This is a genomic window from Parapedobacter lycopersici, assembly GCF_024643285.1.
GTDB lineage: Bacteria > Bacteroidota > Bacteroidia > Sphingobacteriales > Sphingobacteriaceae > Parapedobacter > Parapedobacter lycopersici.
Genome location: NZ_JAMSLW010000003.1, coordinates 115,343 through 229,345 on the forward strand (window position 1 = coordinate 115,343; position 114,003 = coordinate 229,345).

Consider the following 114,003-nt stretch of genomic DNA (forward strand, 5'->3'; position numbering starts at 1 on the left):
CAGTTTCAAGATGGAGGATCTCTTCGCTCAATCGGAATCAGCAGAACCGGCTGCCGATGAACACCTTGATATCACAATGCTGTAATAGCCATGTAACCCCAGCTGATTCCGCTGCGGTCACCGAAACGTGACCTGCCAATTGATGCGTTCGTTGTTGCATAAACATTCCGATTTTTTTTATAAATTTCACAATCGTAAACGCTGGGCGTTTAGGGTCGCTGTTTCTCAATAGGGAAAGCGATCCGGCTGGCTGTATTGCTAATGGCAAATGGTTGATATGGAGCATATACATGAAACAGGTGGTACTGCCCCTAATATCGGTATAGCGGGCTTCCGGAAAGACCAGGCCGCCGGGCGCGAAGAGATCCTGTTTAATGAGCTCCACGGCGAACGGCACATCGAAAAAGCACATAAGCATGATTTTTTTATCATCATACTCTTTGACCGGGCCTCGGGTGTACATACCATAGATTCCGTAGCGTATCCATTGGGTAACCATGAGGTGCATGTGTTGTTTCCGGGGCAGATCCACAAATGGGATATTGAGCCTGGAACAATCGGATATCAGCTAATGGTAGAACGTCCGTTTTTTGAACAGTTTGCTCCGTATTTCCGATTTTCTTTTACCAATTACCAGAACCATCCGGTAATCCGGCTGACCGACAGCGCGTTTGAGCTTTTGCTTTATGAATTCAATGCCATTAGGAATGAATTGAAGGCGGCTAATTCATTGGTGCATTTGATCAACGCGCGTGCGGCCGTCATCGCGGCCATTGTAAGCCGCGAGGCGGAGGATACTTTCGCGGAATTTAAAGTTTATCAGTCGAATCCCAGACTGGCGAAGTTTAATATGTTGATCGATGACTGCTTCAAGGAACAGAAATTTGTCGCCTTTTATGCAGATAAGCTGCATATTTCGGCCAATTACCTGAATATACTTTGTAAAAAACAATTGAAAATATCGGCTACACAGCTCATTCACCAGCGGGTCTGCATAGAAGCTAAACGATTGCTTCAGGGTACGGATTTTTCGATCAAGGAGATTGCTTTTGAATTAGGTTTTGCAGACCATGCCTATTTTTCAAATTTCTTTAAAAGCCAGACGGGGATGACACCGACCGCATTCCGGACAAAGTGATAAATTTTACAAGGAATGGCAGAAATTACCCATCGGTTTAAGGTACGGAACCATGTACCTTTGTCAATATCCCGTCCGCTGTTTTGGTAATTTACCTAACGATGAAGCATAGGTACCATTGCTGATGGAGTTAACCGTGTTTTTTCCGGTTAATACCGGAGCTCCGGCGGTTAATCGTTGTAAGTAAGTATTAACAAAAACAGGAATAAAAATGGAAAAGCCAGCAATATCACGCAAAGATTTTCTCAAAAGCTCAACACTGGCTCTGGCCGGACTGGCTGTTGTACCCGGAACATTAAAGGTAAGCCAGGGAAAGACGGTTGAAAACACAAAGGGGGGAATCGTGCAACCTGCCGGCCGCTATATGTTAAAAAACGTTCGCTTGGAAACCGGTTTTGTATATGACGGTGATGCGGTTATTGCTACGGAAACGGCACTTTTTTCGGTGACGATAGCAGACGGCAAGATTGAAGCGATAAGCCCCAATCAGCCTGATGTTGATGCAGTGGATGCGAAGGGCCTGCTGATGCTTCCGTCGTTCAGCGATATGCACATCCACCTGGACAAGACGTTTTATGGCGACCGCTGGCAGGCCGTGAGAAGCGGAGCTGGGGGCGTCAAGGGGATGATCGCGCTGGAGCAGCGGATATTGCCGGAACTGCTTGGAAATTCGACTTATAAGGCCGAAAAACTCATTGAATTACTGCAATCGAAAGGTACGTCATTTGCCCGCAGCCATGTTAACATTGAACCGACCTCGAAATTGGATTCGCTCAAGAACCTTCATGTAGCCTTAGAAAATAAGCGTAAGGTGTTCGGGGCCGAATTGGTGGCTTTTCCACAGCACGGTGTATTTTATACGGATACGGCACCTTACCTGAAAGAAGCGGCCAAAATGGATATTGATTTTATCGGCGGGGTCGATCCGTATTCAATTGACGGCGCTATTGAGAAAGCCATGGACTTTACCGTACAATTGGCTTTAGATCATAACAAGGGCATTGATATTCACCTGCATGAATCGGGCGAATCGGGATTGAAGACGGTGGAATACCTGATTGATAAGGTAAATGAAAACCCGGTACTGAAAGGAAAAACCTACGTGAGCCATTGCTTCGTATTAGGAAAACTGGATGAGGTAAAGCAGGAGGAAATGGCCGAAAAACTGAGTGCTGCGCAAATTGGCATTGTATCCACCATTCCTTTCGGATGGTTGACGATGCCGATTCCCACGTTATTGAAGCACCATGTGAAGGTAATGACCGGAAATGACAGCATTGTTGACCACTGGAATACGTTTGGAACGGGGAGTGTACTGCAAAAGGCTAATCTTGCTGCACAGCTGTATGGCCATTCAACAGAATTTGGCCTATCCAGGATGTTAAGGCTGGCAACAACCGGTCCGTTGCCGCTGGATGATAACGGGGTACAGCAATGGCCAAAAGCGGGGGATGACGCCAATGTGGTGCTGGTGGATGCGAGCTGTTCCGCAGAAGCCGTTTCACGGATTTCACCCGTCAGGTCACTGATCTATCAAGGTAATCTTGTTTTCACTGATATTGCCTAATGATGAAAGCGCTCTCTTTTTTACTGGCCCTCCTGATAACGGGGGGCTCGTGTCACTCAACAACTGGAAATTTGAACGCAGAAGGAATGCAGAATATGTTAAGCTTAGTGAGGAAAAACGATGTTCCGGGGGTGAAGGCGGCACTGGAGCAAGGTGCTGCCGTCAACACCGTAGATGAAAACAAACGTTCCCTGTTATTGATTGCAACCAATAACCGGCACACTGAAATGGCGGAGCTTTTGGTTAAGTATGGAGCGGATGTGAATCAGCAGGCCGATAATTTGGATAGTCCGTTCCTGTATGCGGGTGCAAGCGGTCAAACGGAGCTTGTTCGCTTGTTCTTGGGCCACGGCGCCCGTTTCGACGTTTTTAATCGGTATTACGGCACTGCGTTAATACCGGCCTGTGAACGCGGTCACGTAGAAACCGTCCGGTTGCTGGTGGAGACGACCGGCTATCCCATTGATCATGTTAACCGGTTGGGCTGGACAGCATTAATGGAAGCTATTGTACTGGGCGATGGAAGTGAAAGTTACCAGCAGATCGTACGGCTTCTGAAAACGGCGGGAGCAGACCTTAATATTCCTGATCACGATGGGGTAACGCCACTGCAGCATGCCCGGTCAAGAGGTTTTAGCGCAATTGTGGATATCCTGAAACCGTAGACTCCGGATACCCCACTTATTGGAAGTGAGTGGGTAATAATTGACAACGAAATCGTAATCGTATGGAAACAACATATGCCGCGCTCGCGGCGAATAAGTATACAATAAAGAATGTCCGCTTGGAAACGGCGTTTATCACGGATGAAAATGGAGTCACGGGTACGCAAACCGATTTGTTCTGCATGGAGATCAATGACGGAAAAATAACCGGGATAGCCCCAAATAATGAACACTCCGCGGATGCGGTTGACGCGAAAGGATTGCTGATGCTGCCGGCATTCAGGGATATGCACGTACACCTTGATAAAACCTTGTACGGTTTGCCCTGGCAGGCACGCTCACCAAAGCGACGTACCGTTCAGGATATGATTGCATATGAACAGGAAATCATCCCGGAGTTGCTTAAAACGTCTACCCGCCGGGCAGAATTGCTGATTGACCTCCTGCAACATTACGGTACCACGTTTGCCCGGACGCACTTCAATGTGGATACCACATCCGGGCTCCGTTCACTTGAACACCTGTTAGAAGCGCTGGATCACAAAAAGGAACGTTTTAAAGCTGAACTGGTTGCTTTTCCGCAACATGGACTTTACTACACAGATTCGGCCCCCTTGTTGAAGGAAGCTGCGCAGCTGGAACACGTAGGTTTCATTGGTGGACTGGATCCTTTCAGCATCGACGCTGCCATTGAAAAGGCAATTGATTTTACGGTTCAGCTGGCAATGGATCACCATAAGGGAATTGATATTCACCTGCACGATGCCGGAAAAGAGGGTATACGGACGATGGAATACCTAGCAGAACAGGTGCTGCAGAACCCGCAGCTACAAGGGAAGACGTTCGTGAGCCATGCGTTTGCACTGGCTTACCTCCAGCCGGATGAAATTGCACGAATTGCAGAAAAATTGGTCGAGGCCAATGTTGGAATCGTTTCTTCCATTCCATTCCACGGTGCGGTGATGCCAATCCCTGCGCTGATGAAATATGGTGTCGAGGTGCTTGTCGGCAATGATAATGTTCAGGATTACTGGAGTACATTTGGCACGGGAAATATGCTGCAGAAAGCTAACCTGATGGCTGAGTTGTATGGCTGGGTGACCGAATTTGACCTTTCCAGAACATTGGGTTTTGCTACGCGAAACGTACTTCCTTTAACCGATGACGGAACGATGCAATGGCCAAAAGTGGGTGATGATGCCGAGCTGGTATTGGTAGATGCAAGCTGTTCCGCAGAGGCGGTTTCCCGGATTTCCCAAACGGTTGCCCTGATGCATGAGGGCCGTCTTTATTGGAAGGATACCGGATACATGCGGCACGTTTGACAATGGAAGCGTTTGTGTCGGGGTAAAAAATAAACCCCGGTGATTCACATCAGCGGGGTTTCACTAACTAAACTAAACAACTATATAAAACAAACTATATATAGATTTTTATTCACGTTCATTATCAGGTAGTTCACCGCTGCCTGATGCCTGCGTCCTGGCAGACTGGTTCAAAGATATAAATTATTTAGACAGATTATAAATAAAATAAAAAAAACTTATCCTCGGCGAAAAATGGGATTTATTCAGTTATGATGCATAAAAAAAGGTGACCGTATGGACACCTTTTTCTTTTGTTAAATAGCCACGGCATAGTCGGCCACAACCTGCCGCCAGTCTTCGCGCTCCGGAATACGCGGTTTACGCTTTCCAAAAAACTGTACAATGATGTTACCGTCTTTGTCGAAGACTTCCAGGCTGGTCACGATGCCGTCTTCCGTCGGTTTTTTGACGAGCCATACGCTGGTAATGGCATCTTCACGAAGGTGCATGTTGAACTCGGGATCAAGTACGTTAAACCAGGGCCCTGTCTGCAGTAATTTTTTGGTTTTCCCGGTATGGATCTGGATACACCCGCGACTGCCAATAAACACCATGATATCCAGATCGCGTTCGGATGCGCCCTCAAGAATCCGTTTTAAGGAAGGTACGGAAATTTCCATGGCATGGCCCTCTGGAGCCAGCCGCATGGCCTGGTGACGTGCAACGCCAAACTTGCGTAACATACCGAAGAATTCGTGGGTGTCTTTCAGGTCGAGCCAGGCTTGTTGAAAACTGGCTACGTCAATTTCGCTATCAGGGGCTTCTTCCACGGTTTTATCAACCGCATTGGTTGCCAAGGGAGCACCTTGTACATCGGCTGTGTATTTTGTTACCAATGCTTCGTACGCCGGAACATCGCTTTGCTCGGTCAGGTAAATCTTGTGTACGGCTTCGCCATCCTGATCGAAAAACTGAAGACTCTGACGCTCCCCTTCGTGTACAGCAAAACCGAAATGCCATGCATTCATAAACAGCCGCAGATCGATATCAGGGTTTACAACGAGACCAACGTGTCCGTTGAATGTTGCTTTGGTATATATTCCCTTGCGCTCGTGCACAGCATGGTCGTTGCGCGTAAGTGCCATCACATAACCCAATGTGCTGATCTCTTTCAGGATATTTTCAAATTCAGGCTTCAGTGCCACGTTCCGTTCGCCGGCGGCAACCAGGTCCGCTTCAGAAACACCCAGCTGCTTGGCTGCATCACGGATGCGCACCTTGGGGTTTTCGGTTTTGAAAGCTTCGTATTGTTCCCGGAGTGATAATGTTGTATGTTCCATAATGATTTGTATGCTAATTAGTGTTTATGATTGTTCGGTCAATACCATGGAGGGAATAACCAGTGGGCACTTAAACTCTTCGTCGTCAAGTAAACGCACGCGTATATTGAATGCGTCATGGATGTTTTCGCAGCTGATCACCTGCTTTGGACTGCCAAAGCCAACACGTCTGCCTTTTTTAAGGATCAATACCTTATCGGCAAAGCGCGAAGCAAAATTGATGTCATGCAGGATGCTGACTACGCAGTAACCCCGGTCGGCCAGGCTGCGTGCCAGACTGAGAATCTGCTGTTGATAGAGCAGATCCAGGCCATTGGTCGGCTCATCCAGAAAAAGTATGCCTTCCGGTTGATCGTAGATCTGGGCGATGACACGTGCCAGCTGTACCCGCTGCTGCTCTCCGCCCGAAAGGGTATTGTAATCGCGGTTGGCAAACTCGGTAATACCGGTCTCCGTCATAACGGCCTTTACGATCTCCTTATCGTTTTCGGTAGGGGTATTGTCGAAATGCGGATACCGTCCCATCATCACCAACTCCTGTACTTTAAACGAAATAGAGATGGTGTTCTGCTGTGCCAATACTGAGCGGAACCGCGCCAGTTGATCCAGTTTGTATGTGCCGATCGGTTGCCGGCGGATGTGGATTTCGCCGCTGCTTGTTTGCAACTCCTTGCAGAGGAGTTTAAGCAGCGTGCTTTTGCCGGCACCATTGGCACCGATAACCGCCAGGAGTTCACCGGGCTGCACATCGAAACTAATGTCATCGACCAGTTTTTTTGTGCCGACCGAGTAGTGGATATGGCTAACTTCGATCATGGTTTTGTAATTCCGTTGTTTTTATTTAAAATCAGTTAAAATTATGCAATATTATTGGGATACCTTCCACACGTTGCCAAAAAAATGAAATTCCTTACTGTGATAATGTCCCATTGGCAGCTGATTAGTTGACCACACGCCGTTTCCGCTCAGCCATAATGATATAAATGAATACCGGGGTGCCAATGAGTGCTGTCAGGATGCCAATGGGCAGTTCTGCCGGCGCAACGATCGTCCGGGCAATCAGATCCGCCAAAACCAATACCGAGGCACCTAACAGGGCCGACCCGGGTATGACCAGACGGTGATCGGCAGAAAACGCCATGCGCAGAATGTGCGGGGTTACTAACCCCACGAAACTAATCATGCCCGACACCGCTACCGAGGCGCCTACACCCAGGGTAGCCAACACAATAACCAGCTTTTTCAACAGGTTCACCTGGATACCCATGTGTCCCGCCTGTGATTCACCCAGTGCCAGTGCATTCAGGGCTTTGCTGAAAAACGGCAGGGTGCATAATGAAATCAACGTGAAAGGCAGGATGCCGGTGACCGTTTTCCAGCTTGCTCCGCCGAGGCTGCCCAAATTCCAGAACGTAATATCACGCAATTCCTGATCGGTAGAAATAAAGGTCAGCATGCCCGTGAAGGAGCCGGCCAGCGCATTAATGGCAATACCGGCCAGCAGCAGGGTCGTAATGTCTGCCTTACCCTTGCCCACGGCGAGACGGTACACGATGAACGTTGTGATACAGGCCCCTACGAAAGCTGCAACAGACAGGGCGTAGTAGCCGAATAAAGCAGTCAGAACATGGTTGAAAATCCGGTTCTCCAATACGATCATCATCACCGCAAACAAGGAGGCACCGGATGAGATCCCGATTAATCCGGGTTCCGCCAGCGGGTTTCTGAACAGCCCTTGCATTACAGCCCCTGCAATGGCGAGGGTACCGCCAACCAATGCGCCCAATAATACACGTGGCAACCGTATGTTGATTAATACGGCTTCCTGTTGCGGACTAAACTGAATGTCACCGCTGAGGCCTGTGCGATACAGCATGATTGACCAAAGTTCCGACGCACTGATCTCTACCGCACCTACGCAAACTGATAAGGCGCTTGCCGCGATTAGAATCAGTGTTAGTACAACTAATATAAATCCGTAGTTTTTCACCTGATCTTCTCCGCCAGTTCCACTACGGCTTTCCCGAGGCGAGGGCCAAAGCCGGTGAGGAATTGGCCGTCCATTTCAACCACTTTTCTATTTTTCCCGGCATTGGTTTGGCTGATACCCTGCACTTCCAGCAGGCCATCAATTCCGCCCAGGCTGGATAGGCCGGAATCAAACAACAGAATGACATCAGGATTAGCCGCTACCAGGGCTTCAGCCGTAAGGGGCTTGAAATCCGTAAACCCCTGGACTGCATTTACCCCGCCGGCCAGATTAATCATCTCATCGAGCTGGGTGCGCTGTCCGGCTACCATCATGGTACCCGTACCGCGTGCATAGATAAACAACACCCGGGGTTTGCTTTGCGATTGGGCAACGATGGAATCGGCCCTGGCCAGATCTGCCGCTAATTCCCGCAGAAGAGAATCTCCTTTTGCAGGCTGACCCAGCGAATCAGCGACAGCCCGGATGAGTTGCTTTGCACCATCGGCTGAATACTCGTGGTTAAACAGGGACAGTTTTACGCCTGAAGCCCGGATTTGATCGGCTACCTCCGGACGGATCACTTCATTGATGCCGAGTACCAGATTTGGCCCCAACGCGAGGACGCCTTCTGCGGATATATCCCGGTTATGACCTATTTTCGGTTTTTCCTGCAAACTAGCAGGATAGGTGCTGGCTACGTCTACGCCGACAATATGGCTTTCCATTCCCAGTGCGACCAGTATTTCCGAAAGGGTTCCATTGGTAGAAACAATCTTTGCTGAATCAAGCCCTTGGCTTTCTCCCGTCGTTGGTGCATTGCAGGAACTGAATGCCATGCTGATGACCAGGGCAAAGCATCCGAATAGTACGTTGGTGTTCATGGATGGTAAGGTATGTGTTGTCAAGTTTGTAGTGAGGAGGCAGGGTAACCCGATTACCGGGCTACCCGACTGCGCTCCTGTGTGTTATCCGTTGCGGAAACGCTATGGTTTAGCCGCGTTTTACCAGGGTATATTCCAGTTCCGGGTAACCCCGTGTACCACCGTCTTCGGTAGTAAAGCTCGTAAAGCGAAGCTTGTACACGTTTCCTGCCGGATCCTTAATCAGGTAAAAGCGATCTTTTTTCGTGCCCACAACAATGTTCGGAGAGGGTGAGGGGGTTACCCGCCAATTCGATGCAATTACATTCCGCGAGTTGCTGAATGTGACACCACTTAAATCAGCCTCGGCGAAATCGGCATAAGTCGGTTTACCCGTACTTTCTCCATTTTCATCTTCGAAAATGACTTCGGCTGCTGACACACCACCTAAATGATTAATGAAGATCAGGTCTGAAAATGCGTAGGGGATGTATACAGATGGTCCCATAGCGGTATAATAGATGTTGTATCCCCAGATGAAATCCCAGTCGGCTTTCTTTGGCTCACCGTCTACCTGGCCCCCAGTAAATGAAACATGTTTAAAATGATAATCGCCGTCTTTTGCAATGCGCAGTGTTTCATAGTCAGTCGCATTCAGTTGTGCGTATTGCAGGGTATAGCCATTATCACCATCGCGCAGCACCCGTATTTTCCATACGTTATTTGCGTCTACTTCGCTCCCAAAAACCGTGTTTACCACATATACATTATTGTCCGCTTCGTTGGCAGCTATTTCTGCAATCACGGTATGCTCAACACGGCCAGCGGTATCATCATAAAGTGCCATCTTGGAAGGCTCATAACCTGATGCCAGTTGTGAAATATCGAAAGTTGTTGCGTTTACTTCAGCAAGATCAGTAGTTCCTGCGTCCATGGCCGATGTACCGGTCGTCCCGTTCAGGATGACCCGAAATCCGGCTCCGGAGTAGAACCCCAGATTCCAGCCAGCACGTTCCACGGAAGTTTGCTGTTCCGCACTGAGATCCACATATACAGAATTGACCGCCGAGCCGCCGCCTTCTCCGCCTTGTAGCGTAAGGGTGGTGCCGTCCGACGGTGGTGTTTCAGGGATCGGATCATTTCCGCGGGAGCACGCCGCTACCGCTATCGCAGCCATTGCACACAGGCCGACTGATTTAAGTGTGTTCATTGTTGTTTTCATGCTTTTGTCTCGTTTTTAATCATGTATGAATGGATAGCTGTTAATTCGTGTTTTTTGACCACTGGAAATTGAGGCCGAGGAAAAACGACCGGCCGTAACCCACGGGCAATGAACTGGTAGCGCCGCTGTGGGCACTGCCGTCACCCAGGGAAGAACTTTCTATCCGGGTAACATTAAAAAGGTTACGCACACCGCCAACCAGCGTCAGATAGTGGGTGATATTTTTGTTAATACTCACATCGGCATTGTGATAAGCAGCAACGGACGTACGATTAACGGTAACTTCGCCGTTGGACTGTGTCAAGGCTTCATAGCCGGGGCGATCGCCATTGTACTTGTAAAACAGGTTGATACCGGTTCCCCATTTGCGGATATAATACATGATGTTGCTATTCACTTCGGGCGACCACACCATCCCCGGAATGTTGGTTTCCGTGTCCGAAAGGCGGTTGTGGCGACCAATATAGGAAAAACCAATGCTGGCTTCCAGATTTTTCCAGTAAACGGAATTCTCAAACGTGGTGCCGACCGTGCGGAACCTGTCAATATTCACATACGTGTTCACCGCCGGATTGTCAGGAGCGACCCCAATATCGATGAGGTTGTTAAACCGATTATAGAAACCGCCCAGTGTGCTGGTGATGCGCCAATTGCCGAGCTCCGTGCCGTACCAGCTAACGTAGGCATTGAAGCTGTTTGAATACTCGGCTTTCAGGTTCTCGTTACCCCGGATGGAATGGTTTGCATCAAAAAACGTGAAATACAATTCTCGTAGTGCAGGGGAACGGAATCCCCGTGCATATGCTGCACGGATATCAACAGATTCGCTGATCCGGAATCGGGTGTTGATGGACGGGATAACCGGTGGTGCGTCATATACAGAGTTCCGGATAAAACGTAGTCCGGGCCGGATATGGAGCCATGGGGTGGGTTTCAGTTCAGAGGAGATAAAAAGGGCGTAGTCCGCGATTATCGGCGTACCAGCGATACGTTGGCCGCTGCCGGCATTACGGTTAATCTCAATGCCCGGCTGGAGGAACACCTTATCGGATATTTTATATTGCAGCGTGCCACGGAATACAAGGGAGGTGAACTGGGCTGTATCCTGTTCGCCTGCCCCCGTGGTCAGTGCCGATTCACCCGTACGGAAATTATACCGCATGGTCTTTGTACGGCGTTCATAGTCCTGATAGGAAACGGCACCTGAAAAACTGAGGCGGTCATTAATACCCCATTCGGTTTGCAGCATGTGGGTAAAGCGGGAGGTGAGGTAATTTTTGTCCACTGCCATCAGGTTCAGGTTATTTAACGCGCCCGGCATATAGATGTCCTCGTCCAGGAAGTTCAGCCGGTACCAGGTATTCACCTTCCGGTTGCGATAGCCAAGGGTACCGGATGCCAGCCACTGGTCTTTCGGATTCCAGTCGAGCAGACGCCCCTCACTGTTTCCCTGCCATCCACCAAAATTGTTCCGGCTGCCCGATACCTGCGCGAGCCATCCGCGATGCTGCCAGTCTACCGACAGGTTGCCATTATGGGTGCCCTCTTTCCGGAAAGCAGCGTATTCGTTGCCCGCACTTTCTTCCTGAATCCGTGCACCGATGACCAGATTGTTGTCTTTTGCCGCTTTTTTGGTTATGATGTTAATTACACCGGCCAGGGCATCCGTGCCATAAGTAACTGACATCGGACCTTCAACCACCTCGATGCGTTCGATATTGTTTACGTCAATCTGGCTAAGGCTCTGCTTTGTTGCGCCCCTGTCAATAAGGGGTATGCCGTCTATCAATACCTTCACATTCTGTCCGGACATGCCCATCAGCTGAATATCTGACTCGCCCAGGGTGAGGTCGTTGGAAAACCGCATACCCAGCTGGGTGTTCAGGATGTTCTCGACCGTAGTGGAAGCACGCAGGCGGATCTGTTCATTCGTGATGGTGCGCACGCGGTATACGGAATTTTTAACAGACTGTGGTTCGTATTGTCCCGTCACCACCACCTCGTCAAGGGGATTATTCTGCAAGGTGTCACCGGCGTATATCGTACGCATCTGCTGCGCGCTGATCGGCACTGCAAACAGGAGGCCAACCGAAAAGGAAAGGAGTATCTGACGGGTCATTTATTTAGACTCTGTTTAAATAACTTGGCAAACATAATCGTTATTAAGATTAATTACAAATTATATTGCAATAATTCTGTAACCATATCGTGATGATTTTCTTATTTTTGAACGTTCCGTACACTGTGTTATATGACACTTTATCAATTGGAAATATGTGCTAATAGCGTAACCTCCGCGCTGGCTGCCCAGGCAGGTGGCGCTACGCGGGTGGAGTTATGCCAGCACCTTGAGGTCGGTGGAATAACACCGTCGCACGGGCAGATCCAATTAGCCAAGCAGTTGCTCCGCATCGGTGTCCATGTGCTAATCCGGCCGCGGGCGGGCGACTTCCTGTATACGGATGTCGAGTTTGAAGAAATGAAAGCCGATATCGGGTATTGCCGGGCCACGGGATGCGCCGGTGTGGTCATCGGACTGCTCCGGTCCGACGGTTCGGTTGATGAAGAGCGCCTGCGGATATTGGTGAACTGCGCTTCACCGATGCAGGTGACATTCCATCGTGCTTTTGATCGTTGCCGTGATCCATTGGAGGCCCTGGAGGCCATTATCCGTTGTGGCTGTAACCGATTGCTCACTTCGGGCATGAAAAACACGGCATTGGAGGGTACGGCGCTAATCGGGGAATTGGTGAAACAAGCGGACGGGAGAGTGGAAATTATGCCGGGGTCGGGGATCGATGAAAATAATGTGCTGACGATTGCCAAGGCCACCGGAGCCCATTCATTCCATACTTCTGCAAGGGAGTCTGTACCTGGTACTGATTATGCGCCTACCGGTATAATAAACATGGGGAGCGGGATCAGCGTGTCATCAAAACAAAAAATCCGCCTAATAGCGGATCTCCTGAATATAAATAATATTGAAAGCCCGAATGCACCGGACCCACGAAATTAATCAGCGCTTATTTTTTTGACGCGGCCAATTTATCCAATACCGCATTGTTTTTCACAATCTGGCTGCCTGCGGGCATTTTTGAGCGGCTGCCCGCTTCGATGTTGCTGCCAAGTTTCAAAAACTGCACTTCGTTTTTTGCCACTACTTTATTTCTGCGGTCTTTTCTTTTTAAGCGTGTAACTCCCATTTTCTTATTTTTAAATTGTAAAAACAAACGAGGTCGGAAGCGGATTCGAACCGCTGTAAAAGGTTTTGCAGACCTCTGCCTAGCCACTCGGCCACCCGACCCTTTTCTAAAGGACTGCAAAGCTAAAATAAATTATTGATAATTAAAAGCCGCAACAACACCAATTCGTGTTTTAGGAGAAGAATATGGAAATCCGCATGGCATATCGGTTTAGGCTGCCGTCCGAAAAACGATAGTGTATGGAAATTTATACACCAATAACACTTCGACATTTGTTTTTTAACGTGTTTATAATCAATGGTTTTTGTATTTAGGGACGCTTATGGCGCATATCTTGCATCGATAACGGAAAAGGAGTATTGAGTAAAAAAAGAAAAGTATGAAAAAGTTAATCTTATCAATAGCAATACTGGCGTTTTCAGTAAGCGTCTTTGCACAGGGCCAGCCAATGGGTTTTGGTATCAAAGCCGGCGTAAATTTTCCGAAGTACAATTTTTCCGGAAATGATAATTCGATTGAAACAGACGCCTCCACCAATTTTCATGTAACGGCATTTCTGGATGCACCGATTTTCACTGATTATCTCTATGTGCAACCAGGTATTTCGTTACAGGGTAAAGGGGCTAAGTTTGCGGAAGGCTCTTTCATGGGAGAGGACTATCGTGTAACGCAAAATACGATGTGGCTGGAAATCCCCGTAAACCTGGTTGCCAAAGCACCTACCGGGCAGATGGGACACCTCTTTGTGGGCGCCGGACCTTACGTAGGATTCGGGCTTTCGGGAAAGAATAAGGTGACAGGAGGTAATGGAGATGCCAGCGAAGTCGGCGATTTTAAATTTGGAAGCGAAAACGATCAGAAAGGGACGGATTTTGGTCTGAATTTCATCGGTGGTTACCAGTTCAACAACGGGCTGATTATTCACGGCGGTTATGGTCTTGGACTTACCGATATTGCCCCGGACGGCGTGGGTGACGTGAAACAGACCAACCGGGTATGGTCAGTTGGACTGGGATTTGCATTGTAACGAAGAGAAGAGTGATAAACAGTGACCCCTGCCCATATGTGGCAGGGGTTTTTGTTTGGATCCGTAAATAGGCCGGATAATCGGAAATAAAAAAGGCAACTCTTTTAGAGCTGCCCTTTTTGGTTTTTTCAAGTATTGAAACCGTAAGATAGATCACACTTTGATTTCCACTTCAACGCCACTGGGCAGTTCAAGTTTCATCAGTGCATCCACAGTTTTTGAATTGGAGCTGTAAATGTCCAATAACCTTTTGTAGGCACAGAGCTGAAATTGTTCACGCGCTTTTTTGTTCACGTGCGGTGAACGCAGAACGGTGTACACTTTTTTCTCGGTAGGCAAGGGGATAGGTCCGCTTACCACAGCGCCCGTAGGTTTTACTGTTTTTACAATTTTCTCGGCAGACTTGTCTACCAGATTGTAATCGTACGATTTCAATTTGATTCTGATGCGTTGGCTCATGTTATTTATTTAAAAAAAGTGAAGGTTGCCTGTTAGAGCTATTTACAACAGGCAACCGGATGATTATACGTTTACGCGTTTACTTTACCTTTTGCTTTTGCGATGACTTCATCCTGTACATTTCGCGGTGCCTCTGCATAGTGGTCAAATTCCATAGTAGAGGTAGCGCGCCCGGATGTAATCGTACGCAGTTGGGTTACATATCCAAACATTTCTGAAAGCGGTACCAGGGCCTTAATCACCTGCGCACCGGCACGGGTATCCATGCCCTGCAGTTGACCGCGGCGACGGTTAAGGTCACCCATTACATCACCCATGTTTTCCTCGGGAGTAAGTACTTCAATTTTCATGATAGGCTCCAACAGGATGGGCTTACACTTTGGTAAAGCTTCACGATAAGCACTGCGTGCAGCAATTTCAAACGACAGTGAGTCGGAGTCGACCGCGTGGAAGGATCCGTCAATAAGACGTACTTTCAATGCGGTAAGCGGGAAGCCAGCCAGCACACCATTTGTCATGGAGCTTTCAAAGCCTTTTTGTACCGAAGGAATGTATTCTTTTGGTATAGCACCACCCACAATCTCATTGACAAACTGCAGTGGTGATTTGCTGACGTCATAGTCCTCGTCCACAGGGGATACAACGAATTGGATATCCGCAAATTTTCCACGTCCACCGGTTTGTTTCTTGTAAATCTCACGGTGTTGGACAGTTCCGGTAATGGCTTCTTTGTACGCCACCTGAGGTGCACCTTGATTCACTTCCACCTTGAACTCACGTTTCAAACGGTCGATCAGAATATCCAGGTGAAGCTCGCCCATTCCGGAAATAACGGTCTGGCCGGTCTCTTCATCCGTTTTTACGCGGAACGTAGGATCTTCCTCGGCCAATTTGCTTAAGCCCACACCCAATTTATCGACATCTGCCTGCGTTTTAGGCTCGATTGCCAATCCAATAACCGGCTCAGGGAAGTTCATGGATTCCAGCACAATCGGATGCTTTTCATCACAAAGTGTATCTCCGGTTTTAATGTCTTTAAAGCCTACAACTGCACCGATATCACCCGCACTGATGTTAGGGATCGGGTTCTGTTTATTGGCGTGCATTTGGAAAATCCGTGAAATACGTTCTTTGCTATCCGAACGGGTATTGTATACATACGATCCGGCGTCCAGGTTACCTGAATATACCCGGATAAAGCACAGACGGCCTACGAACGGATCGGTTGCAATTTTGAATGCCAGGGCAGCGAACGGCTCCTTTACATCCGGCTTACGCAACACTTCGGCGTCTGTACGCGGGTTGGTGCCCCGGATACCTTCCTGATCCAAAGGAGATGGAAGCAATTCCATAACGAAGTCAAGCATGGTCTGTACACCCTTGTTTTTGAAGGAAGACCCGCATACCATTGGAACAATGGAGTTGTCTAACACTGCTTTACGCAGCGCATCCAGCACTTCACGTTCCGTGATGGAGTTGGGATCATCAAAGAATTTCTCCATCAATGATTCGTCATATCCTGCTACTGATTCCAGTAATTTTTCACGCCATTCGGCTACTTCATCGAGCATGTCTTCGGGGATAGGTACCTCGGTAAAGGTCATTCCCTTATCTTCTTCGTTCCACACGATACCACGGTTGTTGATCAAATCAACAACGCCTTTGAAGTTATCTTCAGCGCCAATGGGGAGTTGGAGCGGCACGGCTTCAGACCCCAGCATTTCCTTAACTTGCTTAACCACTTTAAGGAAATCCGCGCCGGAGCGGTCCATTTTATTTACGAAGCCTATCCGGGCAACATTGTAGTTGTTGGCCAGACGCCAGTTTGTTTCGGATTGTGGCTCTACGCCGTCAACTGCCGAGAACAGAAATACCAGTCCATCCAGTACCCGTAACGAACGGTTCACTTCAACGGTGAAGTCAACGTGTCCGGGGGTATCAATGATGTTCATATGGTATTTTTGACCCCGGTAATTCCAGTCTACCGTCACGGCGGCCGATGTAATCGTAATCCCGCGCTCCTGTTCCTGGGCCATCCAGTCGGTTGTTGCCGACCCTTCATGCGTTTCACCGAGCTTATGGTTTACGCCTGAGTAAAACAAGATACGTTCCGTTGTCGTGGTCTTACCGGCATCGATGTGCGCGGCAATCCCGATGTTTCTTGTGTATTTTAAATCTCTTGACATGGTATTAAATGATTACCTGAGTGCATTGCCTGCATCGCAGGCGCTGTTTCAATTACTTGGCAAAAAAATACACCGATTTACCTGGGGTGTTGAGGTTCCATTTAAATCGGTGTAATTCATGCTGCGTTTTTTGTTGTATTAGAATCTGAAATGCGAAAACGCCTTGTTGGCTTCCGCCATCCGGTGTGTATCTTCCTTCTTTTTCACTGCGGCACCCTCACCTTTGGAAGCGGAAATGATCTCCGCAGCCAGTTTCTCATACATGGTTTTTTCGCCACGTTTACGGGCAAAGCTGATTAACCATTTCATGCCCAGTGCGATTTTGCGTTCCGGACGTACTTCCGTCGGCACCTGGAAGTTCGCTCCGCCCACGCGGCGTGATTTTACTTCTACGGCCGGCATTACATTATTCAATGCTTTTTTCCAGGTTTCCAAACCATTCTCATTGGTTTTCTGTTCAACCAAGTCCATGGATTTGTAAAAAATGGTATATGCAATAGATTTTTTGCCATCTACCATCATGTTGTTTACAAAACGGGTTACCTGTGTATCATTAAACTTCGGATCCGGTAAAATGATTCTTTTCTTCGGTTTTGACTTTCTCATCTTCTTATCCTCCGCTTAGTTATTTCGCTTGTCCCGGTTTGGGACGTTTGGTTCCATATTTCGAACGGCGTTGGTTACGTCCCGCAACACCGGAAGTGTCCAGGGCACCACGGATAATGTGGTAACGTACGCCGGGCAGGTCTTTTACACGTCCCCCGCGGATTAACACAATCGAGTGTTCCTGCAGGTTGTGCCCTTCACCCGGAATGTATGCGTTTACCTCTTTACCATTGGTAAGGCGTACACGGGCTACTTTGCGCATGGCTGAGTTTGGTTTTTTAGGGGTAGTGGTGTACACGCGGGTGCACACGCCTCTTCGCTGTGGACAGCTGTCCAACGCTGGAGACTTACTCTTGTCTTCCAGAGCTACTCTACCTTTTCTAACTAATTGTTGAATAGTAGGCATTTACAGTTTTTTAAATTTTGCTTTTATCCTAAACTTATTTTAAGGAGGGCAAAGGTAGTAAGTTTATTTTTGATTATCAAGGTGTTTGATAAAAAAGAATGGCTATTGCTGTTTGGCTGCGTTTTAGGCCTGTAATGATTTTAATTTCCGGACTAACCTGTATAACTTCCCTTCCGTGTTTTTAAGGATAAAAAAAACTCCTATCAGGCGACAGGAGTTATTTTCCCAAGGGACGGGAATTTTTATCTACCGCTGCAAAGGTATTCCGAAAGGGCAGCAATTGAAATACCCACTTTAGGGTATTTTTTTGGTAGGGTGACTTTTTGATTGCTTTGCAGTACGGCCGTTAATCTAACAGCTGCGGATGTGATGGGAAAGAGCCATTGCGTCTGCAAACCGGGAAGAACTGTCTGCTTTTGGATTTTACGGGAGTGGAACTAAAACCACGCAGAATTGCGAAGGCATGGCGGCACACTGGCAGTCCGCCGGGGGCGAAATCGCAGAATTCATGAACAGACCCCCTAAGCTGGTCTGTTTGTGCAGTTTGGATTCCGTATCCTGGAATAACTCCACGCTGATAAACAAAAATGTAGCAGCGGAGCTAAATAAACGGAAAGCCGCCGAAACGGCGATAAGTATATTTTTGGCAGCGCCGATTTATCAGAAACATTGATCAGGGATGGTCTTTTTGATGAATACCGCATCTGCATTGCCCCTGTAATAGCCGGTCAGGGGAGGTGCCTGTTTCCGAAAGGACTGCCGGTTAAGGAATTTATCCCTGATTTCCTCCCAACAACTGATCACCGGTGGCCGGGTCCTGCGTTATCGTTAATTGTCAGTATATGGATTATTTCTTTTTATTTCCATAAACAATTCCGGGTTTTCCGACAGGTGAAACCCAAACTGCTCATAGAGCGAGTGCGCATCCAGCGTAGCCAAAAGCACCCTTCTTAACCCTTTTATCCATTCCAGGTCCATGATGTACTGCATGAGTGCCTTGGACAGCCCTTTTTTCCGGTACTCCTGCCGGATGTAGACATCGGCTAAGTAAGCGAAGGTAACATAGTCTGTGATCAGCCGGGCAAACCCTACCTGCACATCACCGTCGAATACGCCCACGCAAAAAGAATTTTTTAATGAGGTTTCCACCGTTTCCACTGGAATGCCTTTTGCCCAGTAACTCTCCCGACTTAAAAAGTCGTGGATGGCCGCAATATCCATATTTGCTAATCCTGTTTTGAGTTGATACGTGCTCATAAAATTCATTTTAGTACATCGCCCTTTTTTGTCGGTAGCGCTTCACAACGGTAGGTTGCCTCCGTCCGCTTCAGCACATAGCGCAAAGTAACGCAGAAACAAAATAGGGTTACCGATACAGTTTCTATGCTTTTACGGGTATACAGCCGAAAAACAAAGCCCGGCGGTGGCCGGGCTTCGTTGGTGCTGTGGAGTCGGAGGGATTCGAACCCGTCCATTTATTTTTAATATGCCGCATGGTCAGTTTTTCGGCGTTTTTCATGCTTAAACCTAACTAATTTTTATCGAAACAGTCAGCTGGTCGGTCAGTGTTTAAATACATAATGAAATGTAGTGGTGCTTTATTATAAAAGCTAATCCTCCGCCTTTTGGTCTTTTTTCTTTTGAAATATAAAGGCACTGGCCAATGTCGCGGCAGGAACTATAATTGCTGCAAATCCCAATAAATCATTTCCGTTTATCGCTAAATAAATTCCCCCGGTAATAAGCAATACACAGAGAATGAAGCCTAATATTTGTCCTGTTGATGATTGGTTTAATCCCCGCCTAACTATTTCTCGATGGTGGTCGTGACGAAAGGTTTGCTCTTTTTCCGCCATTCTCATGATCCTCTCTGCGCCATCTGGTATGATTTCTGAGTATTCTCGCAGGGTTTCTGCGTCCGGTAATGGTCCAGAGTGGGATTTGTAGCTTACAATAGTGGCTGTTGCTCTGATTATTGCCTGCTTCTTATTAGGGCTAAGGTCGGTAAATATGCTAGGATCTTGCTTCTTCAGAATCTTCTCTGCTTTGGATAATTCTCCTGAAGCGAATTTTGACGGGACATTTTTATTTCCGTCTTCATTAGGCTGAAGTTTTTCAGACATATCTTATAAGGCCTCTTCTTCTATTGCTTTATCTAAAGCATTATTGAAATCACTTCCAATTGAGCTCCAGTCCTTGGCCACTGAATCTTCATCATCTGTGTACAATGTTTCCCTAACAGAGTCATGCAAAACTGGGTTTACTACACCAAATAGTGAGGCTATACCAAATAAAATATTCTCCTTTGATTTTAACTTGATGGTGCAATAGTTGCCATTATCGCGCTTCATGGCTCATTCTCCTTTCTATAATCAATGTAGAAAAAATTATTCCTATATATGAAAATAAATTTATACAAATATATAAAATTTTGTTGTATCAAATTTGATATAGCAAAATTGTTATCAATTATGATAAATATGTAACAAACCCTATGCCGGAAGGTTTAATCCCATAAATATCGGCTGCTATGTCCCTGAGTACCCGGATTGGTTATGCCCTTGTTGCAGGATAATCATGTTCAACGGCCGCAAACTTTTTGTTGTCTTTTGCTGTAAGTCCTGTGTTTCTCGTTGAGACTGTAAAGTTTGGTAAAGGTAATAGGCCGTGGCGGCCGTAACCCCGATCATAACCCAGTCTGATACCGTGCCCCAAACCTGAGCATTGAAATAAAAGTCTTTGGATAGAAAGCACATGGTTTAGGCTAACTTTATTCTATTTATTCTTGTTGAACGGACGATTAGCTGAATTCATTTCCCTTTCAAACGCTTGCTCTTCTGGGAACTTAAATTTATCAATCGGTACACCGGGATAATGTTTACTCATCCACTCAAGGTACTCATCATACATTTTATCGTTGTGAACCCTCATGCGGTGCTGGACAATATAGGGGTTGTCTGTCTTTTGGAGCCTGGCTTTCTTCGCCTCCAGTTTTTTAATTACTGGGTTGAATAAAAAGTTAACAAGCTTAACCCACCCCCATATGAGGACGTATAGGATAGACCCGATTATTGGTATAAGTATTAACCACATGTTGATTGTATTATTCGTTTGCCTTTGTCGGAGGTATGGAGCTATTAATCATTTCAGAATCGACTGATTTTTTCATGAGCCAGTGATATACGCTTTGTTGTCCTGTGCTGACAACATACGCCTGAACGAATTCCCATCCCAGTGATCCCATGAAATTCATTGCATCAACCATTGAATTGAAAACTTTTGGTTTTCCTGTCGATTCGTCTATGAGACGTTTACTGTCGTTAAAATCGAATAGCTTGGACTCTTGACCATAATCAACTTCAACTGTTACTTTGGCACTAAGAAGTTTTTGCATGCCTACCAACTCAGCGTAAATATACTGATTATCTTCTTTTTGTCCAAAACAAATAAGCGGCAATATAAAGGCGAGGATTGATAAAATAGATTTCATTTTAATCAGTTTTAGATTGTAAAATATATCAAAATTTAATAGTTGCATTATTTCTATCGCCTATTGAGTATTGTTTTGTTCCTTTAGGCGTAGTAATCTGCACCCAGCCCTCTGGAGCAAACCCTCCAGCGCCAATACTGGATGATTTTACTGTCATTGAGCTTCCTTCGGGTACTTCAAACGTACCAAGCTCAAAGCCTTTTAATGTCCCGGCATTATTCCCATTAATTTCAATAGCTACTTGGACACTTGCCTCCACCTTAACAATAATAATGTCATCACCCGATTTCTCTTTGCAGGATATAATTGTTGTTATTAGGCCAGTAAATAATAAAAGTAAGATTTTTTTCATAATTTACATTTGTTTAAAAATTTTGTTTCGGATAGCCGAAATTATTCAAAACTTTTGATTTATAGATGGTCAATCCTAGTCTTCCCCTTAATAATAAACATTGAAATTATTGATTCTTTACGGATAATAGTATCACCTCTGAAATTGGGATTCGACGCCCTCAAGACAATACAGCCTTCGTCAGACTCACAGGGATGAACAGTTTTAACGGTCCTTAAGTTGTTCTCTGAGGCATCAGTAACGATAAGGTACGCCTCGCCCCATAAGATGGTATTTCTATTTTGAACCTCCTTTACTGCTACTATTTCTCCGCCCGCGTATTTAGGGTACATGCTGTCTCCATAGATTCTAAAATAAGCCGTACAATCGTTGAACGGCTTAAAATCTATATAAAACGTTGGCGACTCTTGAATGTCGCTAAAACTCTCAACAATACTTCCTGTTACATCCATGTCGAAAAAAGGCACATGATCGCCGCTGAGTTGGATTTCATCGGATTTAAGCTCAAAGATTTCGCCTATTCCTTCTTCGAGCCAATCTATGTTGACCTTATATGCTTTTCTTAATTTTAAAATTATCTCAGGTGTTATATTTCTAGAGCCGCTTTCTACTTGTGAAATCTGACTTTGCTTCAAATCAGCGTTAACAGCAAAATCTTGCTGCTTCATTTTTAGCAATTCTCGAAGTTTTTTTACCCGCCAACTAACATTATCGTCCTGATATACAGACATATATAATTATAATATCACAAATGTTATAATAATTCTTGTAAATATAACCTACGTTATATATCTTTGTTCGTACAAATACAAAGGTAATACAAATCAATCAATTATGTCTGAAATGCAAAATTTAGTCAATGTAAGCGCCTCTGAGATTGGATTCATAAAAGATCATTTCAAAAGGCACCGTGGCCTTGGTTCGCTCCTTCAGGCCACGGTGAACGAGCAATCAGATAAACCCTATAACAGGAGATCAATATGGGATCAGCTTAACTATCGCCCTGAAGGAAATGATGCAGTGGTTATCAACGAAGCCAGAAGATTATTGAAGGTTACGATAGGGGTGGAGTTTGACCAGCTGGAAGAAGCGTAATGAAAATAGCCTACATATCCCCTGAATTGCCCGAACGTGTGCGCATAAATGCATTAAAGGAAGTGGTGAGGGAATATTTTAAGGACAAAAACAAAAAAGCCTCCTGCGGGAACAGGAGACCTTCAAATAAATCTTAGAAACTCTAAAGCACAAAGTTATGAAAAAATTCCAAGTAACAGATCCCCAGGGAAAAAATTGGAAATACGTCGATTACGAACGTGACACATACGGGATGACGGCAATATTTGAGTCGGACGATGAATTCAATTATGTATACGTTCCTTTCATTGATCAGGAAGGAGAGACCATATCCGGATGGGAATACCCAGATCATGAACCTTATTCAATACAGCCAGGCGAAACAGGTTTCGACTATAATGTTGCTGTAACTGAAGCGCTGGAAGAGGCAAAATTAATTTTGTCAGAAGGGAGGGTCGAACATGCTGCCTAACCAAAAAACTATGCTTGACATCGTGAAACTGGCATTCGAAATTAACAATGAATCAGATTACCGTGTGGCGTTTGAGACATTCAGAAATGTAGAGGGAATAGACGTATGGGTTTATCCCGAAGTCCGACCATCCTCTGAAGCTGTCCTGTTGAAATCATCAGATGTTTCGTTACTGGCAATACACTCTTTCCTGACAGGCCTAAAGAGTAAGGAGGTGGCGGCATGAAAAATCAAAACCCAAAACAAACCGTAAAGTATTGGCAGGATATACTACTGCCTAAATATCTCCTGACCCCAGCAAGGAAAAATCCACTTACAAGGTTAGCCGGAAATTCATTTGCAAGCGACATAAACAAAGGAGGCTCCAAATGATCAGCGTGACATCAAGATCTTATGTAACCGAAAACGGAACGGTAATTTTTAAAGGCAGGCAACTACCGGTGGCTAAGAAACAGCAGAATTTAAAGTGTCAACAAATAAACGATGATACCACTCGATTATCCGTTAGGGAATGCCTTTATAGCCTTGTTATTCTTGTGGTTTCGAGCGCAATAATGGCATGGATAATATCAATAGTTAATTAAACAAATCTTAGAACAATGAGTACAGAAGTAGCAAAAATTGAAAAAAGCAATGGTTTCTTGGTGGTTGACATAACCAAGCCATTGCCAAAGTTGTCGGAACTTGAATTACTCCCATTTGACTTAATGGCTGATTACTGGACGCCAGAAGAACCAGGTGAATCAAAGAGGTTGATCTTTATCGGTATTGAAGATAGGACTGTTCTTGATCAGGAATCCGGCAAGACCATTGATTTGGAATGCGCAAACTTTCTTGAAGAAGATGAGAATGGCAATATCAGAACCATCTCAAATGGTTCGAAAAGGCTTGTTGGTCTTCTTGAGAAAATGAAGCCGTATACCGCAATATACGTAAAGTTCCTTGGCAAGAAGAAAAATCGAACCAATTCATTTAAATCCGATAACTGGTCTGTAATCCCTTTCAGAAAAACGGAAGACTATTAACATGGGACTTTTCGACAACATGGAGCTTGGGGATGAAATTAATCCCCTTGCTTACAACCCGGACGATTACCCTACAATTGACCAAGTTGTAGATGGTATACTATGCAACAATAATCCGATCGAAGTCGATTTAAGATCGTTGTCAGTAAACGGGAAGGTGGTCAGGGATAAAATGGATAAGTATCTATCAAAAAAGGATCACATTCCAAGCTCGGCACTTAAAGAAGCATTAAGAAACCCCGCTTCATTTTATTTCTATATGCACGATCAGTCCAACTTTGAAGAGAAATCAAAGGATCATTTCGAGCTTGGAACATTTGCCCACATGGCTTTCCTGGAGCCCGATTTATTTGATAGGACAATCACGGAACCGAAATGTAATTTAACTACCATTATAGGGGCCAACCAGCTGGTCGACTTTTGGGAAAAGACAATTATCGCCAAGTACACGTACGAAGGAGTGCAGGATCGTTATCTGAACACCGCGCTTGATATGACGGAAAAAGCTGGGCTGGATGTAAAGAAGCTGGATGGAATGAAATACTATGCCTCATGCTTGCGGGACTTATCGGGTTACACCGTGATAAAAGAGCAGCACAAAGCCATTATAGATGTAATCAAACGGCATTACTACAACTACGGCGGCGGCATTATTCCGAAATTACTCCATGGCGCCTGTTTTGAAACTTCGTTCTACGGGAAAGACCCTGTAACCGGCCTCGGCACAAGGGTAAGGCCTGATGCCTTCCAGGTTAGCGAAAACATCGGATTTGACGCCGTAATATCTTTTAAAACAACACACGCCGAAGACCTTAATAAATTCATTTACGATTCCGCAAAATACAAGTACGAGGTGTCGGAGGGATATTATCAGGATGTAATGAGTCACATTACGAGTAGACCCTTTAATACCACGATAATGATCGTTCTTCAGACTGTGCCGCCTTTTCTTCCAGCCGTATTGATGTGGTCGCCCGATGACCTTGTTAACGGAAAATACAAAGCCCGGCATGCGCTTGACACAATTAGAGAATGTATGGACAAAGGCCTATTTCCGGGGTTTGAGGCATTGGCGGAAAAAGACCATTACGGCATCATTCAGATGCAACAGCCCGACTGGGCGCAGAAATTACTTCATCCAGTAGATATAGAGATATGAGCACCATTCAAAAAATACGCGAACATTTCTTAAAGGGAGGAAAAATTAGCGCTTGTGAAGCGGCAAGAAGGTTCCTAACTCCTGACCTACGAAAATACGTCAGCGACCTTCGGAATGCGAAAGAACCTAAAGACAGGATGGAAATACGGGACGAATGGAGGAAATCAAAGGACGGTAAACGATACAAAGTATACTTTTTATGATGGAAAACGAACAATACATAACCAACCCGGGGACCGGAAGCCTGTTCCCGACAAAGCAAAAGAAACAGCCGAACTCACCCGACTTCTATGGAGATATAGTTACTCCGGACGGAATGAAGCTCAAAGTTTCCGGATGGGTAAGAAAGGCTAAATCAGGACTTGAATACATAAGCCTTTCGGTTCGTGAAGATGAACCATATGTGGGAAATCCAACCGATATAATGTCAAAGGCACAAAGCGCCACTATTGTGTCAGATGAAGTAGAGGTAGCAGAGGTTGTGGACGAAAAGGATGACGACCTGCCATTTTAATGATTCTACTTAATGACGTTTTCAGTCTGTCCTACAAAGATGGTAAAAAGCCACTGAAGTACGCTTCAAAAGGCCAAAAAGCGAAGCTTATATCCGATCACGGAAACGTACTGATAGTCGAGGCAAACGGTTTAAAATTTCCAATAAACAGAAAAGATGTCAAAGCCAATTGAGAAATATAAAGATAATGCCAGGCGGAGCAAATACCTGTGTGAACTGATGGAGCAGTACATGGACCTTCTTTTCGTATACGAGCGTAATGGGAAGCTTGAGGCGTGCGATGTAGAAGCGAAGATCTGCGCGATTAAAATCGAACTGGATGGAATTTGGGATGAGCAGATGGATCTGCTGGACAAGATCAAACCATTTGAGAATAGAATACTGGCAAAACTGATAGCATGAACGGGTACGATTTACATAGGCAATGGTTTGATTTCGCTTTTGCAAATCAGGGATTAGTCACTCCTACACACACTGCTATGTACGCATGGTTTGTGGAGCTTAACAACCGTATGGGATGGGTTGATCAATTCAATTGTCCGGCTTCTCAGACAATGGCGGCAATAGGGGTTAAACATCACTCAACATACAAAAAAACATTCGATGATCTTGTTGAATTCGGTTTTGTAAAAGTTATTGAGGAGGCAAAAAATCAGTGGACTGCATGCGTGATTGCTTTGTCAAAAAATGACGAAGCACGTAGCGAGGCACTTGACAAAGCAATAGCGAGGCACATGTCAGAGCAACCGCAGGGCACGTATCAAGGCACACCGCAGGGCACGTGCGATATAAATAAACCTTTAAACTTAGAAACCTTAAAACCTTTAAACCTTAAAACAGAAGCGCGTAAAGAAGAAAATTTTGATGTGGTAGAAGATTCAAAAAAAAAAGAAAAAAATGTCGCGCCGAAAAAAGAAAAGCCGGGGGTCGAGGAATTCGTGGAATATGGTCTCGGGGTCGTGCCGGGACTTTCTCAGGGGAACACGGAGGGCTGGATGTTTACACTCAGATCAAAATTCAACGCTTGGTCAGAAAACGGATGGAAGGATGGATTCAACAAACCCATACGAAATTGGAAAACTAAGATTCAAAGCACAATACCCTATTTAAAACCCGCAAGCAATGCAGTCATTAACCAAACACGAGAGCAAAGAATTGCAACAGGTGATCCCATGGACAACCTTGCACAACAGATACTCAACAACGCCGGTAAGGTCTATTCATGATGTTATTAGATCCGGAATGCCTTCGGTGGCCGAGGTCTCGAAAGTATATGGGATTGAGGTTGCTCAATCGGTAGTTACGCTGGCGGTGTCAGATCTGATAAAATCCATAAACGTAGGTAAAACAATGGATGTGTCCCAAAAGGCACAGGCTGTTTCAATGCTTATTGAGTGCCATCCGTACATGACACTCGCTGACGTGAAATTCTTCTCTTTTCGATTCAAAAGAGGTGATTTCGGAAAGCAATATGACCGGCTGGATACGCAGGTAATAATGCAGGCTGCTGAACAGTATTTTTCTGAAAAGAGCGAAGTAGTTGGTGAAATGTCCGCTAACACCCACTATCGTGCCAAGAAGACCGAGTACAATCAACCTTATCACCCCAGCGTCGTAGACGCGATAAAGAGAGCTGTTGGAGAAAAGAAAGTAGGGGAGGTTAAGCCGGTTGAAGAAAAGAAATTGGATATCGGCCAGGTTTGGATACGTCAATTCAATAATCTTCATCGAAAATACGGAATAGAAACCGGAATACGGATGATTCAAATAGGCAGTGAAAAATTTGATATAACAGGATTCTTGAACCGAAAAGCCAGTAATTATGAAAAGATGGACAGATGATGAAAAGCGATACATATCAATGCATCGAAACAAATCAACAAAAAAGCTAGCTGAAATATTTGGAGTATCAGAGAACTCCATTAAGACTTTGAGATCTAGGCTAGGGATAAAAAGAGTTAAGAGATTTCCAATTGATTCAAATATAAAAGAGATACTAAAGGAGGAAAAAGTTTGTGTGCCAGCAAAAGTCCCAGTTTGCGCACCAACAAAAGTAATAATGGTAAATGGCAGGCGAACTGAGATATGGGGTAAGCCGTCATTTATTCAAAAACTGGAGGAAAGGAGATGAGAAGATTAAGCAAAAAACGGGCAAAGCAATACCGGGATTATTCGAAGGTTCGGAAAGAATTTCTACTGGAGAACCCGTATTGCCAAGCCCGTATACCAGGCTGCATGCTTGAGGCAACCGACATCCATCACAAGAAAGGGAAAATCGAAGGGTTGCTTAATGATACTAGATACTTTCTTTCTGTATGCCGGTCATGCCATAATTATATAGAGGGGCATCCAATCGAGGCAAAGGAAAAGGGATTCAGTTTAAGCAGATTGGCTGTATGACTTACTTAACCTTTTGCTTTTTCGCTTCATCCCTAACAAGGATCTCAATGATTGCTGCCTGGCTAACACCTTGTTTTTCAGACAGCTTCTTTAGCAAATCGTTGCATTCATCGGTAAGCCTAAAAGTATTTGATTTTTTTGCCATAAAATATTTGGATTGTATTAACATTGTTAATACATTTGTATTAACAATTGACATACATTGTTAGGCAAATATAATAATAATCTTGATTAGTAATTGAATAAATAAATAAACTCATACGCCATGCCACCATTAGTCACCCTATTCACAGCCTTTGCAATTCTGGTTTGCCTGTTGGCGATCGCTGTCGCAATAAATGGATTCCGACCGATTGTATTCAGCACTAAAAAGAAAACGGTTTTAAAGAACCGGCTGCTTGCCGATCTGGAATCTAATATATCCGCTTTTATTGGATCTAATGTCTGCATCGAAACCGATTCCATGAGGGTATACGATTTAGGCAGACGCAGGTGCATCGGAGAGGTGAACGTACTGCCGGACGGATTTGAATTTGAGATTAAATAAAACCTTAAATAATACAATGAAAAAACTACAAATCGACGAAGCCAAAGCAAAGACGCTTTATGCTTCAGCAAGTCCTGAAATCAAGGTAATCTTTGAGGAAACATTTGGCCGGAAGACCTTCTTCGGTAAGGTAACAGACCGTATTAAATCCTATGAGGATGCTTGTGAGGAACTGGGTGAAACACCTATTTATCTGTCGGCGTTTAATTTCCTTCCGGAGATTGATCGGAAATCACAGTTTGCTTTTCATCAGTTGACTATCATTGCGCGCGCCCTGAACGAGGGATGGGAGCCTGATTGGTCAGACTCAAATCAGTACAAATGGAATGTCTACCAACGTTACAAAACGGGCTCCGGCCTGTCGAACCACGGCTACGATAACTGGAATACTTAAAGATAATATGATGAAAAGAAAAAGAGAATATCACGGAGAATCAAAAACGGACTTGTATAGCCGTTGGTCGTCAATGAGGTGCCGTGTATCTCCTAAATGGAAGTACAGGGATCATTATTACGACAGGGGCATAATAGTATGTGAAGAATGGGACAGCTTCTTGGCTTTCAAAGAATGGGCTTTGGAAAACGGTTACCGTAAGGATTTGGAGCTTGACAGAATAGATAACGACAAAGGGTATTCGCCTGACAACTGTCGTTTTGTGGATAGGTTGACCAACAATTCAAATCGATCAAATACCATCATGGTTCCGTATGAGGGTGAAATGGTTTCACTTACCATCATGTCGGAGAAATTAGGCCTGTCAAGGCGTGAATACAACACCATTCGTAGGCGTATAATGAACGGATGGGATGGAGAAAAAGCACTTAATACGCCTGTCACAAAGGGGAGATATGGTCATTCAGGCACTATAAAAGTTGTCGACATGAATACAAATCGTGTTTACGATAGCTTGAAAGATGCGGCAATGGAGTTTGGTATAAGTCCGTCAAAGTTATCAGAAATGCTTATCGGATCGAGAAACAATAGCACGTCACTTCAATACGCATAAGACAATAGTAAAGGAAAACGGATGGCTTGAGTTTACTTAATTATAACACCAGGCATAATTGATAATCATGAAAAACTTAGTTACAACAGTCATAACCAAAATAGTCAACTGCCTGATGGCCGCGGGTCTTTTGATACTGCTGCTGGGCAATCTGTTCTTTCTGATTGAGATCGCTTCAGAAGCGATAAGGATACCCGATATAGTACAATGGTTTTCGGTGGTGGCAACCATTGCTCTTGTAGGTGTGATTTACAATAAAATCGAGATATGAAAACAATCTTAATACTTATGGCAGCTCTGATAGTCTTTGCTGCCTGTTCGAAGGAGGAGCTTCCAAAACCTCAGATTATCACCTATGAAGCATGGTGCGACAATTGTTTCATCTTCCTGGAAGATGCTGCCGTCAACCGCACCAATGTGGAGGAATTGAAGGACTACAAGAAATTCAACGTATCCGGTTACTTCCGCTACGAGTTTGAGAATACAAAGAACCTTGAAAAGGTCTTTGCGACCATCATTGTATCTGTTTTCTACCCATACGATCAGGATATAACCGTAAGGATCACGGACAGCAGGTCCGGCAATGTACGGGAGGAGTCCCATCGCGTAACCACGTCTGATAGGGATAGGATCTCAATCGAAATGGAGTTATAGCGATGATTGTGAAAATGAAAAGCGGCAGGGAGGCGGTGATATGCCTTACTACACCATCCGGAATATACGGTTACTACGAGGATAGGAATGGGAATAACATTCCCACCAGCTGGCAGCCGGACGGACAGTGGCTCAAATCGAACCCATCGTCAAGGGATCTTGACTTAACACAGGAATCAAACCCCGAACTAATAAAACAACAATGAAACTGATATTAATTTACCTGGTATTTCTGGCTGTTTGCATAACCTTCTTCACAACAGTGAGTGAGGATGATGAGCCGGTAGAAACGGAAACCTGGCAGGTAGCGGACACTGTCTTTGTCAGCAATGGAATAGACACATTAAGGTTGGACGTGAGTAAACTTAGGCAAGATGAAAACTAACGGAAATGAACCGATAAACTTAGCAATGTGGCGACAAACATCTGACACTGAAAGCCGTATCGCCACCGAAAAAGACAAACAATTCGGCATGCATCTGCACGCAAGTTGCGGCTTAACAAAGCGCGAATACTTCGCTTCTATGGCAATGGGTGGAATATTGGCTGACGTGAGATCATTGAGCGACGCTTCTTTAAAGGCAGTCGTTGAATCATCGGTGTCAATCGCTGATTTGTTGATTGAAGAACTGAATAAGGAGGAACAGCAATGAAAACACTGCAACAAATACGCGACGAAGTTGCGAGGGAATATGAATTTGAAACCTGGGTAGATATGAGCAAGTATGCCCCACTGAGGTTCTCAGATGAAGTATCCCGCCGATACGCCACGGAAGTCGCCAAAGCTACTCTGGAAAGGGCGGCTGAGAATGCAAAGATAAATGCCAGTAAAGTGAGCGGTGCTGTCCGGATCAAATCATGGGCACTTGGTCACGGAATCAAACTCACTCCGTCTCGAGAATCCATCCTTGAAACCCCAATAGAACTACTGTAATGGAAAATAAACTAACAATAGTTGAAAACCGAGATTGCATCGAAGCAATGAAGGAGTTTCCAGATGGGTACTTCGAACTGGCAATAGTTGACCCGCCGTATGGTATTGGGCTTGACATGGTCACTAAGGTCAACTCAAATGCAAGAAATAAAAAGAATAACGGCACAGTCGTTAAACACAAGGAAAAAGACTGGAATAACGCCATTCCAGATACTGAATATTTCACTGAGCTGTACAGGGTCTCAAAGCACCAAATTATTTGGGGGTGTAATTACTATGGTTCGCAAATAAAGTCTTGCGGACGAATTGTACACAACAAGTTGATGACCATCAAAGGCACTGCATTTAAATGGTCAGAAGCCGATATAGCAAGTTGCTCGATATTCAATCGAATCGTCATGTTTGATTATCAATGGCAGGGCAACAAACAGGGCGGTACTATCAATTGGACAAACACTGGTCCTGACGCCAGAATACATCCTACACAAAAGCCGATAGCGCTTTATAAATACTGCTTAGGGTTCGCTAAACCAGGAGATAAAATACTTGATACACATCTCGGTAGCGGCAGCAGCCGTATAGCCGCCTACGAAATGGGGTTTGACTTTTGGGGGTACGAGCTTGATACTGAATATTTCGCAGCTCAGGAAGAACGCTTCCAACGGCACATCAAGCAGGGACAGCTATTCATGCCACAACAACAATACGGACAACAAATATCACTACTGGATAATCAGGCGCAATAAGGGGTTCGATTCCCCTTTTATCCACTAACCTTTAACAAAAAAAGAATGAACAAAACAATACAACTACGCACCAACCCAAAAGACTGGGGACGGATTAAAGACCGGATCAAACGGCCGCACGAGGCGCGCCAGCTTACACTGGATCTTCCGGTTTGCCCACTTACCCTACATAACCTTGACGACACTACTCGATTCATGGTACACCGTTATTCGCTTGACCCGGATTTTATGTCGGTTAGGACGAGTGAAGTTATTGCGGTTCACAACCTGGTAATCGTTGGCGGGAAAGTGTTGAAGGTGGTCAGGGTTGATCCGGTGAGCCCCGGTTGTGTAGAAATAAAAACATTGAAGTTTGGGAGGTATCAGAAATGACGCACGGTAGCTTATTCAGCGGGATAGGCGGGTTTGATTATGCATCCCAGCTTATGGGATGGGAGAACTCCTTTCATTGCGAGATAAATCCATTCGGACGTCACGTATTAAATTATTATTGGCCACAAGCAACAAGTTATGATGACATCACAAAGACAGATTTCTCTATTTGGAGAGGACGAATTGATGTCCTCACGGGAGGATTTCCTTGCCAGCCATTCAGCCTCGCTGGAAAGCGGAAAGGCAAGGAAGATGACCGTTATCTCTGGCCGGAGATGCTCCGAGCTATTGACGAAATCAGACCCCGTTGGGTGTGTGGTGAAAACGTTGCTGGAATCGGCAGCATGGTACAACCCGAGGCTAACCGCGCTACGGTGGAAAGTACAGCCGATTTCTTCGGAGAGGAAGACAGTCAGATTATCACTGAATACCAGGAATACGTTGTCGAGACAGTCTGTAACGATCTTGAACGTATCGGATATTCCGTCCAACCGGTTATTATTCCGGCTTGTGCCATCGGTGCTCCGCACAGAAGGGATAGGATCTGGTTTATTGCTAACGCCGAGCGTAACAATGATATCCGAACGATCACCGGAAGCCATGGAGCGACGCAAAGCGTGGAGGGCATCAACCGGACTAAAAACCGTCCCGCCGGGAAATCTTGCAGAACAGATAGCGGGGATGATTACAGGCACAGATCGATCGAACATGTTACCTACACCAGCGACACGGGACTACAAGGGGGCGCGCACATCGGAAGCATTGAAAGCTTCCGGAAGGAGCGGGGCGAACTCATTGCCGGACACTTTTGCCCAGACTGGCAAAACTTCCCAACTCAACCCCCGGTTTGTGATGGAAATGATGGGCTTCCCTCCGAACTGGACGGAATCACCTTTTCTAAGTGGAGAAATGAATCAATAAAGGCACTCGGCAACGCAATAGTTCCGCAAGTGGCATTGGAGATTTTCAAAGCAATACAAGAATACGAATCATGACCAAAGCATTAGACGAAACAGCAGGGAGCCGGAGGATGAAGTTAGGCAAAACGAGTTTGGACCCCGCCTCGCCTAACTGTCCAATTCAATGTTCAAGTGTGATAGTTTGCCGCCTTTGTCTAAACGGCTGCTTTAGTTTTGATATTCTAAAACAACAAGGTGAGGTTTCCAACCCTATATAGTATCAGATCGAACAAAACAAACATAATAAATTAATATGAAACTCCACGACTTAACAGTAGGCCAGCGCTTCACAGCCAAGATTTTCGGACGCACAACCATGTGCGAGGTGGTCAGAACCGGAATTGAGGATGATGGTCGCGGAGAAACCGAATTGATGCGTATATGGGATAAGGATGGCGACCAACCTACCCGTCATTACAAACCCATGGAAAGTACGTTCGTCGTTGAGCTTGCTTGGTTCACACACGTAAATCATAAAGTAGAAAGGGTATTGATATGAAGTTCAAAGAAGACGATTTGGTGATGCTTCGACTGCCAAACGATGCAGATTTTGAAGGTAGGCAGCCGCATTACAATACTTGGTTTCGAGTGATGTTTATTGACAATGACGGCAGCTTCATTGGGGTGGTTGAGAAAACGGATAAAGAATTTCGGATGTATGAAATTGGTCAGCATATTATGCTTGACGCTGCGAAAGTACAGCGAATTTACAATAGAGGCGACCAATTCTGCTATTCTGACGGCGTTACCGTATGTAATTGCAGTTCACTTTGCAGGAATAAATAATTTGATATGAAGTTGTATGAACTTTCTATTGGCCAGCGCTTCACCTTCGTCGGGAAATATAGGGGGAGGATATTCGAGGTGATCGTAAGGCAGCAACACCTGATCATCTATCAGGATACTGCTACCGGCGAGAAAAAGCATACCTGGAGCAACCGGGTGATGTTCCGTTCGGATGTGTGGATTGAAAGCAACGAAAAGGCTTTTGCCTTGAACGATGACGAGATCCGGATGATAATCTCCGCGCTGTACACGGCTTACCTGGAATCATCGGACGAGAACGAGCGGAGCAGGATTAATCAACTGAATTTGAAACTAACAGGCCATCCGGGTAGAATCGTGGATGTGCCGGAGGATGTTAACCCTTCCCCTAATGTAGGGGAGTAAATTGAAAAAGTATGACCAACAAAACCAAAGCAGCCATAGAGGAAGCTGCAAGAAACATTACACTCGACGTTTACGGGCATACGGATGATACTGCCCATTTCTATATGCGTGGAATTGTGCGCGGATGCACAGAAGTTGCCAATGACCCGGATAAATACGGATTGGGCCATAAGCCATTTAGAATCCAAGAAGTTCGTGAACTGGTAAATCAAATGCTATCCGAAGAAATCAGCTTTAGCAGGTTCGTGGAGTTAATCAATGAAGGAGGTACGAAATGAGCAATAAACTACCAACAACGAAAGAACTAATCGATGAAAACCTCGGGGGATTAGAGCTCATCATGGATGGTGAGATGTGGAACTTTTACTCTGACGTGATCCGTCAATGCATCGAATCCCACACAGCAGCCCACACCGCTGCGTTGCAAGAAAGGGTGAAGGAATTGGAGAACGAAATGAGCCGGGAAATAGATCTTCTTCACACGGGAGTCCACGAATTAATCACCAATGCCCGCATAGGTCTCACCAAAATATTAATCGGTTTCGATAAACATGAGGCTGCGGATAGGTTGCTATATGACTTGGATGTCAAACAGGGTAAATTAATGGACGCGATTATCAATAAAACCAAAAACACATCGAAATGAATCAGGAAATCAAATTGAATCTGGATAAAGCAGCAGAAAAGCTTACCAGTAACGTACACTTGAAAGCCGGTTTTGTACATGGTGCCCAAACCATCCTCGAAAATCCGGGGGAGTGGGGGTTGGTAAATGCTAAATGGAAAGAAGATGCTATCTATAACGCAGACACTGGCGTTGAAATAGCTGCTGAACGAGATAAATACCGAGAGGCTTTGGAGAAGCTGTTAAAGGAAGATATGTGCAGCTACGCAGGAGATAGATTAATCAAAGAAGCACTTAAACAGGAGGTAAACAATGACTGATAAACAATCAATACTTAATCTGAAAGTGATATGAAAACTTTACAACAAATCAAAGATGACCTTGCAAAAGATCAGGGCTATAACGACTGGAACAATATGATAGGTAGAGTAATCGACTATTTACAGATTGAAGCTGTAGCCGAATGGCTGGCTAAATCAGTTGCCAAAGAAACGCTTAAAAACGCATTTGATAGAGTTGAAAAGCACCAAAAAGATATTCAAAATCCAGACCCTATACTTCTTGGTGCGCTCATTGATAAAAATAACATTCCGTCATGAAACACTTCCCAATACTATCCGGCTCCGCCTATGTGGTGGAGTTGCCGGAAACACAATGGCCATACAGAGACCTTAATTATAAAATAAGAGCAGAACTCGGTAAGCCATTGGCTGGAAAAATGTTGGTTAGGGGTTCAAATTCGTTATGGCAAGAGGTCGATCTCCCCACCGGATACTGGCGCATCGTAGGCATGTTGAGTGAGGTGGCGGAGGAGCAGGCGGCGGGATTGGTGGACAGCAAGGAAACAGAAGGAGCATGGCCTTTCGCTGATGTGTTTACGATGGATTACATATCGGGCAGCTATACATTATCAACCGCCCTCGAATCCCTCGAAAGCGCGATACAGGTTGCTGGTTGGTATTTTGAGAACCCCGTAAAAATACACACATGGGCGAGTGAAAACGCGGATGATTACAGAAAACAATGGGAAGAAGGCAAGAAACGCGTCCTGTCCCGTGAGCGATGTGTTATTTTGCAGAAGGTAAATTAACTTAATATGGAACTATTTATAAAATTCACCGATTCGTCCGAATCATTTACTAATGGGGTAGAGTTCGGAAGGCTGCTTAATAAGATGGAGCGGGGTGATGAAAACGTGTCTAATAATGGGTTCCCGTGTCACATAGAAAACATGGAAGTATTAGAATCAGCATGCCTCGCTTATGGATATATACCGGTATGGGGAAAGGATCACTACGGCGAATGGGTTGATTTTATGGGAATAAAGAAGGTTGCAGGAGATAACTAGTATCACTATATTCGTATACGCTTTAGGTTTAGCCACTCCTAAAAGTGGCGGTAGCCCCTTACTACGGTGAGGGGCTATTTTTTATGTATTCATCCGGGTCAACTTCCGGATAGTGCCGGGCAAGAAAATCAACAACGTCTCTTCTCGCATAGGCGCCGAAACCTATTTTTGTTTCCTCGTGCATCCTCTTGACGAGGTAGGCAAGCACCGGATCTGTTTCAATTGTACACGGCTCTTTTTTGAATTTAGTGCGCTTTGGTCGTATTTTTCTATTTAACCAGTGATCAACCATACTAACAAAGTTAGCGATCAAATCCATACAACTCCAAATAATTCGTGTTCGGGGAGAAAGAAGCGAAGCTGATATGGTCAGAGGTTAACAGATATTGGGAACGGAAGTCGGATCCGAATCGCCCGTTGGATTAAAACCGTGCGGTATGATTACGGTGCCAATCATGTCTCTTTCTGGCAGTTTTAGCGCCTCCGAAATAATCATCTCCTTCACCACGCCGGCGGCGACACCGTATTTATAATTTTCCCAATCACCTATTTTCTTCGGAGTCAATATTGCTTTTTCATTCGGCAACCCGAGGTCAGATTCTAAAACCCAATATCCAGCTTTGCTGAGGCGACGGAGCAGGTCATGTGTTAATTTTGCTTTCATATAATGAAGACACCTAAATGTATATATTTGTTTGTGCAATTTTGGAAAATCACTAAAGAGGACGCACTCTGTTAAAAATGCGGCCTCAGAATGTTTTTGGGATATCAATTTCAGGTGAAATCAAATATAAATGTTTTGACCCCTCAAGAATTAAAAGACGAACTGGCTGGGATGAATTTACCCGCCACATTTAAACTGTCCGCGTGGGAGAATATCGTGGATGTTAAGGGCTTCCTTGACACGTCGTTCGATATTGTTAAGGCTTGGCCGAGGGGCCTGGACAGTTGTCCGGCATGGGAGAGGTTATTGAGGTTTCACCAGGCGATCAAATCGTAGCTTCCCCGAAACGCCGGATACCACCGATGGCCGTCCCAAAGATATGCTCCCTGCAAACCTATCCGTCCGGCCTGTATCCGGGCACCTCCGCCGAGGCCAGCGCCGATTCGTGGGTGATAATCGCCTATGGCCTGTATCGATATTTTCAATTTATCCTGTGGCGACTCAACACGAAAGTGCTTTAATCCCATTATTGTGGCATTTGGATCATTTGGCCAAAACCTACCATATGTTCTCCGCCTAGAAAACAAGTTTTTACGCTCGTTATACCACATCCAGTTAAGCTCCATGTTATAGGTGCTATTCAATGTAGCCGGTTTGCCTCCTAATGGCTTAATTACGTCCACTGTCAACCAATCATCCTTATAGTAGAATGATGTGTCAGTTTCAGCCATAACTTTGTTTAGCCGCTTAATTTCGGCTGTTGCTTGCGTGTAGATTTCCAGCACGCGATTCTTGGCACCGCGTTCTTCATTCAGCAGCCTTAGAACGCTATCTATCATTCCGGCGCTATCGGTAGACAATGCAAGGCCAGCCTGTGTTAATGCCCGCTTGGTTTCCTCAAATATCGTATGTTCAAGCCCCTTTTTGTCCACTTGGGACGAAACCCGCTCCGCTTCCAGTTTAACATTCTCTTTTGCCTGCCTTTCTATGGGAGATTCTTCTTCCGGTGGATGCTGTAGAATCCACCAAGCAAGCGCCGCAATAATAGCAAGCAGTATAAATATCAATACGTTTTTCATTGAAACCCTCCTTTCGTGGCCAAACTATCAGATAGTAATTTTATCTGTCCATCTTTGGTCATTATTGTGGTTGTGTACTTGTCAATCTGAGCCTCCAATTGGGTAACCCGAGCCCAAAGTCTATCCACCTGTTCCATACAGTCGCTGTTGCGATCATCCGTGGTATCGAATAGTTTATTTATGAACGTAGTGAGCAGTGCCGTCACAATCATCACCAATACAGCCAGTGGCCACTTGGTTATTGTTCTTGCTGTCTTTTCGCTGTATATCGGATTATCCATTTGGTAGATGTTTAGATTGTCACTTGCTCCATTTCTCGTAAGCTTTACGCAACGACACGTCGTATGGTTCCCGTCCCCATTTTTTAGCCATTTTCTTATATGATGCGCCGTTGTAAATGGTAGCCACCGTATGCCAGTCCTTTGTCACCAATGCGCGGTAAAGCCGATCGTCAGTTTTGATGAATCTGACTAACGCCAGTACTTGTTGGTATTCTCCACGCTTGAAGTCGTCCCACATTTCGCCCACAGACTTATATCCGAGGCGATAGAAGTGGAATCCCATAATCTGCGGCATTCCGATTGACGTTGACATCATTGCGCTTTCAGGGCTGATTTTCCACGCGTCATTGAATGCTATCCATTCCTCGGCCTGCCGCTCCACGCCATTTGCCGACCATTTCCCGGACGGGGCATATGGTTCGTGCCGTTTGAACCATGACGGCTCGAACTGGATGATAATCTTTCCCGTTGCGGGATCGAACCCGCTTCCTGATGACTCCACATCAATGAACGCCTTTAATTGTGCGAAGGTAAGTCCGTTATTCCGGGCGATTTCCTTTATCTGCTGATCTGATATTTTCATGACGAACATTTTATTACGAGCGCCCAAAACCCGATGCAGAGCAACACTATCGCGTACAATGCCACCGAATTCCAATTGATTTTACTTTTCCGACAAGTCATGATCAGTAGTTGTGGCTTTTGCAAGCAGTGTCATAACAAACCCAGCGGTGGCCAGATATCCGGCTACTGTATTCATCCATGCCGGGATAGCGATGGTTTCCGGCGCGGACAATAACCCTACGCTGATAGCTGTCAACGCCCCGCCAAACCAAGCGGCTTTTTTCCAAAATTTCGGTGTTTCCGAAAGGAAACGTTTCAGTAGTGTTTTCATAATTATTCTTCTTTATTTTCCAATGCTTCTATCCGTGCGGTTAAGGCCTGCAACAGTGCTTCCAGTTCGGCGTTTTTTTGTTCCAGCAACGAAACTTTGGCGATTAACACCTGTGATTCGTCAACTGACAATTTACCGGTGTCCTCGTTTTTACGGACGGCATTTGGTAGGTATTCTTCCACCTCTTGCGCATAATACCTTACATGGATAAGGCTATCCCTGCCGTCTTTCCAAGTGAATGCCCGGGCAGGGATATTACCTACACCACTGTAATCATATTCTGCATCATTTTTAAGGGTGCTGTCGGAAGTGTTGGTATATGCACCATTCGCATCCACACCGCCTTCCCATAAACGCATCTGAACCCCGGTATCACTAAAAGTTCTTATTATGACAGCAGCATCCCCATTCACATTCCTACCCTCTATTGCCGGACCCGGCCAACTATTGGTGGAACTTCTGTATATTAAAAAGCTATATTCGTTGTTGGCCGATGATGGTCGTGGGATAGCTGTTTGATTTCCGAACTTTACGTAATTGCCCGTAAAAACAGGGGTTCCAGCAGTTATAGCATACCGACCATCCAATTGGCTATTTGTTCTTACCTGTGTTGCGGCCATACCTGAAACTGCGAACCCCGCCCCATCCACATAACCTTTAGTAGCGACATGATTAGAGGATGTAGGCGTCCAACTCGAATTAACCGAGGCCCCCCCATCGGCTAAGGTAAGCTGTATATTTGCTCCGCCGCCGCCATACCCCCGAATTGTAAAAGATGGTGTGCCCGATGGATTTGTACTTTGGATATACTGACCACTTCCATTACCGGCAATCATAAGAGTGTTTGGCACTGCGGTTGGTGCAGTAGTTAACCCCACCCACCTGTGTGCCCCAACCCAACCTTTTACCCCTGAAATATCAGATTGATTAGAATAATTATCTACAAAATTGTTTTTAACGTAATTTTCCGTAGCTATTCGCTGCCAATTGGTAGCTCCTCCGGAAGCTGAAAAAAACCTAAAAACGGGCACAAAGGAGTCATCAAGCGAACCATAGGGGTATGCCCATTGCATGCCTCCCGACCCACTGAAAAATTTCTTTGAATTAATATGGTGTAGGTTTGAAGGACTGATTGCTAATAATTGTGGCCAATCCTCGGATGTATTAGCAAAAGCAAAAGCTTCCGTTCTGGTGCTAACCAAGGATAAATTATCTGCTTCGGTCAAAGCTGTGTAAGTCGGCGTTTCGCCATATGGTAAGCCTTCAAACCCCCAACTTGGATCTGAAAAAACTTGGTAATCGGAAACCCTGATTTGGTTAAATCCTTTTACTCCTTTTATCATTTGATTCACGCTATCCAATCTTACTCTATTAGCTAGTTCGCTAACAATTTGCTCGTGACCCATGTGATAGTATTTTCGTAAGGCCTGTGATGGGGTTAGAATATCGGCCTGCGAATTATCGACGTATGATTTCAGATGGTTTGTGATGGCGGTTAACTTAGCCTGCGGAATAGTTGTGGATGGATATGTGTGGGCGTAGAACACCATAAATCCACCCGCTTCTATGCAGGCATCAATTGCAGAAATAACGTCTGATTCTGAAGACGATTCAATACTAACCCTCCATAGCCCCCTCAACTCCTGATCAAAGGTATGGTAGCTGTTATCTTCGTTTGGTGGGTTCACCACACCAAAGAAAGTAGTAAATCCGTACTGATAATAATCTTTCAGGATTTCAACAAAATCCGGTTTCATCTGGCTGAAAGGCGTAACCCAACCGGTTGTATTAAACCCCCATTTTCGTAGCGAATCCAAGGACCCCCTCATGTCATTCCGAGCCTGAGTAGGCGATAGTGTTGTAGAATTATCAAACCTAACGTGTGATTTGGAATGGCTTAGTATCTCATACCCCTTTCTCTGATAACCTAAATATCTTGTTTTATCACTTTCCGTTACATTATTAGTTATCAATGCAAAACCGACTCTCCATCCAATAGAGTCAAATTTACTGACCACATTAGCATCAGAAGCCAGCCCGTCATCGAATATAAATGCAAATGTTGCTTTCCTTTTTTCACCCTGAACGATTGGATAATCGAAAGATATTATACTATCCACCTGATGCTTGGTATAACCCAAAGCAAGCAGACTGTCTGTGTATTTTAATGGAGTTATATAGGTGTAGCTTCCGGTCCGCCCAACCATTATTTTTCCATCCGGAACGGCGATAGGCGTTCCGTAGGGCTTGCTTCCGCTTGGGGGGTTAGTTACAGTCTGTCCTACAGCCATTATGCTGCATAATGAAAGTAGAAAGGTTATTAAGTGTTTCATACTATATCTAAAGAAGTACGCGTCCATTTACCGGTATCAAGTTTTGTCCACATCATCATGTTTGTTTCGGAGTAGACTATGTCGCCTACCTTGGCAGATGGATAAGCCGTGTCGATTTGTGCCGATGTGGTATTGAATCCGAAGGAATTCCTTAACGTAGCAGTCACGCCTCCGCCGATCGAACACGCCAAATCGCCAATTCGTTTAAGTGCTACGGCCAAATTCTGACCAATCAATCCAGGAAGACAGCTGACTGACTGACCGTCATAATTGATGTCTGAAGCATTTCCGCCGCCATCGGATGTGTTGCACAAACAGGGGTTTAGAGTGTTTCTCATTTCATTTTAATTAAAAACGGTCGGTACCCTGCTTGGATGCCGACCGCTGATAATCGGCCAAATATTTTACGCCCCAGCTTCCCACGAAATCACGCCATCAGTAGCCGTCAATACGAACGTCCCCGAGTCTGGCGGGGCTGGAATAGCCAACGCGTTAACATTGGCGGCGACCCACGACTTAAGGGCAGCGAAGTTGGCGAACGGATTTCCTGCGCCATCTACAGTGTTGCGGATGTTCAGGTACGGGGTGATTGGATACAGCGGGTCTTTCGAATAGAACCGAAACCCTTCGTTTATTTCCTGTGCGTACACGTCACTTTTTAGGTACGCTTTGCCGCCGATTATTACGCGGACTCCATCTGTTGTTAAACTTGTCATTTTGATATGTTTTTGAAATTTACACCTCTGTTTTGCCTTGTCTTTCCCTGACAATTCTTGCATGTACACGAGCACCCACAGTCGCATATACACGACGCGAATGGATCGATATCCTTCAACGTACACAGATAGTCTTTGGTCATCTCCCAATAATATTCCGCGCTGTTTCGGTTCTTTTTGTCGATATTCCTAAGCTCATTGAGTGGAGCCGGGAGACTGTCCTGATTTGCTTTCTGAACCACTCCGGCCGGCGTATCTTGATACCCATGCCCGTAGATATAAGCGCCATAAGCGTAATGGACAAGCATCCTTTTGACGCCAAAGTGGCGTTTGGTTGTTCCGTCGCAAGCCTGATACGTGCCACCGCAGAATATGTTTTCAATGATTGCAAGTTGATCCGCCGTATATCCGCAATCGTCGCAATCCTCACCGCCTGCGCTCAAGCAATCACCGTAATCCTTCCAGCAACTTATCATGTTGTACAAGCACTGACCCAGCTTAGGTAGAAGCGATAAGTTTTGCTGCTCCCTGATATAAACACATAGCTGATCCCAGTCGCAATGTTTTGCAACCTGTCCAACGCAATCAAAGTCGAACCTATCAATCAGTAATGGTTCTAGTTCGCAACTCATTTTCCCCTAGTTCTTTAATCGTGAAATCCCCTTCATAGAAATTGTCCATCATATAGGCGACACTTTCTCTGATAAACAGCGTCTCTTTATTATAATATCTTATTGCCTCCTTGAAGGCTTCCCCTGACGATCCGAAAAAACTATCTTCGGGATCAATCAAAATTTTCGGAATAGACAGATAAGACTTTCGGATATTATTTGCTATACTTTCTTCATCCTTTTCAAATCTCTTGGAATCATATGTTCCTTTCAGTTCGATGGTTTTAATAAGGTTATCAAGCTCCGCTACATCTTCTTTAGGCTTGAAAACAAATACCGACGAACTGTTTTCAGCTCCTAGCCACCCCCTTATCGCTTCGTCGAACTCTTCCTGGGTTTCTTCATCCAATCCATTTGGGATAATCATGGTCTTGTTCAGAAACCCGCTCCGAAGATTTGTGTTCCGGTACAGACTTATCCGGTACTCGTTATCCGCGTCGTTGTATGCTGGGTGCACCCATGCATATGGATAAACCTCGGTAGGGTCTAGGCTCAGAAAGAACACCTGCCCACGGTAAGACCTTATTAGCCCCTCTACACTCTCATCTTTTCGATCTTTTGCATCTTTTGTCCGTTGGTCGTTAATAATATCAATATCCTTGTTGAACGGATAGAACCATCGACACTTAGTGTCCCCTCTGTCGAATTTCTTCTCACCAGGCCAATCGTGATAGTATATTTTGCCGGGATGGTCGGTTGAATCCTCTTTTGATATACGGCATTTTTTGTAATCCAGCACATCGAGGTAATTTACCTCTCCATCCATGTCATAGTTGACGTGAACAAACGCACCCCGATGGGTTTTCAATGAATGAGCAAGCAGTTGAAGAAAGTCGTATCCTCTCAATCGTTTTTGCCTATTGAATATCTGTTCATTAAGTGAGGTGTCGACGAAGCCCTGGCCAACAATGAACGACTTTAGTTTGTTGGAGGCGGCAAAAGCGGTAACGGAATTACGTTCAACCAACTCAACCCTGTTTGGATAGAGGTTGTCTGAGTCGTTCTTGTAAATATCCTTTTGGCCGCTGGCCTTAACCTCCCTGTTGAACAGTTCGACAATGGAGGCTACGAATTTTCCTACCTTGTCCTTCATTATTCATTGGTTTCAGGTATTTGCTCTGGATCTTCTAATTTTTTATCATCTTGCTTATTATGTTGGTCGATGACTTTTTCTTCAGAAGATGCTTTCAAAATATCAGCCCTTTTTGCTTTAGACTTTTTTGGTTTGTCCTCAACCTCGACAGAAGGCAATTTCTTAAACTGACCGGCCCGTTTTTTTCGCTTATCAGCATCAGATGGATATTTTACCCATTCCTCCCAATCTTCGTTGGAACTATTTTTATCCAAAACACGCCCCTTAAAGTACACTCGGTAATTAGGGTCGTTAAGATCGTATGTTTTTTTGCTTGGCATTCTGTTCTCCTCCTGTTGTGGTAAATAGTGCTTTCGCCATGTAGCGAAGTGTTTTGAAAAGCTGCAACCGAAGCATCCCGAGGGCAATTTCCCGCCAGGGAACACTTGCGCGGCATCTTCGGTTGCGTACTTCTTGAATAAGGCAAATAATGATTTGTCCTTCCTTACCTTGCTTGGCTCCAGTGCTGCTAATTTCTCACGGATCATAAGCTGTCAAAGAACGCTTTCGTAGTGTCGTAATCAGTCATCAATAGTACCAAGGGAGGATATGGCTCTAAATCAGGGTCAATGCTAGATAATGGGATTACTAAATTTCCATTGTTCTCGTTGTGATCGAACGTGCCATCTGCCAGCTTTAAACCCTGGTCCCAGCCATAAACTAAAAATGCATCTACCCCAGCGGCCCCTTTGAACTTCTGTTCGATAATAGCAATCACTTCGGCACCCTCACTAAGGGCCTTGAGATTACAAATCGATAGTTGAGTAAGTGCTCCGGTAAAAAGATTAACGGTGTGTGTATAGTTTATGCCAAAGTCACCATTAGACCACGGGAACGCCGCGTTTAACAGGCGCTTGCCTGGAATACCCTCAATAGTAACAGCATTAAGATCAGCCGGATCTTCCCCTGAGTATGCAGTAATAACGTGACTGCAAGCGGAAGGGGTAAGAGATCTATTGACAGTCCAATCAGACAAAGTTATATCACAACGGTTGATTAATTTTACCCGTTGTTCTATCCCGCTTATCCCTTTTGAGTCACAACTGTGCAGACTGTCATTAACAACCTTTGCACATATATTTTCACATGCCATTTTAACCTCCTTTAATAAGCGATTGCAAAATCTTCGTCAACTACTACTTTTGCGTCCAGACTGGTACCAACATCGATAAGGATTTCTTTGTCCTTTCGCTCATACCACATATCGAACGACCGGAACGCATCCATATCGCAGGTACCTATAGGCTTGTTGCCTCGATACGTCAACAGTGCGCGGTGCGGATTGTCGTAGTTGGTTGCACCGGTGGTTTGTTGCTGCCACTTAATTACCGATTGCCATTCGTTTCGGATGTTAATAGGAATACCCAAATAATTGAGATTAGCAATTGCGTAACGGGACTCTGTAACACCATCAGTTTGCGAGAAGCAGCAGTTTACCTCTTTGTTGGTCTGCAACCACTGTAAGTAGTTGTATGCCAGCTCAGGGGTTAGGTCGAAGTGAATACCGGGAGCCGACAGCAATTGAGTGTTGTTGATTGCCGCCCAATCGTACATTGCTTTTAGGGCTTGGTAAGCACGATCATCTGCCAAATCCATTTGGTCTACGATGGTTGCCTCAGCGTTTTCAGGGATAGTATACCGGAATGCGCCACCGGCGGTGATGATTGCTTCGTACTGTTTAAACAGACCGTCTACACCTGCGTAATCCGGGTTCGTGTCTTCCGAGTCATCGAAATAGCCGATACGCCACATGGACGCGTTTTGGTTGCGGCTGACAAGCTCTACAAGGAACTGGATGAACGCATCCTCCATGTTGTCGAAGTCTTTGCATTTCATATTCCAAAACTTGCGGAAGTCGCAGGAAAGATTTTCTTTACAGATTACGATACGGCAATCGTAATCAATGGGTGACCACTTCTTCACGGATGATGTGGTTGACACGTCACACACGTTGGTCTGACAATTGCCTTGTGATACTTTCAGGAAGCCGTAATCCGGAGCCGCGTCTATGATTGGTATTAACTGGCCATTTCGGATTTCGGTCATTACTTCGTGGTGGTTCGCAAAATTTTCATCCTCAACATACCGCTTGAAAATCGCGTTGTTAATGTTTGCTTTGTCGGCCGAGCAGAGGTCGTTCACCTCATCAAGAATGCCGTCTATAACTATTGCCATTTCTTTATGATTTTAATTGTTAAACCTTCAGTTTTGAAGCCGCTCCGGACAATCCGACTTTTTTGTCCTTGTTTTTGGGCGACTTGTCCTTATCGTCTTTGTCGTCCACAACTACCTCGGATACCAATCCATTCAGTTTGTTCCATTTGGAATCGTATTCCTTCTGTTTGGCTTGGATAACTTTGATTTCTTCGGATTGCGCATTGAGTGTCGCTTCGTTCGCTTCCAGCTTAGACTTCAATTCAGCATTCTCTTGTCGCAATGCCTCGATTTCGTCGTCGCTGTCATCTTCTTTCTCGATGATTTCGGTCAACTCTCCGGATACAAATACATACACGGTTGCGTCAGCTAGTGTATAACGGCCTTCGGCAGGCTTCCCGTCAATTGTGGCCTTATCACCAACCTTAGGTGACTGGCCATCCTCCAAATCAGGAAAAAAAAGAACCTCATTGGTAGAGGTGAATACCTCAACGTTCTTTGCTTCGCTTGCGAAAATCTCTTTGAGTTTCGCAAGGATGCTTTTCTCGTCTTTTTTCATGCTATTTTTAGTTTTGAATTTTTCAAGAGCCACAGGACGCAGCACTTCTTCTATTTCAGTTGCAAATCGGATATTTAAGGCTTCTTCGGGGGTAATGAATGTTTCTTCCTCCATTAACGCCCGCGCTTCTTCGTATGTCAGGTTAGTGTGTTCAGAGTAGAATTTTGCTATGCGCTCGTTGACTTTCTCCAGTTCGACCGAAATCCGCTTAAAATCATTTGCATCTCCCTCTTGGTAGGTCCATGCGTTGTGTACGAACGGCTCAATATACTTTGAAACGATTCGAGTATCTCCAGCAAGGAATACAACTGTAGCGATAGATGAGCATCGGCCGTCAGCACGGGTCACTATCGCAGCTTTATTATCCCTTGCGTATCGTCTAAGAGCGGCATAAATGGCAAAACCCTCTTCGACATCACCCCCCATGGAGTTAATGCCGACTTCCACATCTTTACCTTTAGCCTCGGCAAGTTGGGTCTCGACGTAGGTAAGGTTGCAGAATCCATTCTCTACAACCCATCCGTCTTGGTACGGTACAATTTCGCCATATATGCGTACTTTATGCATACGGTAAAGTTATCCCGTAAGCATTTTTTATTATGCCAGTACTTTTGACAATAGAAAATAACTAATATTTAGGTTGTTACGCTTGTTTTGCGGTTATTATTGAACATTAAACTTTAGACTCCATCACCCTAACGGCCTCTCTTACGGTATTTACGCTTACTCTCATTGCGTCTGAGGTAAAGTAGTATCTATCCATTCTGCATTTCATATTGGTCGTTGTTGAGTATACGCAGTAGATACGATAATAGTTGAGATAGGAGGCCGGAACGGCCCCGATTTTCACCATTGACTTGAACACGTCTATGTTCTTCTCGATATAGTTTGCTGCTACCATTTTCCCAACTTGCATTTTTTCCGATTTTGTCTCAACAGATACGGAAGTGCGCACCCGCATGCTTCGCAATACCTTTTACTTATAACTTCGATATCATCATTTACCGCCAATTCATCTATTGGCTCCGGCTGGTTCATATCGCATCCGGCACATATTTTAGCTCGATCATGGGCTACGCCGTCCATGCTTCCGGTTGCCTTACAAATGACTCCCTCTACAATACCAGCCGCGTTGATGTTAGCTAGTTTCTTTTTTATGCTATCCAACTTACTCATTATACCGATGCTAATGTTTGTATGTATCTTTCCGAGCTAAGATCTACTATTCCTTGTTGTGTTCCTGACGCAGATCCGGATTGTGCGCCTTCCCGTACTGCTTCGCTAATGGTCTCGACAAATATTGCGTCCATCCGATTGTTGATGATATTCTGCACGCTTGTAATATTGGAAGACCCAATCACTCCGCCGGTTGCAAACCCCGGTACTCCAGCTATCTTTAAAGCACCAATTCCGATAGCCCGTTGCTGGTTCTCATTGAGAACAACCTCGCCTTTCCTGGCGGTTATCAACACGTTGTCTCCGTTGGATCTGTTGATCGGCACACCCCCTTTAACTATACCGCCAGTAGCAAATGGCGGAACGGCATTTATAGCAACTACCGTTTGTTCGGGGGTTGCTGTGTTTGCTGAATTTGGTATAGACGGTTTCTGTACATTAGCACCTATGCCGACTATCTTTGCCACAGATGAAAGTCCGCTTACAATAGTTGCCCCAGCAGCAATGAAGCTTGCTGGCGGGGGGAGTGTTGCTAGCGCTCTTGTTGCACCCTGGTATGTGTTCATTGTTGCTTGGGCAATAGCAACAGCCTTACCAAGTAAGGTCTCCTGACCTAAAATTTGTGATACTGCTGATAATAATTGAATCTTGCTGTCCAAAATTGCCGAATCACGATCTTGCGCAAGTAACGTTTGAGCGTTTGCCGCCTGTTGATTGATGTTTAATATAGCCTGCTCCAGCATAGCTTCATCAGTATATTTCTGTCGGGCTGCTACTATGTCCCGTTCGCGCTGCTGTTCTATTTGCTTAGATTGGATATCAAAAACAGACGCCCCCATTTCCTCCATAGCGAGGAGTTGCGCCTCAAAATCTAGCTCTCTTTGTTCCGCCTGTGTCGCTTTCAGATCCTGTGTTAAAGCCTGTATGTTCTTCTCGGAGTCCAGACGTATTTTTCTAACAGCGTCCTGGTATTCCTCCTCGGTTATCAACCCTTCGGATAGCCTAATGTATTCATACGATGCCCGGGCTTCACGAATCTCTTCCTCTTGCTGTTTGAGAGAATTGAAGCGTTCTTCGGTAACCGCCCTGTTTATGCTTCGTTCTATTTCGACCCTATTTTCAGTATTCGCCAATTCCCGTCGAGCTGCCTCCACAGCCACATTGGCCTGACTGATGGCTAATTCATTTTGTATTTTCAGTATTTCGGCCTCGTATTTCTTTTGTGATATTAATTTTGAATCGAGCTCCTGTTGAAGTATATCTTTTTTTCGTTCGCTGATGTCTGTTTCAAGCCTAAGCTCTTCTTCTAATGACTTTGCTCTAACGCTCTGTTGGGCAACAAAAAGATCCAATTCTTCATTCATAGAATCAATTCTTTTTTGTGCAGCATCTATTGCTTGCTGCGCTGCGTCCTTTTGTAGTTGGACTCTGTTCGTAAGTTGTTCAGATTGTTGGCCGGTGATTCTCTCTTCTATATCTAAAATTCGCTCCATCGCCTCAGCCTGGGCGTTTAAATTTTTCTCATTTTCGCCATCATAAGCCAACCTTAAATTAGCAACAGCTAACGCCTGAAGCGCTATTTGTTTCTCGGCGGCCAACTGTTCCTTTAGTACTTCTCCTAATCTTTCATTAGCGGTTATTCTTTCATTAACAGACAGGTTTTCGTCATCCCTTGTTTGCCTTAACCTCTCTGCTTGTCTTTGGTACTCCAGTTGGGTAGCGTTCGCCTTTCTTTGTTCAACTGCCAATTTTGCCTCAGCCTCAGAAAGTGCCTGAGCCTCCTTTGACGCTCTTATCATTTCCTGAGAAAACCTTTTAACATTATTTGCAGCGTTGTCGAATCCCAGAGCGGCTAATCCGTTTGAAATTGCGCTAAGAGTGCTTAACGCAACATCTCCCAACTTATTAAACGCAGTGATTAGAGTGTCCAATATAAACTCGCCAAGAGGGTATAAATATTTTAAAACTCGGTTTATAACCCCACCGATAGAACTAAATGCCCTGCTTAACTTATTTGTTGCCGCCTCACTACTTTGCAGATAAGCAACTAAAGAACCAATGGCAACTACTATAGCAAGAATTCCAGTGGATATAATGGCTAGCCTAAGCAGTTTAAACGAATTGGTTGTTATATTTGCAGCCGCTGCTAACAATTTTTGGGAAGCGGTCATTTCCTCAGTCGCCTTTGTAGCATTTCTGAAACCGTTGTAAATATTAGTTATCTCCGTATTGAATTGATTAAATATGGGGGTAAACGACTGGAACACAACTTGAACATTTGAAGCTATCCCAGATGATTGTCCCATTACTTGGTTCATCAAGCCTGTTTCTTTAATAGCTTCTTTTATGGCGTTAGTATATCCACCGATGCTCATCTGCTCCTTTTCACGTTCACTGACATTTTCTTTTATTAAAGTGGTGTTTGCGTCTAGTTGATCATTTATTAGCTTTAATTGCCGCTGACCTTCTTCGGTTGCAATATTTACATTATTTCTAGTTTTTAACAGGTCGCTGTTTTGTTTACGCAAATCATTTATTGTCTTTACCTCCCGTTGCATAATTGAATCGAGCTGCTGCTGCAAGGGAATTGTTTTCCCGGTCGCCGAATTAATCTCACCGAGAACCTTAATCTGAGAGTTGTATTCTTTGTTAAGTTCCTTAAGAGATACTGCGTTATTAATGAAAGCTTCGGAAGACGTTTTGCCGGCTTTCGTCATTTCCTTCATTTCCTCTTTTATCTCGTCAATGCGCTGCTTGACGGATATAGTATCCTTTATCAGTGAATCGACATCAATGTCGAATGAAGCTAAATTTATTTTCTCTGCCATGGCGTTATGCTGGTATTTTCCCCTGTAAATCGCACCCTTTTGAAACTAAACTATTATAAGCGGGCAAGGAGGCCGGTGTAGGCTGTATACCCATAGGAGGGTTGGCATCGTAATGAAGCACCCCCCCTGAAGTGATGTTGCTATCCATCTGTTGGATAACGGCATCAATTATTGACGGATCGCCGGTATCGGCAGTAAATGCGCATTCTCCGCACCTTAGATCAGTGAGTTGACTATTGTTGGAAACGTTAAATCCGGGTAGGTTTGGATTCTTGGTACAGTCAAGCGCCTCCAGTTGGGTTAAATTAAAGATGTTAAGCGACAGTAAGTTATTCTCCGCAATCTGTATAGCCTTCAAGCCCGTATTGTTGTCCAGCGACACCCCGGTTAAATTGTTTGCTGAAGCATACATAGTATTCAATTGTGTTAAGCCTGATGTATCAAGCGATGATAAATTGTTGGACGATACGTCAACTACCTCAAGCAGCGTGTTGCTTAATAAACTTATGCTATTCAAATAATTGCTGTTTATATCAAGCCTGGTTAGTGCCGGGCAATCACCAAGATCAATAGACCCGATTGAATTATTGTTGAGTCTGATCCAAACCAATTGTGATTTACCTGTGAAGTTAACATACGATAAATCATTATCTGCTGCCAAACACCACTTAATGTTATCATTCTCGGAAATAGAAAGGCTGGATATATCATTGTTGTCAATCTCCAAAAATTCCAGCAAAGGGTTTTGGCTTAAATTGATAGAAGATAAATTGTTGCTGGAAGCATTAAGATTTATAAGGTCGGGGAGTGAATCAACTACCAACTCATTAAGCGAATTCTGAGACACGTTCAATATCTCAATCAACGGATTCGATGATACATCTACTTCAGAAATTAAGTTGTCCGAAAGATCCACATTTTTAAGTTCCGATAGCTTGCTTAGACCAACCTCTGTTATTTGCTTGCCTGGCGCAGAAAGAATGTGAGCAGAGCCGTAAGATCCAACTACGAAGATTTCCACGCTACCGATCGATGACGAAAGATCGAGCTGCTTTGTTGAATTAGTAGAAAGATCCGTGCTGCTTATTGTCTCACTGCCAATCCTTGCCTCAACTATAACGGGAGCTGTTGTTGCCAATTCAAATTCAAAATTTGCATCGGTTGACTGTGTCGTGAATATTTTTACCCCCCTGACATACTGCACTGACTCGTTTATCTTGATAAACTCTCCTCTTGCAATTTCACCTTTTTTAAATTGAAGCTTATTTAACATGTAGAACGCACCTTCCTGTTCAAAATAGTATAGCTTCTTTAATGAGAGTTGATTAATGTCGACAGGCGATAAACGAAGATTAATCCTATGTACCCTAGTAAAGTCTAACATTTTGTATAAGTCCTTGTAGTATGGGTTTTCTGAAAAAGGTAAGTTTTCATAATCTACTACGTGAGTAGTTTCCGAGTTGGCTTCGATTGCCCCACCCATACTGCCACTTCCTATTCGGTACGATAGGTTTATAGCCTTGACCCTGGCAAAGAAATTTCTGTTTTGAACCTTATATTCGTTGGGCGTCTCCGAATTAGACCTTTCAAATGTTGGAAATTCGGTTGCCAAGATGAACGATTCATCCCTTGTTCTAAATCTGGCCGTCGATTCAACAGGAGCAAAGAAATTACTTTGTATAATTGTTCTTTCAACGGGTAAATTTGGATTTGATACAGCTATGTTTTTGTCATAGTAATCAGCATCATCTTCGGTATATTTATGGCGCATCCAGTTGTTCTGGTTGTATCCCAAACTATACTCTTCATCCGTCCTGCCAGCGAACCTACTAGACCAATCAACAATTTCTATTGAATTTATAATGTTTCCAATCCTTACAAAATCTATATGGCCATTGTCAACGAAAGACAAAAGCCCATACCTCCACATAATTTCTTTTATAAAGGCCTTAAGCTGCAATCCGAATACTTTCTTCTTTGTTTCGTCATCCGAAGATACTTTTTGGATGCTAATCGATAGGTCAAATAATTGTACCACAACAAATGCCGATGGCTTATCCTCCACGCGCAACAAGATAAAATCTATGAAATCACCGGCAACTAAGCTAATATATCGCTTATCAGAGTATCCATCTTGTGCGTTTTGTAGGCTCGTTATTAAGGCAATCTCGTTTCCATTTCTTGTAATCGAAAGCAGTATTGAATCTCTTTGGGCTGTTACGAAATAATCCCCCCACGCATGGAATTGTGTGATATCAATTTCATAAACCCCATCATGTTCACACCTAAGTTGCCAATTATCATTAAGGGGAAGAAAGTTAATTTCTCCGTAACTAATATTGGTCCAGGGCTGATACCCAGATATTGGGGTGTCAGCCGGCACAAATTGCCCCCATGACGTTTTTTGTAAAGAAATGGAGTGGATTTTGGACCCAGACCTAATGAAGCTGTCGTATGGGAACGTTACCCAAAGTTGTTGGAAGTCAGATGAATTATAGAAGTCACCTGAAAATGTGAACATTGGAAACGATTCAAATATCTTATCCCATAAATATTTGGCCGTTACCAATGGGGCCATAGAATCGATATTTACTATTACGTTCCCGCCGCCTACTGTGTAATGTGGTGTACCCCCAAAATTTGCAAATCCGTATGTATAAAAACCGCCGTATGGATACAGTATTAGACCTGAAATTTTATTAGATACCACATCCAGTGATTTATCATGCATTATTTCACTTATGTCGATATCTGAAAACCTGGTCTCACCAATCTGTGTAAAGAAATCGAACGATCCGGAAATTACTGTAACATTGTAATAAAGGTTATCCGTTCTCATGAATACTAAAACCCCATTAGGCATAATTGGGACGTATTCATCCATCAGTGTCACATTGTTTATTCTATATGGTGCCCCGCTTCTGTCACCAGGCACACCAAGGCCCTCGAAAAACTCAACAATATCAGAAGTTCTCGGTATCTTGAATGTACTCGTGTAGGTTGACTTACTGAGACTGATCTCAGCGATATCCCCCACCTGAAAGTTGTAATTGATCGGCTCATCCAAATCGATTATCCTGTCCTGTATGACCAACTGTGCACTCATATACTTTTCTGTGTAAAAACAATGGGCATATTGAATTCCATTGTGAATTCAGCACAGTTGTTTTTGGTGTTTCGCTCAAATTTGGGATTGTCCTGAATAATTTTTATCCAGTCTTCAGGTTTAGCTTCGTCAGACCCAACCTCCCATAATGGGCTAAGCATGTAAACTTCTGGGCTTCCGACAAGCGTTTTAAGTTGATCCCAATACGGTGCCGGGATCTTATCCCTAACTTCTATCGTTTCTTTGGTGTCGAATCCCACCGTGTCCTCATTGGATGTGCGGTTTGGATCAAATACGTTTCTAGGTGTCCGGAATATTTCTTCCCCTTCACGAGCTATCGTTGCAAAATTGGGAAACAGCCAATAGGAGTAATATCCCTTTGCATTTAGCCATTTCAGATAAACGCCCTTACAGCACGATTCGTCGAAATCAACGCACCCGCAGATATCGAGATCCGGATCTTCATCGGGTATAACTAAGACCCTGTCATCCCATCCACCAATAGGCGCGCTGAACGGGTAGCATTTCCAAATTTTAATACAGCAGTCATCATCATAAGTCGACAGTGAATAACTATTCAATGCACAATGGACGAATTTTCTTGTAGCAGCCTCCTCTTCTCCAGAACCATCTACAAATGCTACCTCCATTGTCTTTACATATTCTTGAGCATAAATGGTTGCTACATCGGTATATGTGTGCTGTTCCCCAAATGGAGTCAAGAACTGACGAACCCACGCCGATAGATCAATTTTGTATATGCCTCCAATCGGGTAAAACACCGGAGGAGATTCTATCAAATCAATACCGCCAACTCTGATCTGAAGAAACAGAAAAGGGGAGGGGTTGGTAACCTCAACCGGTATGGGATTGTGCGCACAGTAGTAGTCGCCTTCGAGTCCAGCAATCATAAGTCCTCAGATATTTTATCAATAAATTCTACAACCAATTTACCTGTGTACAGCATAGCAACTAACAATAAGTCCGAAATGAGTAATGCGGACACATCAATCATGCTGCTAATTCTTTTAATGATCTTGTTAGTTCATCAGCCACGGTCATTGTTAAATATGCTCCGATCTGATAAAAAAAGGTTTCAACCACCTTTGGGTCTTCAAATACTTCGAGCAAATCACTTCCGCCCTTTTGATGCCATGTCGTACCCTCCGATGCTATTTTGTTGGCGACTGCAAACGCCATGCTCGTTGCCTCTTTACCGGATACTCCAAATTTGGCTTTTGCCCATCGCTCCAACGGAGCTATCGGAGGCCGGTTTCCAGGTCCACGGCCAAACACCAATTGTTCGGTATAGTGCGCCCCCCATATCTCCCCGGAATTATGGCCGGCTCTCGCCTCTAAGCTGCTGATCCATTCTCCAGTCGCCTCCATGCCAAGCTCACGATGCCTTTCAATCAAAACATCTATCGCTTTATTTAGCGCATCCATTACAATCGATTCGGGGATGTCATACATTACTTAGTGTATTTTAAACTTTTTAAAAACATCGTTTATTGAGCCGTTTAACCAGGTTAGTAATCGCCCTTAGTGTATTTGTTTGGTGGTTTCAACGGATTTCGCATCATAGGCATACCATAGTCATCATTAAACGACGATTCCCAAAATCCGTTTACGAATACCCCTACAATCAACTTGCATAAAACCATAAATGACCACGATCCCAAGCATTCAGGTGTCATTTCCGCACCAAATTCCTTATAGCACCAAACAGCCCATGCCAAGTAACCCAATGTGACCACTAATGCGAATCCTGTTTTAAATATTGTTTTCATGACAACCATTCTCTAAACGTTCCTGTTATCAACGCCCCGTCTAAATTCAAATCCTGATAATTCAACTTCTGCCTAAGTTGCCAGCTGATCACCTCCACTGTTGTTTCACCTTTACAGTTTTCAATATCACATAAGTCAAGCTCAAAACAGCTGCACCCAAAGCAATCGAATATATGTTTGATGTACTTCTCGTACTTTCCTTCGCTGGCCGGATGATCGAGGTTCTCGTTGTAGTATTGAATATCAATCCGGGACGGAATACCGGCGAACAACTGAACCGTCCAATCGCAGTACCTCTTGGTCACGAATTCGTTTCTGATCTCATAGCCTGCCCTGAGCTGTAAATCAAGCATTGCCACGTACACGCAACACTCCTGTCCATCTCGCAATTTCACGGAATTGAAGTAGTCTGACCTGCCCGAAGGCACAAACACCCAGCAGAGTCCGCATTTAGCCTCATCATTTAACTTGCCAATCTCTTTGTTTATCGCGTATACTATATTCATTACTTATTCTTAGTTTTCCATTGCATAATCCTGTCGTACTCTTTCTGCACCTCTTTATTTATTTTATCTATCATTAACCTAGTCCATAATTTATTGTAAGGCAACTCGCTTATTTCATCCCAGTCACGGGGATCACTACTAATTGAATAGTACACCGTCATCACTCCAAATGGGTTCAACTTTTCAATTCCGGCCGACATCAAATCCGGATCGGGATCACTTTTCAACTGATCTTCCAGCTTTCCGATCTTATCAGCTTCATTTTTCAGATGCTTCAATAAGGAAAGGAAGCCTTTCCCTGGCATTTCCATTAACTCTTCTTCTGTACACTTAAGCACTTTAGCTGCTATCCCAGAAACCGTACCGTCGCTCACAAAGTCTATTACATCACAGTATCTCCACGTAGTTATCTCTGGCACTTTTATCCCCCCGTAACTATCGCTCGGTCGCACATGCTTTAACAGTACGTTGAATTCCGAAACTTCGACCCCCTTAATTAGATCTTTTACGCGCATACTTAATTGTTGCGATCACTAATACCGTTAATGAAAACAATGCTACCGCCTCAATCGGAAGAAACACTATTAACCAATTATGGTAAACTAAACCAAAAATCTTTACCGCTATTAACGCGGCCTGAATAATCAATATGACGTATAATAATTTCATTAGTAACTGAATGATGCTTTGACTTTTCTTTGAACCGTAACCCCCGTAACGAAATACCCTAACGACTCGTTTATGTGGTCGTATCCGGTTGTTTTGTCTGGTTCTCCGTTGGCGTTGTAGGCTTGGTTTTCCAAAGCCTCGGTAAGCGTAGGGCATCGGCTAGTGTTTATGAATAATGTTCCGTTCATGAACGCTGAATTAACCGCATTAACCCGGTCGCGCACAAATGGGTTCTTTGCTCCAACGCGCAATTTAAACCCGTGCTGCTTCAATATGTCGTGGTCAGACTTCCCAGATGTCTTGCGTGAGCCCCCGGCCGCGTCGGGATAAACCACTATCTGATTGTTAGGGTACCGTTCCCGGATGATGCCACACATCTCAAAAGTATCGTATGCTTTCACAACCTCGTCTACTACATGATTGGTGCCCGCCTGCGATACGATGATAGTGGCGTGCATATTCGTTACGTTGAAGTCCATACCGATATGAAGCACATCCCGGTCGTCGGCTTCTCGATCCGTGTGATTTTCAAACCGGTTGAATGAGCGGTAAACAGTACCGGAAGTTAGGTTAACGAATTTACCATCAAGATACGCATCCAGCTGCTCGGGTGAATACACATCTTGCAACGTCTTCATGTACTCGCTTGGAAGTGTAGTGTTATCTTTTGTTTTCCCGTTTATGATTACCCGATCCGGTGATTTATCCTTTACGAAAAACCGGTATGCCCATTTAAATCCTTCCGGCGTGCCAACAACATCTGTTTTATTAATATCGCCATTCGGTAGCTTCAACCGGTTACGGGCGATAATCTTTGCAAATACGTCCGTCATCTTATCCGTTGGCAGGATGTCTGTCTCGTCAATAAGCGAATACCCAACCTCATACCCCACGATTGATTCAGGGTTATCCATGCTTCGAAGATAAATCATTCCGAACGGCGTGGTAATGTCCTTGTCGGTCCGGTTGATGGTGTACTGAATGCCGAACCTTGTTAATTGCTCAGCAAATTTCGGGAAAGCAATATCTTTGATCAGTCCGTAAGTGGGTAAATAGTAAGCGACTGGTATTTGATTGTATTCTATTTTTTTTAAGCAGGTTTTAAGCACACCAGCGAATGACTTTCCAGATCCGTACCCACCGATCAGGCCGGTGTGTTTGGCTTCAGAAAACAGAAAATCTTCCTGGTGTTTGAATACCTCAACCTGCGTTGTCATTTCTTTCTTATTATTTCAACCTTAATTCCGTCCCCGACATTGGTTTGCTCTAACTTGTCTGTTAGTCCATTCAGCCGCTGTGTGATCGATGGATTGTAAATACCGGCCATCCCACCCTCAATCTGATCTGATCTGATTTCGGTGCGTATGCGTGAACAGATAGTCAAAAATTCTTCGTATGCGCCGCCTGTGTTTGCAAAATAATTTTGCAAGCCAATTGGCATATCAGGATTATACGCAACGAAGCTCTCAAACCCTTCCATAGTCAGGGCGCGCGGTTTCTGTCTCATAACACGGTCAGCATCCTTTCCTACGTAGTCTTCGATAAGTATAGGATTGTTCTTGGCCCATTCTTTGTATTCTTCGAATAGGGACCAAAGTATTTCCGGGGATTTGATAAGAAGCGGTCTGCCAGCCATATTGAAATCTGAAACTTTTTATACTTTCAATATAAGTTTTGACAACCAAAGAAGAAACTATTACATTTGAATAAAGCCTAATCTGTATGAAAAGAGACATGGATCTTATTAGAAGCATCTTATTGGATGCTGAAGAGAATGCCGTCGATGAAACCGACTTCTACATGCCAGAAATACCTGAATACTCAGAAGACCAAATAAGTTATCATAATGGATTATTATATGATTCCGGCCTGATTAATGCGTATCGAACAGCGAATAAGACAAACGGAGTAAGGTATTATGTTAGGCGCCTTACCTGGCAGGGCCATGAGTTTCTGGATTCCGCAAGAAATGAAAACGTTTGGAATAAGGCTAAAGAGACGGCTAAGAGTAAGGGTCTCGATCTTGGGCTCGATGTCATGAAAGAGTTACTTGTCTCAATTACAAGATCAATGCTGTTTGGAAGTTAAAACTTCCTGCCCTTATTAAACTCGTGGCCTTGTGTATTAATGCCTAAATCCCGCAAGTAAATCATTGTGGTCGCTAAATCTCTATGACGCATTAGCTTCATAATTTTGTACAGGTCTTCGCCGTCTTCGCCCAGGTGAACGGCACGGGTATGCTTATAGCAATAAATACCGTCCCGGATGGATAGACTAAGTTCGCTTTTGTATTTACGAAACTTTCGAGCAAAGAAGTCTTCACCAACGGTGTAGGGGGCACCAATTACGAACTTCTTGATGGACAGGGATCGCTTGTCTTCGAGTTTCCCGAATACATAGTGATCAGCAGGCATCTTATCAATTCCCAGTTCATATAATAATTCCAAGAATTCGGGATAAATGGGTATAAATTCCGTTCTCCTGTTCTTAGCAGTTCCTGAATCGATCTTTAACGTTTTCGTTTTGAAGTTAAAATCACCAGCTTTTATAAATCTTGCCTCAGCTTCATTTCGTAATGTCGCATAGTAGACAAACGAACAGAAATAATAAAGTAGGTGATCCCCATTTTCGAGCATAAGCTCCTTGAGCCGTTTAAACTCGTAGTCATTGAACGCTTTGTTCCCTGGACGGTCAACTCGCTTTCTTTTTAACGATTTGGTTGGAACCCTGGGAACGATGTCATCAAAGTTCTCGTGGTAGTAATTGAAAAAGGTTGTAATGTCGTTTAGGTAGTGGTTGTAGGTCTTGCCGCTCCAGTTTCGCTCTGATTTATGTGACTCAAGAAAATTCGTAACGATTGTCTTGGTTATCTGCGACAACGGTAGCGATCCGTAGTGGTTTTTGATAAGCCATGTCTTAAACAGGTTAAGTTCGGTCTCATACTTCTTCTTCGTCCGGGGCCGGACATCAAGTTTATTCAGGTATTCGTGGATTAAAAATGATACCGGTCTACCGGCGTCAACGATCTCTGTTTCCTGCTCATCGAATGGCGACCAACCTTCTTTGAGAAGTTCCTTTATTGCGACAACCAGGTCACGTCCATACGATCGCTTAGCTGTCTTAGTATCATAATCAGAAAAACCCTTGAAAAACTTGAACCGGACGAATGCGCCTGTTTGCGGATGACGATACTTGAACCAAACAAACCAATCCCCGGTAGGGGATGGTGGTTCGTAAAGTTTTGGCCATTTCCATTTTGTTCTCACCTGACTGTTTTCGTCTGCGTTTTGGTCAGTTTGGTTTTGTAACTTATTAAAAATAAGCTGCTTAAAAGTGGAGTCGGAGGGATTCGAACCCTCGTCCAAACATGGTACAGTGTACGCTTTCTACATGCTTAGCTTCCGTTTGATTGTCGGGAAAGGGAAGGCCGGATGCTTGCCTGTACCGTTTTCCTTAGTTGCTGTTTCTCATCGGCCCGTCGCAACGCCAGACCAACCAGCTCCGTGGTTCGATGCCCCGGTTGCCTACGCTACGGAACCAAGCGCGGGCGGGACAAAAGCTAAACTAATTCTGAATTAGGCAGCTAAGGCGTAGTTATTTTCGCCATTTAAAAGTGTGAAAGTTAGGATTAAAGCGCCATACTCACAACGCGCTGCATGCTTACATAACTGGCTCCATCCTGTCAATTCCGGTCGACCCCATGTTATGGAAACTGATTACAAAAATACACAAATTTATTAGCAAATCAAATACATGCGGCCCCTGGAGTGTGCTTCAGCGTATTTGATATGACTGTGCAGCCGGCAGTCGATTTACCCAGCATTAATGAGGGACCGATGCGGTATTGACAGGGGGTTAACAGAGATTTACCTATGTCAACCCCCTGTTTACTTCTGTTAATTTCCGAAGTATCTTATACCAAAACCGGACGCCTTATCTGCATGGATCAGGGGTTGCGCAGCCGCACCGATACCGCATTTTTATGCGCCTGCAATCCCTCCAGTTCGGCAAGTACTTCAACGGTAGGGCCAATGTTTTCCAGGCCTGCCGCATCGATGCGCTGAAAAGTGATTTTTTTGACAAAAGAATCAACCGATACGCCAGAATAGGAACGGGCATACCCGCTTGTAGGCAGCGTATGATTGGTACCCGAGGCATAATCCCCGGCGCTTTCGGGTGTCAGGTGTCCGAGGAAAACAGAGCCCGCATTGGTGATTTTCCGGATCAGCGGCTGCCAATCGTCCACTTCAATAATCAGGTGTTCAGGCGCGTAGTGGTTGCTGAATGTCATTGCTTCTTCCATGTCATCGCAGATCAGCGCGTAGGAATTGGCCAGCGCCTTTTTAGCAATATCAGCCCGCGGTAACTGCTGCAGCTGATCCTGCAATGCATCCTGCACCTGTTCCACCAGTGTTTGGTCGGTGCTGACTAGTATGGCCTGGCTGTCCGGGCCGTGTTCGGCCTGGGCCAGCAGGTCGGCCGCCACGTAGCCGGGGTTGCTGCTGCTGTCGGCCACAACCAATACTTCTGAGGGGCCTGCGGGCATATCGATGCTTACATGGCTCATGCCCTGTACCAGGTTTTTAGCCATGGTAACGTATTGGTTGCCCGGCCCGAAAATCTTATCTACCTTCGGTATGCTGGCAGTGCCGTACGCCATGGCCGCGACAGCCTGGGCGCCTCCGGCAAGGTACACCCGATCTATTTTGAGCAGCTGCAGGCAATAGGCCAGATAGCCGTTGATTTTTCCGTCGGCCTGCGGGGGCGAACAGACGACAATTTCTTTACAACCGGCAATCCGGGCCGGAATACCCAGCATAAGTAAGGTGCTGGGTAATACCGCCGAGCCTCCGGGGATATACAACCCCACTTTCTCGATTGGCCGTGGTTCCCGCCAGCAGGTTACACCGGGCATCGTTTCGACCGTCCGTTCCTTTTTGAGCTGGACCGAGTGGAACCGGTGGATATTGGCGAAGGCGATTTCCAGTGCCCGTTGCTGTGTACGTCCGATGGAGGCAGCGCTGGTAGCAATCGCTTCCGCGTCGAGCACCAGGGACGTCAGCGTAACACCGTCGAAACGTGCAGCGTATGCCCGCAGGGCATCATCACCGCGACCGCGCACTTCAGCAATGATCTGGCGGACCGATTCTTCAATGTCCCGATTGGGGTCCGCATTGCGGGTAACCAGCTGTTCGAGTAACTCCCCGTGCAGTTGGCGGTAACGATAGGTAGTCAGCATGGTACTTCGTTAAATAATAATCTTTTCCACCGGCATGACGATGATGCCTTGTGCACCGGCCGCTTTAAGCTTATTGATCTTATCCCAGAAATCCTGTTCTGCAATAGCCGTATGTACAGCAACCCAGTTTTCTTCGGCAAGCGGCACCACCGTTGGGCTTTTTACGCCGGGTAACAGCCGGATAATCGCATCCAGGTTATCGCGTTCCACATTAAGCACCACATATTTGGTTTCCTGCGCCCGTAATACCGATTGGATACGCTGCATAAGCTCCAGTACGATCGGGTCATTTGCAATGCCTGCCCGTCCGATGAGAATGGCCTCTGACGACAGCACGTCGGCAAACGGCTTGAGCCCGTTGCTGCGCAGCGTACCTCCGGTGGACACGATGTCGCAGATGGCATCGCTAAGGCCCAGGCCGGGTGATATTTCCACGGATCCGGAAATGGTCCGGATATCGGCATGGATTCCATTGCTGTCGAGGAATTTTTTCAGGATAACCGGGTAGGAAGTAGCAATTGCCTTGCCTTCCAGGTCGCGCAGCTCCTGTGCATTGCTTTGGTTAGGGATTGCGATCTTGAGCGTGCAGCGGCCAAAGCCCAGCCGTTGCAGGTAAGTGACATCCGCTTCCGTTTCATTAATCACGTTTTCGCCGACAATGCCCAGGTCCGCGATACCATCCTGTACATATTCGGGTATGTCGTCGTCGCGGAGAAACAGAATTTCAAGCGCAAAGTTGGCGACCGTGGTCATCAACGAACTTTTATAATTTTCAAAGCTAAGGCCGCAGTTTTTTAGCAGTTGTACTGATTTTTCATTAAGCCTTCCCGATTTCTGGATGGCAATTTTCAGGTTTTTCATTCGTATAATTTTGTCTTTTATGGCAATGAGCCCGGTATGGATTGTTTTTCACTTGTTAGTCATTTCCAACGGTATTCAGGCAAGTTCCTGCCGCAGCTTGAAAGGGTGACGGAATGGATCACCCGCTGCGTCGTTCATGGCCTTTGGTGAATGGAACAATTCATGCAGATTTCATGTAAGCGTAAATGTGTTAGGGACGATGAACCGATTGCCTTTCGGCAGCGGTTCAATGAATTCAATTTATTAATCAACATCAGGGTTAAGTGCTTCACGTAGAAACATACATATCACATATCGCCACAAGGGCGGTGATGAAAATGGATGTGGTGAACCAAAGCAACCTGCATGTTCTCTATTAATAAATGAATAGTAATGAAGTTGGGGACAAATATATAAGGTAAATGGAGACAATCCAAATTACGCGGGTTGTAATTCGGCAAAAAACTGTATTTTGGCCTTAACTAAGAGGAGTATTTATGGCAAAGGATTTTACGAAACAGCAAGGCGAAGACCCAACAGATCAAAATGATGCAGGGCAATCTGCGGCAGTGCTGGATGAAGGGGTGCACCACGTCAATAACCCGGTGCTGGACCTGCCGGAGATTACAAAGGATTACCTGGGGCCGGTAACTGGTCATTATCAGGAAAACAACAACTACTATTTTACGGATGGCGCTGCCTATGTGGAAGTAAAGGTGGTGAGCGATGAGATTATCCGGGTGCGGCTGGCACCACGGGGGCAGTTCCTGGAGGATTTTTCATACGCCGTTCCTGCGGCCGACCAGCACGTGTCGGTTTATCATGTTGAGGAAGACCAGGAGGCATACCGGGTAAAGACCAACACGGTGACCTGTGTGGTCCGGAAGTCCGATTTTCTGATTGCATTTGAAGACCGGCAGGGTGAGGTGTTTAATCAGGACCACGCACCGATGCACTGGGAGGAAAATCCCGATTTCGGAGGATATTATGTATATTGTACCAAAACCGCTACGGCGGAGGAAGCGTTTTACGGCCTGGGGGATAAACCTACCCACCTGAACCTGCGCGGCGGAAGGTTTGTAAACTGGAATTCCGACACTTATTCCTTCCAGTTCAAACAGGACCCGCTTTACCGGAGCATTCCTTTTTATATCGGCCTCAACCAGGGCAATGCCTATGGTATTTTCTTTGATAATACGTTTAAAACCTATTTTGATTTCGCTGCGGAAGCGCAGGATCGGACCAGCTTTTGGTCGGAGGGCGGTGAATTGCAGTACTATTACATCCACGGTCCGCAGATGATGGATGTGGTAAAACGCTATCACAGCATTACCGGCACCCATTACCTGCCACCCCTCTGGGCATTGGGCTATCACCAGTGCCGCTGGAGCTATTATCCGGAGAGCCGGGTCCGCGACCTGGCAAAAAACTTCCGGGAGCGGAAAATTCCCTGTGATGCCATTTACCTGGATATCGATTACATGGATGGCTACCGCTGTTTTACCTGGAATAAGCATTATTTCCCCGACCCTAAAAAAATGATTAAAGCGCTGGCCGACGACGGCTTCCGGACAGTGGTGATGATTGATCCCGGGATTAAGGTGGATGAAAATTACTGGGTGTTCCGGGAGGGAAAGAAAAACCGCTATTTCTGTCGCCGTGGCGATGATTATTTTATGGAAGGTTACGTGTGGCCCGGACGCTGCCAGTTTCCGGATTTTACCAACCCTAAGGTACGCGAGTGGTGGGGCGGACTCTACCGCGAGCTGGTGGAAGCCGGTGTGGCGGGCGTATGGAACGATATGAATGAACCGGCGATATTCGGTCGGGGAACGTTCCCTAACGACGTGCGCCACCAGTACGATGGCTACCGGGGTTCGCACCGGAAGGCGCATAACATCTATGGCATGCAGATGGTGCGCGCCACGTATGAGGGCCTAAAGAAACTGTCCCAGAACAAACGGCCATTTACCATCACCCGGGCGGCTTATGCCGGCGCGCAGCGCTATGCTTCGGTGTGGACCGGTGATAACGTGGCTACCTGGGAACACCTGCGGCTCGGTGTGCTGCAGCTGCAGCGCTTATCCGTATCGGGTATGCCTTTCTGCGGTACCGATATCGGAGGTTTCAGCGGTGAACCTGATGCCGAGCTGTTTACCCGGTGGATTCAATTTGGTGTGTTTTCGCCGTTTATGCGTGCCCATTCGGCCGGCGACACTGCTGAACGGGAACCGTGGAGTTTCGGGCCGGAGCACGAAGCGCTTAACCGGAAATTCATCGAGCTCCGCTATCAGCTGCTGCCTTATATTTATTCCGTTTTTTGGGAACATACGCAATATGGCTTCCCTATCCTGCGTCCGGTAACGATGCTGGAGCAGCGGGTCAGCAGTAACATTTACCGCGAGGAGGAATTTTGTTTTGGCGATAAAATCCTGGTTTCACCGGTGTTGAATCCGGCACAGGCGAGTAAAACAGTATACCTGCCCGAAGGCAATTGGTACTACTACTGGAACAATGCCGTTTTTGAGGGCGGCCGGGAGCATGAAGTGGCTACGCCGTTGGATGAAATGCCCATGTTCGTTAAAGCGGGTACGGTCATGCCGCAATACCCGGTGATGCAATATGTACATGAAAAACCCATCACCTCACTTTCCCTGCTGGTATATCATGTATCCGGTGAAATTAATTCGTATCTTTATGAAGACCATGGCGACACGTTTGCTTATGAGCAGCGGGTTTATCTTGAAAAGCAATTTACGGTAAAAGGAACAGACAGCACACTTCGGATCAGCCAGTCGACGGATGGATTATACGTCGAGAAATATGAAGACTATACATTGCAACTGATTGGATTGCCATTTCCCGTGAAGCAGGTACTTGTGGACGATCGTCCCGTGTCGTTTGAGCAAAGTGCAGACGGCACCTGCCTGGTAAACGCGGCAAAAGACTTTAAGAAGATGATGGTCAGTTAACCTATTTAAATTGTTCACCGGATTTTGAATCCGTTTAACTGTTGTTTATGTCGGTAGCAGTTTATTCGTTATTCACGGATTTTGATGTCAGTCTTTTCCGTGCTGGAAAACATTATCGGCTTTACGAAAAGTTCGGTTCCCATGTGCTTTCACTTAACGGACGCCAGGGTACCTACTTCGCGGTGTGGGCCCCTAATGGGGAGACGGTTTCGGTAGTGGGCAGCTTTAACGGCTGGAATCCCAATGCCCATCCGCTCAACGTCAGGTGGGACGGCTCGGGTATATGGGAAGGTTTTATCCCCGACGTCGGTCTCGGCGACCTGTACAAATACCACATCCGGGCATATCATGGAGCTGTTTCGGAAAAGGCCGATCCCTATGCGTTGCAGAGTGAAATCCCGCCGCGTACCGCTTCCGTCGTTTCCACCACCTGGTATACATGGACGGATGAAGCATGGATGCAGGAACGCCATCAATATAACGGGCTTAATCGACCGATATCGGTGTATGAAATGCACCTTGGCTCCTGGATGCGCGATCCGGAAAACCCGGCGGGACTGCTGGGTTACCGGGATGTGGCCGAAAAGCTGATCCCCTATATTAAGGAAACCGGCTTTACCCATGTCGAACTGCTTCCGGTGATGGAACATCCCTATTATCCGTCATGGGGCTACCAGACTACAGGTTATTTTGCGGCATCGTCCCGATACGGTACCCCGCAGGATCTGATGTACCTGATTGAGCAGCTGCATCTGAATGGTATCGGCGTGCTGCTCGACTGGGTACCCTCACATTTTCCGGGCGATGCGCACGGACTGTATCAGTTCGACGGTACGCACCTGTATGAACATGCCGACCCGAAGGAGGGGTATCACCCCGACTGGGGTTCCTATATCTTTAACTACGGACGAAACGAGGTGCGGTCGTTCCTGATCAGCAATGCAATATTCTGGCTGGAAAGGTACCACGCCGATGGCCTGCGTGTGGATGCTGTGGCTTCCATGCTCTACCGTGATTATTCGCGCAAGGAAGGCGAATGGATTCCCAATATCCATGGGGGACGGGAAAACCTGGAAGCCATCGGCTTCCTGAAAGAACTGAATGAAACGATATACGGCCATTTTCCAGATGTGCAGACGATCGCTGAGGAATCGACTTCATGGCCTGGAGTAAGCCGCCCCGTCTACAGTGGCGGGCTGGGCTTCGGCATGAAATGGATGATGGGGTGGATGCACGATAGCCTCACGTATTTCGGCCACGATCCGCTGTACCGTCAGCACCATCACGCACAGCTTACGTTCAGCATGCTGTATGCTTTTCATGAGAATTTTATGCTGCCGATATCCCACGATGAAGTGGTGCACGGGAAGCGGTCAATGATCTATAAGATGCCGGGTGATGAATGGCAGAAATTTGCCAACCTGCGGGCATTTTACCTGTACATGTTTACCCATCCGGGTACGAAGCTGCTGTTTATGGGATGCGAATTCGGACAGACGGCCGAATGGAACCATAACCAGTCGCTCGATTGGCATCTGCTACAGTATGAGCCCCACCGCGGTGTTTTTGAGTTTATCAAATCGCTGAACCATCTTTACCGCACGGAGCAGGCACTTTATGAACACAGTTTCAGTCCGGACGGATTTGAGTGGATAGAGGGAGGCGATTCATCCAATTCCGTGCTGGCGTATACCCGGAAAGGATATCAACCCGAGGCAGAACTGTTGATTATATTGAACCTGACCCCGGTAGTGCGTTATTTTTACCGATGCGGCCTGCCCGCCCCCGGTGAATGGGAGGTGCTGCTGAATACCGATGATCCCCGCTACTTTGGTAGCGGCATCGAACTGGAAGCGGTCGTTGCGGAAGCGGTCGGCTGGATGGGCAAACCGTGGTCCGCTAACCTGACGCTGCCGCCACTGGGCGGACTCATTCTTAAAAGGAAAAATACGTGAAACAAACGCAACATATCGCCATACGTCGGAAAAGACCGCATGTGATTCACCTGAGTGCCGAATGCTATCCCGTAGCTAAGGTTGGCGGGCTGGGTGATGTTGTTGGCGCGTTACCCAAATACCTGCAGCAACAGGGGTTCGAAGCCTGGGTTGTCATGCCCTGGTACAATAAACCGTTTGTTGATACCCATGATTTTGATCTGGTATATCGGGGAAACATCCGCCAGGGCTCCCGGCCGTTGCCGGTTGAAGTGTATCGTGAGCAGCATGATACGCTCGGATTCGGGCTGTTTCTGGTGAAAATTCCAGGCCTGCTCGACCGCGATGACGTCTATGGTTATGCAGATGAGAGCGAGCAGTTTATGGCATTCCAGCACGGATTTCTGCAATGGATTGCAGACGAGGGTATCCAACCCGACGTCATCCATTGCCATGATCATCATGCCGGGCTTGTTCCGTTTCTCATGTATCATTGCGAACAATTTTCCGCACTGAAGGAGATTCCCACGGTGGGTACGGTCCATAACGGGGAGTATCAGGGATGGATGGGCTGGAATAAGGCCATTCTGCTGCCGTCGTTTGACACCTGGAAATGGGGTCTCCTTGATTGGGATGGTATGATTAACCCCCTGGCTGCGTTGATTAAATGCTGCTGGGTGTATACCGCGGTATCCGAAGGCTACCTCCGCCAATTGGCCGAGCAATCGAACGGATTGGAACAGTTATTTAAACTGGAGCAGCAGAAAGGCATAGGCATTGTTAATGGCATTGATGCCACATTATGGGACCCGTCCGCTGATTTGATGCTATACCGTAACTACGGCACTGCCGACGCGCAATCGGGGAAAAAGGCAAATAAAGTATCCTTATGCCGGACATTTGGCCTGGATGCTTCGATGCCGCTGCTCGCTTATATCGGTCGTTTTGCAGGAGAGAAGGGCGCGGATTTGCTACCGCCGTTAATTGATCAGGTACTCGCGGACATGGATGATGGCTTGTCGGTCGTTGTGCTGGGATCGGGTGATCCAGCTGTGGAGACGGCGATGCGGCACCTGGGCGAAAAACACAGTGGCCGGCTTGGTGTCTACATTGGATACCAGGAACAGCTGGCCCACCAGATTTATGCCGCATCCGATTTCCTGATCATGCCGTCGCGCATTGAACCCTGCGGGCTGAATCAGTTGTATGCCATGCGTTACGGCACCGTCCCGGTCGTACGGAGCACGGGTGGATTGCGCGATACTGTTCCTGATATCGATACCGAGGCGGGATACGGGATCACATTTCAACAGGCCGGTATTGAAGATGCGGCGACGGCCATCGGCCGGGCATTACGCTTATACCAGAATAAGAAGCAGCTGCAGCAGCTGCGCAAACGGATCATGGGACTTGATTTTTCATGGGCCCGGTCAACGGCTAAATATATCCAGATTTATGAACAGTTAATGCACTAACGATGACACACAGCGTAATCTCCGTAGTATTAGGGGGGGGCAAAGGTACACGGCTGTACCCGCTTACCCACCAACGTTCCAAACCGGCTGTTCCTATTGCAGGTAAATACCGTTTGGTGGATATCCCGATTTCCAACTGCCTGAATTCAGGCTACAACCGGATCTTTGTGCTCACGCAGTACAATTCGGCGTCGTTGAATGCCCATATTAAAAACACGTATAATTTCAGTGTATTCAGCAAAGGATTTGTGGATATCCTTGCTGCAGAACAGACACATGAAGGTGAAAAATGGTATCAGGGAACGGCGGACGCAGTGCGCCATATGCAGCGATACCTCGCGCACCACGATTATGAACACCTGCTTATCCTCTCGGGTGACCAGCTGTACCAGATCGATTTTCAGGCGATGATCAATCAGCATATTGAAGCCGGTGCGGAGATCTCTATTGCCACGATTCCGGTAAATGCAAAGGATGCGACTTCCTTCGGTATCCTCAAGTCCGATGACGAGGGAAACATCACGGCCTTCACGGAAAAGCCAACGGCGGACCGACTGCCCGGATGGGAGTCTGAAGTGAGTGATGACATGAAGGACATCGACCGGGTATACCTCGCATCCATGGGGATTTACGTGTTTAACAAGGGGGTGTTGTCGGAGATGCTCGCCGAACATCAGGGAATGGATTTTGGCAAGGAATTGATCCCGGATTCGATCGGCAGGTATAAAGTTCATAGTTATGAATACAGGGGTTACTGGACCGATATCGGGACGATCGAGTCATTTTTTGAAGCCAACATCGGCCTCACGGATGATATTCCGAAATTCAACCTTTTTGATAAGCATACCATTTTCACGCGCGGTCGTATGCTGCCCCCGTCGAAAGTTTCGGGCACACTGCTGGACCGTGTCCTGATTGCGGATGGCTGTATCGTAGCGGCCGAACGGATTGAGCGGTCGGTTATCGGCATCCGGTCGCGGATCGGCAAAGGCACGGTAATCAAAACCGCCTACATGATGGGGTGCGATTTTTACCAGACACTGGAAGAAATTGCGCATGATCAGGAACGGGGGATTCCCCTGGCGGGGGTAGGCGAAAACTGCTATATCGAAAATGCGATATTGGATAAGAACTGCGCGATCGGCGACAACGTACGGATCAACGGTGGAAATCACCTGGAAGACGGCGACTTCGATACCTATGCGGTGTATGATGGCGTGGTGATCGTAAAAAAACGCGCGGTATTGCCAACAGGCACGGTAATCGGGTAGGCCGAAGGGCGTTTCGTATCCCGCGCACAGACTTGTATCTTTGTGCCATGTCAGTAACAGCCAGCACCGCTCAGGAAGATACCATTGTGGCATTGGCAACCGCTTTAGGTAGCGGCGCCATTGGTGTAATCCGCCTTTCGGGACCCGCTGCAATAGCCATTGCAGGGAGCGTATTCAAGGGTAAAGACTTAACGAAACAAGCCTCGCATACGATTCACTTCGGTACCATCCGGGAGGGAGATGAAGTGCTGGATGAGGTGCTGGTATCGCTGTTCGTGGCGCCGCATTCCTATACGAAAGAACATGTGGTCGAAATCTCGGTCCACAATTCTGCATACATTATCGGCCGGATTATCCAGCTGCTGACCCGCAAAGGGGCCCGTGCGGCCAAGCCCGGGGAATTTACACTACGCGCTTTTCTCAACGGAGGAATGGACCTTTCGCAGGCGGAGGCGGTAGCCGACCTGATTGCCTCAAATTCGGCAGCCTCCCATCAGATCGCTATGCAGCAGATGCGTGGCGGGTTTTCCAACCAACTGAAGCAACTGCGGGAGCAGCTCATCCATTTCGCGTCGCTGATCGAACTTGAACTAGATTTCTCGGAAGAAGACGTGGAGTTTGCCAACCGCGAACAACTTCGGACGCTGCTGCTGGACATTAGTGCAGTAATCCGTCGGCTGATTGCATCTTTTGCACAGGGTAACGTGCTGAAAAATGGCGTTCCCGTGGTTATTGCCGGCAAACCCAATGTAGGCAAATCTACGCTACTCAATGCACTGCTTAACGAAGAGCGGGCGATCGTTTCGGATATCGCGGGGACTACCCGGGATACCATTGAGGATGAAATTAACATCGAAGGCATCCGATTCCGGTTTATTGACACGGCGGGAATCCGGGATACCAAGGACGCCATTGAAGCACAGGGCGTGGAGCGCACCCGCGAAAAGATGCGGCAGGCACGGCTCATTGTGTATATGGCAGATCCGCAACAGGACGATATTGATGAGATCCGAAGCCAGCAACAGGAGGTAGCACAGCTGGATGTACCTTTTGTAACGGTGGTTAATAAAACTGACCTGTTGCGTCCGGCGCATGTTTCGGAACTGCAGGCACTCGGCGCTGTCTTTATTTCTGCTAAGCATAAAACCGGAGTGGAGGAGTTAAAGGAGGAACTCCTGCGCAAGGTGAACCTGCATCAACTCAATACCGACGATGTGCTGGTCACCAATATCCGGCACGTAGAGGCATTGCAAAAGACCCTGGAGTCATTGGAAAAAGTAATCGACGGTATAGATCATCCCATTACATCGGATTTTCTGGCCATGGATATCCGGCAGGCGCTGCATCACCTGGGTGAGATTACGGGCAGTGTTTCCACGGATGATTTATTGGAGAATATTTTCAGTAAGTTTTGTATCGGGAAGTAAACATTGTTCCGTCCGAAAGAAATGGACATGTTTACGATGTACTCTTGTATGCTCCACCATCGTCGTCAGACGACGATACGCTGGAAGTCATATGGCATAATAACCTGGTTAAGGGAGCCACGCCATAGCGCTTGTTTGAAATTCCGGATGTGGTACATTATATTTGCCATGTTGCGCGTAACCAAGCGATAAGAATCCTAAAATGCATCAAATAACAGCCGTTTTCTGTTTACTTGTGTTGTCTATAATGCAAAGTTGTGCCCAAGAGGGTGGAAAGCAGGATAATCTTCCTTTGAAGAGCATATATGAGGTGACCATAGCGGATATTCAGCAGGGGTTGGATACCTATGGTTTAAAAGGGCCTGTAAAAACGGTGCGCCAAAGGCAACATGCAGTTCCCCGAGATTCGGTCATTGATCTGAACGAATACGAAGCTGCCGATTTAAGGAATGATGCACACCATGCCCTGTTCGCGGGCGCTGGAATGAATAACAAATGTATGCTTACGTTTGATGAAACAGGGAGGTTGTTGTATCGCAGGGCACATGGAAGACGGTTTTCAAGTAAAGTGGTCGAAACGGATACGCTCCATTACGACACAGCCGGTTTTCTTACCGGGATAGAAAATGAGTTAGTGGGTGATGACTTCTCCTTTTATACACATACTGTTTTTGAATATAATGGTGATGGACACCTTGTCCGGCAGTCGAGCAATGACCAATCGGTATTTGAGTATACCTACGACGAGGCCAGTAACCAGGTTAAGGTCGTACGTTACGATGATGGCAGCTTCGCGTACGATCATGTTTATACCTATGACCCGTTCGGACTGAATATAGAAACACACAATTACAAGGAAGACGGCAGTCTGGAAGTGCGCTGGGAGCGTGTATACGATGGCTTCGGATATGTTAAAAAGGAGATCCAGCATTATCCCAACGACGAATCGCACGAATCCAAAATGCCGGATACCGACCAACGGGTGAAGGTTTATGCCCAGTACGACGCCTATGGGAATTGTACCAAAAGGCTAATCATGGAACCAAATGGCCGGTCCACAATCAGGGACAGGGAATTTACCTATTACCGGTAGCGGGCATTTTGTCAGGGGTGAACATCCGCTTCAGGTATTCCCTCCGATTTGCTTTGTCGTATCTCCTGCTGAAATAGCTCCTGAAAAGCCCTGTCGGTAGCGTTACCAATGAAATGAACAGGACTTGGGTAATGGGCTACGTTATGGATCTTTTCACTAAAGTCCGCCGTAAACTGTTGAACCCGCGCTTCCCATTTTTTTACCGTTTCGTTATCGTGGCGAAGGTAGTGGAGTGTTAAATACCCAACTGCAGTTTCAAAATTCGCGTCAAGCGACCAAGCGGTACGAAAGGCTGTGGCTGCCGCTTCCCAGTCTTGCTGCTCCAGGTATGCATAGCCAAGGAGCATAAGGGTTTCCGCATTTGCAGAATCCAGCGCCACTGCACGTTGCAGGTGCGTTGTCGCCGTAGCATAGTCGCCTGTAATGTCCATTTCTGCCCGGGCCAATCCAATCCATTCCTTCACGGTCAGCTGGGGGTGAAGCAGGTTGTTTTTCCGTTCGTTATCCAACCGGTCAAAAATAAGGGCGATGTACTTCAACAGGCGGTGTATGGGGCGGTAGGCATTCGGTTTCCGGTATTTTGATGTAAATAGTTGATTCAGCTCCCCGGTATAGGGCGTAAAATCGGCTTCGTTATCACGGCCATATCGGATCCAGTTTCTGCCATCTTCTTCGCTGAATAATATCATGACGTGGTTTCTTGCCGCACGGGGATCTTCTCCCAGATAATAGGCAGGTAATCCACCCAGGTTCCCGTTTTTCCAATCGTTTGCTTCTTTGGGTACGAGCGAAGCGAACACAATGACGGTACCGTAATCTTTTTGGATCTGCCTGATACGGCGACCAAGCTTTTCGGCTTGCTTCGAGGTGAGTAGCTGTTGGTTTACTTCACCGAAGCCCAGCTTTGTATAAACGACATCCGCATACTTCGCGCGGTCGTACCTTTTCAGCTCTTGCTGAGCCAATAGCAACGTGGGCAAAAATGCTCCCACGGCAACTAAACAACTATAACAAAAGCGTTTCAAGGTGTTCATCAATATGAATCGGGGTGTTGCTGTCAGGATACCTTCATTTTCTACTGTTCCACTTCGGCAATTTTCTCATACATCACATTAAAGGTATTCCATGGTGTATTCTTCCCACCATCTTCATCCGGTGTGTTTTCATAAAAACCCTTGAAGAAAGGCGTGGGGCCGGACCATACGGTATGCGCAATTCCATAATAACGGCCCTGTAGCTGTTCACCTGAGATCGCCCTTGATTTATAGAGGTTTTCCACCTGGCTGACGGCAACTTCCGGGTGGTCCCACGCGCAGGTGACTACCCGCAACCCTTTTAACGCAAAATAGACCGCCGTTTGGTTATCCTGCGTGTATTGCCAGTCGCAGATAACGACGTCTCTTGGAATCATATCAATTGCGCGGTAAGTGTCGTTATAGCTGGCTGCCCACATGCCGATACCTGTTGCCCTGCCGTCGATCAGCCGGTCGCCCCAGATCCACAGCTCCTGTCCGCGTTCCGCCAGGTGATCGCGGATAGTCTGCACCTCATTGGCAAACAGGATTGATTTATCCCGCCCGGAACAGCGCGGGCATTTGTCTTCACCCAGGTAAAATACTTCGTCCATTCCGGCGTGGAATGCCTTCGCTTCGAATACATCCATGATTTCGTCGACCAGTGCAAATACGACCCGGTGTACGCCCGGATGTAGCGGGCAGTAACTTTTGCAATATAGGCCGTCCTCGTTTGGCCATTTGTATGTTCCTTCGGGCGGCATCTTTATCCAAGGGGTTTCATCAAACTCCGGATACACGCGCAACAGGTTGCCGATGTCACCGGCCCACGATTGATGGCCCAGCAGGTTAACCTGCGGAACGATCTGTATTCCATGTTCCCGGCAGGCCTTTACGAGCTTTTTTACATCGTTTTTCGATAATGTAACCGAGTCCCGCAATTCCGGATGACTTTTGAAAGCATAGTTGAAATCTACCCGAAGGATCAGGGTATTGACCCCCCGTGGAGCAAGTTCCTCATGAATGAACTTAATAAAATCGGACAGGCCGTCCGGTTTCGGTGCTGCGATGCTGAAACCTTTGATGATCGACAGGCTGTCTGCTGTCTGCTGTGCATACCCCATCCGGCCCAGCAGCACCACCATCAGCAAAATAAAACAAGACGTTTTCATGGCTTAAATTTGGTTTATGTAAACTGGCTTGTCTAAGGTACGGTTTTTGGGTCGAAATCAAAATTGTAATTGATACAGAATCCTTTACAATGGCTCGTTGAGGTTCCGGAACATACCGGTTCGCTAGAATACCTCTTCGTTTTCCTCTTCTTCCCGGCTCCGGAGGGTGAGCAGCCGTCGTAAAAATTCGCCGAATGTATAGAATTCCTGGCGGTAAACCAGCCCGACGGCACTTACATAGTTGTTGTCGTTGAGATTGAGCAGGAAATTGCGGCTGTTCAGCCGGTTGGAGGCCCGGAGTACCAGGCGGCCGTCTTTCCGGATCAGGTATTGTACTTCGGCATCGGTGGCAACGCGATCGCTGAATACATTCAGATCGGTCACGTTTCGTCTGTCGGTTACACCACCGGTCAGGATCAGCCGGTCGTTGAAAAGATGCACCGAAGCGCTTGCATCGTTGAGCGAACGGATGTTGAGATCCACGAAATTGAGATTAAGGGATTGTGCGATGATATTGTTGAGCTGGTTGAAAGCAAGCTCGGTACCGGCACTCAGTAACGTGTTGTTGAGCTCGCGGCTGAAATCCGTTGCTGATCCGGGCGTAAAGCTACGGCGTACGATCAGGCTCAATGTCTGTTGGTTTACGTTGTTGGCGTCACTGAGGTAGCCCTGCAGTTCGTCTTTTACATAAGGATCATTCGGGAAATTCAGGCCGAACGTAATATCCGGCCGCATAAGATTGCCGCTAAGGTTCATCTGAGCCTGCGCAAGTGCGCGTTGTTCGTTGGTCTCACGCCCCGCGGCATTGTAAAGCGGGGAAAGGCTTGTGCGTTGCTCATAAACCGCGGTGAGCGCAATTGTTGCTTCCGTCGGTTGCCCTGTCCAGCGGATGGTGCCGCCCTGATTAATATCGAAGATCTTGTTGATAAAATCCTGGGCGGTCAGGGTAAATTTCCCTGAATTGATGGCGTAATCGCCAAACATCTCAAAATCGCCCAGACTGGATATGCGAAGCGATAAAGCACCGGTTCCCCGTCCGGATAATTCTCCCAGATCGGTATACAGGCTGATTTCTGCGTCAGGTGTTACCTGAAAATCCATGTTCAGACTCAGCCCCTTCAATAACTGGGAGGTTGGGGTCCGTGTGTTGACGGTGTCCTGACTGACAAAGCGGATAAAATCGTTGTCGCTCACGGTGCCTACCGCATTGAGCGGTATAGCCAGCCGGGTATTTTCATTGGTCCGTGCTTTGACCGTAATGTTGATGGCATTCGTGAGGCCATGAAACGCAAACCTACCTGTGCCGTAAGCAGTTCCATAATACAGCGGATTATCCCGAAGGGTAGTGTGAAGCACCAGGAAATTGGTTGCGTCAATTGTAAGGTCGATATCGGGAACGCGGATATTGCTCAGGTCTACCTTCCCATTGGCAAGGGCCTGATTCCCCAGGGGGTCTGTTACCGTCAGGTTGGTGAGCAGCAGCGTACTGTTCGATAGGTATACTTCGTCATCTATGCGATAGGGGGTTTTGAGGTAATTTACGGTGAATCCTGCGTCGTGTAGACTGAAGCGGCCATCCACCTGCGGGTTCAATGCGGTGCCCGTGATGCGGAGGTCGGCGGAAACGGTGCCGGTAATGTTTGATACCAGGTTCTTAAGCAGGGGCTGGAAAATGATCAGCTCACTTTTATTCAGCGCAACACGCATATCCAGCTTATTCACTGCAGCGGCATTATAGGTGCCGGTCGCCAGGATGGTTCTGATGCCGTGGTTGACCACTTCCATATTAACATTCACCAGTTTAGTATGCTGGTCAAAGTCGGCCTGCAGCAGCAGGTCACCCACCTCCGTGTCGTTATAGTGGATGCCGCTGGCTTCGATATCGGCAATGAAATAAGGTTGTTTCAATAAGGACGAAATGTTCATCTGCCCGTTCACGATCCCGTCGAGTCTGATACCCGAAGGCCGCATTGCCGCGTTGAATGTACTGAGGTCGAACTGGCTGAATGTAAGCACAGCCTCATCGCCTGTCTGCGGGGATATGACGCCATCCAAACGGACGGTCTGATTGCCATTTGTAAGCTCCATGTCGCTTATGCGCAATCGGTCCCTATCGAGGTGGATAAGCGCCTGGTTCCCCAGTTGCCAGGGTTCCTGATTGAGAATAACGGCCGAAGGGAGAAAGCGGAGTTCGGCCGGCTGTTCTTCCCTGAAATGCATCAGGCCATTCAGGTCGATCCGGTTGCTCGCCGTGGTATGTGCCAGTTTGAGGTTAAAGTACAGGCTATCGTTGGTGAGCGTGTTGGTCATGTTTACGTTGTCGATATACAGGCTGTCGGTCAGGCTAACCCGATCGGCGGTAACCAATAGGCGGAGGGCCTCGTTATTGGTGGTCTCGTCGGCAATCAGCTGCTCGATCCGGAGATTTCCGTAATGCAGGGTAGGCACGAGCAAATTGAAGTTGGCCGCGCCGGCGGCCGAAGAAAAATACCCGGTTAAGGAGGCACCTTTACCAATAGCCAGCGCTGGTTCGACAAATGGGGCAATAGGGGTAAAGTCCTTCAACGTCAGGTCGACATGGAAATCCTGCTTTCCCGATGGTTTTAAAGCGAGGCCCATGGCGGGCGCGTAGCGCATCGCGACCGACTGAAAGTATGCGGATAACGTGGGTAAATCCGTCTCGCCGCTTAATGTCGCTTCCATGACATCGGATGTTAACCACAATACCCGGTGTTCCTCATCGCCTTTGGCCAGCAATGCCACGGAATCAATGGTGTAGCTGCCGGTGTCGACCTGGAACTGTATGTCGTTTGCTGCGATGCTTCCCTGGATGTTATTGAGGGTGTTTCCGGTGAAATTACTGGTAATCGTTCCGCCGTGAAGGACCACTGGTTTTTTATCGTATAGGCGAAGCCGGGACAGGTCGGCATGTGCTACGGAGGCATAAAAGTGATAAGCGGGCTGGCGCGGATTGAAATTCGCTTCCCCATCAAAGGTTAATTGCAGGTTGGGATCGGCTACCGTGAGCGCACCGGCAAATAACAGGTTGTCGAACCGTCCCTGTATGTCAATGTCGCGATACTGGTATCCACTGAACTCAAGATAGCCCACATGTCCTGAAATCTCACTGCTTACGTCGTGTGCGGCAAATCCCTGCCCATCTACCATCATGTCGAAACTTCCGCGCCCCATCTTTTCGTAGTTCAGCAATGTCCCTACATCAAAAGTGTCGGCAGAAAGCTTGCCGGAATAACGTTGTTGATCGGTAATGTCGAGGTGGATATCGGTATTGATGGTGCCAAGATCCGTTTCCAGCATCCCGTACGCAACGAAATCCAGGTAGTGGCCGGTTAAGGAACCCTGGTAGCGGATGTCACCCATCCGGTCAAAAATTTCGGGAAGGTCCAGCAGCGGGGTATTTCCTAACTGTGGGACAAGTGATTCGATTTCCCGGCTATTCGTCTGGAGCTCGTCCAGCCGCAGGTCAAATAGGGCACGGTTGATGTCGGGCAGGCCCTCAACGGTGGCATCACCGGCTAAGCGGGTGTGCTGGCCGGTTTGCAACACCATATTGCGGGCCGACAGCTCCGGGATATGGCCGGAGAAATTTCCGGAGAGCAGGATGTCGAAATTGGTGACGTTAACGTTTGGTGCGAAGAAGGCGATGTCTTTCGAATTGATCCGGGACCGCTTCAGGTCCAGTGTGATGTCTACCTGTCGCACAAAGTCGTCGAATGCTCCGAAGTCTGCATATTCGAGCAGCAGGTAATCCCGGATATGACTGCGATTGGTTTCCAGGTCGAGTGCATGGAGTTCCAATCGGTTGCTATCTACCACCGCCAGGGTGTTCAGCTTCCGGATTTTAAACCCGCTTTTCTCCTGAAGTTGCAGTTCATGGATTTCCGCTTTCAATAGGTGCTCACTGAAATCGATTGCCGAAACATTGCCGCTGATTCCGGTAAGCTCAATGTCACGGAAATTGACAGTCCCGGCCTTGGGTGGAACGCCGGTGTAATGATAGCGTAATGATACATTATCCAGTTCCAGGTTGTTGATGTTCCAGGTGATTTTTCGGCCGGCAGGTTGCCCGCCGCTTTCCCCGCCCTGGAAATAGTTAAGAATAAACGATAAGTTCGTCCCGCCACTGTCACGCTTCAGCGAAAATTGGCTGTCGGAAAGACGGATCCGGCGGATTGCGACCGCTGCATTGGCGAGCTCCCGTAAATTGAGGTTTGCCGACAGCTGACGGCTATACAACAGCGTATCGCCCTCCAGGTCTTCAATATACAGCCCGCGGAGGACCAGTGAAGAGAAAGGCTTGAAATAAATCCCCTGCAGGGATACGGTGGTATGGAGTTCATCGGAGAGGTATGCAGCTGCTTGCTTTGCAAAATACGTTTGGACCGTGGGGTACCGCAGCGAATAAATTAGTCCGGTTGCCAGTAATAGGAATCCGGCCAACGTCCACAGCGTTATTTTAAGTATTTTTTTGATATTTTTGTACGCTAATAAAGAATAATAAAGCGGTTTAATTATCCACCCATGTCCATTATACTCGGCATTGAATCTTCCTGCGACGAAACATCCGCTGCCATTTGTATAGACGGAAAAATCCGTTCAAATATTATTGCCAACCAGACCATTCATGAAAAATTTGGTGGTGTAGTGCCTGAATTGGCTTCAAGGGCACACCAGCAAAATATCATCCCCGCGGTACAACAGGCAATCGGGGAGGCAAAAATACACAAAAATGAGATAGATGCCGTGGCTTTTACCCGCGGCCCCGGACTTTTGGGGGCGTTATTGGTAGGTGCCTCATTTGCGAAAGCATTTGCACTTGCACAGGACATTCCATTAATTGAGGTGAACCACATGCAGGCACACATCCTGGCGCATTTTATTGAGGAGCCGGTACCCCGTTTCCCTTTCCTTTGCCTGACGGTGTCCGGCGGACATACACAGCTGGTACTGGTGCGGGATTATTTTAATATGGAGCTGCTCGGTCAGACACTTGACGATGCAGCGGGTGAGGCATTTGACAAAACAGCAAAGATACTCGGGCTGCCCTATCCGGGCGGGCCACTGATTGATCGTTATGCAAAAGAAGGAAATGCTACGGCTTTTGAATTCCCGAAGCCGCAGATTCCGGGCCTGAACTTCAGCTTTAGCGGACTGAAAACCTCCATCCTTTATTTTGTACAGCAACGGGAACGGGCCGATCCGCAGTTTCTGCTGAAACACCGCGATGATATCTGCGCATCGGTGCAATCCCGGATCGTGTCGATCCTGTTAGACAAGCTCACCCAGGCGGCCCGGGAAACAGGCGTCCATGACGTAGCCATTGCAGGCGGTGTATCGGCTAATTCGGGTCTCCGCAATGCGTTGCTGCAGTTGGGCGAAAAAGAAGGGTGGCGCGTTTCTATACCCCGCTTTGAATATTGTACGGACAATGCCGCAATGATTGCCATTGCCGGTCACTATAAATACCTGGCGGGTGAGTTTGCCGGGCAGGATGTTGCCCCACTGGCCCGCTGGAGTGTGTAACCTTCAGTTTACTTTTTCCATCGCTGTAGCCTGCGTCAATTCTTCGATGAACTCGTTTCCCCATCGGTCAATATCGTAAAGGTTGACGATTTCATGCAGCCGTTTCATCCGTAATACCCGGTCGGCTTCCGGCATTTCTATTGCCTGGAGCAGGCTTTCTTTCAGGTTTTGTGAATCGTACGGGTTGGTCAGTACAGCGTAGGGTAATTCCACTGAAGCGCCGGCAAATTCAGACAATACCAGCACGCCGTCCGGATTGGCTTTCAATCCCTGGACCGCGACGTATTCCTTGGCTACCAGGTTCAATCCATCACGCAGGGGGGTGATCCAGGCGACGTCCGCTATCGCGTAGTAGGTAACGATTTCTTCGAACGGGAGGGAACGGAAAAAGTAGCGGATAGGCGTCCACTCCAGATTGGAATACCTGCCGTTGATTTCGCCCACGGCCCGGTCGAGTTCCTGCCGTATCTTATCGTAAATTTTCATGCCCTGGGACGGCGGCGTACAGATGTTGACCAACTCTACTTTTCCGTGTAATTCGGGGTGCTCCTTTAACAATTCACCGAATGCCTGGATTTTTTCAAGCGGACCCTTCACGTAATCAAGCCGTTCGACGGACAACACAATCTGTTTTCCTGATTTTCGCTTTTCCAATGCCGTGATCCGTTGCTGTGTTTTTTTTAGTCCGTATATGCGTTTGATATTTTCATTATTAACCCCCACGGGCTGTGCGCCCAATCGGATACGGCGGTCGCCGACCTCAATTTCCTTGGTCATCTGGTCGATGCCCAGCGCGCAGCTGTAGGTTAGAAACTGCTGTGCGGCATTTACGCGTTTCAGGACCTGTACTGGAGCATGGCTGCGCAGCACGTCGACAAAATTTTCGACATACCGTGGGATATGGAAGCTGATAAAATCACATTGCAGTAAGCTGCCGATAATCTCGCGCCGCCAGGGAATAATATTGAAAATATCGGCAGGGGGGAAAGCGGTATGATGGAAAAAGCCTATTTTAAGATCGGGACGCATTTGGCGGACAAAGCCGGGGACCATCCAAAGGTTATACTCATGAATCCAGACCAGTGCTTCATGATCCGCTTCTTCTGCTATCCGTTCGGCAAATATCCGGTTTATTTTTACGTAATGTGCCCAGTGCGCGTGATTGAATTTGGCCTTATCAATGAAAGAAAAGATGGTTGGCCAGAATGCCTCTTTGGAAAACACACGGTAAAACAGGTCGATGTCTTTTTTGGACAGCGGAATAATCGATGCAATGAGATTCGGGTACTTTTTTTCGTCGATGTATGCATTGTGTGACGGGAGAGGCTCATTTTTTTCAACCACGTCTTCGCCGATCCATACACCTGAACGGCCTTTGGCAAAGAATCCAAGCAGGGAGGGAATAATTCCGTTCGGACTTTTTGGCGATACGCGCCGGGACTGGCCATCGATCACTTCCTTGTCAAATGGCAGCCGGTGGTAAACCATCAATAGCTGGGGTTCCCCTGACTGTTTTTCCCGCTTCTTTTTCCCCACGGCTTCCTGATAATAGGTGTTGAATACCGGAAAGTGGTGAATGGCCGCTATAATACCTCCCGCACCGGCTGTGTCGGCCTGGTAAACCAATGGGTTCCCTGCTGTGGCCTGGCTGAGTGCCGCTTCCGCATGGCCGACGACCACACCCCGGTACCCGGTTTCATAAAGCGAAAGGTCATTCAGGGTGTCTCCTGCAACCAGCACGCGATCTTCGGGAAATCCAATAAGATCAACCAGTTGGGTGAGGGTATTTCCTTTGCTGGTATGTCCCGGTAGGATGTCTAGGTACTTGCCTGCCGACAGCAGTACATGGCAATCGTATGCTGCAGCAATACGCTGCACCGCCTCGATATCCGTGGTTTCATCGTAGTAAAATGAACAACGGCGTTGCTGGGGCACTTCCTGGAATTCAAGGCCGGTTACACCGCTGAGCGCCTGCCGGAACGTGAAGATACCCGGCCATTTGTTTTCTATATGGGACTGAATTGGCTCTACGGGTTCGAGGGTATGACCATTGACCACAGTAGCGCCTACATCCGATATAATGTATTCCGGCCGGGGAATAATGGGGTCGTTCAGGAGCGGCAACACCGTCTCGATTCCCCGTCCGGTAACGAAAGCCAGCTGAATGTCCTTATTCTGACGGATCAGGCGGTAGAGTTTAAGCCGGTCGACCCGCTTGCCCCCTAAAAATGTGCCGTCAAGATCTGTAGCTAATAACATCATAATTGAAATAAATTGCGGCCATTGCATGGCTTGATGCAACGGCGGTAAAACCATAAATTGCTGTCAAGAGATGTTTATCCGGAATACCCTAAAGCGGGTTGCGTAAATTTGTGTAAACAGCGGGGATAAACATGAAGTAATTGAAGCACTGGAAAACAGCTGTTTCCAGATTGAGGTGGGCAAACATAGCTAAAGTTGCTTTGATATGCAATTTAATCGCGTTGAATATCAAATGAATCTATAAGATCGTCTGCTGTAATAGCGAATTACTATAGGGTGGGAATATGCGGTTTGTTTTATTTAGGATCGCGCGCTTTCCATTGCTCGCTGAAAGATTTTGGTGCTACCTGCGGCAATTCGCGGTGTTTGCCCCAGGCTTTTTTGAAGAAATGCCGCAGGAATAGATTTTTGACCTTTCCGCTAAACAGATCAACAATTTTCCGCCTGGTCATTGCGAATGTAAAGCCTTTCCAGGCAAGTTTTTCTGTCTGGGGTGCCAATTTGCTGGCTACTGCATCACGCCGGTTAAGCAGCAGCATATTGTGAATATCGATCTTTACCGGACACACTTCCGTACATTTGCCACAGAGTGAGGATGCATAGCTTAGGTGCTTGAATTGTTCCATGCCCTGTAGGTGCGGCGTAATGATGGAGCCGATCGGCCCGCTGTAGGTCGTGTTATAAGTGTGGCCGCCGATATTCCGGTAGATGGGGCATCCGTTCAGACAGGCGCCGCAGCGTATGCAGTATAACCCCTGCCGCTGTTCTTTCTGGGCCAGCAGGTTGGTGCGTCCGTTATCAAGCAGTACCACGTACATTTCTTCCGGGCCATCCGTTTCCCCTTCCTGGCGCGGACCGCCAAATATACTGTTGTAGACCGTGAGCCGCTGTCCGGTGCCGTGTGTGGCCAGTAACGGCCAGAACAGGTCCAGGTCGGCCAGTGAGGGAATCAGTTTTTCGATGCCCACAATGGCAATATGAATTTTGGGGAATGTGGTGGTCAACCTTGCATTACCTTCATTTTCCGTAACGGCAATGCTGCCCGTGTCGGCAATCAGGAAATTGGCACCGGTAATGCCGATATCAGCTGTTGTATATTTTTCCCGCAGCAGTTCACGGGCCTTTAAGGTCAGCGCTTCAGCTGAGGCATCCAGCGGGGTACCGAAATGCTCGTGAAAAAGCGCGGCAATATCCTGCAGGCTCAGGTGCATGGCTGGTGTCACAATGTGATAAGGCTTTTGGCCAAGCAGCTGGACAATGTACTCACCAAGGTCCGACTCGACTGTCCTGACCCCTTTTTCTTCCAGAAATTCGTTTAAATCGATTTCTTCGGTGGTCATGGACTTCGACTTAATCACACTTTTTGCGCCGGCCTGCGCTACGATTTTCCATATTTCGTTGCGGGCTTCAGCTGCGTCGTTCGCCCAGATAACTTTGCCGCCCTTCCTCTGGAAATTAGCCTCAAATTCAGGTAATAGCTTGTCGAGGTTCTCCATTACCCGCCATTTGGTAATGTGTGCCTTTCGCTTGGCGTTTTCCAGGTGCTGGAAACTGGACAGGCCTACGTGGACCGCAGCGTCATATTTGTCAATGTTGTAATTGATAATTTGCCTATGCCGGGGCTCGAATGCTTTGGTTGCACTGTCCTTCAGAAAGATTTTCTCTTGGGTAGCCGGCATAATAAATGACAATTAAATTAATAACGCGAAAATATGGCAACTGTTGTATCCATTCACTATTTTAAGGCGATGGCCAGTTCATTTAGTTGTTCCTGACTGATTGAGGCCGGAGATTCGATCATGACATCCCGGCCCGCATTATTTTTCGGGAAGGCGATCACATCCCGGATGCTGTCCAGCCCGGCAAATATGGATACCAGCCGGTCGAAACCGAACGCAATGCCACCGTGCGGCGGCGCCCCGTATGTGAATGCGTCCATCAGGAACCCAAACTGTTTTTGTGCCTCTGCCGGTGAAAAACCCAGCAGATCGAACATGCGCGACTGCAGTTCACGTTGGTGAATCCGAATGGAACCCCCGCCGACTTCTACGCCATTAATAACCAGGTCATAGGCATTGGCCCGTACCTGGCCGGGATCACTTTCCAACAACGGGATGTCGGTAGCCTTTGGTGAGGTGAAGGGATGGTGCATTGCATGGTAACGCCCACTTTCCTCATCCCACTCCAATAGCGGGAAATCGACAACCCACAGCGGGGCAAACGTAGTTTTGCTGCGCAGGCCGAGTTGACTGGCGATTTCCAGCCGGAGTTCGCACAGCTGTTTACGTACCTTATCTGTAGCGCCGGCCATAACCAGCAGCAGGTCTCCGGGTGCAGCATCGAAGGCTGCTGCCCACTGTTGAAGCTGCTCGGGCCCGAAGAATTTGTCGACTGAGGACTTGAGGGTGCCATCAGCGTTATACCGCAGGTAAACCAAGCCGGAGGCACCTATCTGCGGGCGCCGTACAAAGTCTGTCAATTCGTCCAGCTGTTTACGGGTGTAGGAAGCACATCCCGTAGCACGGATACCCACTACCAGCTCAGCCTGGTCAAATACCGGGAACCCTGCTCCCTGGAGTACACTGTTCAGTTCAACGAACGGCATGTCAAAGCGGATGTCCGGTTTGTCGGACCCATACAGGCGCATTGCATCGGCATAAGGCATGCGGGGAATGGCGCCCAGGTCGATCCCCTTGACGGTTTTAAATAGATGAGTGACCAACCCCTCGAAAGTATGGAGGATATCTTCTTGGTCCACAAAGGCCATTTCGCAGTCAATCTGCGTGAATTCAGGCTGGCGGTCGGCCCGCAGGTCCTCGTCGCGGAAACATTTTACGACCTGGAAATAACGGTCGAAGCCTGACACCATCAATAATTGCTTAAAGGTCTGCGGCGACTGGGGAAGGGCGTAGAACTCGCCTGGATTCATCCGGCTGGGCACAACGAAATCGCGGGCGCCTTCGGGTGTCGATTTAATAAGCACCGGTGTTTCCACTTCCAGGAAGCTTTCGCCGTCGAGGTACCGTCGTACCTCCTGGGCCAGCCGATGGCGCAGGATCAGGTTGTTCCGTACCGGATTGCGACGGAGGTCCAGGTAACGGTATTTCATACGGAGATCATCCCCGCCGTCGGTATCGTCCTCAATGGTAAAGGGAGGAAGCTTCGATGGATTCAGTACCTCCAGTACGGATACCTTGATTTCAATTTCCCCGGTGGGTATTTTCAGGTTTTTATTCTCCCGTTCAATGACCGTTCCGGTCACCTTAATGACATACTCACGGCCCAGGTCGCGCGCATTATTGCGCAGGGTCTCGTCGGCATCTGCATCAAACACAAGTTGGGTAATCCCGTACCGGTCGCGAACATCGATAAATGTCATTCCGCCGAGGTCCCGGGACTTATGTACCCACCCACTTAATACCACCGTTTGACCCAGTTGTGCCGTAGTCAGTTCACCACAAGTATGTGTTCGTTGCATAATGCTATTATTTGAGGTTGCTAAAATAGCTGTTTTTTGGAAGAAACCCCGAATTGGATATGGATGCGGCAAGAAAAAAGTACAATCCCATTAAAATAGGTGTGGAAAACTTTTTTGTGGGGAAAAGTGGGAGAAAGTGGAGTAAATTCCTACTTTTACCTCATCATTATCAGGTTAAGTGGATTTATGAATCACCTCATCGGCGAATTTGATTGCAAATTAGACACCAAGGGAAGGATGGTGTTGCCGGCTGCGCTCAAAAGGCAAATGCCTGATGTAGAGCGTGCAGGGTTGGTTATTAACCGTGGTTTTGAACGGCACCTGGTGATTTATACGAAAGGGGAGTGGGATAAGATTACGGCCAAGCTGGCTAAACTGAACCCTTACAAAGCACAGAACCGGAAATTTATCCGCGACTTTACCCGTGGTGCCACAGAGTTGACGCTGGATTCGGCGGGACGGGTGCTTTTGCCGAAATCGTTGCTGGAATATGGCGGGATTCAGGCGGAGATTGTGCTTTCCTGCCAGTTTTCCAAAATAGAGGTTTGGTCGAAAGAGGCATATAACCAATTGTGGGAAGATGATGGGGATGATGATTTTGCGGCGTTGGCCGAAGAAGTGATGGGAACGGACCACCTAACGGATGATAGTCATGAATAGCGCCTACCATATGCCGGTAATGCTGGATGAATGCCTGGAGGCGTTGGCCATAAAGCCGGCGGGGATATATGTGGATGTGACGTTCGGTGGTGGCGGGCATTCCAGTGCGCTGATAAAGCAATTGAGCGGATCGGGCAGGCTTTATGCTTTTGATCAGGATCCGGATGCGGCAGGAAATGTTCCGGAGGACAATCGGCTGGTGTTTATTCCGCATAACTTCAGGTTTATGAAAAATCACCTGAGGCTGCATGGGGTAACCGCTGTCGACGGAATTCTGGCAGATCTGGGGGTGTCATCCCACCAGTTTGATGATGCGAAAAGGGGGTTTTCAACCCGCTTTGATGCGCTGCTGGATATGCGGATGGATCAGGCGGGCGACCTGAATGCGCGGGATGTGCTTAATACGTATTCCGAAGCCGAACTACATCGGATTTTTGGCATGTATGGCGAGATCCAGAATGCCCGGTCGTTGGCTAAGACGATCGTGACTGCCCGGATTGAGCAGCCCATCCAGACCGTGGAAACGCTGAAGTCAATGATCAGGAAACTCGTGCCGCGGGGCAAGGAACATAAATATCATGCACAGGTGTTTCAGGCATTGCGCATCGAAGTAAATAAGGAACTGGAAGCGCTGCAGGATTTTTTAGTGCAGAGCGCAGCGGTGCTTAAGCCGGGAGGCAGACTGGTGGTCATGTCGTATCATTCGCTGGAAGATCGGATGGTGAAGAACTTCATGGCGAAAGGCAAATTCAAAGGGGAAGTGGAGCGGGATTTCTATGGTAATGAACTGAAGCCTTTTGCGGTAATCAGCCGTAAGGCAGTAACGGCTTCCCCTGAAGAAATTGCCCGGAATAGCCGGGCCCGGAGCGCGAAACTTAGGATAGCAGAAAAATTATAATATAACGGGTTGCTGCCGGCAACGCGGCGGTTTCAAAAACGTTGGTTTTATGGTAAAGAATGCTTACAAAAAGGTGCCATTGAGCGACGAACAGCAGGAAGCCCTGCAGGATACCGTGGAAGAAAAGGCGGATGCCACGCGGAATTTCTTCCAGTCGTTCCTGGGTTCCGATCGCTTTTCATCGGAGTCGTTTGTGCGGTACATTCCTTTTATTGCCTTCGCCGGCTTGCTTGCTATCCTATACATCGCCAACCGGCACTATGCCGAACGCACAGCGCGCGAAATCGACCGGCTGGGAAAAGAGGTCAAGGAAATGAACTGGGATTATAAATCGCTTTCCGCTGATTTAATGAAACTGACGACCCAGACGGAAATTGCAAAACGTGTCGACAGCATGGGATTAAAAGAACGTACCCAGCCACCGAAAAAGATCATTGTAGTCAAAACATTAGCGCAATAACAAGGATAAAAAATTACATGTAGCATGAACATCAGGGCAGACATACTTTTCCGAGCATATTTGTCATTTGGGCTGATTGTGCTCATTGCTATTGCCGTACTGGCCAAGTTATTCCACCTGCAGTACGTGGAAGGGGAGGAATGGCGTGACATGGCTGACAGCCTTTCCACCCGGTATGTAGACGTGGAGGCTGTAAGGGGGAATATCTATTCGGCAGATGGCAGCTTGCTGGCCACGTCGGTACCGGAATATGACCTGCGCATGGACCTACTTGCCCCGGGGATCCAGGAGGATGATGTTTTTTATGCTAAAGTTGATTCGCTGGCGGCTAAATTATCGGCCTTTTTCGGCGATAAGTCCACTGCCCAGTATTCCCGCCTGCTTAAGCATGCGCGTGCCAACGGCAACCGGTACTACCTGATTAAGCGCGATGTGGGGCATCAGGAGCTGAAAACTGTTCGTGAGTTCCCGGTTTTTAATCTTGGTAAATACAAAGGCGGATTAATTGCGGAGCGGAAAAATAAACGGATCCTTCCTTTCACCAACCTGGCTGCCCGCACAATCGGCTATAAAGTTCCCGCCGAAAACATACACGTGGGCCTGGAGGGTGCATATGGTGAATTTATTGACGGCCAGAGCGGAAAGCGCTTGGTCCAGCGGATCGCGGGGGGTGTGTGGATGCCTGTCAACCGCGAAATTGAAGTGGCGCCGGTTGACGGGTCGGATATTATTTCCACCATTGATGTGAATATGCAGGATATGGCGCAGCGTGCATTGGAAAAACAGCTCATTGCCAGTAACGCCGACAATGGATGTGTGATCCTGATGGAAGTGGCAACGGGTGAGATACGTGCCGTAGCTAACTTTACCCGGGATTCAGAGGGGGTATACCGCGAAAAGTTCAATTATGCCATTGCCCAGAGCGCAGAACCGGGCTCGACATTTAAACTGGCGTCTTACCTGGTGGCACTTGAGGATGGTAAGATTGATACGAATACCGTTGTTGAAACGGGCAACGGAACTTATCAGGTGCCGGGGCATACGATACGTGATACCCACGCCTATGGCACCCTAACGGTCAAGCAGGCATTCGAACTGTCATCCAATGTGGCCATTACGAAAATAATCAATACCGCATACCGGAATAGCCCGGCCGCATTTACCAAAGCGCTTCGCGGACTGCACCTGAACGAGGAACTGCAGCTCCAGATACCGGGTGAAGGCAAGCCGCTGATCAAGACACCTGAAAGCAAAAGCTGGAGCAAGCTGTCGCTGCCCCAGATGGCCTATGGTTACGAGCTGCTAATGACCCCGCTGCAGATGCTGACTTTCTACAATGCCGTAGCTAATGACGGTAAAATGATTGCTCCGCTGTTTGTAAAGGAAATCCGTCATCTGGGTAATACGGTGGAGCATTTTGACGCCCGGGTCATCGATGAACAAATTGCCTCGGAAAATACGATAAACAAATTACAGGAGATGCTCGCTGGGGTGATGATTGAAGGTACGGGAAAACGGTTGCGTAGCCCCAACTATTCGATGGCCGGAAAAACCGGTACCGCCCAGATGGCCGATGGCGCCTCAGGATACGGTGCGCGCAGGTACCAATCGTCCTTCGCTGGCTACTTCCCTGCTGATAATCCGAAATACTCCATGATTGTGGTGATCCGGAATCCCCGTAATGGTTATTACGGTGCCTCTATCGCCGGACCGGTATTCCGCGAACTGGCGGATATGGTTTACGCGAATGACCTGGATATGCACGATAACTTTGACCAGCTTCGGCTCGTCGGCAATACCGGACTGCCTCCCACGCTGAAAGGGTCCACATCCGCCACACGCAAGGTATTCGACGCTTTCGGAATGAAAACCATGTATGCGTCCGCGGGAGGCACACAGCATATTGACACGGTAAAGGGTATCCCGTTTGCCGATGAAGCCATTACAGAGGGGACGGTGCCGGATGTGAAAGGCATGGGACTGATTGATGCCCTTTATGCAATCGAAAATTCGGGCTACCAGGCAAAGGTAACGGGCAAGGGCCGGGTCGTAGCCCAGTCACTTCTTCCCGGACAGCGGTTAAAAACAGGAACATCCATCTCGATTGAATTGAAATGATGCCATTAAAAGACATACTTCATGGGATTCCAGTACAACAAGTAGTGGGTAACCTGAATGTATCCATTGATCAGCTTGGGTTCGACTCGCGGAAGGCGGGAGCGAATAGTCTTTTTGTGGCCATTCGTGGTGTGCATACCGATGGACATCGTTATATCAGTGATGTGATCGCCCAGGGGGCTATTGCGGTGCTTTGCGAAACATTACCGGAAAGTACCAGCGATGAAGTGACTTATATCCAGGTGGCCGATACGGCATTTGCGTTGGGTGTATCCGCGGCTAACTATTATGGAAATCCCTCCCGGAAGTTAAAACTGGTGGGCGTTACGGGTACAAATGGAAAAACAACGGTGGCTACGCTGCTTTATAAACTATTCCGGGAATTAGGCTATGAGGCTGGCCTGTTATCGACGGTGGAAAACCGGGTAGGCGACCGCGTGCTGGCTGCTACCCATACCACACCCGATCCTGTTGCGCTAAATGCACTGATGCACGAAATGGTTGATGGCGGCTGCGATTACTGCTTCATGGAAGTCAGCTCCCATGCCGTTGCCCAGCAACGGATAGCCGGATTGAATTTTGCAGGCGGTATTTTTACCAATATTACGCACGACCACCTCGATTTCCACGGGACGTTCGATGCGTATATTAAAGCCAAGAAGACATTCTTCGACGGCCTGGACCGCTATGCCTTTGCGTTGACAAATGCCGATGATAAAAACGGGCAGGTGATGCTGCAGAATACATTTGCCCATAAGCGTGCGTACGGACTTACTCATATGGCTGATTTTAAGGCTAAGGTAATTGAAAGCCATTTCGACGGCATGTTGCTGCAGCTTGACGGGCATGAAGTATGGGTGAAACTGGTGGGCGGATTTAATGCCTATAATATACTCGCTGTTTATGGCGCTGCCATTTTGCTGGAACAGGAAACGGTTAAGGTGCTGACGGCACTCAGCAACCTGTCCGGAGCGGAAGGCCGTTTTGATATCACCATCTCTAAAACCGGTGTGATCGGGATTGTGGACTATGCCCACACGCCGGATGCGGTAAAAAATGTATTGGAAACGATTCGTGGACTGAGAAAGAACGGGGAACAGATCATTACAGTGCTGGGCTGTGGCGGCGACCGCGATAAGACAAAGCGCCCCGAAATGGCTGCTGTTGCGGTAGGACAGAGCGATAAACTGATTATTACCTCAGATAATCCGCGGACGGAAGACCCGCTGCAAATTATCAGGGAAATGGAAGCCGGTATTTCCGAGAAGGACCGGCGGAGTGTGTTTTCTATTGCCGACCGGAAAGAAGCCATCCGTGCGGCATGCCACCTGGCGCAGCCGGGAGATATTGTATTGGTGGCAGGGAAAGGCCATGAAAAATATCAGGAAATCAATGGAATACGACACGAATTTGATGACAAGGCCGTATTAGCTAACGCATTTAACGAACAATAACAGATCTATGCTATATTATTTATTTACCTGGATAGAAGAGTATACGCACATACCCGGTTTGGGTCTGTTCCAATACATCTCGTTCCGAACGGCCATAGCGGTGATTTTGTCATTGGTCATCACGACTGTTTACGGCAGCCGGCTGATCCGGATGCTGCAGGCGCGGCAGGTTGGCGAAACCATCCGGGACCTTGGTTTGGAGGGCGAGAAGCAAAAGCAGGGAACACCCACGATGGGTGGACTGATTATCCTTGCGGGTATTTTGGTGCCGACGCTGTTATTTGCTAAACTGGATAATATTTATGTAATCCTGATGCTGATCACCACTGTATGGATGGGGACAATCGGGTTTGTAGACGATTACATCAAGGTATTCCGTAAAAATAAGGAGGGACTGGCTGGCCGGTTTAAGATTGTCGGCCAGGTGGGGCTGGGGGCTATCATCGCCTGTACCATGTACTTTCACCCCGAAATCGTTGTCCGGCAGCAGGTGACGGATCCCGCCGCCTATGAACAAGCACAGCTGCGGGTGCAAGAGTCGACTGGCAGGAAATATTATACGGAAGATGTCAAATCAACCAAGACCAATATACCGTTCTATAAAAACAATGAGTTTGACTATGCCAAGGTGCTGAGCGTGTTCGGCCTGAGCGGACCGATCTTTACGTTTCTGGTTTTTTTAGTGGTGGTGGTCTTTATTGTTACCGCCGTGTCCAATGGTGCGAATATAACGGACGGTATCGACGGACTGGCAACGGGTACTTCCGCTACCATTGGCGGAACGCTGGCTATCCTGTCGTATGTATCGGGTAACGTTGTTTTTTCAAATTACCTGAACATCATGTATGTGCCGAATTCGGAGGAGCTGGTCATTTTTGCCGGCGCATTTGTCGGCGCCTGCACAGGCTTCCTTTGGTATAATTCCTATCCGGCACAGGTATTTATGGGCGATACGGGCAGCCTGGCAATCGGAGGCATTATCGCCGCGTTTGCCGTGCTGATTCGCAAGGAGCTGCTGATTCCGATCTTATGCGGTGTATTCCTGATTGAAAACCTGTCGGTCATCATGCAGGTCTCCTATTTTAAATATACCAAGCGGAAATACGGGGAGGGGCGAAGGATATTCCTGATGTCGCCCTTGCACCATCATTACCAGAAAAAGGGGTATCACGAGGCGAAGATCGTTACCCGGTTCTGGATCCTGGGGATTATGCTCGCGATTTTAACCATTGTTACCTTAAAGATCAGATAGCGGATGGGCAATATACCGACATATCATTACCCCCAGCACGGCAAGCTTGTTGTGCTTGGCGCCGGTGAGAGTGGTGTGGGTGCCGCTATACTGGCCCGACAGAAAGGCTTTGATGTTTGGGTTACCGATAGCGGGCAACTGGCCGGGCGGTATAAAACCCAGCTGGAGGATGCCGGTATTGCCTATGAAGCAGGCGGACATACCGAAGCACGGATATTGGATGCAGTACTGGTCATCAAAAGTCCAGGCATACCGGACCATGTACCCATTGTGAAGCAGCTGAAAGACCGCGGAATACCCGTTATTTCGGAGATTGAATTCGCCGCACAGTATACAGACGCCAAACTGATCTGCATTACCGGATCAAACGGTAAGTCGACGACAACCATGCTGACGTGGTTTATATTGAGCCAGGCCGGATTGAATGTCGGATTGGCCGGCAACATCGGCAGCAGCTTTGCACTGCAGGTGGCTACCGCAGATTACGATTATTATGTGCTGGAAATCAGCAGCTTTATGCTGGATGATATGGTGCATTTCCGGGCAGACGTCGCCGTGTTGCTTAACATTACCCCAGACCACCTCGACCGCTATGCGTACAAGCTGCAGAACTATGTGGATTCGAAATTCCGGATTATCCGTAACCAACGGCCGGAAGACCTGTTTATTTACTGTGCGGACGACCCACTGACCGTGGAAGGCCTCCAGACGCACCAATCGCCGGCACGCATGCTGCCGTTTAGCCTGACACAGCAATTTGAGGCAGGCGCATACCTGAATGAACACAATCAACTGGTAATTAACATACCCAATCAAGCGATATTTATCATGGATATTAATGAAATTTCCCTCCAGGGCCAGCACAATATATATAACAATATGGCTTCTGGCTTAGTAGCCAAAGCACAGGAACTGCGCAATGCTTCCATGAAGGAAAGCATGAGCTCATTTAAGAATATTCCGCACCGGCTCGAGTTTGTGGCCTGTATTGCCGGCGTTAACTACATCAATGACTCCAAGGCAACCAATGTAAATGCAGTATGGTATGCCCTGGAAAGTTTTGCCCCCAGGATCGTGCTGATCATGGGTGGTGTAGACAAGGGAAATGATTACGAGATGCTGCGTGACCTGATACGTACCAAGGTACATGCCATTGTATGCATTGGCAAGGATAATTCCCGGATTTATGATGCATTGGAAGAAGATGCGGAGATCATCGTAAACAGCGCAAGCATGCAGGATGCGGTACAGATTGCGTCGCACCTCGCGCAGAAAGGGGATACCGTTCTCCTCTCGCCCGCCTGTGCAAGTTTTGACTGGTTTAAAAACTATGAAGACCGGGGCGACCAGTTTAAGGAGGCAGTAATGAATTTGTAAGGACGATCGCGGATGGAGAAGCAGCAAACAAGGATTATGGATTTAACCGTCGGTCAATAGCCGGCAGCAGACAGCTAAAGGACAATGGAACAGGTATTTTCAAAACTGAAGGGAGACCGCTGGTTGTGGATCATTATCATCGTGCTCTCCGTATGGTCGTTATTGGCGGTATACAGTTCCGTTGGCACACTCGCCTATAAGGAAGGGAAGGGTACGGAAGTGTATCTCATTAAGCATACACTGCTCATCGTCGGCGGGTTTGCACTGATGTATTTCTCCCATTTGCTCGACTATCGGTGGTACGCCGGTATTTCCAAAATATTGATGGCCATTACCATTCCGCTGCTGCTATATACGTTGATTTTTGGCGAGACTATCAACGATGCCAACCGCTGGGTTACTATCCCGGTGATTAACCAGACGTTTCAGACGTCCGACCTGGCCAAGCTGGCACTCATTACGTTTCTTGCACGTACCCTAACCCGGAAGCAGGAGAGTATTAAAGATGTAAAAAGGGCCTTTCTGCCCATTATGGGTGCGGTATGCCTCATTTTTGCATTGATTGCGCCTGCCAACTTATCCACAGCGCTGATGCTATTCGGCGTCAGTGTACTGCTGCTCATCATTGGCCGGATCAGCATTAAGCAGATTGCCTATGTATGTCTGGGTGTTTTCGTGCTGCTGATATTGGTAATTGCGTTGGGACCGCGGCGGCAAACGTATGTATCGCGCGTGCAGACTTACATGAATGGCGAGGAAGCCAATCCGGATAAATCGTTCCAGTCGGACCATGCTAAAATTGCCATCGCATCCGGGGGCCTGTTTGGCAAGGGACCGGGCAACAGCGACCAGCGGAATGTATTGCCACACCCTTACTCGGATTTCATCTTTGCGATTATCGTGGAAGAATACGGTGCCATTGGCGGTGTAGTACTGGTAGCGCTATATGTGATACTGATGTTCCGGTGCATACGGATCGTCACGCTGAGTCCCAAAGCTTTCGGTGCGCTGCTGGCTGCCGGATTGGGCTTCAGCCTGACCCTGCAGGCGCTGGCCAATATGGCCGTAGCTGTGGGCCTGGGTCCTGTAACGGGTGTCCCGCTGCCGTTTGTCAGCATGGGAGGAACATCCATACTGTTTACCAGCATTGCGTTCGGCATTATCCTGAGCGTAAGCCGGAATATCGATGAAGTGAAGGAGAAAACAATAGCCACGCAGCAAAAAAACAAGAAAGTCGTTGTCGGTGAAATTCCGGCCATAGGATAGTTGGGAGAATACAAATAACATGGCAAAGCGAGTCATCATCAGTGGAGGCGGAACGGGAGGACATATCTTCCCGGCCATTGCGATAGCCCATGCGTTAACGCGCATCGAACCGGGTATCGACTTGCTGTTTGTGGGTGCCAACGGCAAAATGGAGATGGAAAAGGTGCCTGCCGCAGGATACCGGATTGTAGGACTGGACATTCAGGGAATTCACCGGAAATCGCTGTTAAAAAACTTGGCCCTGCCGTTTAAACTATACAAAAGCATGCAACGGGCCCGGCAGTTAGTCCGCGATTTTAATCCGGATGTGGCGGTTGGCGTCGGTGGTTATGCCTCCGGGCCGCTGCTTTATACCGCGGCAAAAATGGGAATTCCCTGCCTGATCCAGGAACAGAATTCCTATGCAGGTATTACCAATAAAAGGCTTGCGGCGAAAGCAGCGCGGATCTGTGTGGCTTTTGAGGGTATGGAACGGTTTTTCCCCGCAGAGAAAATACGGTTTACGGGCAATCCAATACGCCGCGGGTCGGTAGCTATACAGGATAAAAAGGCGGAAGCCATGACTGCTTTCGGCCTGAACCCGGATAAGAAAACCATATTGGTCACCGGCGGAAGCCTCGGTGCCCGTACACTGAATGAATGCCTGCGTGATGGATTGGATAAACTGGCAGCCGCACAGGTGCAGGTGATCTGGCAATGCGGCAGCTATTATTATGAAGCACTGGAACCGGTGGTTGCTGCAAAGCAGGCGGAAGGCGTTGTGCTGACCGCATTTTTGAACCGGATGGATCTGGCATATGCCGCAGCAGATGTGATTGTCGCCCGTGCCGGAGCCGGTACGATCGCCGAGTTGTGCGCTGTGGGAAAGCCGGCCATACTGGTGCCTTCACCCAATGTGGCAGAAGACCATCAGACAAAAAATGCACAGGCACTGGTCGGGCAGGATGCGGCATGGATGGTGAGCGATGCCGATGCACCGCAGCAGTTGGTCGATGCGGCACTGACATTGCTGGGAGATGAACAACGGTATGCAGCGCTGGCTGAAAATATTGCAAAATTAGCCATCCTGGATGCCGATGAGGTTATTGCGCACGAAGTGCTGGCACTGGCGGGAGAACGGAAATAACGAGTAAAGAAAATGAATATAGAAAACATCAGACAAGTATACCTCATTGGTATTGGCGGCATAGGCATGAGTGCGCTGGCCCGTTATTTCCGCCATTTTGGATGTCTGGTGGGGGGATATGACCGGACGGAAACGGAACTGACGAGGCAGCTGGTTGCAGAAGGGATTCCTGTGAGCTATACCGATGATTTTAGCCTGGTTAATGATGCATTCCGGGAAGCCGGCGACCATACCCTGATTATATATACACCCGCAGTACCCAGCGAACTCGGGCTGATCGACCAGTTCCAGCAGCGGGGTCATCTCCTGTTTAAACGGTCGCAGGTCCTTGGTCTGATCAGCCAGAACCGGTTTGCAATCGCCGTGGCAGGTACGCATGGTAAAACAACGACATCGTCGCTCATCGCACACGTACTTACCGACAGTGGTTATGGATGTTCTGCATTTTTGGGGGGTATCAGCACCAATTACCACACGAATGTGCTGTTTTCCGATAATAATGTCATTGTGCTGGAAGCTGACGAGTACGACCGGTCTTTCCTGACACTGTTTCCCGATATTGCAGTAGTTACATCGGCAGATGCCGATCACTTGGATATTTATGGCGATAAAGACCAATTGCAGGAATCATTCCAGCTGTTTCTGGACCAGCTCCATGCGGATGGAAAACGCATCGTCAAAGCCGGTCTGCCATTTGCCGCCGATATTTTTTATAGCGCCGGGGGCGTTGCAGATGCCTATGCTGACCGTATTCATATCGTAGCTGGCGAATTTTATTTCGACTACGTTTGGGACGGTGGTAGGATGGATGATGTCCACCTCGGGGTACCGGGTAATCACAATGTGGAGAATGCAACTGCAGCCATTACAGTAGCCCGGTTACTGGGTATCACCGAAGCTAAAATCCGTCGGGCCCTCGCTTCATTCAGCGGCGTGAAACGCCGGTTCGAATATGTGGTCAAATCAGAGAAAGCCATCTACATCGACGACTATGCGCACCACCCGGCGGAGTTGAAGGCATGCTTTGCGGCCGTGCGGGCGCTCTACCCGGATAAACACCTGACGGTGGTGTTCCAGCCCCATTTGTATAGCAGGACCCGCGACTTTGCCGACGAGTTTGCAGCGGTGCTGAGCACGGTGGATACGCTGCTGTTGATGGAAATTTATCCGGCGAGAGAACTGCCCATCAAAGGAGTGGATTCCAGTATGCTGCTTGGTAAAATTAATATCGCGGATAAACACCTCTGCAGTGCCGATGAGGTAAAGGCGTTTGTAAAGGCCCATCGGCCCGAACTGGTAGTTACGGTAGGTGCAGGTAATGTTGATTTATTGGTTGAACCCCTTAAAACGATATTAAGTCATGCTTAAACGGATATCAACGGCTATAAACTGGCGCCACATCCTGTATGGCATGGCCGGCTTGGTGGTGCTTGCCGGGCTGGTGACGCTAATGGGATTCATTCAGGTAAAGAGCAGTGAACAGGCGTGCACGCAGATGCGCATCATCGTGCTGGGCAATGAGTCCTTTGTCGAGCACCGGGATATTGCAGAACTGATTACCGCAAAGTACGGAGAGCTGGAGGGACGGACCCTCGCAAGCGTTCCGATCCACCAGCTGGAAAGCGACCTCTTGCAGATCCCGTTCGTATTCGCTGCAACAGTTACGATAGATATGGACGGTATGCTTACCATACGCATCCGGCAACGGGAAGCCGTCGTGCGCGTGATCAATAAAGCAGGACTGGACTTTTATATTGACAGGCAGGGGTATAAGATGCCGGTTTCGCCGAAATACATGCCCCGTGTACCTGTTGTCAACGGAAATATCGCTGAGCCGTATAACGGCGAACTGGATAGCATGAGCAGCCAGCTGATCAAGGACGTTTTCAAAACCGCCCAATTCATCAGTGCAGACAGTGTATGGAGCAACCAGGTGGTACAGCTATATGTCAACACCGCCAGGGATATCGAACTGGTACCGCGGGTAGGTAACCAGCAGATTATCCTCGGAAATGCGGATTCGCTCGAAAGGAAGTTTGAAAAGCTGATGCTTTTCTATAAACGGATCGTTCCCCGCACGGGAATCGACGCTTATAAATCGGTCAATTTGAAATTTGCGGGCCAGCTGGTTTGTGAACGAAACGAGCACTTCAAGCCTGCGGATAACGGTAACCAGGCATTATAATTCATTAACAATAATAGCATCTATATACAATACAGTCACGTTATGAAAACAAGAATATCATCAGAAAAGGACTCGCCGATTGTGGTGGGGCTTGACATTGGTACAACCAAGATCTGTGTAACCGTGGGGCGTCGCAGCGGAGCGAAGAAAATTGAAATCCTGGGTGTGGGTAAGGCTGAATCATCGGGCGTAAGCCGTGGAGTGGTGGCCAATATCCAAAAGACGGTAAACAGTATCCTGCAGGCCGTGGAAGAAGCCAGCTCGCAGTCCAACGTAGACATTAAAGTAGTTAATGTGGGCATCGCGGGCCAGCACATTAAAAGTATACAGCACCGGGGTATTCTGACCCGAAGGGATGAAAATGAGATCAACCGCCTGGATATTGAACGGCTGATTGAAGACATGTACAAATTGGTACTTCCTCCGGGTGAGGAAATCATCCATGTGCTTCCACAGGAGTTTACCATCGATAATGAACCGGGCATCAAGGATCCCATTGGCATGGCCGGCCGCCGTATGGAAGCTAATTTCCATATTATATCCGGTCACGTCAGCGCGATAAAGAACATCAAGAAATGCATCGACAATGCATCCCTGGAAGTTCAGGACCTTATTCTGGAACCCCTGGCCTCTTCTGAAGCGGTGCTCGACGAAGCCGACAAAGATGCCGGCGTTGTATTGGTGGATATCGGTGGAGGCACCACCGACGTGGCCATCTTCCATGAAGGCATCATCCGCCATACGGCCGTGATCCCGTTGGGAGGGAACATCGTAACTGAGGATATCAAACAAGGTTGTTCCGTACTCCGTAACCAGGCTGAGTTGTTAAAAATCCGGTTCGGTTCTGCCCTGGCCGACGAGAATAAGGAAAACGAGGTCATCTGCGTTCCGGGACTGCGGGGCAGGGAGCCCAAGGAAATTTCGGTTAAAAACCTGGCATATATTATTCAGGCCCGGATGGAGGAGATTGTCGAGCACGTGTATTATGAGATTAAGTCGTCCGGTTACGAAAACAAACTGATTGGCGGTATTGTGGTCACCGGTGGCGGGGCCCAGCTGAAACACCTCGTGCAACTGGTGGAATACATTACCGGGATCGACTGCCGCGTAGGATTCCCGAATGAGCACCTGGCTAAAAATGAAGTGCTGCCAAAAACCATCTATGATGAACTGAAAAGCCCGTTGTATGCCACGGGTATCGGGTTATTGATCAAAGGTATACTGGCCGAGGAAGTACAGGAAGAAATGCCTGAAAAGAAAAGTGTCCTGTCCGTGAGGGAAATTACGGAAAAGGGAAATAAAGAAAAAGGCTTTTTCAAATGGTTCCGCGATATCATTAAAGACGGAAACGAGATTGATGACGAATCTTACCTCGGAAAAAAATAGTTTTCAACAACGACTGATTTTTCCACATTACTAACAATTGTGGAAAACCATTGTGTAAAATGTGCTATTATTACACTACGAATATTGAGTCAAAACGAATGTTGCATCATACTCTTTATGAGTAAAATACGATAGAGCTATGTCATTTAAGTTTGAAATGTTAAAGGAGCAATCGGCAATTATTAAGGTAATTGGCGTAGGCGGCGGCGGCGGAAATGCGGTCAATCACATGTATAAGCAGGGAATCAGCGGTGTTGATTTCATCGTTTGCAATACGGATGCTCAGGCATTGGAATTGAGCCCCATCCCCAATAAGGTGCAGCTGGGCGCCAGCCTTACCGAAGGAATGGGAGCGGGGGCCGATCCGGATGTAGGGGAGAACTCAGCAATTGAGAGTATTGAAGACATCAAGCGTATGCTGGGTTCCAATACCAAGATGCTGTTTATCACGGCCGGGATGGGTGGTGGTACCGGTACCGGGGCGAGCCCCGTGCTGGCCAAAGCAGCCCGGGAACTGGGTATCCTTACGGTGGCGATCATAACCACTCCTTTTACTTTTGAAGGCAAACGGCGGCGGATGCAGGCCGAAGAGGGCCTGGGCGAATTGAGGAAGTACGTGGATTCGTACCTGGTTATTTCCAACGACCGGCTCCGTGACATTTTTGGAAACCTGACCATGACGGCGGCATTTGCGAAAGCAGATGATATCCTGACCACGGCGGCGAAGGGCATTGCGGAAATCATTACTATTCCCGGTTATGTCAACGTCGACTTTAAAGATGTGCGTACGGTAATGAATGACAGCGGGGTAGCCATCATGGGCAACGCCCTGGCAGAGGGCGAGGACCGGGCACTGCGGGCCGTACAGGGCGCATTGGCATCGCCGCTCCTTAAGGATAATGAGATTGAAGGCGCCCGTTATATCCTGCTCAACATCACGTCAGGCAAGCAGGAGGTGACCATGGATGAAGTTACTGTAATTACCGATTATATTCAGGATAAGGCTGGTCTTTCGGCCGATCTGATCTGGGGTAACTGTATCGATGAGACGCTGGAGAATGAGTTGTCCGTGACGATCATTGCCACCGGATTCCAGACCTCAGAAGAGCGGATAAAGGAAAAAGAAAACGAACGGGTGGAAATCCCGCTTACTCCCGAGGAGCCGCGTACTCCTTATGTTAAGCCGATTAATCAGTTTGTACAGAAGAGTACTGCTGCAGCAGAAGCGGAACCCGTTCCGCAGGCCCCGGTGGCTAAGCATACGAATGTGACCGCTCAGCAGGATTTATTCAGCACGACTTCCTCCAAACCGCAGCTGCGCAACAGCACGCCCGAAAACGATGGTATCATCCGTCATGAGCTGGCTCCGCAACGGGAAGAAGCCGAGGAAAAACCACAGGAGAATGACGGCTATGAGGTAAAGACATCGCCTTCAACGCTTCATTTTGAACTGCCGACAACGTTTGACCAGCTACCGGAAACCAAGCCAGCACCTGCAGCCGGTCCGGAAGAACAGCCCGCTGCGCGGCCAGTAGAAGCAGTCCGTCAACCGGATGAGCAAAAAACACCGGAATTCGTGGAAGAGCAGCTGTTGAAAACCAAGGAACGTATCCTCCGGCTTAAGGAACTGAGCATGAAGCTGAAATCGGCGAACGGACTCCAGGAACTGGAAACGGAACCGGCCTACCGACGCAAGCAGATGGCACTTGACGATGTGCCGCATTCGTCTGAATCGCAGGTTTCCCGGTTTACACTGTCTACCGACGAAGGAATTACCGAAATTAAACCAAATAACTCATTTCTACATGACAATGTAGATTGATATCCCTTCCGCGAGATCAAATTATTGACCCGGTTGAAGGTATTGCATAAGCGTGATAAACAGTTGATTGGAGTCAGATTGTGTAAACAATGCTCCAGTTAAGTGAGTGGAATAGTAGTGGGCGGTTGTTACCTTTTGAATTAAAGTTTATCTTTGCTTCAATTTTTTTAACAATTTAATATTGAAAAAAGAGATTGGACTTATTTGACAAAATAACTAAAAACCTTGGGCCAATCGGCCAGCATTATGAATGGTCGCATGGCTATTTTTCGTTCCCTAAACTAGAGGGCGATATTGCACCCCGTATGTTATTTAACGGGAAAGAACATTTAACCTGGAGCCTGAACAATTACCTGGGACTGGCCAATCATCCTGAAATACGGGAAGTGGACGGTCGGGCGGCATTGGAATATGGCCTGGCCTATCCGATGGGGGCGAGGATGATGTCTGGAAACAGCGCGCATCATGAAACCCTGGAACAGGACCTGGCCGCGTTTGTCGGCAAGGAAGACGGTTACCTGCTTAATTATGGTTACCAGGGCATGGTCTCCATCATTGATGCACTGGTCGATCGAAACGACGTGATTGTTTATGATGCGGAATCCCATGCCTGTATTGTGGATGGCGTTCGTTTGCATATGGGCAAGCGGTTTGTTTACCGGCACAATGACATCGATAGCTGTGAAAAACAACTGATACATGCATCCAAGCTGACGCGCCAGACCGGCGGGGCCATCTTATTGATCACGGAAGGTGTTTTTGGTATGTCGGGTGTGCAGGGGCAGCTGAAGGAGATTGCTGCACTGAAGAAAAAATATGGATTCAGGATGCTGGTGGACGACGCCCACGGCTTCGGCACAATGGGACCTACCGGAGCCGGTACGCATGAAGAGCAGGGGTGTATCGACGAGGTGGATATCTATTTCGGAACGTTTGCGAAATCAATGGCCGGTATCGGTGCTTTCGTAGCCTCCAATAGGGATATTATCACGTACCTGCGATACAACATGCGCTCGCAGACTTTCGCCAAATCGTTGCCGATGCCCATGGTACTCGGACTTAAGAAACGCTTTGAGTTGCTGAAAAGCAACCCGCAGCTCCGGGAGAACCTCTGGACAATCGCCCGCACGCTGCAGAATGGACTACGCGAAAGGGGATTTGATATCGGCACTACGAATACCATGGTTACACCGGTGTTTCTGAAGGGCGACCTGAATGAGGCGACAGCCCTTACCAGGGACCTACGGGAAACGCATAGTATATTCTGCTCCATCGTGGTTTATCCGGTAATCCCGAAAGGACTGATCGAACTGCGGCTTATCCCCACGGCGGTGCATACACTGCAGGATGTGGCGTATACGTTGGAAGCATTTACGGCTATCAGCACCAAATTAAGCGCAGGCTACTATAAACAGGATGTTTCCCTGTCATCGGAATAGGGGGCTTCTGCTTGCCTATCTCATTGTAAAACAGGACGATATTTTGCGTTAATCGCGATAGTGTGGTGAAATGTGGAAAAAAAAGTGCGTTTATAGCGTGTTTTGGATGTTTTAAAGTTTTTTTTTCCGAAAAAAGATTCTACTTTTAACGCACTGTAGATTATTAACTTAATTAAATTAAACTTAAAAGGAGTATTTATTATGGCAAGTATTCAGAAATTTAATGAACTTAAAAGCTTGATCGAAGGGTTAGATGGGGACGCTGACAAATTCTTCAATAAAGGCAACAACGCTGCTGGCACACGGGTAAGAAAAGGTCTTCAAGACGTTAAGAACCTGGCCCAGGCCATTCGCTTGGAAATACAGGATGCAAAAAATGCAAAATAGGCATTATTAGCAATGCGTATTAGTTTATAAGGAGGCTGTCTTACCCGACAGCCTTTTTTTATTTCAGGCCGTCCGATCATAAGGAAGCATCCGGTAGTATCGGTCTTTAACGGACCAAGCATAACAACCCTAATGGATAAGAAACCAGATAATCCGATATGGGCAATGAGCTCGGCTTTTGATCAATTGCCCCTGCACGCACTGATTGCCACCGCAGAGAAAATAGGGGTACAGGGAATAGACCTGTGTGTATTTCGACGTGATGGCACCCGCAGCGACCATACCGCTACCCACCTGGAATATGAAGGGTTCTCACCCGACGATGCCGCGCGGGTGTTGGACCAGTTTAATGCCTCCGGCCTCCGGCTCTCGCTGGGCGCTTTTGAAAACCTGATCGGTGGCGATCCTGCCGAACGGATCCGTAACCAGAATCATTTATTGAAACTGATCCGGATGGCATACCTGCTGGGGGGTGATGCCAACGACGTGAAAGTAGGTACGTTTGTTGGGTATAATCATGAGCTTGGAAACCAGGAAAATGGGTTCCAGAAAAATCTGGATGAATACCGGCGGGTGTTTACTCCGATTATCCGGTATGCCGAGGACCTGGGGGTAACGGTACTATACGAGAACTGTCCAATGGAAGGATGGCGCTCTGCCGCTTATACTTCCACCTATAATAACCTCCCCGGTGTGCTGGCCGCCCGAAAATTGATGTATGCCCTTATCCCAAGCCGTGCACACGGCGAAATTTACGATCCGTCCCATGACGTCTGGCAGCATACGGATCCGGTAGAAGTGATTGCACAGAGCGATATGTCCCGCATCCACCGGATTCACGTCAAGGCAACCCGTAACCTAAAAACAACTGCACGCACGGATTGGGGTGGGATGTATCCAATGCAGTCGGTTGATGCAGGTTTGGCTGCAGCAGCAGGCGTATCCATCCCGGCAAACGCCTGGAACCGGCATCATTACGAGGCAATGCTGCCCGGTTTCGGTGGATCTGATGACCTGGATTGGCGGGCGTTTGTTTCGCAGTTAACCGAAAAAGGATTTACCGGTCCCTATGAAATCGAAAACGAAGCGCGGAATTCGAAAGATACCGGTAATCAGGGAGCTATTATACAGGGTTTCCGGGCCGCAGTGGGTTTTCTGAGTCCGATGCTATGGGAGCTGGATGCCACAGGCGGCTACACCCACGGAGGTGTGAAACCCCTGCTCCGGCCCAATGCGCGCGACATCCCTGTACGGACGGTTGACCAACTGTGAGTAACTACAGGGGCACAGGAGAAAAAAAATTGGTTTGCATTGTAAAATTGCGCAATTTAGATCTACGAATTAATAATTAACGAATTTTAAACTGATCATTTATGGGATTTTTAAAGGAATTCAAAGAGTTTGCCATGCGGGGAAGCGTGGTAGATCTTGCCGTGGGTGTAGTCATCGGCGCTGCTTTTGGTAAAATCGTTACCTCGCTGGTTGATGACATCATTATGCCACCCATTGGTTACGTCACCGGCGGTATTGATTTTTCGCAGTTGAAATATGTACTTAAAGCCGCGGACGAAGCCGGCGGGGTTGCTGAAGTAGCTATTACCTATGGTAACTTCATCAATGTAGTTATCCAGTTTTTAATCGTTTCATTCTGTATTTTCTTAGTGATCAAAGGCATTAATTCCCTCAAACGTAAGGAAGAGGCTGCTCCCGCCGCTCCGCCGGCGCCGAGCAAGGAAGAGGTACTGCTTACTGAAATAAGAGACGCGCTTCGCGCAAAACAGTAACCGGCAGCTTACGGGAAAACCGGACCGTGTTTTGTGGACGGGTAAGGTTAATAAATCGAGAAGGGTGGGGCAAACTAGGAATCAGTTTGCCGCACCCTTCTCGTGCTATAGCTGCGCAGCGCTGGCCGCTGAACGGGCGATTATCCGGTTAAAATGTCCGTTTCACGTCCGGATTGGTAATAATCACATAATCCCCTAGGTGGCGGAAAGTTTCCCATTGGGGCTTATCAAAGCCTTCGTGCGGAAAGCAGGAAATATTCTTTACCCGCAGCGTAGCAGCATATTTGGCCAGCTGGGCAATCGTACCGAGTTTTTCATCGCTATGAAAGCGGCCGTTCAGGTGTAAAATCTTGACCGCGGGTGTCCGTTTGGCCAGCTGGCTGATGCGGTAAGCCATGGTAGCATCCCAGAGGCTCTGGCTTTGGTAGATCTTCATGTTGGCCATTCCGCTGCCATGTTCGCCCATCAATCCGTTGAATTTTTCGTAATAGGCGCCGGTTAGGGTGTCAATAGGCAACGGCGCCAGCAGCATTTTGGCGGCTTCGTCCAGCGTGTCAAGGCTCCCCAGTCCCTCACGCGTCACCCGGTTGGTGTAACGGCTTGGTGCATTGGCGGCCAGTACTTTCAGGTGATGCGCTTTGGCGTATTCCACCGCAGGACGGTAGTCCGCGTAATTATTCCATAATACGGCATCTTTACTGAAATTGCGTTCCGTAATCAGTCCCCCAAGGTATTCATTGAGCACCAGCTGATCGTCACTCACCAGCATCTCCATGGATAGGGCAACGGTTTCGTAGCGCTCGTCCATTGCCTTAAGCACGTCATACTGCAGCGCATGGGCCACTGAATCGTTATGTTCTTCTCCAAAAAATAACACATCGGTGTGTTGCAGCGAACCCACCAGTTCGGACAGGCTGATTTCTTTTTCTGCCTGCGTGTCAAAGACACGGTACAGCACACTGTCAGTCTGTGCGTGCGCAACGGCGGTAAACGTCGTCGCGAAAGCGATGGTAAGGAGTTGTTGACGTATGTTCATGCTGCGAAGATACGGGTTTGTGCAGCAAACCGTATTAGTTTTCAGGACAAACTGCGGCTGTGATTGGTTTAATTGTTTTGCAATGCGGCTGCTATGTTAATGCCGGATAAACAACTGCATGTCGTTTTAGCTAAGCATGGCCGGACTTCGTTGGAGGTGTTCCATTTTTTTGCCTGCCAGTGTTTTTCGACCCACGGGTACAAAACCCAATTGCAGGTACAGCCGTTTGGCATTGGGATTATTTTCATCCACCAGTAAACCGAGGGTCTGTTTCCTTTTTTCCACATATTCCCCGATCAGAAAACGGAGCATATTCGAACCGACGCCCTTGCCTTGCTGCGTGGGGTTCACTCCGATGCTATCGATATAAAACTCGCCGGCCTGGGTTTCATCTTCATAAAAAAAGTCGTTATTGAACCGTTTTTTTATTTCCCGGATAACCGGGTCCCTCAGTTCCTTCAGCCTGGCACCCTCATAAACAATAGCTGCCGCTATCGGCCCGTCGGCATTTTCGGCCACCCAGCAGTTTTCATACGAGTATTGATTGGCTTTCTTACTTATCAGGCTCTTGAGGAACAGACGGGCTTTCTTATTCGATTTTTCTCCTATAAATGCAGAAACGATCTCTTCCATGGCCAATAGCAGCAAATCGGAAATAACGCCGGCATCATCGGGTGCTGCTTTTCTTATGTGCATACAATTTGATGGTTCATGTTTATAAATCAACGAACGGAAATAGGTCAAAGGCAGTTAAGCTTCTTCTTCCAGCAACTGTTGCTTTTCTTTTACATAATCGGAGTGCTCGTTTCCCCAGTGATCAATCTGGGCAAGGATGTGAAGCATACTTTCCCCCAGTTCGGTAAGCTGGTAAGCTGTTTTTTTGGGATATACGTCTTCTGCACATTTATCCACAAGTCCAAAATGCAGCAGTTCCGCCAGCTGCATTTCAATCACCCGGAGGGTGGAGTTGGAGATGCTTTTATGAATTTCTACGGGCCGTACGATACCTTTGTTTATGGCGTCAATGATGCAAAGCTTCCATTTTCCGCCGAAAAGTTTCAACGCAACCCGGATACCGCAGTCCAGGTCTTCTTCCATTTTTCTTTTGTACATGCAATTGGACTTTACACAAAAATAAGCCAATCTTGGGACTCTTCTATGCCGAATCTTTTTTCGGTTATTGTTCCGCCTGGTCCGATAGGCGAAATTTGCCCTATCTTATCACATAAAATTACAGCAATGGAACAAAAATCGAACAGGATATCCGTTTTGGGACTGGGACAAATGGGAATGAAAATAGCGCAACTGTATATAGCGGCTGGCTATGAGGTCAGTGTCTGGAACCGTAGCGATAGCAAAGCAAAGGGACTGACACAGGCAGCAGTTACCAAAACTGCCTCTGATGCCATTAAAGCCAGCACGATCAGTGTTGTTTGTGTTTCCGACAACGATGCGGTAAGCGGGCTGCTTGAAAAATTAACCGACAAAAATGTGCTCAACGGAAAGGTGCTTATTAACCTGACCACCGGAAGCCCGTTGGAAGCGGATAAATTAGAGAAATTGCTTTCCGGTTACGGAGGCAAGTACATCAATGGCGCCTTACAGGTGGCACCTGATCAAATGGGCCTTGAAACAACGACCGTATTGCTGTCCGGGGATGAAAATGCCTACCGGCAGAGTAAAGCTGCGCTGCAGATTCTCGGCGGTAACCTGAAATACCTCGGCGCAAAGGCGGCTGCTTCTTCGGCGATGGACCTGGCAAGCCTCACCTGGCTGTATGGTTCCTACGTGGGATTGATTTATGGGGTAAAACTATCACAGGCATACGGTTTGGACTTAACAGATTACAGCAACCTGATTGGGGAAGTTACACCTGGTTTTACGGATTTTTTTAAGCATGAGATCGGTGTGATTTCAAAAGGCGACTTCCGTGTTTCGCAAAGTCCGTTGGCGATAAGTGTTGCAGCAACCCAGCGAATAGCTGCCGCTTTCCAAAATTTAAATGTAATGAACGGGTTTCCCGGGGCATTGGCGGGCATTTTGGAGAAAGCCCGGCAGGATGGCCTGGAAAATAAAGAACTGGCAGCGATTATCAACGTCATAGGGCAACAGGAAAGCTGATTGGACAGCTGCGGTTTTTGACGCTGATGTCAAGTCGCGGACCATGAAAAACAGGGAAGCGCTGATCGCACTGTTAATTTTTAGATAAATTTGATATTTGTCCGATTAAACCGTACATTTGCACTCCTGTTTAAGAATACAATAAAAATAGAATAGCGTCATGAAGAGAACATTTCAGCCATCGCAACGGAAAAGAAGAAATAAGCACGGGTTTCGCGAACGCATGAGCACAGCCAACGGCCGTCGCGTATTGGCAGCCCGCAGGGCAAAAGGCCGGAAACGTCTTTCCGTATCGGACGAGGGGCGCCACAAATCCTAATGTTGCATTACCGGTGATCGCTTGCATCCGGAGCCTTACCGGTTTCGGGGTACGTCATCGATAATGAGAAAGCATACATTTACCAAAGGAGAACGATTGTGTAGCAAAAGGTTGATTGACAGCCTTTTCCACGATGGTTCTTCTTTTTTTATATACCCCTATCGGGTAACGTTCCGTCCGGCGGATAAACAGGAATACCCGGTTCAGGTACTGTTTACTGTACCGAAGCGGCGTTTCCGGCATGCCGTCCAGCGCAATGTGCTAAAACGGCGTATGCGCGAGGCCTACCGGATACAGAAACCGGAGTTGTTGTACCCGCACATCGAATCGCTGCCGTTTACGTTGACGCTGGCCATTCAATATGCGGCAAATGAATTGCTGGATTATCCGCTGTTGTTTGCACGGATGACGGATGTATTGCGAAGATTACAGCATGAAAGCGCTCAGATTCATATGGGAGAAACTCATTAAGGCCGCTTTGGGCAGCATTTTTCTGGTGCTCATCCGCGCCTATCAGCTGCTATTGTCGCCAATGTTCGCTGCATCGTGCCGCTTCACACCCACCTGTTCGCAATACGGGCTGGAAGCCATCCGCAAATACGGCCCTTTCCGCGGTGGCTGGCTTACACTGAAGCGGATCTCCCGCTGTCATCCCTGGGGCGGGCATGGCCATGATCCTGTACCCTGACCACCAATCCCCGGTTATGGGTCACAAAAAATCCCTACCTTCGCACCATGTCCGCAAATCATATTCTTCAGCTTGAAACGGCCACGCAGGTATGCTCCGCCGCACTTTCCGTCAATGGCCAGACCATTGCCTTCCGCGACATCGATGAGCCTAATGTGCATGCCAGCCGGCTGACCCTGCTCGTCAGCGAGCTACTGGCTGAAGCGGGTCTTTCTTTCGCCGATCTGCAGGCGGTGGCGGTAAGCAAGGGCCCGGGCTCGTATACCGGACTGCGTATCGGTGTATCCGCGGCCAAGGGATTCTGTTATGCGGCTGATCTGCCGCTGATCGGCATCAGTACGTTGACCGCCATGGCGTCCGGTTTTGCCGAACAGAACCCCAGCCTTGTCCGGCCGGAAACGAAGCTGTGCCCCATGATTGATGCGCGCCGGATGGAAGTATATTCGGCCATGTACAGCCCACAGCTCGACATCACCCAGCCAACCGGTGCCCGCATCATTGATGCATCGTCGTTTGACGAGTTCGAAGATACGGGGGAAATTCTGCTGTTTGGCAGCGGGGCAGAAAAATTCGAAGAGCTGTTTGCCGGTCATCGTCATATTACCGTTATTCCCGGGTTTAAGAATTCGGCGAGCCACATGAGTGCGCTGGCTTATGCCGCTTGGCAGGCCGGCGATTTCGTTGACGTCGCTTATTTTGAGCCCGATTACCTGAAAGATTTTGTTGCCACGGCGCCGCGGCAGAAATGAATTATAACCACCCTTTCCGCTTAAACCAAAAGTAAATAGCAATCGAGAGTCCCAGCATCAGCGCCATGACCGCCGGATAACCATACGGCCACGCCAGTTCAGGCATAAACTTGAAGTTCATTCCGTATACGCCTACAATAAAGGTAAGTGGCATGAAAAAAACGGAAAAAACCGTCAGCACGCGCATGGTCTCGTTGGTGCGTTGCGAGGAAATCGAGAAATAGAGCGATAGCAATTGTGCGGTATTCTCCGAAAGGTTGTCGAAAAATGTCTGTGTGCGGATATACAGGTCGCGGAGGTCGCGCGTATATGCGGTGCTCTGTTCGGGGGTATCGATATTATCGATGATTTCATAAGACAGCAGCAGGATCTTCCGGATAACATCGATTTTACGTTTTACAAAATAAAGTCCGCGTAATATAGGCGATTTCTGCTGCCGCAGAAACACCCGCTCCTCGTAATAATCCAGTGTTTCCGACAGCTTAACGCTGGATAAGTCAAACGTCAGTATCGACTCCCGGATCAAGGTGTTCAGCAGGTGCAGCACATTATCGCACGTGCCGGAATCAATGCGTTTGCTTTTCACCGTTTCAATAAGTGGATGTTCCTTTTTGTGTACCGTAATCAGGTACGACTCATTGAAGAAGATGGCAATTTTATTGGTGAGTTCCTGTATCGTGTCTGCCTCGTGGACCGGTCGACTGTCCAATAACCGGAAAATCACGAACGTATAATGGTCAAACAGCTCATACTTGGGCAGGTGATCGGGCTGCATCCAGTCCTTGATGGAAGCCTCGTGCAACTGGAACCGGGTCGCTATCTGGTTAATTTCCTCATCGCTCGGTGACGATAGATCAACCCAGTCGAACCCGTTTTGGTCTTTTGAAGCAAAGGATTGGATCATAGCCGGTCGCGTTAAATCGTGAAATGAACCGAATGTCTAAAAAAAACTCGACTTTTGCGATGCTTTTTCTGATAAAAGTCTTTTTTTTGTTGTAAATGACGGTACTGCCACCGGGAACAAGACAAGATACATGCCAGTAACGATAGTCAGAAAGAAGCAGATTTTCCAACCGGACTCCAGCCGGGTCATCGCACGCTACCTATTTGCCGGAGATGAACGTGCGAAGCGCCTGATCAAGGCCGTTATGGCACTCACCGACCAGCGGCAGCGCGAAGTACTCAGCCAGGTGCAGCGCAAATACTCCACCAGGCATCGCAGTATCCAGCGGATATTTGTAAATCATTTCAAGCGGTTGACTCCACTCATGGAGCAGATGGAAATTGATCCGTCAAAATTACCCGAGCACCTGAAACTGCTGATCGGTGCTTATTTTACCATGGAGTATTCCATTGAGGCAGCGGCATTTTTTAACCCGTCGATTGTCCTGCACCCCGATCAGGACCAGCTGGCTCCCGGACAAAAGCGGATCATTATCAGTTTCCGGGCTACCGGCGAGGGACATATTTCGTCCATTGTATTCCGGCAGGGCATACTCGATGAGCGGCTGAATATCGAGATCGACAACCCCGGTAAAATGCTGGAAGTTCCCGAGCATGTCAAGAACCACACCTATCACAAGCGTTCGTTTCTCCGCAAGCTGCGGGAAATGTGGAGCGACAGCGGTTACCGCAACGATGAGGCCTACGAGATCATCAGTGACCAGCTTCAGGATGCCTTTACCTATGAGGAGCTGAAGCAGGCGCTCAGGGAGGTGCAGGTCAAGCTGGAACCACGGCAGGAAAACCTGGCATTTTTGCAGGAGGTCAGGTGGCTGGCTTCATCGCATTATGAAATGACATTCTCGGCAGATACCGCCGTTTGCGAGCGGGTTATTTTCCCCATTGCCGAAACGGAAAAAAACGGGATCGAAGACGCCCGGTTCGTCCGGTTTACCGACGACCGGGGAAAGGCTACCTATTACGCTACCTATACAGCGTACGATGGCATATCCATTCTGCCGAAGTTGCTGGAGACCGAGGATTTCCGGCATTTCAAAGTGATGCCCGTGCATGGTTACATTGCGCAGAACAAGGGGATGGCGCTCTTTCCACGCAAGGTCAACGGAAAATACGCCATGTTATGCCGGATTGATGGCGTGAACAACTACATCGCTTACTCCGACAGCGTCAACGTATGGCGTGAAGCTAAACTCATCCAGACGCCGGACCAACCCTGGGAACTGGTGCAGATGGGCAATTGCGGATCACCGCTGGAAACGCCCGCCGGGTGGCTCGTGATCACCCATGGCGTGGGTCCCATGCGCGAATATGTATTGGGGGCTTCCCTGCTTGACCTGGAGAATCCAGAGCGGGAAATCGGACGCCTCAAGCAACCGCTGCTTACGCCCAATAAAGTAGAACGGGAAGGGTATGTTCCCAATGTAGTAT

At 47.4% G+C, this 114,003-nt stretch carries 121 protein-coding genes, 1 tRNA gene, 1 other RNA gene and 1 pseudogene (2 of these 124 only partly in view); 69 read left to right on the plus strand and 55 right to left on the minus strand.

The window, feature by feature from the left end; translation table 11 throughout:
- The 5 genes from NEV57_RS07230 to NEV57_RS07250 all read left to right on the plus strand — a co-directional run.
- A protein-coding gene (locus tag NEV57_RS07230) for a M23 family metallopeptidase (protein ID WP_257657640.1) crosses the window boundary here: on the plus strand, positions 1 to 85 show its 3' end. Its footprint begins 1,280 nt before the window's first position; the window shows 85 of its 1,365 coding nt (coding positions 1,281–1,365); the start codon falls outside the window, past its left edge; the stop codon is at positions 83 to 85.
- A gap of 192 nt (positions 86 to 277) precedes the next feature.
- On the plus strand, positions 278 to 1,138 hold the full coding sequence (locus NEV57_RS07235) for an AraC family transcriptional regulator (RefSeq protein ID WP_257657641.1): 861 nt from the start codon (positions 278 to 280) through the stop codon (positions 1,136 to 1,138).
- Between the two features lie 211 nt (positions 1,139 to 1,349).
- Positions 1,350 to 2,705, plus strand: a complete 1,356-nt coding sequence (locus tag NEV57_RS07240) for an amidohydrolase (RefSeq protein WP_257657642.1) — start codon at positions 1,350 to 1,352, stop codon at positions 2,703 to 2,705.
- A gap of 2 nt (positions 2,706 to 2,707) precedes the next feature.
- Positions 2,708 to 3,370, plus strand: a complete 663-nt coding sequence (locus tag NEV57_RS07245; protein WP_372340070.1) for an ankyrin repeat domain-containing protein — start codon at positions 2,708 to 2,710, stop codon at positions 3,368 to 3,370.
- 62 nt (positions 3,371 to 3,432) lie between these two features.
- On the plus strand, positions 3,433 to 4,695 hold the full coding sequence (locus NEV57_RS07250) for an amidohydrolase (RefSeq protein ID WP_257657644.1): 1,263 nt from the start codon (positions 3,433 to 3,435) through the stop codon (positions 4,693 to 4,695).
- A 296-nt stretch (positions 4,696 to 4,991) separates the two neighbouring features.
- Here the strand turns inward: NEV57_RS07250 and NEV57_RS07255 are convergent, their stop codons facing one another.
- From NEV57_RS07255 to NEV57_RS07280, 6 genes are all read right to left on the minus strand, one after another.
- Entirely contained in the window at positions 4,992 to 6,017 is a 1,026-nt protein-coding gene (locus NEV57_RS07255; RefSeq protein WP_257657645.1) for a hemin-degrading factor, read from the minus strand.
- Between the two features lie 24 nt (positions 6,018 to 6,041).
- Positions 6,042 to 6,833: a heme ABC transporter ATP-binding protein gene (locus tag NEV57_RS07260; RefSeq protein ID WP_257657646.1), complete on the minus strand. Its 792-nt coding sequence runs from the start codon at positions 6,831 to 6,833 to the stop codon at positions 6,042 to 6,044.
- A gap of 124 nt (positions 6,834 to 6,957) precedes the next feature.
- Positions 6,958 to 8,007 (minus strand): FecCD family ABC transporter permease, encoded by a 1,050-nt coding sequence (locus NEV57_RS07265; RefSeq protein WP_257657647.1) that lies wholly within the window; start codon positions 8,005 to 8,007, stop codon positions 6,958 to 6,960.
- Positions 8,004 to 8,870 (minus strand): heme/hemin ABC transporter substrate-binding protein, encoded by an 867-nt coding sequence (locus NEV57_RS07270; RefSeq protein ID WP_257657648.1) that lies wholly within the window; start codon positions 8,868 to 8,870, stop codon positions 8,004 to 8,006. Before NEV57_RS07270 ends, NEV57_RS07265 begins: the two co-directional genes overlap by 4 nt.
- Before the next feature lie 109 nt (positions 8,871 to 8,979).
- Positions 8,980 to 10,071: an HmuY family protein gene (locus NEV57_RS07275; protein ID WP_257657649.1), complete on the minus strand. Its 1,092-nt coding sequence runs from the start codon at positions 10,069 to 10,071 to the stop codon at positions 8,980 to 8,982.
- 40 nt (positions 10,072 to 10,111) lie between these two features.
- Entirely contained in the window at positions 10,112 to 12,190 is a 2,079-nt protein-coding gene (locus NEV57_RS07280; RefSeq protein WP_257657650.1) for a TonB-dependent receptor plug domain-containing protein, read from the minus strand.
- Between the two features lie 132 nt (positions 12,191 to 12,322).
- Between NEV57_RS07280 and NEV57_RS07285 the strand changes: the two genes are divergently transcribed.
- Positions 12,323 to 13,087: a copper homeostasis protein CutC gene (locus NEV57_RS07285; RefSeq protein WP_257657651.1), complete on the plus strand. Its 765-nt coding sequence runs from the start codon at positions 12,323 to 12,325 to the stop codon at positions 13,085 to 13,087.
- A 7-nt stretch (positions 13,088 to 13,094) separates the two neighbouring features.
- Here the strand turns inward: NEV57_RS07285 and NEV57_RS07290 are convergent, their stop codons facing one another.
- Together NEV57_RS07290 and NEV57_RS07295 are read right to left on the minus strand one after the other, a co-directional pair.
- On the minus strand, positions 13,095 to 13,274 hold the full coding sequence (locus NEV57_RS07290; protein WP_257657652.1) for a spore protein: 180 nt from the start codon (positions 13,272 to 13,274) through the stop codon (positions 13,095 to 13,097).
- A gap of 30 nt (positions 13,275 to 13,304) precedes the next feature.
- Positions 13,305 to 13,375: transfer RNA gene (locus tag NEV57_RS07295), tRNA-Cys, on the minus strand.
- A 278-nt stretch (positions 13,376 to 13,653) separates the two neighbouring features.
- Between NEV57_RS07295 and NEV57_RS07300 the strand changes: the two genes are divergently transcribed.
- Complete coding sequence (locus tag NEV57_RS07300; RefSeq protein ID WP_257657653.1) at positions 13,654 to 14,301, plus strand: porin family protein; 648 nt, start codon at positions 13,654 to 13,656, stop codon at positions 14,299 to 14,301.
- Positions 14,302 to 14,454: 153 nt separating this feature from the next.
- Here the strand turns inward: NEV57_RS07300 and rpsJ are convergent, their stop codons facing one another.
- From rpsJ to rpsL, 4 genes are all read right to left on the minus strand, one after another.
- The gene (gene rpsJ / locus NEV57_RS07305; RefSeq protein WP_090632042.1) at positions 14,455 to 14,760 is read right to left on the minus strand and encodes a 30S ribosomal protein S10; all 306 of its coding nucleotides are present in this window, start codon (positions 14,758 to 14,760) and stop codon (positions 14,455 to 14,457) included.
- A gap of 71 nt (positions 14,761 to 14,831) precedes the next feature.
- A complete protein-coding gene (fusA, locus tag NEV57_RS07310) occupies positions 14,832 to 16,946 on the minus strand; it encodes an elongation factor G (RefSeq protein WP_257657654.1) in 2,115 nt (704 codons plus the stop codon).
- 138 nt (positions 16,947 to 17,084) lie between these two features.
- Entirely contained in the window at positions 17,085 to 17,552 is a 468-nt protein-coding gene (rpsG, locus tag NEV57_RS07315; protein WP_257657655.1) for a 30S ribosomal protein S7, read from the minus strand.
- A 19-nt stretch (positions 17,553 to 17,571) separates the two neighbouring features.
- The gene (rpsL, locus tag NEV57_RS07320) at positions 17,572 to 17,958 is read right to left on the minus strand and encodes a 30S ribosomal protein S12 (protein ID WP_257657656.1); all 387 of its coding nucleotides are present in this window, start codon (positions 17,956 to 17,958) and stop codon (positions 17,572 to 17,574) included.
- A gap of 639 nt (positions 17,959 to 18,597) precedes the next feature.
- Here rpsL and NEV57_RS15790 point away from each other — a divergent pair.
- A pseudogene (locus NEV57_RS15790) lies at positions 18,598 to 18,708 on the plus strand (dihydrofolate reductase family protein); the annotation flags it as partial.
- Positions 18,709 to 18,786: 78 nt separating this feature from the next.
- Here NEV57_RS15790 and NEV57_RS07325 read toward each other — a convergent pair.
- From NEV57_RS07325 to NEV57_RS07355, 7 genes are all read right to left on the minus strand, one after another.
- On the minus strand, positions 18,787 to 19,215 hold the full coding sequence (locus NEV57_RS07325) for a GNAT family N-acetyltransferase (RefSeq protein WP_257657657.1): 429 nt from the start codon (positions 19,213 to 19,215) through the stop codon (positions 18,787 to 18,789).
- Positions 19,216 to 19,568: 353 nt separating this feature from the next.
- On the minus strand, positions 19,569 to 20,081 hold the full coding sequence (locus NEV57_RS07330) for a DUF2335 domain-containing protein (RefSeq protein WP_257657658.1): 513 nt from the start codon (positions 20,079 to 20,081) through the stop codon (positions 19,569 to 19,571).
- A gap of 3 nt (positions 20,082 to 20,084) precedes the next feature.
- Entirely contained in the window at positions 20,085 to 20,309 is a 225-nt protein-coding gene (locus tag NEV57_RS07335; RefSeq protein WP_257657659.1) for a hypothetical protein, read from the minus strand.
- Positions 20,310 to 20,733: 424 nt separating this feature from the next.
- Positions 20,734 to 21,051: a hypothetical protein gene (locus tag NEV57_RS07340; protein ID WP_257657660.1), complete on the minus strand. Its 318-nt coding sequence runs from the start codon at positions 21,049 to 21,051 to the stop codon at positions 20,734 to 20,736.
- A 10-nt stretch (positions 21,052 to 21,061) separates the two neighbouring features.
- On the minus strand, positions 21,062 to 21,448 hold the full coding sequence (locus NEV57_RS07345; RefSeq protein WP_257657661.1) for a hypothetical protein: 387 nt from the start codon (positions 21,446 to 21,448) through the stop codon (positions 21,062 to 21,064).
- A 28-nt stretch (positions 21,449 to 21,476) separates the two neighbouring features.
- Positions 21,477 to 21,800, minus strand: coding sequence for a hypothetical protein (locus NEV57_RS07350; protein ID WP_257657662.1), 324 nt, complete (start codon positions 21,798 to 21,800; stop codon positions 21,477 to 21,479).
- Positions 21,801 to 21,859: 59 nt separating this feature from the next.
- Entirely contained in the window at positions 21,860 to 22,531 is a 672-nt protein-coding gene (locus tag NEV57_RS07355) for an XRE family transcriptional regulator (RefSeq protein ID WP_257657663.1), read from the minus strand.
- Between the two features lie 112 nt (positions 22,532 to 22,643).
- Between NEV57_RS07355 and NEV57_RS07360 the strand changes: the two genes are divergently transcribed.
- From NEV57_RS07360 to NEV57_RS07405, 10 genes are all read left to right on the plus strand, one after another.
- Positions 22,644 to 22,895, plus strand: a complete 252-nt coding sequence (locus NEV57_RS07360; protein ID WP_257657664.1) for a hypothetical protein — start codon at positions 22,644 to 22,646, stop codon at positions 22,893 to 22,895.
- A 157-nt stretch (positions 22,896 to 23,052) separates the two neighbouring features.
- A complete protein-coding gene (locus NEV57_RS07365) occupies positions 23,053 to 23,346 on the plus strand; it encodes a trafficking protein particle complex II-specific subunit 120 (RefSeq protein ID WP_257657665.1) in 294 nt (97 codons plus the stop codon).
- 10 nt (positions 23,347 to 23,356) lie between these two features.
- A complete protein-coding gene (locus NEV57_RS07370) occupies positions 23,357 to 23,572 on the plus strand; it encodes a hypothetical protein (RefSeq protein ID WP_257657666.1) in 216 nt (71 codons plus the stop codon).
- A gap of 373 nt (positions 23,573 to 23,945) precedes the next feature.
- Positions 23,946 to 24,371 carry a hypothetical protein gene (locus NEV57_RS07375; protein ID WP_257657667.1) on the plus strand — a complete coding sequence of 142 codons (426 nt, stop codon included), beginning with the start codon at positions 23,946 to 23,948 and terminating at the stop codon, positions 24,369 to 24,371.
- A gap of 1 nt (position 24,372) precedes the next feature.
- Entirely contained in the window at positions 24,373 to 25,530 is a 1,158-nt protein-coding gene (locus tag NEV57_RS07380) for an exonuclease family protein (protein WP_257657668.1), read from the plus strand.
- A 199-nt stretch (positions 25,531 to 25,729) separates the two neighbouring features.
- Positions 25,730 to 26,044, plus strand: a complete 315-nt coding sequence (locus NEV57_RS07385; RefSeq protein ID WP_257657669.1) for a hypothetical protein — start codon at positions 25,730 to 25,732, stop codon at positions 26,042 to 26,044.
- Between the two features lie 156 nt (positions 26,045 to 26,200).
- The gene (locus tag NEV57_RS07390) at positions 26,201 to 26,446 is read left to right on the plus strand and encodes a hypothetical protein (RefSeq protein ID WP_257657670.1); all 246 of its coding nucleotides are present in this window, start codon (positions 26,201 to 26,203) and stop codon (positions 26,444 to 26,446) included.
- Complete coding sequence (locus NEV57_RS07395) at positions 26,443 to 27,270, plus strand: hypothetical protein (protein ID WP_257657671.1); 828 nt, start codon at positions 26,443 to 26,445, stop codon at positions 27,268 to 27,270. The genes NEV57_RS07390 and NEV57_RS07395 overlap by 4 nt, the downstream gene beginning before the upstream one ends.
- Before the next feature lie 16 nt (positions 27,271 to 27,286).
- On the plus strand, positions 27,287 to 27,886 hold the full coding sequence (locus NEV57_RS07400; protein WP_257657672.1) for a hypothetical protein: 600 nt from the start codon (positions 27,287 to 27,289) through the stop codon (positions 27,884 to 27,886).
- Positions 27,867 to 28,175, plus strand: coding sequence for a hypothetical protein (locus NEV57_RS07405; protein ID WP_257657673.1), 309 nt, complete (start codon positions 27,867 to 27,869; stop codon positions 28,173 to 28,175). The genes NEV57_RS07400 and NEV57_RS07405 overlap by 20 nt, the downstream gene beginning before the upstream one ends.
- A gap of 270 nt (positions 28,176 to 28,445) precedes the next feature.
- On the opposite strand, the gene NEV57_RS07410 is transcribed toward NEV57_RS07405, so the two are convergent.
- Positions 28,446 to 28,589 (minus strand): ribbon-helix-helix domain-containing protein, encoded by a 144-nt coding sequence (locus NEV57_RS07410; protein WP_257657674.1) that lies wholly within the window; start codon positions 28,587 to 28,589, stop codon positions 28,446 to 28,448.
- Between the two features lie 418 nt (positions 28,590 to 29,007).
- On the opposite strand from NEV57_RS07410, the gene NEV57_RS07415 reads away from it, so the two are divergent.
- The 19 genes from NEV57_RS07415 to NEV57_RS07505 all read left to right on the plus strand — a co-directional run bounded on the left by NEV57_RS07415 (position 29,008) and on the right by NEV57_RS07505 (position 36,806).
- A complete protein-coding gene (locus NEV57_RS07415; RefSeq protein ID WP_257657675.1) occupies positions 29,008 to 29,385 on the plus strand; it encodes a hypothetical protein in 378 nt (125 codons plus the stop codon).
- A 7-nt stretch (positions 29,386 to 29,392) separates the two neighbouring features.
- Complete coding sequence (locus NEV57_RS07420) at positions 29,393 to 29,998, plus strand: hypothetical protein (RefSeq protein WP_257657676.1); 606 nt, start codon at positions 29,393 to 29,395, stop codon at positions 29,996 to 29,998.
- A 67-nt stretch (positions 29,999 to 30,065) separates the two neighbouring features.
- Positions 30,066 to 30,269 carry a hypothetical protein gene (locus NEV57_RS07425; RefSeq protein WP_257657677.1) on the plus strand — a complete coding sequence of 68 codons (204 nt, stop codon included), beginning with the start codon at positions 30,066 to 30,068 and terminating at the stop codon, positions 30,267 to 30,269.
- Positions 30,266 to 30,652, plus strand: coding sequence for a hypothetical protein (locus NEV57_RS07430; protein WP_257657678.1), 387 nt, complete (start codon positions 30,266 to 30,268; stop codon positions 30,650 to 30,652). The genes NEV57_RS07425 and NEV57_RS07430 overlap by 4 nt, the downstream gene beginning before the upstream one ends.
- Positions 30,653 to 30,854: 202 nt before the next feature.
- Positions 30,855 to 31,037, plus strand: a complete 183-nt coding sequence (locus NEV57_RS07435) for a hypothetical protein (protein WP_257657679.1) — start codon at positions 30,855 to 30,857, stop codon at positions 31,035 to 31,037.
- Positions 31,027 to 31,305 carry a hypothetical protein gene (locus NEV57_RS07440; RefSeq protein ID WP_257657680.1) on the plus strand — a complete coding sequence of 93 codons (279 nt, stop codon included), beginning with the start codon at positions 31,027 to 31,029 and terminating at the stop codon, positions 31,303 to 31,305. The genes NEV57_RS07435 and NEV57_RS07440 overlap by 11 nt, the downstream gene beginning before the upstream one ends.
- Complete coding sequence (locus tag NEV57_RS07445) at positions 31,302 to 31,586, plus strand: hypothetical protein (RefSeq protein ID WP_257657681.1); 285 nt, start codon at positions 31,302 to 31,304, stop codon at positions 31,584 to 31,586. The genes NEV57_RS07440 and NEV57_RS07445 overlap by 4 nt, the downstream gene beginning before the upstream one ends.
- Positions 31,586 to 32,332, plus strand: a complete 747-nt coding sequence (locus tag NEV57_RS07450; protein WP_257657682.1) for a DNA methyltransferase — start codon at positions 31,586 to 31,588, stop codon at positions 32,330 to 32,332. The genes NEV57_RS07445 and NEV57_RS07450 overlap by 1 nt, the downstream gene beginning before the upstream one ends.
- 45 nt (positions 32,333 to 32,377) lie before the next feature.
- On the plus strand, positions 32,378 to 32,704 hold the full coding sequence (locus NEV57_RS07455; protein WP_257657683.1) for a hypothetical protein: 327 nt from the start codon (positions 32,378 to 32,380) through the stop codon (positions 32,702 to 32,704).
- Positions 32,701 to 33,699, plus strand: a complete 999-nt coding sequence (locus NEV57_RS07460) for a DNA cytosine methyltransferase (protein ID WP_257657684.1) — start codon at positions 32,701 to 32,703, stop codon at positions 33,697 to 33,699. Before NEV57_RS07455 ends, NEV57_RS07460 begins: the two co-directional genes overlap by 4 nt.
- A gap of 217 nt (positions 33,700 to 33,916) precedes the next feature.
- Positions 33,917 to 34,162, plus strand: a complete 246-nt coding sequence (locus tag NEV57_RS07465; protein ID WP_257657685.1) for a hypothetical protein — start codon at positions 33,917 to 33,919, stop codon at positions 34,160 to 34,162.
- Positions 34,159 to 34,449, plus strand: a complete 291-nt coding sequence (locus NEV57_RS07470) for a hypothetical protein (protein WP_257657686.1) — start codon at positions 34,159 to 34,161, stop codon at positions 34,447 to 34,449. The genes NEV57_RS07465 and NEV57_RS07470 overlap by 4 nt, the downstream gene beginning before the upstream one ends.
- Before the next feature lie 6 nt (positions 34,450 to 34,455).
- On the plus strand, positions 34,456 to 34,833 hold the full coding sequence (locus NEV57_RS07475) for a hypothetical protein (RefSeq protein ID WP_257657687.1): 378 nt from the start codon (positions 34,456 to 34,458) through the stop codon (positions 34,831 to 34,833).
- An 11-nt stretch (positions 34,834 to 34,844) separates the two neighbouring features.
- Positions 34,845 to 35,111, plus strand: coding sequence for a hypothetical protein (locus NEV57_RS07480; RefSeq protein WP_257657688.1), 267 nt, complete (start codon positions 34,845 to 34,847; stop codon positions 35,109 to 35,111).
- Entirely contained in the window at positions 35,108 to 35,479 is a 372-nt protein-coding gene (locus NEV57_RS07485; RefSeq protein WP_257657689.1) for a hypothetical protein, read from the plus strand. The genes NEV57_RS07480 and NEV57_RS07485 overlap by 4 nt, the downstream gene beginning before the upstream one ends.
- Positions 35,476 to 35,778, plus strand: a complete 303-nt coding sequence (locus NEV57_RS07490) for a hypothetical protein (protein WP_257657690.1) — start codon at positions 35,476 to 35,478, stop codon at positions 35,776 to 35,778. Before NEV57_RS07485 ends, NEV57_RS07490 begins: the two co-directional genes overlap by 4 nt.
- Before the next feature lie 30 nt (positions 35,779 to 35,808).
- Positions 35,809 to 36,057, plus strand: a complete 249-nt coding sequence (locus NEV57_RS07495) for a hypothetical protein (RefSeq protein ID WP_257657691.1) — start codon at positions 35,809 to 35,811, stop codon at positions 36,055 to 36,057.
- Positions 36,054 to 36,548 carry a hypothetical protein gene (locus NEV57_RS07500; RefSeq protein ID WP_257657692.1) on the plus strand — a complete coding sequence of 165 codons (495 nt, stop codon included), beginning with the start codon at positions 36,054 to 36,056 and terminating at the stop codon, positions 36,546 to 36,548. Before NEV57_RS07495 ends, NEV57_RS07500 begins: the two co-directional genes overlap by 4 nt.
- 6 nt (positions 36,549 to 36,554) lie before the next feature.
- Positions 36,555 to 36,806: a hypothetical protein gene (locus NEV57_RS07505; protein WP_257657693.1), complete on the plus strand. Its 252-nt coding sequence runs from the start codon at positions 36,555 to 36,557 to the stop codon at positions 36,804 to 36,806.
- A 61-nt stretch (positions 36,807 to 36,867) separates the two neighbouring features.
- Here NEV57_RS07505 and NEV57_RS07510 read toward each other — a convergent pair whose 3' ends face one another.
- Both NEV57_RS07510 and NEV57_RS07515 read right to left on the minus strand, forming a co-directional pair.
- Positions 36,868 to 37,125, minus strand: a complete 258-nt coding sequence (locus tag NEV57_RS07510; protein ID WP_257657694.1) for a hypothetical protein — start codon at positions 37,123 to 37,125, stop codon at positions 36,868 to 36,870.
- A gap of 57 nt (positions 37,126 to 37,182) precedes the next feature.
- Positions 37,183 to 37,470, minus strand: a complete 288-nt coding sequence (locus tag NEV57_RS07515; RefSeq protein WP_257657695.1) for a hypothetical protein — start codon at positions 37,468 to 37,470, stop codon at positions 37,183 to 37,185.
- Between the two features lie 171 nt (positions 37,471 to 37,641).
- Between NEV57_RS07515 and NEV57_RS15795 the strand changes: the two genes are divergently transcribed.
- Positions 37,642 to 37,806: a DUF6965 family protein gene (locus tag NEV57_RS15795; protein ID WP_372340071.1), complete on the plus strand. Its 165-nt coding sequence runs from the start codon at positions 37,642 to 37,644 to the stop codon at positions 37,804 to 37,806.
- Here the strand turns inward: NEV57_RS15795 and NEV57_RS07520 are convergent.
- The 19 genes from NEV57_RS07520 to NEV57_RS07605 all read right to left on the minus strand — a co-directional run bounded on the left by NEV57_RS07520 (position 37,785) and on the right by NEV57_RS07605 (position 59,001).
- Entirely contained in the window at positions 37,785 to 38,549 is a 765-nt protein-coding gene (locus NEV57_RS07520; RefSeq protein ID WP_257657696.1) for a hypothetical protein, read from the minus strand. The two genes, NEV57_RS15795 and NEV57_RS07520, sit on opposite strands and share 22 nt — an antisense overlap.
- 300 nt (positions 38,550 to 38,849) lie before the next feature.
- A complete protein-coding gene (locus NEV57_RS07525; RefSeq protein WP_257657697.1) occupies positions 38,850 to 39,413 on the minus strand; it encodes an N-acetylmuramidase domain-containing protein in 564 nt (187 codons plus the stop codon).
- Between the two features lie 81 nt (positions 39,414 to 39,494).
- Positions 39,495 to 39,725 (minus strand): hypothetical protein, encoded by a 231-nt coding sequence (locus NEV57_RS07530; protein WP_257657698.1) that lies wholly within the window; start codon positions 39,723 to 39,725, stop codon positions 39,495 to 39,497.
- 2 nt (positions 39,726 to 39,727) lie between these two features.
- Complete coding sequence (locus tag NEV57_RS07535) at positions 39,728 to 42,016, minus strand: polysaccharide deacetylase family protein (RefSeq protein ID WP_257657699.1); 2,289 nt, start codon at positions 42,014 to 42,016, stop codon at positions 39,728 to 39,730.
- A 446-nt stretch (positions 42,017 to 42,462) separates the two neighbouring features.
- Complete coding sequence (locus NEV57_RS07540; RefSeq protein ID WP_257657700.1) at positions 42,463 to 42,774, minus strand: hypothetical protein; 312 nt, start codon at positions 42,772 to 42,774, stop codon at positions 42,463 to 42,465.
- Positions 42,771 to 43,406 (minus strand): DUF6712 family protein, encoded by a 636-nt coding sequence (locus tag NEV57_RS15845; RefSeq protein WP_443686083.1) that lies wholly within the window; start codon positions 43,404 to 43,406, stop codon positions 42,771 to 42,773. Before NEV57_RS15845 ends, NEV57_RS07540 begins: the two co-directional genes overlap by 4 nt.
- A complete protein-coding gene (locus NEV57_RS07545) occupies positions 43,375 to 44,538 on the minus strand; it encodes a hypothetical protein (RefSeq protein WP_257657701.1) in 1,164 nt (387 codons plus the stop codon). Before NEV57_RS07545 ends, NEV57_RS15845 begins: the two co-directional genes overlap by 32 nt.
- Entirely contained in the window at positions 44,538 to 45,065 is a 528-nt protein-coding gene (locus tag NEV57_RS07550) for a hypothetical protein (RefSeq protein WP_257657702.1), read from the minus strand. The genes NEV57_RS07545 and NEV57_RS07550 overlap by 1 nt, the downstream gene beginning before the upstream one ends.
- The gene (locus NEV57_RS07555) at positions 45,062 to 45,670 is read right to left on the minus strand and encodes a hypothetical protein (RefSeq protein WP_257657703.1); all 609 of its coding nucleotides are present in this window, start codon (positions 45,668 to 45,670) and stop codon (positions 45,062 to 45,064) included. Before NEV57_RS07555 ends, NEV57_RS07550 begins: the two co-directional genes overlap by 4 nt.
- A gap of 11 nt (positions 45,671 to 45,681) precedes the next feature.
- Entirely contained in the window at positions 45,682 to 46,752 is a 1,071-nt protein-coding gene (locus NEV57_RS07560; RefSeq protein WP_257657704.1) for a hypothetical protein, read from the minus strand.
- Positions 46,753 to 46,771: 19 nt separating this feature from the next.
- Positions 46,772 to 47,857 carry a Clp protease ClpP gene (locus NEV57_RS07565; protein ID WP_257657705.1) on the minus strand — a complete coding sequence of 362 codons (1,086 nt, stop codon included), beginning with the start codon at positions 47,855 to 47,857 and terminating at the stop codon, positions 46,772 to 46,774.
- A gap of 608 nt (positions 47,858 to 48,465) precedes the next feature.
- A complete protein-coding gene (locus NEV57_RS07570) occupies positions 48,466 to 51,294 on the minus strand; it encodes a coiled-coil domain-containing protein (RefSeq protein WP_257657706.1) in 2,829 nt (942 codons plus the stop codon).
- A 4-nt stretch (positions 51,295 to 51,298) separates the two neighbouring features.
- Positions 51,299 to 54,400: a leucine-rich repeat domain-containing protein gene (locus NEV57_RS07575; protein WP_257657707.1), complete on the minus strand. Its 3,102-nt coding sequence runs from the start codon at positions 54,398 to 54,400 to the stop codon at positions 51,299 to 51,301.
- Positions 54,397 to 55,311 carry a hypothetical protein gene (locus NEV57_RS07580; RefSeq protein ID WP_257657708.1) on the minus strand — a complete coding sequence of 305 codons (915 nt, stop codon included), beginning with the start codon at positions 55,309 to 55,311 and terminating at the stop codon, positions 54,397 to 54,399. The genes NEV57_RS07575 and NEV57_RS07580 overlap by 4 nt, the downstream gene beginning before the upstream one ends.
- Before the next feature lie 100 nt (positions 55,312 to 55,411).
- Positions 55,412 to 55,873 carry a hypothetical protein gene (locus NEV57_RS07585; RefSeq protein WP_257657709.1) on the minus strand — a complete coding sequence of 154 codons (462 nt, stop codon included), beginning with the start codon at positions 55,871 to 55,873 and terminating at the stop codon, positions 55,412 to 55,414.
- Between the two features lie 313 nt (positions 55,874 to 56,186).
- The gene (locus tag NEV57_RS07590; RefSeq protein ID WP_257657710.1) at positions 56,187 to 56,696 is read right to left on the minus strand and encodes a hypothetical protein; all 510 of its coding nucleotides are present in this window, start codon (positions 56,694 to 56,696) and stop codon (positions 56,187 to 56,189) included.
- Positions 56,696 to 57,211, minus strand: coding sequence for a hypothetical protein (locus NEV57_RS07595; protein ID WP_257657711.1), 516 nt, complete (start codon positions 57,209 to 57,211; stop codon positions 56,696 to 56,698). The genes NEV57_RS07590 and NEV57_RS07595 overlap by 1 nt, the downstream gene beginning before the upstream one ends.
- Positions 57,212 to 57,364: 153 nt before the next feature.
- A complete protein-coding gene (locus NEV57_RS07600) occupies positions 57,365 to 58,582 on the minus strand; it encodes a phage terminase large subunit (protein WP_257657712.1) in 1,218 nt (405 codons plus the stop codon).
- Positions 58,579 to 59,001, minus strand: a complete 423-nt coding sequence (locus tag NEV57_RS07605; protein WP_257657713.1) for a DNA-packaging protein — start codon at positions 58,999 to 59,001, stop codon at positions 58,579 to 58,581. Before NEV57_RS07605 ends, NEV57_RS07600 begins: the two co-directional genes overlap by 4 nt.
- Before the next feature lie 86 nt (positions 59,002 to 59,087).
- Here NEV57_RS07605 and NEV57_RS07610 point away from each other — a divergent pair, with 86 nt between their 5' ends.
- Positions 59,088 to 59,453, plus strand: coding sequence for a DUF2513 domain-containing protein (locus NEV57_RS07610; RefSeq protein WP_257657714.1), 366 nt, complete (start codon positions 59,088 to 59,090; stop codon positions 59,451 to 59,453).
- Here NEV57_RS07610 and NEV57_RS07615 read toward each other — a convergent pair.
- The 4 genes from NEV57_RS07615 to hisG form a co-directional block, all read right to left on the minus strand.
- Positions 59,450 to 60,730 (minus strand): tyrosine-type recombinase/integrase, encoded by a 1,281-nt coding sequence (locus tag NEV57_RS07615; protein ID WP_257657715.1) that lies wholly within the window; start codon positions 60,728 to 60,730, stop codon positions 59,450 to 59,452. The two genes, NEV57_RS07610 and NEV57_RS07615, sit on opposite strands and share 4 nt — an antisense overlap.
- Positions 60,697 to 61,065, minus strand: a transfer-messenger RNA (tmRNA) gene (ssrA, locus tag NEV57_RS07620). The genes NEV57_RS07615 and ssrA overlap by 34 nt, the downstream gene beginning before the upstream one ends.
- Before the next feature lie 246 nt (positions 61,066 to 61,311).
- Positions 61,312 to 62,604: a histidinol dehydrogenase gene (gene hisD, locus NEV57_RS07625; RefSeq protein ID WP_257657716.1), complete on the minus strand. Its 1,293-nt coding sequence runs from the start codon at positions 62,602 to 62,604 to the stop codon at positions 61,312 to 61,314.
- Between the two features lie 9 nt (positions 62,605 to 62,613).
- Entirely contained in the window at positions 62,614 to 63,465 is an 852-nt protein-coding gene (hisG, locus tag NEV57_RS07630; RefSeq protein ID WP_257657717.1) for an ATP phosphoribosyltransferase, read from the minus strand.
- 476 nt (positions 63,466 to 63,941) lie between these two features.
- On the opposite strand from hisG, the gene NEV57_RS07635 reads away from it, so the two are divergent.
- The 6 genes from NEV57_RS07635 to NEV57_RS07660 all read left to right on the plus strand — a co-directional run bounded on the left by NEV57_RS07635 (position 63,942) and on the right by NEV57_RS07660 (position 73,616).
- Positions 63,942 to 66,416, plus strand: a complete 2,475-nt coding sequence (locus tag NEV57_RS07635) for a glycoside hydrolase family 31 protein (RefSeq protein WP_257657718.1) — start codon at positions 63,942 to 63,944, stop codon at positions 66,414 to 66,416.
- A gap of 47 nt (positions 66,417 to 66,463) precedes the next feature.
- Complete coding sequence (gene glgB / locus NEV57_RS07640) at positions 66,464 to 68,371, plus strand: 1,4-alpha-glucan branching protein GlgB (protein WP_257657719.1); 1,908 nt, start codon at positions 66,464 to 66,466, stop codon at positions 68,369 to 68,371.
- Positions 68,368 to 69,825, plus strand: coding sequence for a glycogen synthase (locus NEV57_RS07645; RefSeq protein ID WP_257657720.1), 1,458 nt, complete (start codon positions 68,368 to 68,370; stop codon positions 69,823 to 69,825). Before glgB ends, NEV57_RS07645 begins: the two co-directional genes overlap by 4 nt.
- A gap of 2 nt (positions 69,826 to 69,827) precedes the next feature.
- Positions 69,828 to 71,096 (plus strand): glucose-1-phosphate adenylyltransferase, encoded by a 1,269-nt coding sequence (locus NEV57_RS07650; protein ID WP_257657721.1) that lies wholly within the window; start codon positions 69,828 to 69,830, stop codon positions 71,094 to 71,096.
- A 47-nt stretch (positions 71,097 to 71,143) separates the two neighbouring features.
- Complete coding sequence (gene mnmE / locus NEV57_RS07655) at positions 71,144 to 72,523, plus strand: tRNA uridine-5-carboxymethylaminomethyl(34) synthesis GTPase MnmE (RefSeq protein WP_257657722.1); 1,380 nt, start codon at positions 71,144 to 71,146, stop codon at positions 72,521 to 72,523.
- A gap of 292 nt (positions 72,524 to 72,815) precedes the next feature.
- Complete coding sequence (locus NEV57_RS07660) at positions 72,816 to 73,616, plus strand: hypothetical protein (protein WP_257657723.1); 801 nt, start codon at positions 72,816 to 72,818, stop codon at positions 73,614 to 73,616.
- An 11-nt stretch (positions 73,617 to 73,627) separates the two neighbouring features.
- On the opposite strand, the gene NEV57_RS07665 is transcribed toward NEV57_RS07660, so the two are convergent.
- The 3 genes from NEV57_RS07665 to NEV57_RS07675 all read right to left on the minus strand — a co-directional run bounded on the left by NEV57_RS07665 (position 73,628) and on the right by NEV57_RS07675 (position 80,262).
- Complete coding sequence (locus tag NEV57_RS07665) at positions 73,628 to 74,608, minus strand: tetratricopeptide repeat protein (RefSeq protein ID WP_257657724.1); 981 nt, start codon at positions 74,606 to 74,608, stop codon at positions 73,628 to 73,630.
- 83 nt (positions 74,609 to 74,691) lie between these two features.
- Complete coding sequence (locus NEV57_RS07670) at positions 74,692 to 75,801, minus strand: family 20 glycosylhydrolase (RefSeq protein WP_257657725.1); 1,110 nt, start codon at positions 75,799 to 75,801, stop codon at positions 74,692 to 74,694.
- Positions 75,802 to 75,924: 123 nt separating this feature from the next.
- Entirely contained in the window at positions 75,925 to 80,262 is a 4,338-nt protein-coding gene (locus NEV57_RS07675) for a translocation/assembly module TamB domain-containing protein (protein ID WP_257657726.1), read from the minus strand.
- 81 nt (positions 80,263 to 80,343) lie between these two features.
- Here NEV57_RS07675 and tsaD point away from each other — a divergent pair, with 81 nt between their 5' ends.
- Complete coding sequence (gene tsaD / locus NEV57_RS07680; RefSeq protein ID WP_257657727.1) at positions 80,344 to 81,345, plus strand: tRNA (adenosine(37)-N6)-threonylcarbamoyltransferase complex transferase subunit TsaD; 1,002 nt, start codon at positions 80,344 to 80,346, stop codon at positions 81,343 to 81,345.
- Positions 81,346 to 81,348: 3 nt separating this feature from the next.
- On the opposite strand, the gene ggpS is transcribed toward tsaD, so the two are convergent.
- From ggpS to aspS, 3 genes are all read right to left on the minus strand, one after another.
- Positions 81,349 to 83,607 (minus strand): glucosylglycerol-phosphate synthase, encoded by a 2,259-nt coding sequence (gene ggpS / locus NEV57_RS07685; RefSeq protein WP_257657728.1) that lies wholly within the window; start codon positions 83,605 to 83,607, stop codon positions 81,349 to 81,351.
- Positions 83,608 to 83,903: 296 nt separating this feature from the next.
- A complete protein-coding gene (locus NEV57_RS07690) occupies positions 83,904 to 85,286 on the minus strand; it encodes a LutB/LldF family L-lactate oxidation iron-sulfur protein (protein WP_257657729.1) in 1,383 nt (460 codons plus the stop codon).
- A 56-nt stretch (positions 85,287 to 85,342) separates the two neighbouring features.
- The gene (gene aspS / locus NEV57_RS07695; protein ID WP_257657730.1) at positions 85,343 to 87,085 is read right to left on the minus strand and encodes an aspartate--tRNA ligase; all 1,743 of its coding nucleotides are present in this window, start codon (positions 87,083 to 87,085) and stop codon (positions 85,343 to 85,345) included.
- 186 nt (positions 87,086 to 87,271) lie between these two features.
- Here aspS and mraZ point away from each other — a divergent pair, with 186 nt between their 5' ends.
- The 17 genes from mraZ to mscL all read left to right on the plus strand — a co-directional run bounded on the left by mraZ (position 87,272) and on the right by mscL (position 106,699).
- Entirely contained in the window at positions 87,272 to 87,745 is a 474-nt protein-coding gene (mraZ, locus tag NEV57_RS07700; protein WP_257657731.1) for a division/cell wall cluster transcriptional repressor MraZ, read from the plus strand.
- A complete protein-coding gene (gene rsmH / locus NEV57_RS07705; protein WP_257657732.1) occupies positions 87,738 to 88,643 on the plus strand; it encodes a 16S rRNA (cytosine(1402)-N(4))-methyltransferase RsmH in 906 nt (301 codons plus the stop codon). The genes mraZ and rsmH overlap by 8 nt, the downstream gene beginning before the upstream one ends.
- 49 nt (positions 88,644 to 88,692) lie before the next feature.
- The gene (locus NEV57_RS07710; protein ID WP_257657733.1) at positions 88,693 to 89,103 is read left to right on the plus strand and encodes an FtsL-like putative cell division protein; all 411 of its coding nucleotides are present in this window, start codon (positions 88,693 to 88,695) and stop codon (positions 89,101 to 89,103) included.
- A gap of 24 nt (positions 89,104 to 89,127) precedes the next feature.
- A complete protein-coding gene (locus NEV57_RS07715; protein WP_257657734.1) occupies positions 89,128 to 91,221 on the plus strand; it encodes a PASTA domain-containing penicillin-binding protein in 2,094 nt (697 codons plus the stop codon).
- Positions 91,218 to 92,675 (plus strand): UDP-N-acetylmuramoyl-L-alanyl-D-glutamate--2,6-diaminopimelate ligase, encoded by a 1,458-nt coding sequence (locus NEV57_RS07720; RefSeq protein WP_257657735.1) that lies wholly within the window; start codon positions 91,218 to 91,220, stop codon positions 92,673 to 92,675. The genes NEV57_RS07715 and NEV57_RS07720 overlap by 4 nt, the downstream gene beginning before the upstream one ends.
- A 7-nt stretch (positions 92,676 to 92,682) precedes the next feature.
- Positions 92,683 to 93,927 carry a phospho-N-acetylmuramoyl-pentapeptide-transferase gene (gene mraY / locus NEV57_RS07725; RefSeq protein ID WP_257657736.1) on the plus strand — a complete coding sequence of 415 codons (1,245 nt, stop codon included), beginning with the start codon at positions 92,683 to 92,685 and terminating at the stop codon, positions 93,925 to 93,927.
- A 3-nt stretch (positions 93,928 to 93,930) separates the two neighbouring features.
- Positions 93,931 to 95,304 carry a UDP-N-acetylmuramoyl-L-alanine--D-glutamate ligase gene (gene murD / locus NEV57_RS07730; RefSeq protein WP_257657737.1) on the plus strand — a complete coding sequence of 458 codons (1,374 nt, stop codon included), beginning with the start codon at positions 93,931 to 93,933 and terminating at the stop codon, positions 95,302 to 95,304.
- An 84-nt stretch (positions 95,305 to 95,388) separates the two neighbouring features.
- Positions 95,389 to 96,570, plus strand: a complete 1,182-nt coding sequence (locus NEV57_RS07735; RefSeq protein ID WP_257657738.1) for an FtsW/RodA/SpoVE family cell cycle protein — start codon at positions 95,389 to 95,391, stop codon at positions 96,568 to 96,570.
- A gap of 19 nt (positions 96,571 to 96,589) precedes the next feature.
- Positions 96,590 to 97,696, plus strand: coding sequence for an undecaprenyldiphospho-muramoylpentapeptide beta-N-acetylglucosaminyltransferase (murG, locus tag NEV57_RS07740; protein ID WP_257657739.1), 1,107 nt, complete (start codon positions 96,590 to 96,592; stop codon positions 97,694 to 97,696).
- A gap of 12 nt (positions 97,697 to 97,708) precedes the next feature.
- Positions 97,709 to 99,064 carry a UDP-N-acetylmuramate--L-alanine ligase gene (gene murC, locus NEV57_RS07745; protein ID WP_257657740.1) on the plus strand — a complete coding sequence of 452 codons (1,356 nt, stop codon included), beginning with the start codon at positions 97,709 to 97,711 and terminating at the stop codon, positions 99,062 to 99,064.
- Positions 99,057 to 99,881 (plus strand): cell division protein FtsQ/DivIB, encoded by an 825-nt coding sequence (locus NEV57_RS07750; protein ID WP_257657741.1) that lies wholly within the window; start codon positions 99,057 to 99,059, stop codon positions 99,879 to 99,881. Before murC ends, NEV57_RS07750 begins: the two co-directional genes overlap by 8 nt.
- Before the next feature lie 42 nt (positions 99,882 to 99,923).
- The gene (gene ftsA / locus NEV57_RS07755; RefSeq protein WP_257657742.1) at positions 99,924 to 101,267 is read left to right on the plus strand and encodes a cell division protein FtsA; all 1,344 of its coding nucleotides are present in this window, start codon (positions 99,924 to 99,926) and stop codon (positions 101,265 to 101,267) included.
- Between the two features lie 139 nt (positions 101,268 to 101,406).
- Entirely contained in the window at positions 101,407 to 103,089 is a 1,683-nt protein-coding gene (gene ftsZ, locus NEV57_RS07760; protein ID WP_257657743.1) for a cell division protein FtsZ, read from the plus strand.
- 194 nt (positions 103,090 to 103,283) lie between these two features.
- Positions 103,284 to 104,528 carry an aminotransferase class I/II-fold pyridoxal phosphate-dependent enzyme gene (locus tag NEV57_RS07765; protein ID WP_257657744.1) on the plus strand — a complete coding sequence of 415 codons (1,245 nt, stop codon included), beginning with the start codon at positions 103,284 to 103,286 and terminating at the stop codon, positions 104,526 to 104,528.
- A 201-nt stretch (positions 104,529 to 104,729) separates the two neighbouring features.
- The gene (locus NEV57_RS07770; RefSeq protein ID WP_090629460.1) at positions 104,730 to 104,915 is read left to right on the plus strand and encodes a BF3379 family histone-like protein; all 186 of its coding nucleotides are present in this window, start codon (positions 104,730 to 104,732) and stop codon (positions 104,913 to 104,915) included.
- 132 nt (positions 104,916 to 105,047) lie between these two features.
- Complete coding sequence (locus tag NEV57_RS07775; protein WP_257657745.1) at positions 105,048 to 106,187, plus strand: sugar phosphate isomerase/epimerase family protein; 1,140 nt, start codon at positions 105,048 to 105,050, stop codon at positions 106,185 to 106,187.
- A 101-nt stretch (positions 106,188 to 106,288) separates the two neighbouring features.
- A complete protein-coding gene (mscL, locus tag NEV57_RS07780) occupies positions 106,289 to 106,699 on the plus strand; it encodes a large-conductance mechanosensitive channel protein MscL (RefSeq protein WP_257657746.1) in 411 nt (136 codons plus the stop codon).
- A gap of 148 nt (positions 106,700 to 106,847) precedes the next feature.
- Here the strand turns inward: mscL and NEV57_RS07785 are convergent, their stop codons facing one another.
- From NEV57_RS07785 to NEV57_RS07795, 3 genes are all read right to left on the minus strand, one after another.
- On the minus strand, positions 106,848 to 107,735 hold the full coding sequence (locus NEV57_RS07785) for a ChaN family lipoprotein (protein ID WP_257657747.1): 888 nt from the start codon (positions 107,733 to 107,735) through the stop codon (positions 106,848 to 106,850).
- A gap of 126 nt (positions 107,736 to 107,861) precedes the next feature.
- On the minus strand, positions 107,862 to 108,431 hold the full coding sequence (locus NEV57_RS07790; protein ID WP_257657748.1) for a GNAT family N-acetyltransferase: 570 nt from the start codon (positions 108,429 to 108,431) through the stop codon (positions 107,862 to 107,864).
- Between the two features lie 54 nt (positions 108,432 to 108,485).
- The gene (locus tag NEV57_RS07795; protein ID WP_257657749.1) at positions 108,486 to 108,848 is read right to left on the minus strand and encodes a winged helix-turn-helix transcriptional regulator; all 363 of its coding nucleotides are present in this window, start codon (positions 108,846 to 108,848) and stop codon (positions 108,486 to 108,488) included.
- A 126-nt stretch (positions 108,849 to 108,974) separates the two neighbouring features.
- Between NEV57_RS07795 and NEV57_RS07800 the strand changes: the two genes are divergently transcribed.
- From NEV57_RS07800 to tsaB, 5 genes are all read left to right on the plus strand, one after another.
- Positions 108,975 to 109,856 carry an NAD(P)-dependent oxidoreductase gene (locus NEV57_RS07800; protein ID WP_257657750.1) on the plus strand — a complete coding sequence of 294 codons (882 nt, stop codon included), beginning with the start codon at positions 108,975 to 108,977 and terminating at the stop codon, positions 109,854 to 109,856.
- 160 nt (positions 109,857 to 110,016) lie between these two features.
- Positions 110,017 to 110,175 (plus strand): 50S ribosomal protein L34, encoded by a 159-nt coding sequence (gene rpmH, locus NEV57_RS07805; protein ID WP_132224529.1) that lies wholly within the window; start codon positions 110,017 to 110,019, stop codon positions 110,173 to 110,175.
- A 63-nt stretch (positions 110,176 to 110,238) separates the two neighbouring features.
- On the plus strand, positions 110,239 to 110,646 hold the full coding sequence (locus NEV57_RS07810) for a ribonuclease P protein component (protein WP_257657751.1): 408 nt from the start codon (positions 110,239 to 110,241) through the stop codon (positions 110,644 to 110,646).
- Positions 110,609 to 110,863: a membrane protein insertion efficiency factor YidD gene (gene yidD, locus NEV57_RS07815; protein WP_257657752.1), complete on the plus strand. Its 255-nt coding sequence runs from the start codon at positions 110,609 to 110,611 to the stop codon at positions 110,861 to 110,863. The genes NEV57_RS07810 and yidD overlap by 38 nt, the downstream gene beginning before the upstream one ends.
- Before the next feature lie 47 nt (positions 110,864 to 110,910).
- Positions 110,911 to 111,612, plus strand: coding sequence for a tRNA (adenosine(37)-N6)-threonylcarbamoyltransferase complex dimerization subunit type 1 TsaB (tsaB, locus tag NEV57_RS07820; RefSeq protein WP_257657753.1), 702 nt, complete (start codon positions 110,911 to 110,913; stop codon positions 111,610 to 111,612).
- 1 nt (position 111,613) lies between these two features.
- Here tsaB and NEV57_RS07825 read toward each other — a convergent pair whose 3' ends face one another.
- On the minus strand, positions 111,614 to 112,516 hold the full coding sequence (locus NEV57_RS07825) for a magnesium transporter CorA family protein (protein ID WP_257657754.1): 903 nt from the start codon (positions 112,514 to 112,516) through the stop codon (positions 111,614 to 111,616).
- Positions 112,517 to 112,646: 130 nt separating this feature from the next.
- On the opposite strand from NEV57_RS07825, the gene NEV57_RS07830 reads away from it, so the two are divergent.
- A protein-coding gene (locus tag NEV57_RS07830) for a glycoside hydrolase family 130 protein (protein WP_257657755.1) crosses the window boundary here: on the plus strand, positions 112,647 to 114,003 show its 5' portion. It continues 125 nt past the right edge of the window; 1,357 of the gene's 1,482 nt are visible here — the first part of the coding sequence; it begins with the start codon at positions 112,647 to 112,649; its stop codon lies off the right edge, out of view.

Bases quoted from the DNA above. Each gene is read 5' to 3' on its own strand.
- NEV57_RS07235 (WP_257657641.1), top strand. From the start codon at position 278: ATGGAGCATATACATGAAACAGGTGGTACTGCCCCTAATATCGGTATA.
- NEV57_RS07240 (WP_257657642.1), top strand. From the start codon at position 1,350: ATGGAAAAGCCAGCAATATCACGCAAAGATTTTCTCAAAAGCTCAACA.
- NEV57_RS07245 (WP_372340070.1), top strand. From the start codon at position 2,708: ATGAAAGCGCTCTCTTTTTTACTGGCCCTCCTGATAACGGGGGGCTCG.
- NEV57_RS07250 (WP_257657644.1), top strand. From the start codon at position 3,433: ATGGAAACAACATATGCCGCGCTCGCGGCGAATAAGTATACAATAAAG.
- NEV57_RS07255 (WP_257657645.1), bottom strand. From the start codon at position 6,017: ATGGAACATACAACATTATCACTCCGGGAACAATACGAAGCTTTCAAA.
- NEV57_RS07260 (WP_257657646.1), bottom strand. From the start codon at position 6,833: ATGATCGAAGTTAGCCATATCCACTACTCGGTCGGCACAAAAAAACTG.
- NEV57_RS07270 (WP_257657648.1), bottom strand. From the start codon at position 8,870: ATGAACACCAACGTACTATTCGGATGCTTTGCCCTGGTCATCAGCATG.
- NEV57_RS07275 (WP_257657649.1), bottom strand. From the start codon at position 10,071: ATGAAAACAACAATGAACACACTTAAATCAGTCGGCCTGTGTGCAATG.
- NEV57_RS07280 (WP_257657650.1), bottom strand. From the start codon at position 12,190: ATGACCCGTCAGATACTCCTTTCCTTTTCGGTTGGCCTCCTGTTTGCA.
- NEV57_RS07285 (WP_257657651.1), top strand. From the start codon at position 12,323: ATGACACTTTATCAATTGGAAATATGTGCTAATAGCGTAACCTCCGCG.
- NEV57_RS07290 (WP_257657652.1), bottom strand. From the start codon at position 13,274: ATGGGAGTTACACGCTTAAAAAGAAAAGACCGCAGAAATAAAGTAGTG.
- NEV57_RS07300 (WP_257657653.1), top strand. From the start codon at position 13,654: ATGAAAAAGTTAATCTTATCAATAGCAATACTGGCGTTTTCAGTAAGC.
- rpsJ (WP_090632042.1), bottom strand. From the start codon at position 14,760: ATGAGCCAACGCATCAGAATCAAATTGAAATCGTACGATTACAATCTG.
- fusA (WP_257657654.1), bottom strand. From the start codon at position 16,946: ATGTCAAGAGATTTAAAATACACAAGAAACATCGGGATTGCCGCGCAC.
- rpsG (WP_257657655.1), bottom strand. From the start codon at position 17,552: ATGAGAAAGTCAAAACCGAAGAAAAGAATCATTTTACCGGATCCGAAG.
- rpsL (WP_257657656.1), bottom strand. From the start codon at position 17,958: ATGCCTACTATTCAACAATTAGTTAGAAAAGGTAGAGTAGCTCTGGAA.
- NEV57_RS07325 (WP_257657657.1), bottom strand. From the start codon at position 19,215: ATGAGCACGTATCAACTCAAAACAGGATTAGCAAATATGGATATTGCG.
- NEV57_RS07330 (WP_257657658.1), bottom strand. From the start codon at position 20,081: ATGTCTGAAAAACTTCAGCCTAATGAAGACGGAAATAAAAATGTCCCG.
- NEV57_RS07335 (WP_257657659.1), bottom strand. From the start codon at position 20,309: ATGAAGCGCGATAATGGCAACTATTGCACCATCAAGTTAAAATCAAAG.
- NEV57_RS07340 (WP_257657660.1), bottom strand. From the start codon at position 21,051: ATGTGGTTAATACTTATACCAATAATCGGGTCTATCCTATACGTCCTC.
- NEV57_RS07345 (WP_257657661.1), bottom strand. From the start codon at position 21,448: ATGAAATCTATTTTATCAATCCTCGCCTTTATATTGCCGCTTATTTGT.
- NEV57_RS07350 (WP_257657662.1), bottom strand. From the start codon at position 21,800: ATGAAAAAAATCTTACTTTTATTATTTACTGGCCTAATAACAACAATT.
- NEV57_RS07355 (WP_257657663.1), bottom strand. From the start codon at position 22,531: ATGTCTGTATATCAGGACGATAATGTTAGTTGGCGGGTAAAAAAACTT.
- NEV57_RS07360 (WP_257657664.1), top strand. From the start codon at position 22,644: ATGCAAAATTTAGTCAATGTAAGCGCCTCTGAGATTGGATTCATAAAA.
- NEV57_RS07365 (WP_257657665.1), top strand. From the start codon at position 23,053: ATGAAAAAATTCCAAGTAACAGATCCCCAGGGAAAAAATTGGAAATAC.
- NEV57_RS07370 (WP_257657666.1), top strand. From the start codon at position 23,357: ATGCTTGACATCGTGAAACTGGCATTCGAAATTAACAATGAATCAGAT.
- NEV57_RS07375 (WP_257657667.1), top strand. From the start codon at position 23,946: ATGAGTACAGAAGTAGCAAAAATTGAAAAAAGCAATGGTTTCTTGGTG.
- NEV57_RS07380 (WP_257657668.1), top strand. From the start codon at position 24,373: ATGGGACTTTTCGACAACATGGAGCTTGGGGATGAAATTAATCCCCTT.
- NEV57_RS07385 (WP_257657669.1), top strand. From the start codon at position 25,730: ATGATGGAAAACGAACAATACATAACCAACCCGGGGACCGGAAGCCTG.
- NEV57_RS07390 (WP_257657670.1), top strand. From the start codon at position 26,201: ATGTCAAAGCCAATTGAGAAATATAAAGATAATGCCAGGCGGAGCAAA.
- NEV57_RS07395 (WP_257657671.1), top strand. From the start codon at position 26,443: ATGAACGGGTACGATTTACATAGGCAATGGTTTGATTTCGCTTTTGCA.
- NEV57_RS07400 (WP_257657672.1), top strand. From the start codon at position 27,287: ATGCCTTCGGTGGCCGAGGTCTCGAAAGTATATGGGATTGAGGTTGCT.
- NEV57_RS07405 (WP_257657673.1), top strand. From the start codon at position 27,867: ATGAAAAGATGGACAGATGATGAAAAGCGATACATATCAATGCATCGA.
- NEV57_RS07410 (WP_257657674.1), bottom strand. From the start codon at position 28,589: ATGGCAAAAAAATCAAATACTTTTAGGCTTACCGATGAATGCAACGAT.
- NEV57_RS07415 (WP_257657675.1), top strand. From the start codon at position 29,008: ATGAAAAAACTACAAATCGACGAAGCCAAAGCAAAGACGCTTTATGCT.
- NEV57_RS07420 (WP_257657676.1), top strand. From the start codon at position 29,393: ATGATGAAAAGAAAAAGAGAATATCACGGAGAATCAAAAACGGACTTG.
- NEV57_RS07425 (WP_257657677.1), top strand. From the start codon at position 30,066: ATGAAAAACTTAGTTACAACAGTCATAACCAAAATAGTCAACTGCCTG.
- NEV57_RS07430 (WP_257657678.1), top strand. From the start codon at position 30,266: ATGAAAACAATCTTAATACTTATGGCAGCTCTGATAGTCTTTGCTGCC.
- NEV57_RS07435 (WP_257657679.1), top strand. From the start codon at position 30,855: ATGAAACTGATATTAATTTACCTGGTATTTCTGGCTGTTTGCATAACC.
- NEV57_RS07440 (WP_257657680.1), top strand. From the start codon at position 31,027: ATGAAAACTAACGGAAATGAACCGATAAACTTAGCAATGTGGCGACAA.
- NEV57_RS07445 (WP_257657681.1), top strand. From the start codon at position 31,302: ATGAAAACACTGCAACAAATACGCGACGAAGTTGCGAGGGAATATGAA.
- NEV57_RS07450 (WP_257657682.1), top strand. From the start codon at position 31,586: ATGGAAAATAAACTAACAATAGTTGAAAACCGAGATTGCATCGAAGCA.
- NEV57_RS07455 (WP_257657683.1), top strand. From the start codon at position 32,378: ATGAACAAAACAATACAACTACGCACCAACCCAAAAGACTGGGGACGG.
- NEV57_RS07460 (WP_257657684.1), top strand. From the start codon at position 32,701: ATGACGCACGGTAGCTTATTCAGCGGGATAGGCGGGTTTGATTATGCA.
- NEV57_RS07465 (WP_257657685.1), top strand. From the start codon at position 33,917: ATGAAACTCCACGACTTAACAGTAGGCCAGCGCTTCACAGCCAAGATT.
- NEV57_RS07470 (WP_257657686.1), top strand. From the start codon at position 34,159: ATGAAGTTCAAAGAAGACGATTTGGTGATGCTTCGACTGCCAAACGAT.
- NEV57_RS07475 (WP_257657687.1), top strand. From the start codon at position 34,456: ATGAAGTTGTATGAACTTTCTATTGGCCAGCGCTTCACCTTCGTCGGG.
- NEV57_RS07480 (WP_257657688.1), top strand. From the start codon at position 34,845: ATGACCAACAAAACCAAAGCAGCCATAGAGGAAGCTGCAAGAAACATT.
- NEV57_RS07485 (WP_257657689.1), top strand. From the start codon at position 35,108: ATGAGCAATAAACTACCAACAACGAAAGAACTAATCGATGAAAACCTC.
- NEV57_RS07490 (WP_257657690.1), top strand. From the start codon at position 35,476: ATGAATCAGGAAATCAAATTGAATCTGGATAAAGCAGCAGAAAAGCTT.
- NEV57_RS07495 (WP_257657691.1), top strand. From the start codon at position 35,809: ATGAAAACTTTACAACAAATCAAAGATGACCTTGCAAAAGATCAGGGC.
- NEV57_RS07500 (WP_257657692.1), top strand. From the start codon at position 36,054: ATGAAACACTTCCCAATACTATCCGGCTCCGCCTATGTGGTGGAGTTG.
- NEV57_RS07505 (WP_257657693.1), top strand. From the start codon at position 36,555: ATGGAACTATTTATAAAATTCACCGATTCGTCCGAATCATTTACTAAT.
- NEV57_RS07510 (WP_257657694.1), bottom strand. From the start codon at position 37,125: ATGGATTTGATCGCTAACTTTGTTAGTATGGTTGATCACTGGTTAAAT.
- NEV57_RS07515 (WP_257657695.1), bottom strand. From the start codon at position 37,470: ATGAAAGCAAAATTAACACATGACCTGCTCCGTCGCCTCAGCAAAGCT.
- NEV57_RS15795 (WP_372340071.1), top strand. From the start codon at position 37,642: ATGAATTTACCCGCCACATTTAAACTGTCCGCGTGGGAGAATATCGTG.
- NEV57_RS07520 (WP_257657696.1), bottom strand. From the start codon at position 38,549: ATGAAAAACGTATTGATATTTATACTGCTTGCTATTATTGCGGCGCTT.
- NEV57_RS07525 (WP_257657697.1), bottom strand. From the start codon at position 39,413: ATGAAAATATCAGATCAGCAGATAAAGGAAATCGCCCGGAATAACGGA.
- NEV57_RS07530 (WP_257657698.1), bottom strand. From the start codon at position 39,725: ATGAAAACACTACTGAAACGTTTCCTTTCGGAAACACCGAAATTTTGG.
- NEV57_RS07535 (WP_257657699.1), bottom strand. From the start codon at position 42,016: ATGGCTGTAGGACAGACTGTAACTAACCCCCCAAGCGGAAGCAAGCCC.
- NEV57_RS07540 (WP_257657700.1), bottom strand. From the start codon at position 42,774: ATGACAAGTTTAACAACAGATGGAGTCCGCGTAATAATCGGCGGCAAA.
- NEV57_RS15845 (WP_443686083.1), bottom strand. From the start codon at position 43,406: ATGAGTTGCGAACTAGAACCATTACTGATTGATAGGTTCGACTTTGAT.
- NEV57_RS07545 (WP_257657701.1), bottom strand. From the start codon at position 44,538: ATGAAGGACAAGGTAGGAAAATTCGTAGCCTCCATTGTCGAACTGTTC.
- NEV57_RS07550 (WP_257657702.1), bottom strand. From the start codon at position 45,065: ATGATCCGTGAGAAATTAGCAGCACTGGAGCCAAGCAAGGTAAGGAAG.
- NEV57_RS07555 (WP_257657703.1), bottom strand. From the start codon at position 45,670: ATGGCATGTGAAAATATATGTGCAAAGGTTGTTAATGACAGTCTGCAC.
- NEV57_RS07560 (WP_257657704.1), bottom strand. From the start codon at position 46,752: ATGGCAATAGTTATAGACGGCATTCTTGATGAGGTGAACGACCTCTGC.
- NEV57_RS07565 (WP_257657705.1), bottom strand. From the start codon at position 47,857: ATGCATAAAGTACGCATATATGGCGAAATTGTACCGTACCAAGACGGA.
- NEV57_RS07570 (WP_257657706.1), bottom strand. From the start codon at position 51,294: ATGGCAGAGAAAATAAATTTAGCTTCATTCGACATTGATGTCGATTCA.
- NEV57_RS07575 (WP_257657707.1), bottom strand. From the start codon at position 54,400: ATGAGTGCACAGTTGGTCATACAGGACAGGATAATCGATTTGGATGAG.
- NEV57_RS07580 (WP_257657708.1), bottom strand. From the start codon at position 55,311: ATGATTGCTGGACTCGAAGGCGACTACTACTGTGCGCACAATCCCATA.
- NEV57_RS07585 (WP_257657709.1), bottom strand. From the start codon at position 55,873: ATGTATGACATCCCCGAATCGATTGTAATGGATGCGCTAAATAAAGCG.
- NEV57_RS07590 (WP_257657710.1), bottom strand. From the start codon at position 56,696: ATGAATATAGTATACGCGATAAACAAAGAGATTGGCAAGTTAAATGAT.
- NEV57_RS07595 (WP_257657711.1), bottom strand. From the start codon at position 57,211: ATGCGCGTAAAAGATCTAATTAAGGGGGTCGAAGTTTCGGAATTCAAC.
- NEV57_RS07600 (WP_257657712.1), bottom strand. From the start codon at position 58,582: ATGACAACGCAGGTTGAGGTATTCAAACACCAGGAAGATTTTCTGTTT.
- NEV57_RS07605 (WP_257657713.1), bottom strand. From the start codon at position 59,001: ATGGCTGGCAGACCGCTTCTTATCAAATCCCCGGAAATACTTTGGTCC.
- NEV57_RS07610 (WP_257657714.1), top strand. From the start codon at position 59,088: ATGAAAAGAGACATGGATCTTATTAGAAGCATCTTATTGGATGCTGAA.
- hisD (WP_257657716.1), bottom strand. From the start codon at position 62,604: ATGCTGACTACCTATCGTTACCGCCAACTGCACGGGGAGTTACTCGAA.
- hisG (WP_257657717.1), bottom strand. From the start codon at position 63,465: ATGAAAAACCTGAAAATTGCCATCCAGAAATCGGGAAGGCTTAATGAA.
- NEV57_RS07635 (WP_257657718.1), top strand. From the start codon at position 63,942: ATGGCAAAGGATTTTACGAAACAGCAAGGCGAAGACCCAACAGATCAA.
- glgB (WP_257657719.1), top strand. From the start codon at position 66,464: ATGTCGGTAGCAGTTTATTCGTTATTCACGGATTTTGATGTCAGTCTT.
- NEV57_RS07650 (WP_257657721.1), top strand. From the start codon at position 69,828: ATGACACACAGCGTAATCTCCGTAGTATTAGGGGGGGGCAAAGGTACA.
- mnmE (WP_257657722.1), top strand. From the start codon at position 71,144: ATGTCAGTAACAGCCAGCACCGCTCAGGAAGATACCATTGTGGCATTG.
- NEV57_RS07670 (WP_257657725.1), bottom strand. From the start codon at position 75,801: ATGAAAACGTCTTGTTTTATTTTGCTGATGGTGGTGCTGCTGGGCCGG.
- tsaD (WP_257657727.1), top strand. From the start codon at position 80,344: ATGTCCATTATACTCGGCATTGAATCTTCCTGCGACGAAACATCCGCT.
- ggpS (WP_257657728.1), bottom strand. From the start codon at position 83,607: ATGATGTTATTAGCTACAGATCTTGACGGCACATTTTTAGGGGGCAAG.
- NEV57_RS07690 (WP_257657729.1), bottom strand. From the start codon at position 85,286: ATGCCGGCTACCCAAGAGAAAATCTTTCTGAAGGACAGTGCAACCAAA.
- aspS (WP_257657730.1), bottom strand. From the start codon at position 87,085: ATGCAACGAACACATACTTGTGGTGAACTGACTACGGCACAACTGGGT.
- mraZ (WP_257657731.1), top strand. From the start codon at position 87,272: ATGAATCACCTCATCGGCGAATTTGATTGCAAATTAGACACCAAGGGA.
- rsmH (WP_257657732.1), top strand. From the start codon at position 87,738: ATGAATAGCGCCTACCATATGCCGGTAATGCTGGATGAATGCCTGGAG.
- NEV57_RS07710 (WP_257657733.1), top strand. From the start codon at position 88,693: ATGGTAAAGAATGCTTACAAAAAGGTGCCATTGAGCGACGAACAGCAG.
- NEV57_RS07715 (WP_257657734.1), top strand. From the start codon at position 89,128: ATGAACATCAGGGCAGACATACTTTTCCGAGCATATTTGTCATTTGGG.
- NEV57_RS07720 (WP_257657735.1), top strand. From the start codon at position 91,218: ATGATGCCATTAAAAGACATACTTCATGGGATTCCAGTACAACAAGTA.
- mraY (WP_257657736.1), top strand. From the start codon at position 92,683: ATGCTATATTATTTATTTACCTGGATAGAAGAGTATACGCACATACCC.
- murD (WP_257657737.1), top strand. From the start codon at position 93,931: ATGGGCAATATACCGACATATCATTACCCCCAGCACGGCAAGCTTGTT.
- NEV57_RS07735 (WP_257657738.1), top strand. From the start codon at position 95,389: ATGGAACAGGTATTTTCAAAACTGAAGGGAGACCGCTGGTTGTGGATC.
- murG (WP_257657739.1), top strand. From the start codon at position 96,590: ATGGCAAAGCGAGTCATCATCAGTGGAGGCGGAACGGGAGGACATATC.
- murC (WP_257657740.1), top strand. From the start codon at position 97,709: ATGAATATAGAAAACATCAGACAAGTATACCTCATTGGTATTGGCGGC.
- NEV57_RS07750 (WP_257657741.1), top strand. From the start codon at position 99,057: ATGCTTAAACGGATATCAACGGCTATAAACTGGCGCCACATCCTGTAT.
- ftsA (WP_257657742.1), top strand. From the start codon at position 99,924: ATGAAAACAAGAATATCATCAGAAAAGGACTCGCCGATTGTGGTGGGG.
- ftsZ (WP_257657743.1), top strand. From the start codon at position 101,407: ATGTCATTTAAGTTTGAAATGTTAAAGGAGCAATCGGCAATTATTAAG.
- NEV57_RS07770 (WP_090629460.1), top strand. From the start codon at position 104,730: ATGGCAAGTATTCAGAAATTTAATGAACTTAAAAGCTTGATCGAAGGG.
- NEV57_RS07775 (WP_257657745.1), top strand. From the start codon at position 105,048: ATGGATAAGAAACCAGATAATCCGATATGGGCAATGAGCTCGGCTTTT.
- mscL (WP_257657746.1), top strand. From the start codon at position 106,289: ATGGGATTTTTAAAGGAATTCAAAGAGTTTGCCATGCGGGGAAGCGTG.
- NEV57_RS07785 (WP_257657747.1), bottom strand. From the start codon at position 107,735: ATGAACATACGTCAACAACTCCTTACCATCGCTTTCGCGACGACGTTT.
- NEV57_RS07790 (WP_257657748.1), bottom strand. From the start codon at position 108,431: ATGCACATAAGAAAAGCAGCACCCGATGATGCCGGCGTTATTTCCGAT.
- NEV57_RS07795 (WP_257657749.1), bottom strand. From the start codon at position 108,848: ATGTACAAAAGAAAAATGGAAGAAGACCTGGACTGCGGTATCCGGGTT.
- NEV57_RS07800 (WP_257657750.1), top strand. From the start codon at position 108,975: ATGGAACAAAAATCGAACAGGATATCCGTTTTGGGACTGGGACAAATG.
- rpmH (WP_132224529.1), top strand. From the start codon at position 110,017: ATGAAGAGAACATTTCAGCCATCGCAACGGAAAAGAAGAAATAAGCAC.
- NEV57_RS07810 (WP_257657751.1), top strand. From the start codon at position 110,239: ATGAGAAAGCATACATTTACCAAAGGAGAACGATTGTGTAGCAAAAGG.
- yidD (WP_257657752.1), top strand. From the start codon at position 110,609: ATGAAAGCGCTCAGATTCATATGGGAGAAACTCATTAAGGCCGCTTTG.
- tsaB (WP_257657753.1), top strand. From the start codon at position 110,911: ATGTCCGCAAATCATATTCTTCAGCTTGAAACGGCCACGCAGGTATGC.
- NEV57_RS07825 (WP_257657754.1), bottom strand. From the start codon at position 112,516: ATGATCCAATCCTTTGCTTCAAAAGACCAAAACGGGTTCGACTGGGTT.